Below are 115,343 nucleotides of genomic sequence, written 5' to 3'. Positions count from 1 at the left end.
CTCGGCGACGTTTCGCAGCGCACTGTACCCAAAATGACGCTCATCGCGGAACCGCGAAACGGCGGCGCAATATCGAGCCGGACGTTTATTCCGCACCGCTGCCACGCCTCGATTGGCGTGCTCGGTGCGGTCAGCGTCGCCAGCGCCTGCCTGATCCCCGGTTCAGTGACCGAAGGTTTGGCGCATACGCCCTCCGGCGCTGTTCATGGCGCGGCATCGCTTATCAGCGTGGAACACCCGACCGGCGAATTCAGCGTTGAATTGAAACTCGACATGGAGAAATCGGGCGCGGAGCGGCTTGCGGGGTGCGGGCTGCTGCGGACAGCACGGTTGATTTTTGAAGGCGTGGTGATGGTATCGGGGGAGATATGGGAGGGGGAATGAACCGGAAAGACTTCAGTTTCTCACTTGCAGTGAGGGGCTCACGTCTGACCGGGAAAGTTTCGGTTTTTTACTTGCAGTTAGGCGCTCAAATCTGACCGAGACAATTTCGGTTTTTCATGTGCGGTGATCACTCAGCGGCTCGCGCCGAAACCGACCAAAGAGGGCCAGACGGCCCCTCTTTGGAATCTCCACGTCTTTTTTACTGCGCGCTGCCGCTCGCTGTCTATGTTTCAGCAACGCCGGTGAGTGCCGCAAACGCCGCCGCTACGCGGTTCTCTCGCTTCGGGTTCGGACCAGCTCGAAAAAACACTCTCGCCGTTTCTCACCACTCACTCAACGCCGTTTTGAAAGCGGCCAGTGGCTTTCTAATTCACAACCTCACTACTTCTAATCTGAAAAATGCAGTGTGATTTTTCTTTTTAGAAAGCCACTGGCCGCTATCAGAAACCTTGCCGAGCGAGAGTTTCGAGACCAATGGCTCGAAACCGAGTAAGGGAACCGCGCAGCGGCAAGATTTCGCGGCAATAGCCGCTGTGCCTGAAAAATAGTCAGCGAGCGGCAGCGCGCAGTTAAAAAGCGCGGGTGTCCAGAGGGCGCGCGCGTTAACGCGCCCTTTGGGCCAGTTTGGGCGGCGAGCCCAAGGTCTTGATTTTGTAGTTAAACCAACGCCCCCGCCCGCCCGGCTCCCACCCGATGACATCTCACACTGATCCCCTCACTTCCCCCACGCAGATCCTGCGGTAATTGGCATCCGTCCCCCGCCAGCGGGCATCGCTCGCGAAAATAACACCCCATCGGCAGGTTCCGGTTACTCGGCAGTTCGCCTTTTTTATCGACGACGCCGTCATCTAACAGCCGCCCCGCGCGGGGCACGGAATCAAGCAGTAAACGGGTGTACGGATGCTGCGGTTCTGTCAGCACGTTTTCCGCAGCACCCAGTTCGACGATCTGCCCGAGGTACATCACCGCCACGCGGTCACTCATGTGGCGCACGACGGAAACGTTATGGGAAATCAGCACGAACGTCAGGTTGCGCTGGCGTTGCAGTTCCACCAGAAGATTGAGGATCTGCGCCTGTACGGAAATATCCAGCGCCGAGGTGGGTTCGTCGAGCACGATGATGTCCGGCTCTGATGACAACGCACGGGCGATGGAAATACGCTGGCGCTGACCGCCGGAAAATTCATGCGGTAAACGGTCGAGATATTCTTTGCGAATGCCGACCTGCTCAGCCAGCGTGGCCGCGAGTTCGCGACGTTCACGACTGCTGTTGTGTTTCTGCACAAACACCGGCTCGGTGATAATTCGCCAGACTGGCAGACGCGGATCCAACGACGATTGCGGATCCTGAAATACCATTTGCATACCGGAACCAAACCACGAATTGTCATGGCGCGCGCGGTGAATTTCTCCGCTGCTCGGCTTTTGCAGCCCCATCAGCAACTGGGCCAGCGTGCTTTTTCCACAACCGGACTCGCCGACAATCCCCAGCGTTTCGCCGCGAATAATATTCAGATCCAGCCCGTTGAGCGCATGGACGTAACCGGTCGGTTTGCCGCGCCAGTTAAAGCTGGCGGGGAAACGCACACGGACATCCTGTAATTCGACTAACGCTTCAGCAATCATCAGGAAAGCTCCTCAGTGCGTTGGATGGCGATCTGCGGGTGCCAGCAGGCAACGGACTGACGTGGAAATTGCGGTAACGGCGCGAGCCGTGGCGTTTGGGTGCAGCGATCATCGGCGTGATTACAGCGCCCCCGAAATGCACAGCCCTGCGGCAGTTTCGAGAGATTCGGCACAGTGCCCGGAATGGCTTTGAGCAGGCTGCGCGGTTCACCATTTTCCGGCGCCGCCTGCAACAGGCCGATGGAATACGGGTGCGACGGCGCGTCGATCACATCCGTCGTGCTGCCGCTTTCAATCACATGCCCCGCGTACATCACGTAAACGCGGTCACAAAGTTGTGAAACGACGGCCATATCGTGGGTGATAAATAATACCGCGGTACCGCTGGCGCGGGCTTTACGCTGCAACAGACGCAAAACCTGACGCTGTACGGTGACATCCAGCGCGGTGGTCGGTTCGTCAGCGATAATCAGTTCGGGTTCGCAGGAAAATGCCATCGCAATCAGCACGCGCTGGCGCATACCGCCGGAAAGCTCGAACGGATAACGCGACATCACCTGCTCCGCGTCGGCAATCTGCATATCGTCCAGCAGGCCGGTGGCTTTTTTCCAGGCCTGCGCTTTGCTGATTTTCTGATGCAGGCGGATCACCTCACACATCTGACGCCCGATTTTGCGCGTCGGGTTCAGCGCGTTCATCGGCTCCTGAAAAATCATCGCCACCCGCGCACCGCGCAAAGTGCGCATCTGTTTTTCGCTGGCGTGAACCACATCGGTGCCGAGCATACGTAATTCACCGCCCGTCACGGTAAAACCATCAGGCGGCAAAAGGCGCATCGCCATCATTGCCGTAACCGATTTGCCGGAACCGGATTCGCCCACCACGCCAACGATTTCTCCGGCACTGACCGACAGCGATACCTGATTCAGCGCTTTCACTTCGCCGCCGTAAACCGGGAAAACCAGTTGCAGATTGTCGATTTCCAGAACCGGCGCGTTGCTTTGTTCAGTCATCTCAGCGCCCCCTACTTTTCGGATCGAGCAGGTCACGCAGACCGTCGCCGAACAGGTTAAAACCGGTGGCGGTGATCATGATCGCCACACCAGGAAACGCGGAATACCACCACTGGTCGAGAATGTAATTGCGGCCATTGGACACCATCGCGCCCCATTCGGCGGTCGGTTGCTGTGCGCCGAGGCCAATAAATCCTAAGGTTGCGGCCATCAGAATCGAGGTGCCGATATCGAGCGAGGCCTGCACCACCAGCGGCGGCATCACGTTACGTAATACGTGCCAGGTAATGAGATGCCAGCGCGACGCGCCAAACGTGCGCGTGGCCTGCATGTAGGCCTGATGACGCAGCATCAGCGTCTGGCCGCGCGCCAGCCGGACGTAAAACGGAATGCGCACCACGGCAATCGCCAGCATCGCGTTAAACAAACTCGGCCCGAGCGCCGCCGCCAGCGCCATCGTCAACACTAAAGACGGCACCGACAGCATGATGTCCATGCAGCGCATAATCAGCGCGTCCACCACGCCGCCGACCACGCCGGAAAAACAACCGAGCAATGAGCCAAGGGTGCCCGCAATAATCACCACCGCCAGCCCGGCCGCCACAGATTGCTGGCTGCCGATCAGCACGCGGCTGAAGAGGTCACGCCCGACTTCATCGGTGCCAAACCAGTGCGCGGCAGACGGGGCCTGTAAACGATCGGTCAGGCTGATGGCGTTAGGATCGTGCGGCACCAGCCACGGCGAAAAAATCATGATAAACAGGACGATGAGCATGATCGCCATCCCGAGCATCGTCAGCGGGCTGCGGCTCAGCAGATGAAAAGTCCGCCGCCAGGTGGCGAAGCGCGGTTTGACGTCCGGCGGCACAATCCCGGCACGGTGATTAGTCACGTCAGGTTCAATTACAGACATTCGCTCACCCCTCCCGGCCAATGCGCGGGTCAATCCACACATACAGCAAATCCACACACAAATTGACGATGACGTAAGCAAACGACACCACCACCGCAAACCCCATCACCGCCGGGAAATCCAGCGCCTGAATCGAATTCACCACGTAAGCGCCCATACCCGGCCAGGCGAAAACCGTTTCGGTCAGCACCGCGCCGTAAAGCAAATCGCCCATCGCCAGCCCGAGCACCGTCACGGACGGGATCAGCGCATTCGGCAGCGCGTGGCTTAAAATCACCCGCCAGCGCGATAAACCGTTGGCGCGCGCGGTGCGGATGTAATCTTCGCTCAGCTGTTCGAGCATCGCAGAACGGATTTGCCGCGCCACAACCCCCATGTGGACAAACGCCAGCGTCAGCGCAGGCATCGCCAGATGCTGGAGGCTGTTCCAGAATGTGTCTCCGTTGCCGGTCAGCAGTGAGTCGAGCACATAAAAGCCGGTGATATTGGCCGGCGGATCCAGCCAGTCGTCCAGCCGCCCGCCGCCTGGCAGCAGGTTCAGATGGCCGTAAAACAGAATTATCACGCCCAGCCCCAGCCAGAATGCCGGGGTGGAAATCCCCAGAACCGACAATAAACGCACCAGATGATCAGGGAATTTGTTGCGGTATACCGCCGACAACACGCCCAGCGGAATACCCAATACAATCGCCAGAAACAGTGCAGTAAAAGCCAGCTCTAAGGTCGCCGGGAAGAAGGCTTTGAGATCGTCGAGAACCGGCCTGCCCGTGCGGATCGACGTGCCTAAATCGCCGTGCAACAGGTCGTTCACGTAACGGAAAAACTGCACATACAAAGGCTGATTCAGCCCGAGCTGCTCGCGGATATGTTCGACCATTTCGTTGCTTGCGCGGTCACCCGCCAGCAGACGCGCCGGGTCACCGGGGATCATGTGCGAGATGATAAACGTGATAACGCAAACGCCCGCCATCACCAGTATCAAACCCCAACATCGCTGACGGATCAGAGTCCAGAAAGTCATATTTCCCCTTAAAACCCTTCATATTTCGCGCTGCTGATGCGTTGGCTGCGCTCACTCACCCCGGTCACATAGTTCACTATGCTCCCGGGGATTCCTTCACTTGCCGCCTTTCCGCAACCCGAACTATTTTGGGTTTAAAGCGGAAATCCTGCGGATAATCACTGTTTACTCATTTGCCCAACATTAAAGACCTGCTCAAGCATCGGGTTGAAAACAAAACCTTTGACGTCTTTGTTCATCGCGACCTGATAGTTTTTCTGGAACAGGTAAACGTAAGCCGCTTCGTCGATGACGATTTTCTGCGCCTGCTGGTAGTCATCCGTCCGCTGTTTCTGATCCGTCACGGACACCGCTTTTTTCAGCAACGCATCAACATCAGGATTGGAATAGAACGAACGGTTGCCCGGCAGCCCTTTTTTGTCGGACTCGAACCAGTAGTTCATGAACATGTACGGGTCGGCAAAATCCGGGCTCCAGTTACCGATCGAAATGTCATAATCACCCTGCCCGATACGGTCGCGCATGGTGGCGTTCGCCAGTTTTTCCAGCTTCACGCTGATCCCGGCCTGACCGAGGCTGGCCTGAACGGCAAGCGCGATGGATTCCCAGTTCGGGTCGTTATCGGAATACAGGAAATCCAGTGTCTGCGGCTTGTCTTTCACTTTTTCGAGATCGGCTTTCGCCTGCGTCAGATCCAGCGTGTATTGTTTGGCCGTCGGGTCAAAACCCCACATGCCATCCGGGATCGGCCCGCGCATTTGTTTGGCATTACCGCCGAGAATGCCCTTCACCATGCCCTGATAATCCACCGCAGACGAAATCGCACGCCGCAAATCCACCTGATTCAGCGGCGCTTTGGCGTTATTGAGATACAGATACGTCACGCGCAGCGACGGGAATTCTTCAACGGCAACTTTGTCCTCTTTTTTCAGCGCGGCCAGCTGGTCCATCGGCAGGGAATCGGCAATGTCCAGATCGCCGCGTGACAGTTGCAGACGGCGGGTGGCGCTCTCGCCAATAATCTTGACCGTTACGCGTTTAAAGGCCGGTTTCGCACCGCTATAATGCGGGTTCGGCACCAGCACCAGTTGCTGACCTTTCTGCCAGCGATCGAGTTTGTACGGGCCGGAACCGGCGGTATGACCGGCCAGCCAGGCTTTACCTTCATCCGCCGGATTGGCTTTGGCAATCGCCGGATTCACAATCCCTGCGCCATCATTAGCCAGCGTGTAGAGGAACGGCGCAAACGGCGTTTTCAGCGTGAACGTGACGGTCAGCGGATCAACCACCGTCACCACCATGTCTTTAGGAAACGCTTCTGACGGCCCCTGAGCAATTTTCATCAGGCGTTCAAACGACCATTTCACCGCATCGGCATTGACGTCGGTGCCGTCGTCAAATTTCGCGCCCGGCTTGAGCTTGAACGTCCAGACGAGTTGATCCGGCGACGCCGTCCAGCTGGCCGCTAAGTCGCCTTCCACCTGCGTGGAGCCTTTACCGTTTTCGGTTTTATACTGCACCAGGCGCTGATACGCCGGGTAGGTCACCGTCCAGTCGTTGTTGTCGATTGTCACCGCCGGATCCAGCGTTTGCGGGTCGGCGGCTTTGCCGATCACCAGCATGTCCTTCGGAACGGCGGCCTGCGCGGCAAAACTTAACCCTGACAGGGCGAGAAAAATGGCACCGGCGATCCGTGTTTGAGTGGTTTTACGGAACGTGCTGATTGCTGTGTTGCTCATCGGAGAACTCCTGGCTTTATGAAAAGTGATAAGAGACTTGCAATGATTACGCGGCGTTAACCGGCGGATAGCAGCCGAACCGCTCTTCCAACAACGGATACGTTTTGGCATCCGGTAATTCAAAGTGCCACCACTCGCTGGTGATGCCTTTAAAGCCGCCCGCCGCCATCACGGCGTTGAGCAGTAAACGGTTTCGCTGAATCTCCGGCGGTAAATCCGGATAAAACGGGTGCGAGACCCCGGTCATTTCGTCAAAGCCCGTTCCCATATCCAGCACGTTGCCCTGTGCATCAAGTAACGTCAGATCAACCGCCACACCCCGGCTGTGGTGCGAGCCGAGTTTGATATCCACGACATAATCAGGATTCGGAAACGCTGCCCATAAACAGGCCTGGGCCGCCTGCGGCCGGTAAGCGTCATAAATTTTCAGCCGGAATCCCGCCAGCTTCGCGACCGCATTGCAGCGCGCCAGCGCCGCGGCCGCGTCGGGGTGCAACAGGCAGCGCGATTCGCGGTAAATCGGCTGACCGGTCAGGTTATCGGCGGTGGCATATTTCAGGTCGATCACGGCGTCTGGCACGCTTTGCGCCAGGTCGGTCAGTGCAACATCGGGTGTTTTTGTATTCATCAATAAACTCTGCCGGCTGGTTTTAGAAAATTACGATTCAAATTGTCCGAGTTGTTTCTGCAAAATCCGGTTATTCGCCAGACGCTGTTCCACATCGTTCCCGCGCAGTTCCAGCACCGAGGAACACAGCAGGTTGAACAGGCAACTCAGCGGTGCCATGGAATCCCAGAACTGGCCGGTATCCGTTTTCACCTGCAATAAATCGACCGGATAATCGCGCGCCCACGGACAGTAAATGTCGGTGATCAGCGCCACGTTCAGCCCGCGCTCGCAGGCCGCTTCACAATAGGTTTGCGCCATCTTTGAATACGCGCGGGTGTCGGTGACCACCAGATAAGGCTGCGCAAATTCCGAATTAAGCGATTCCACGTAGGTACCGGAAAGCCCGTCGGCGAAATACACTTTGGGACGCAGATATTCGAGATAGCTCGCAAAATTATTGGCGATACCGCGCACCGACTGGATGCCGAGAATAAATACCGCGTCAGCTTCGGCCAGACGACGGCTGACCTGCGCAAAACTGTCGCTTTGCGCCAGCTGATAAACGTGATTAATGGCTTCGAGTTCCAGCGTCAGCGATTGCTCTAACTTTTCCTGCTGCGGCTGTTTGCTGCGTTCGCGGTAGGCGCCCAGACGATCGGTCACCACCCACGGCTGATACGCGGTTCCGCTTTGCTGGCGCAGCGTTTGTTTGAAATCATCCAGGTTGCGATAACCCAGACTGCGCAGATAACGCCCGACCGAAATGCCGCTGGTCGCGGCGCTGCGCGCAATGCTGTCGGCGGTTTCGAACGGAATTTGCGCCAGATTGGCCAGCAGATAACCGGCAATGCGCTTCCCCGTCGGCGTTTGTGCGGAGAACGACGCTTCGATTTGTTCAATCACATCCTGCGCAGGCTGCATCGGTTAACTCCTTGTTGCTTTATTGTCAAAAAACTAGCTGTTGTTAGTAAAATAACAATGCACGGGATGTGCCAATTCTCACAAATGTGTGAAATTTGTGCAGCAGATCGGGGTTTGTGATGATTTAGCGAGCAGAGACTGGCAAGGAGCGTGCTTTACAATATGTAAAAGCGCTTTGCCCGATAACCACTGCACAACAATCAGGCAACTTATGGTTGCTTTTAGTGCAGGCAGGATACGGCAACATAAGAAAAGAAGTAAAAACGGGCGGGAATTTAATCACTTTGCCTTAACAGTCAACACGTTGGATATTAAGAAAGCAGTCAGACAAGTTTTTGCGTTAACCCTTTGACATGCCCACGGGCAGTCGCTATTATTCGCCCCGTTCACACGATTCCTCTGTAGTTCAGTCGGTAGAACGGCGGACTGTTAATCCGTATGTCACTGGTTCGAGTCCAGTCAGAGGAGCCAAATTCTTGTTTTCATCCATCTTCACGAATCTTTATACGATTTAGATTCAATAAGTTAGTGTGAAAAGTCTTCCCGATGCATTTTTAGTTTCCCCTCCGCATCGGGAGAATTTGGTGGTCAGATTTGGGGTCATGTTGGTTCGATGACGGAGTGACCCCCAAATGTCTCTTAACGACTCAAAAATCCGCAACTTAAAACCATCCGTAAAACCCTTCAAAGTCTCCGACTCGCACGGTCTATACCTTTTGGTCAATCCAGGCGGTTCACGTCTCTGGTATCTCAAATATCGTATCGATAGAAAAGAATCCCGCCTCGGTTTAGGGGCCTATCCCGATGTTTCTCTAGCTTATGCCCGACAACAGCGTGACGGTATCCGCAAGCTGCTGGCGCAGAATATCAATCCAGCACAACTGCGCTCTGCTGAAAGAACCACTTCTACACCAGAAAAAACCTTCAAACATGTGGCACTGGAGTGGCATAACAGCAACCGGACATGGTCAGAGAACCACGCAACCCGTCTGCTTGCCAGCATGAACAACCATATCTTCCCGATAATTGGACACCTGCCGGTCACAGAACTGAAAACCCGCCATTTCATCGACCTGCTGAAAGGGATTGAGAAAAAAGGTCTGCTGGAAGTCGCAGCACGTACCAGGCAGCATATGTGCAACATCATGCGTCATGCCGTACATCAGGAGTTGATAGAGCACAATCCGGCAGCAAATCTGGACGGTATCATCGCCCCTCCCATTAAACGCCACTACCCTGCCCTTCCGCTGGAGCGACTGCCGGAATTGTTGATTCGCATTGAGGACTACCAGCAAGGACGAGAGTTAACCCGCCTGGCTGTATTACTCACCCTGCACCTTTTCATCCGTTCCAGCGAACTGCGTTTCGCCCGTTGGTCTGAGATCGATTTCAAAAATAGAATCTGGACCATTCCTGCCACTCGCGAGTCCATCCCCGGTGTCCGCTACTCTGGGCGTGGTGCAAAAATGCGTACTCCACATATCGTTCCACTCTCCTGTCAGTCCATCGCTATTCTGAAACAGATACGGGAAATATCCGGTCATCAGGTGCTGGTATTCCCTGGCGATCACAATCCGTATAAACCGATGTGTGAAAACACGGTCAACAAGGCGCTACGCCTGATGGGCTATGACACAAAAGATGAAATCTGTGGCCACGGCTTTCGGGCAATGGCCTGTAGTGCCCTGATGGAGTCTGGCTTATGGGCACAAGATGCGGTTGAACGGCAGATGAGTCACCAGGAACGAAATAGCGTTCGAGCGGCTTACATCCATAAAGCAGAATATCTCGATGCCCGTAAAGCGATGATGCAATGGTGGTCGGATTATCTAGATATGTGCCTGAAAGAGTATGTGCCACCTTACCTCTTGTCCATAAAGGCCCTTGAGGCTTGAAAGACAAAGATAAACGGGGCAGGTAAACTGGACGGAGAGTAAATAAACAGAGCTCTACTAAAGGGTAATGCCAGTCAGTTAAGCAACTGACTGGCTTTTTTCCTGTGCTTTTGGATACTTCCGGGGTCTTTCCTTCACCACTCTCGGAAAGGCCCTTTCTCTTCTTATCGGCAGCTTCACCATCTGCGCCATACTCTCCAGATTACGCAACAGTTCGGGGATCCGGCCCGGAGATGCGCCCTGAAGCGTCATTAACATCCTCATCACCAGACTGCACGAGTCTGAGAAGCTTAGCTGATTCGGCCAGTAACCCTTTAGGGTTTTAGACATCTTAATCATCTGATAACGAACAAGATTATAGGCTAGTAATACCCCCCATAACTCCTGCTCGACAAGTTCTGGTTTTTTACTTCTCAGCGTTAACCGACTCAGTAACATCGTCTGCTTAATTTCACGATAACCCAGTTCGATTTCCCAACGGTGGCCGTAGAGATCGGCCATTTCCCCCCCGGGTACCGCATGGCATCTGTCATTGAGGTCAGCAGATGGCAGACTTTGCCTTTACGGGTAAACGTCAGAAGGCGAGCCGTCATTTCCTCCCCCAGATCAGGCCACTTTTTCCGGGCCTGAGGACTGGTTTTCATCCTTATCAGATGATCGCCTTTACCGAGTTTTCGCACCTCTTCGTACTGCGCTCCTTTTTTCAACGGGATCATCCAGTGACGGCTCTCTCCCGCCTGATGCCAGGCATTCAGCAGCCCCAGAGAATAATAACCTTTATCGAGTAAAGTCAGTGTGTTATCGCCTGTTTGTTCTATCAGTTTTTCTGCCAGCGTATATTCGCTTTCTTTCATCGTACCGAAGGCGGCAGCCGTAAGCAGGTGGCTGGTCAGTTCCATCTGGCAGACCATTTTCACCTGCGGATAAAGCCCCGGTTGCCCGGCATAGGTCTGTCGCGGGAAAGCCACATCATTTTCTGGTGTATCCTGGGTTCGCCAGACGACACCGTCCACCGCCAGTAATGTCAGACCACACCAGTGTGGATGGGTGACGGAGTTGTGCCACACCTGTGCCGTTTGGGTAAACACGCGGCGAACGGCATCACTTCCCAGGCGCTGGCGGGCCTGGATAACGGCGCTTGGGGCAACGAAGGGCCGGTTGCCGGGGAGCATAATATCCAGACGGTTCACGATTTGGTGGAGGGGTTCTTCGCGTTCGAGCGCCATGCCAATGATGCACCAGACCATCATTTCCAACGGGAGACGGCGTTTACGCAGCGTGACGGAACCTGACTCGGCCAGACAGCGGGAGACAAGGTCGGGATCCAGAACATCACCGAGAGAAGTCAGAGGGTTACGGGTAGAGTCGTAGCAGGAAACGAGCTCAAGAGCCTGAGCAATGCGCATAAAAAAAATCCAGAAACGAAGAACGTTTCTGGATTTTTACACAGCCACTGGATCGTTCAACTGATCCTTAACTGATCGGCATTACTCTACTAAAGGGCCCTGTTTCTGCCCGGCAGACGTGTCATTATATGTCATCATGGCAAGTTCTCCTCTCATTGACACGTTGCACGACCTGCTGTTCAATGTTGCAACGCGATAATGAATTGATGGCCTTCGGTATATATGAAAGAAAGAACCCCGGCTCCTGCTCCAAACGTTTCACAGTCTGGCATTCTGCGCACTGAGCGCACTGGGGCTTGCGCGTCAGGACGGCAAAGTTTCCAATGCTTACAGTGAAACCCTTTTCATGGTTCGCTGGCTTTTCACCGCACATAAACAGAAACGTTTCCCCAAAAGCATAGCGGCTGCCATCACCCTGATGCTGGAGCGGGGGCACCTTTACGGCGTTGAGCGAACCTGCGCCATCATATTGAAACTCTGTGGCATAGGGATAGTTGTTCCACTACTGGTGGCTTGGACCTGTTGCGGCTAACATAAACTATCCAGGCAATGAAAAATCTGGTGTGGGGAAACTACACAGTCATGAGGAAGAATGGGCCCGGAAAGATAATGTCGGTATTACAGCCAACGGTTTCATTATGGCAAAATGCGCTTTACACGAGTCTTTTGATAGCTATGGACGCATTATTAAATCACTAGAAATCCGGGTCATAAGAAAGACAAGTATTTTTGAGCGAAAACTTACTGAGCATAAACTCTCTATTAAGGAAGTTGCGAAATGCGAAAATTTGACGTTAATGAAAATTTATTCACATCAGGAAAGAAGTTGTTAACAATGTCACTTCCTCATTTAAAAGCAGCTACCCGAATTAACAGTGTCTAAGTTAATAAAATCTGATTACAACCTTCCGTTTAATTTTTCTATCAACATGGTTCGTGTATTAAAAATAATGACACAGACAGATATAGCGTTTCATGAGAAATTACTGACAGGGGATCCTCGATTTAAATATTTTATATTTGACAGAGTCGAATTAATTTAATATAAATAAAAAACCTAGTTTTCACTAGGCTTTCAAAGTACTTTTTATAAAATTAACGAAAAGCCTCAGGAAACTCTTTCTTATAAAACGGTTCAGTTTTTTCTCCTTCAATCTTCTGAGCAAGCAATCCTCTAATTTTTGGTACGTAATTTAATAAGCATGATGCAAGTATAATTGAAAGTCCAAACAGGGCTATTGTTGCATCTAAACCGAGCCATGAGATTAGTACGCCGGTAAGGGAGGACCCAATTGGGATGCTGATTTGCGCGATAAACAAAACAAAGGTTTCAATGCGCGAGCGAAAGTTATCCGGGATAGCTGTTGCCCTCGAAGATGTCACAATTGCGTTGAATAAGGCAACGCTTACTCCAGCAATAAATACCAAGACAAACATCTCAATATAATACGGATTCATAGCGAATAAAACAAAACTTGCACCTAAGGTAAGCACACTGATGAAGCAAAGTTTGAAGTGGCTTTCTTCCCGCACTTGATAAAAAGTAATAATAAAACTCCCAAGCACAACTCCAATACCAAAAAGCGCTAAAATAATCCCCAACTCGGTCGAATTGAAATGATACTCTCCAACCACGAGTAGCGGAAGTGCAATACTCAAGAAAGGGGTGATAAATAAATTAAGCAACATCATGAAAAGCGCAATATAATACTCAGTTGAAATTTTTCTGACAGCATTAAAGCCAGCTTTAGTATTATCATACCATGTGGAAAGCGAGAATGTGACAGATTCATTTTTTTGTCGATCAATCGGCAATAGTTTGTATAGAATTAAAGCAAGTAGTGATAATATCACGAACATTATTGTCATGAAATGATAGCCGATTGCCGCTAATAGTACTCCACCCAAGCCTGGACCGATAAAAGTAGTGAATGATAAAACTAAACCACGAATTTTGAATGCTTTTGCCAACAACCCATTATTTGTTACCAACAAGGCGGAAAAACTAATAGAGGATGCGGTGAACACCATAGCCCCTGCCGACAGCAGAATTGCACTAATGATAATATTTAAGCTTGAGATGTGGTTTGCAGTGAAAGCTATATTGATAATTGCTAAAAAAGTAATCACTCCCCCACTAGAGAAACTTTGAACTTCGACATAACATCAGCTATGGCGCCAACAAAAGGCAAAGATAATGTATAAAACCACCAATAGATACCAACTACTAAGGAAACAAACAATGCGCCGTGCTGTAAAGAAAACCATGTCAACATAAAAAACGCTCCCCTATTGGAAGTCATTAACAAAAAAGTGATATATTGAAATGTTTTAAAATTTTTTGTCATTTTTTTCATATTGACTCCTGAATTATATTCATTTATTTTCTTTATCTTGGCTATGATACTATACGCTATTAAAATGAGCAGGGGGTGTTTACGAGAAAATACCCCCCTAATATCAGCACCTTTTCAACACCTGCGGGGTTTATACTATCACCTAGGGAAGCCCTATTCGATGTCGAAGTCAAAATCTCTGACAAAACTATGTATATCATTTTTAATTTTGACTTTGTCCTTACCTCCAAAAATAAAGAAACATGTATAATCAGTTCTCACATTTGATTTTGTACTATCACCAACTTTTTTACGGGGAAAAATATTTACCAATGTATTATATTCCCTCAAGGATTCCAATGTCGGTAAGGAATTCAACACTCCGTTTTTTTGTGGAATAATGTTTACAATACTGAAATGCTGGTCAGGGTTCAACTCTCTAATAAATTTATCATTATCGTTCAATACACCGTCAAACCAAGCTTCATAGAGAGTTTTTCCGTAGACAAATTTCGCCATATAATTGAAATATGAACCTCCTGGCCTCGTTGCTATTTCTGATAATATAATGGCACCCTCTTCATTAATGAAAAATTCCAAATGACAGATGCAATCATTAATATCGAAACCCTGGACAATCTTGCGATAGAATGCGTCGATCTTAGTGTATAGTTCATGATTTTCGTTGAGATTTAAATGTTCAGCGCTATCGTATTTTACCTTTTCATTTGTTACGTACATTCTTGGCATATTGTATTCAGAGATTGAAAGTAGTTTTATATCTGTTTTCTTTATAAAGCAATCAGCACAAAACTCACGACCCGATATGAATTTTTCCAACATAATTCCGTTAGATATTAAATGTACATCTTTGTTCTTTTTAAAAGAGGATATATACTCAGTCAACTCTGTTTCAGTGTTGATAATTTCGGTATTAAACGATCCAAAACCACAGGCAGGTTTTGCCACCATCGGATAATTAAATTTTTTGCCTTCGATGTCGTTGGAGATTAAATGAAACTCCGCACAAGGCAGCATCAAATCTTCAAACATCTTTTTCATAAGACGCTTATCCCGGGTTATGTTGATAGTATTAAAACTTAATCCTTTGGAGCCCAAACGCTCGGTTAAGAATCCCGCACCATATTGACTCAACTCACCAATAGAGATCACCCTTTCAATCTGAACACCCATAATTGCCAACATGTTCGCTACGCTGGTTAATGATTCAATGCTGTCCACTGAAGATACGATAAATTTATTTTTCATTCCCCCGCTCAAAGCATGGGAAGGATGTATATTATCTACATCAGACTCGTCTATAACAGCAATATACTCTTTACCTAGCACGTCTAGTACATTATAGGTTTCAAACCAATACTTGCAAACTAGTAACATATATACTCCTGGATATGGTACTTCATCGATAATGACTAAGATAGTTAATTTTCACTGACGGATACATGCATTTACTCGGCACACAACAGTCACGATTCCTAGACATGGGAAAATTTTTTTATATTGAATTTTTGATAGCACTCACTCGGCATATCCAATGATTGGAATAACTCATTTAACAGTGAGTTATCATCCCTATTTTTTACTATAATATCACGTTTATGAATAAGTAGCCTTTGTGGTATACCCATGTAATCTGAAAACCTTTCTTTCTCTATGAGTGGTATTTTGTTACGATCATCTATCAATATTCGATCTTGGGGGATTTGTAAGTACTCCAAAAATTCGATGCAGGTGGGTAAATCTTCATCATGCTGAGGGATGATAGTAATATCAAATGGCCTTATTATCTTGGGTAATCTAAAACCTTTACTGTCACGGCTGGAATCGAGAATAATGAAAAACAACCGTTGCAGTCCAAGTCCGTACGTTACAAATTGGGCATTCATATTTCGATTAGTATGATTACAATAACGAGCAACTACTTTCTTTTCCTGCCCATATTCATATGTCATCGCCAGACTCATAGCCGGGGTATTATTAAATGTTTCTTCACCTTCAGGATGTAAGTAAAAATACTCCCTGAATTTAATTTTTGGATTATAACTGCACGACAAAGGAATTAAGAATATTTTAGCGAGGTGCAACGTGTACTGATGAAAAAGCTCAATTGCAGACTCATTTTTGGAACTACACTCATTAAGACTTGCGCCAGCTAGCATTCTGAACTCCCTGGATTTAAGGATCCCTTGCACCTGACTGAGTTGCCGGTAAAACTTAGCGGAGAACATCATTTTTATCGGTAGCTGCCTGTAGCTTTTTAGCCCTTCCTTAAGGAAGTTTAACAACAAAGGCTCTGGCGTTGATAATAAGTGATAACGATCCATTTTCCCTTTAAGAAATACAAACTGATCGAGAAAGCCTTCATGAAAAATTTCCCCCAAGGACAAAAAATCGGTCGGTACCACTTGAGTCATATCGATATGGTTAAAATCGAAGTTTTCGGCCTCTTTGATGCAGAGATGCTCGATCGCAGTAAGAAGTTTATTACCAATAGGCAAAAAAAGGGGAATACCTTTTTCAACCATTTGATAGAATGGACCGCTATTCAATAAAGATATTGTTGAATGCTGCTGTAGCAATTTTGGCAGCCGGTATTTTTCAAGAAACAATTGCTTAGATAGTCTCAATTAAACCTCCGCTGTTATTGATTTTTTAATGACACATGCCTCTTATTGATAATTAGTGCCAACCTACCCAACTTGCTAAAACTTAATCTATAGATTAGGAAAAAAACATGACAACATTGAAGAGCTAACCATCATCTGCGGCTAGCTCTCAACGCGTTAGTCTGTAACAATATTGGCAAGTTTATTAGGGATAATAATAGTGCGCTTGACCGTTTTACCGTCAATATATTTTTTCACTTCCTTTAAATTAAAGATACTATCCTTGATGAGCCCCTCAGGCGCATTTAGGTCAACGTGATGTTGTGCACGCAACTTGCCATTGACCTGCACAGCAATGATGACAGTATCGGGGACCGTTGCCAAGCGATCAACCTTCGGCCATGCCTCTGTAATTAACGCGCGTTCATGCCCCAACACTTGCCACAAAACGTGCGTGACATGGGGGACGATAGGAGAAAGCATAATGACGACGTGCTCCAATACTTCTTGCGCAATCCCCCTATCAGACTCACTATCAACTTGGAACTTACCAAAGGTATTTATCAGTTCCATAACAGAGGCAATTGCAGTATTGAAACTTAATTTGTGCTCCATTACATCGGAAACTTTGCTCAAAGTCTCATGCAACTTACGTCGAAGTTCCTTTTGTTTTGCACTTACTATACCGCCACTATGTGCTTTTGATATTCCCCAATTTTCAACATGAATGTGAATCGTATTCCATAGCTTTTTAATAAAGCGATGGGCTCCTTCAACACCAGAATCTGACCACTCTAATTGCTGTTCTGGTGGGGCACTAAACATCATGAATAGTCGAAGTGTATCGGCACCATAGTTATCGATATAGTCTTGAGGGTTTACCACATTTCCCTTTGACTTTGACATTTTAGCACCGTCTTTAAGCACCATGCCTTGTGTGAAGAGCCGAGTGAAAGGTTCATCTGATGTTAACAACCCCTCATCGCGGATCACCTTGTGAATAAATCGAGCATATAATAGATGTAAAATCGCATGCTCTATCCCACCGATATATAGATCGACCGGAGCCCAATAGTTAGCCCTATCGTCTAACATACTTTTCGTTTGATCTGCACAGGCAAACCGAGCCGAATACCAAGATGACTCAACAAAAGTGTCGAAGGTATCAGTTTCCCTTACTGCGGCACCGCCACAACAGGGGCACGTAACATGATAAAACTCAGGAATATTTTTTAGTACATTAGATTTATCAGTGAACTCAAATTGTTCTGGGAGCACAACTGGAAGATCTTTTTCTGGTACAGGTACAGTACCACAATCATCACAGTAGATAATTGGGATTGGCGCTCCCCAGTAGCGCTGTCGGGATATGCCCCAGTCTCTTAAACGGTAGTTTGTTTCTTCCACACCTGCTTTTAACGCTTGAAGCTTTTGAATTATTTTCTGAATCGCATCATCGCTCTCAAGTCCATTGAACTCACCTGAATTAACCAATGTACCTTTACCGGTGAACAAGTTGGTATTACTAATATCACTATCTGGAATTACAACCGGCTTAATATCCAAGTTAAACCTTCGGGCGAATTCGCTATCGCGCTCATCGTGTGAAGGAACGCCCATTATAGCGCCAGCACCGTAAGTAGATAAGATGTAATTAGCTATCCATATCGGCACTTCTTCCCCATTTAACGGATTAATCGCCGTCAGACCGGTATTGATACCATTTTTCTCAAGCGTCGCGAGATCAGATTCTGCTGTAGACATCTGCATACACTTATCTATAAAGAGTTTTATCTCTTCCTCAGAAGTGGACAACTCTCGTGAAAGCGGGTGATCAGGTGCAAGTCCGATAAAGGTACAACCGAAGATGGTATCTGGGCGCGATGTAAAAACTTCTACCGTATGCTGAAGTTGCTTAACTTTAAAACAAATTCTTGCGCCTTTAGATTTGCCAATCCAATTCCTCTGCATTGTCTTAACCTGAAGAGGCCACTCATCTAGATAATCCAACCCCGTAAGCAACTCATCCGCATAATCAGTAATTTTTAAAAACCATTGTGAGATCTCTTTTTTCTCAATTAATGCATCAGAACGCCAGCCTCTTCCATTGACCACTTGTTCATTGGCAAGCACCGTTTGATCCACGGGATCCCAGTTCACAACTGATTTTTTCTTATATGCTAAACCTTTTGCATGTAATTTTAGAAACAACCATTGCTCCCACTTATAATATTCAGGCGAGCAGGTGGCGATTTCTCGTGACCAGTCGTACCCATAGCCCATTTGCTTTAATTGCTTACGCATATTATTGATATTTTGGTAAGTCCAAACTGCGGGATGCGTGTTATTTTTTATCGCCGCATTTTCGGCCGGTAGTCCAAATGCGTCCCATCCCATAGGTTGAAAGACATTTTTCCCGCACATTTTTTTATAGCGAATAATAGCATCACCAATAGAGTAATTTCTAACATGCCCCATATGTATATTACCACTTGGGTACGGAAACATACATAAAGAATAAAATTTTTCATTAGGGGAATTCTCATTGGCAAGAAATGTTTTTTCTAAAGTCCAATATGATTGAGCCTCTTTCTCCACCAATTTTGCATCGTAAGATCTAATATTTTTTATAGTCATAAAACGCCCATCCAATATATTTAATTGATAATTGAAATATTATTTTTCTCGTTCACACGCGACAAACTCAATCTTATATCCGTCGGGATCAAGCACAAAAGCGATAATCGTCGAACCATGCTGTTTTGGCCCAGGTGGGCGAACAACTTGACCGCCACTTGCCGCAACTCGCTCACAAAAACTATAAACATCGCCGGTATAGATAGCAATGTGGCCAAACCCATTCCCGAGATCGTAGCTATTTGTCTCCCAGTTATGAGTCAATTCGATCAGAGCGCCATCATATTCTCCGCCATAGCCGACAAAGGCAATAGTGAACTTACCATCTGGGAAATCTTTGCGTGCTAGCAAATCCATATTTAAGACTTTTGTGTAAAATTGAATGGACTTATCCAAGTTACCAACTCTGATCATGGTATGTGCAATTCGCATATATTTTCCTTAGAAGGGGGCTAAACAGATAAAGCTGGGTCAGAAATGCCTGTCGGCTCCTCCTCAAGTTCCCAAGTAACGCCGAACTTATCGGTAAAGTAAAAAAAACTTATTGAACTTGATATCACTGATGCCCTAATTTTCATTGCTATGTCTGATTCGAGTTCATGGCTAGCGAAAGTAAAATCTTCAGGATTCACCTTATCCAGTCGGCAAGGCTTATAATCAGGGTTCGGGCTGATCAGCGAAATGCCGGGGATTGATTTTATTTTCTCGTATGCATCCATAATGTTTTTGATTCGCAGTGCGATATGTCTCGGTCCCCCAAAATCATTAGGAGTGAATTTTTTCACTTGGTTTTCTGACACAGGTTTTATATAACTTATCAACTCGATATATATATGTGTGTTAGGTATTTTTAGGAAGTTTATACTTACTACTACATCTTCAGGATGGTCCAAAAAACCCGCACTTTTAGCAAAACCTATATTCCTAAAATTTGCAAAAGATTGCACTAACTCAAAACCAAAAATAGTGCGATAAAATTGTGTTGCATCCTCAACATCATTAACGACGATATTGATATGTCCGAACTCAGTAATCTCTATCATGTGCGCACCCTCACGTCTTTAGAGAATTCGATCAAATTTTTCATCAACCAAATAAGCTTTTCCATAACCTCGTTTGAAAAGAACCCAGGTTTCCAGGTCAAGTCAGCCAGCGAGTCACTAATCACAAAGACTGAGGCAATACTAACCTTATGGAAATCGGCTACTGCGAACAAGGCCGAAGTCTCCATCTCCACACACAACACACCTTCCTGCTGAAGACTTTTCACTTTCTGCTCCGTTTCGCGGTATGGTGCATCAGTCGTCCAGGTTCTACCTTCTCTCATCAAAGGAATCAGTTTGCCCAACCAACGGCGGATGTCGCTATGCCAGACGGTGTCCGGGTAGGATATTAGCCCCTCTTCAAGATAGTGTTTTGATGTCCCCTCATCCCTAATCGCACTGTCACAAAGGACGACATCGGCAATTGATAACTTACGACTCAACGCACCAGCCGTACCGAGCACAATGAAATTTTTAACTCCAAAGGCGATCAGTTCTTCAAGATTGATAACTGCCACAGGAGCACCAATCCCCCGACAGTAGTAAATGCCTAAGTCACTGTCGTCTGCCATCAGATAAAGTTCGCCGGCGTCAAATCCTTCGACTTTGGATAGAGCGTAAATTTCTTTACACTGATTCATTAAACTTTCAAGAAACACCACGATTATGGTGTTAGGCGCGCGGTCAAATTTCAGATACCCACTTTCACGCAGGTAGGAGATGAATTTTTTTGGATCGACAATCGGATTATCGTTCATAACGCCTCGTATTAATATGCCTTGTGCCTGGGTGGAATAGACATATATATATCATTCTTATGACTGCTTAATTTCATATGGATTAACCCACCTACTGGAACAGTCAATATAGGGTCAGTATGTGATGATGAAAAATTAATCATCGTCGGCAAAATTCTTGGTACGAATTCTACTATAATGTTAGCTAAAAAATTTTCGTTAAAATTTTCATATGAGCAGGTGGTAAAGTTTCCGACTATAAGTCCAGATATTTTCTCAAACACACCGCATGATTTAAGGTGAGAAAACCACATTCTGAATTTGTTCGGTTCGGTGTCAAAACTGGATTCGATAAGCAAAATTTTATGATTGAAATCTGGGCAGTATTTTGTTCCTATAAGATTTAGAAAAGATTCAATATTGCCACCAATTAGCACCCCTATTGCTTCTCCGTTATTAATTGATTTCCACTTCGGATGGGATTGCCATGCCCTTGGGCCGTATCCATCTTTTAAAAACCATAAATCGCTGGCGGTCCTTACTGGCTGTATCAGCAACAATTCCTTATCATTGAGTGTTAGCGCATGGGTAAATCCATCTGCCGTCTCAAAAGCGAGTCCCGGGTCGCAAAAAGAGCCAAACCCTGGACCGTGAAAAGCCACACCACCGGTAGTAGCATAATAGGCATTAAGTAAAACCGTCATGTCACTGTATCCAATAAAACGTTGATTATTTTTGTACATCTGGGGGAAATTTATATAATCAACTAAATCGTTGCAGTTATACCCACCAAAGACAGCCATGATAATATCTGTGGACTCATCAGCTATAGCTCGGTTGATACTTGATGCTCGCTGAGCTATAGACCCGGCAATATTATTGATATCAAGAAAACACTCTTCGAGGATGGTTACCTTATGTCCAAGATTTGAAAGATTTACAACACCAATATTAATTATCTTTTCATCTAGATGGTGCATAGTATTTGCAGGCGCAACCACGGTTATATTAGACATTAATCACCTACAGATTTTATAATTAATTAGTCACCCGAGTTTCACGGGCAACCAAAGGGTTGGTAGTCATTTATTCCAAGACTAAGGCGCGGGCTGTGAATAACTCAGGCTCTGTTGGCGAAGACACTTTTCTCAGCAGCATCAAAGAGAATCCCATATGGGACAGGTTAGTTCTGAACAAATGCATGAAGTAGCTGTATCGGCTGTAAAGTGCGGAGCGGACTTCAAATTCAAGTGACTCCAAATGCGGCTGTTTAAAAATAATATCGACATATTCTTTGACACCATTATCAGAAATATTATCGAATGCATAATCTTCGCAAGAAACGAGTTCGTAGCCTGGCAGATTAAAGAAATCGACCCAGTCTTTCTTATATAATGGGCTAATGTTGACATCAATAGCATCTGAAACTTCGCTAACCAATTTCTCGCTCGGCTTATTAATATAATACATGGGTATCGCTGCAATTAAGCCATTATCTTTCAGTACACGATCATACTCCTTAATGGCCTTAATTTTGTCATCAAAATAAGATGTTACATTACCACAGAAAACCATATCAAATGTTTTGTTTTCAAACTTTGTATCCGTAGCATCCCTATTTTCAAATGAAATAAGATGGGCCACGTTTTCTTTTTCCGCTCGTTCTCTTGCTACTGATAAATTATTATCATCTATATCAATCGCTGTAATATTACATGCAGTTAATTTCGCTAACTCAATAGCCGTGACACCAGTTGCGGTGCCAACTTCTAACACATCTTTTTTGCTATTTAAAAAAGCATTGTGTGCAATTTTTCTAATACTTGTCATCCCACCAGGCGGCCTATTGGTTTCTTTAACAATACCGATCATGGGGAAATATTTAATCGTTTGGATAGTATCGATATTTAACGTTTTCATTTATCACCTTTTTAAATAACTTTATAAAAAACATCATCTAAAACAACCGAATATATATATATATTCACAATTATCTCATGGTAGAATATTTTCCCCATGCACGCGCGGCAACAACTGACAGTCACGAATATCATCATGATTTATCAGCCACAAAACAAATCTTTCGACACCCATCCCAAACCCTGATGTCCGCAGCGGCATTAATTGGCGCATGCGGATATACCACTCATACTCTTCGCGTCCAACATTTCTAACATTCAAATTCTCAATAACATCTTCAGAATAAGTGTTTCTTTCACCAGCACCTAAGGTCTCACCAATGCCCATCAACAGGTCAGCGGTCAGTGAGTAACCATTTTCATTTGCATCAGCTTGATAGAAAGGGACTGACAAGCTAGGGAAGTAAGTGAGCCATACTGGGCCTCTGAAAAGCTCAATCAGTCGCTTCTCGCCATCGTTGGTAATTTTCTTAAAACCAGAATCATGCGTATTTATATAACGCGGATCATTTTCCAACAGATTCACCGCCTCCTTGAATTTAACCTGCGGAATGTTGCTTTTGTAAGAAGACAGTTTTTCCAGATGCGAGAAATCATTGATGAACAGTGATAGCAGATTTTTTTCGTTATCTAAAAAATAATCGCATAAAAAAGTAACATATGAACCGGCGAGTTCAATCACATCATCAAGGCCACCAATGATTTCACTTTCTGCGTGATAAAATTGATTTAAATGCCGCTTGTCTTGTTCTTCCCCTCTAAATGTTGGCATGAGATAATAAACACCTTTGTCATTCAATCTAAGCGCATATTCAAGCAAAAATTGCATCGAGTCAGCCAAATATGTATCGACCCCGCCTAAATTAATTTTTACAGGCATTGAATCAGAACCCAGACCCATAGGACTAGATATAGACCCCGTCGTTACTGGTAGTAATACTGGCGAAACTCCCTTAGAGTTAAAAAAAACGCTCGTTTGCGACGATATGATGGAATGTATTTTCGTAATCGCCTTATACCAAGGATCGAACATTGCACTTTCGAAGTGAGTTGTATGGTTTTTCCAACTCTGTTTTGTTCTAATAGTGTTCGCAGATAATTTAGCTATAGAAACATTATTATGAGGAACCAATGCTGTTGTATTGTCACTATTCATAACTTTCCTTATATAAACATATGCAACATATAACATTCGAGTAAAATTGTGACATTTTACCCAGGATGCACTACTCTTTTCACTGAGTTGTGCATGATCAATCAGCAATAGTAAAAATGACTTCTAATCAGCGCTATCGAGTTTTGATACAGTCGTCGAATCTAAATTCCGTTATAGATAATTGCACCAAAAATTAATTTTTTAATTCTTATCAATTAACACATTCATAATTATAACTTTCTTACAAGCACGCCTTATCGAATCCAATCAAAGGAACTCTCAAGAAATGACATTTTTAAGCTAATTAATATCTACTGAATTAGCTTTCGCAATTCGCACTAATATTGCCACCGCATATCGCTGCAACTATATTTATGTTTCGTTATATGACTAGGGTTAATACAAGTATCGATTTTTTCGTCACAAATAATTCATGCTCACGTAATACGAATAATATTTAGCAAAAACATTAGTGATACGCAAGCACAATTTTCATAAAAATATTTTACATTTAAATAATTCATCATAGTTTAGTGAATAAAATGGAAGCATATCTAAAAAAAACAAACCAACAGCTTGAAATATCAAAATTATATTTTTTCTTTTTGGGATCCATAACGTTCGGTTATTATTTTTTTTGAAAGAGAATTCTTTCATCAATCTTAAAGGATAAAGTATCAAATGAAATAATACATTAGCGTGAGTAACTTATGCACCCTGAAAGTTATTCATTTTAAACATGCCCCATTTTCAAGTTGACTGTATCTGACCACAAAACCCAATGATAATTCGCAAGCATCGAGTGTTAAACTTTATTAAGGTTTATGTAAATATTTACGTCCACATTTAACACTGATCCACTCAGTGTTGTGGTTATCTACGCTTCGTTACTAAGCTTTGAGAATGTAAAATGAGTTTAATGAATTTTCTTCTTTTTAGACTGGCCCCCTGAATTTCCAGACACTTTACCCCTCTTAAAATAGAGGTAGGCTTAGAACTATGTTTAAGACTAGTCGCGAAAATAAGATGGTCGAAGTGTTAACCGGGGCAGCGCAGGCGCCGTACCCCACAAGAAAAAATAGCCATTGTGCAACAAAGCATGGAGCCGGGAATGACCCTCTCCTATGTCGGCCGTTTGCACAGCGTCAATGCCAATCAGGTATTCAAGCGGCGTAAGCAGTACCAGGAAGGCAGCCTCACGGCGATAACCGCCGGTGAGGAAGTCGTCCCCACTTCCGAGCTGACCGCCGCAATGAAACAGATCCACGAACTTCAACGCCTGCTGGGGAAGAAGACGATGGAAAATGAAATCCTGAAAGAAGCCGTGGAGTATGGTCGGGCAAAAAAATGGATAGCGCATGCGCCCTTATTGCCCGGGGACGGCGACTGACAGCGGTGAGTCGGTCACTTGGTGTGTTGCATGCGCAGCTATTCGTTCGTGTTCGTCGTCGGCCAGACTGGCAGGATGGGCGTAAACAATGTTTATCTGACGACAGGGAAGTACTATTGCGTATCCAGCGCGACATTGCCGAGGTACCCACCTACGATTATCGTCGTGTCTGGGCGCTACAGCGGCGTGAGTCTGAGTCCGAAGGATTAACGCCGGTTAACGCCGGTTAACGCGAAAAAGTCTATCGGGTCATGCGTGCTAACAGGTTGTTACTGTGCAGGAAACCCGCACATCCGGTGAACAAACGCGTTCATAAAGGCAAAGTCGCGGTACAAGAAAGCAACAGTAGGTGATGTTCGGACGGCTTCGAGTTCCGTTGTGATAACGCTGAGAAACTGCGGATCACGTTCGCGATGGACTGCTGTGACCGTGAAGCGCTGGACTGAGCTGCCAGCACCGGCGGTTATGATAGTGATACGGTTTAGGACGTGACGCTGCGGTCAGTGGAGAAGCGCTTCGGGAGTCATCTGCCCACCAGACCGATAGAGTGGCTGATGGATAACGGCTCAGCGTATCGCGCCCATTACACCCGCACGTTAGCCCGGGAGATAGGGCTTGAGCCGCGGACAACGGCGGTGAGAAGCCCGCAGAGCAACGGAATAGCAGAGAGCTTGGTCAAGACAATAAAGCGGGACTATATCGGTTGGATGCCAAAATCGAATAGCCAGGCAGCGGTACAAAACCTGGCGAAGGCGTTCGAACATTACAATGAAAATCATCCGCACAGTGCGTAGGGATACCGTTCACCTCGGGAATATTAACGTCGTCGGGTATCACAAACCTAAGTGGGAAAAAGCGACTGGATATATGGGGTCAAATCCACTTTTATAACCATCATCCACTCTAAAGACAAACCTAATGAAGTGCTTAGATAATCTACAAGGGGCTGATTTGTAATGGCAGATGGAATTGAGAGGTGGAATTGATGTAAGTGCTGAAGATGCGCAGCATTAAAATTGCCACGCATTAATTATAAAATGAGTCTAACTGCCCCCCAGTTAGACTTTGAACCGCCATTGTGTATATTTAATTAAGATATTTATATAAATGAATATAAACACAACTATAAATCTTTCATTTTTTACATACTACTTTGGCGAATCTTGTCTGCCAACATAGACAGGTGATTATCATCAGCGCGAGTAGCGTCGTGAGATGAGAGATACCCCTCATAGTTTTCAAAAAACTTTTCCGATGTTGATTCAATCGGTTTCCAAGCGGCCAACGAAGCTGTGCCATGCATGGGGATCAACTTCGAATGAACATGATCGACTCCAAAACCCTCAAATACCATGCCACATCGCCCAACGTCATCAAATGCACGATCGAGGACTTTCGCCACTTGCTTGGTAGCCAATACCAACTTACTGAGCACATCATCGGGTAGAGCAAAAGCATAACTGGGATAGTGTGCCTTAGGTATAACTACGCTGAAACCGTCGGTATTAGGGTAGATTGAAAGGAATGCCATATGTTCTTGGTCTTCCCAAATTTTATGGCACGGAATTTTTCCAACAACCATATCACAAAAGATACAGCTCATATTTTCTCCATTGTAAAACGATTAATAACATGCTTATCGCAATATATGTTAGTACCCTATCGCGGCGTGCGTATTCTGTCGAAGATGAACGGTCGTTCCGGAGGGAACGTGAACGCGTTATTTCCTAACGCACCCTAACATCTATTTATTACCTCCACTGTTCATTTTGTGTCAACCTGTGCCAGCCTTTTTCTCATTGACTCACCTTTCATCTCCAGCCGGTGCGAGTTATGCATCAGTCGATCAAGGATCGCGTCGGCCAGGGTGTTATCTCCAAAGCAGCTGTACCACTCATCCGTTGGCAACTGACTTATCATGACCGTAGCGCTCTTCCCGTACCTGTAAGCAGATCGTTACGCTGCGCTGGCAGTAACGGCTCAAGGCCCCAGTCATCCAGGATAAGCAGCTGCGTTTTTGACAGCTGACCAAGCTGTTTCCGGTAACTGCCGTCTGCCCGGCTGTGTGTCAGTTCAACCAGTAAGCGGCTCAGTCGCCAGTACTGTACGCTGGAACCCTGCTGGCAGGCGTTATTGCCCAGAGCACAGCCCACATAGGTTTTACCGCAGCCACAGGGTCCGGTTATCGCCGCGAATGTTTGGGTGAACTCATTCAGATCGACGAATCACACCACTACTGGTTTGAAGGCCGTGCCCCGAAGTGCTGCCTGCTGGTTTAGATTGATTACGCCACTGGTCGCCTTATGCATCTGCGATTTTTCAGAGCGAACCAACTTTCAACTATATGCTGGCCAGGCGCAAATACGTGAATAAGCACGGTAAGCCGGTAGCGTTTTACAGCGACAAGCATCCGGTGTTTAGAGTTAGCCAGGCAGAGACGCGCCGCACCTACATGACCCAGTTCGAACATGCGCTTCATAATCTCAATATTGAGCTGATATGTGACAACAGCAGCTAGGCTAACCGAAGCTCACGTTTTCAGCTAAACACCAGTAACCTGAAGAATATCTTTTCAAATTTGCACCAACACCAGAGCACCACTCTGGTGTTGGTTGAGCTTTTTAATCCGTGCGGCCCGCAGGAATTAAAAAGTGATGTGAGGCGAGTAAATTCATTTTCGCAGAAATTGCTAATTGGCGTCGCCGAACCTACCGGCGAGCGTTCACCCCCAGGTGAACCGAGCTGGCCGGGGGGAGCCGAATAAATTTCGCCGCCCCAGCGAGCGAAAAGCTGTCGCCCACGACAGCGCTTTATTTGGGGGGCATCGCCCCGCACACCGTCGCGGCTAAGTCTCCGGCCAAAAGCCGGTAGCGTGGCGCGACCACCCTCTTTAAAGGTCAGCTTCCCTTTTATTCACGCTGAGAGGAACGAGCAAAGGGAATAAAAAGGCGAAAGCGACCGTCTTAAAGGGGGTGGTCGCGCGTAGCGGGCGACGGTGTGCCGCCTTTGACCCTGGGGTTTTGGCGCGGCGTCCAGCCGCGACATTACCCCCATGCGACATATCATAAGGGCGTCCAGCCCGCTTGAACTGGCGCACGCCGTTTGGTGCAGGGGAGCATGCTTTCCTGCACATGGCCGCAACGCGGCCACCTTCTTTACCCCTGACGTTCGCCCCGCCTTTTCGCCCGACACCGTGGGGCGAACAGATGGGGCGATGTCATGGGGCGAACTGCTGACGAAGGAGGCATCGTGATTTTGAATAAGCTGGCCGTTTCATTGTCGCCGATAGTGAATGGCGCGCTGAGCTTCATTGCTTTTATGCAACAGCATCAGCTGATGCTGGCGCTGTTGTCGGGGCTGACGATGCCGTTTTTCGCGTCGATGAAAAGCGATGAACGGCAAAAAGCCCCGTTGTGGCAAAAGCTGATTTTTGCTTTCTCCATGCTGTGTTTTCTTTCGGGTACGATGGCCCCGGTTGTTATCTGGATTTTCCAGTGGCTTTATAAAGGCCGTGTAGTCGCCAGCATTCCCGTTCTGGCATGGCCGGTGCTGATTGCCTTTACCGTAACGGGTTTTATTTTGCATATTCTGCTGCGCAGGGTATTAACACCTGAGTTAGACAAAATAAAGAAACGCCTCGTCAGAAAGACAACGCTTGAACGGGAATTACGCACCGATGTGCGCACGGTGAAATCACTGCTGCCGGAAACCCTGCATTATGACCCGCTGGATTATATCGACCTGAACAAAGGGTTATTTATCGGCATGGACCGAGATATTCAGCCGATGTATTTGCCGTTAAAGGACTGGCAAAAACAACACGCGGATATTATCGGCACCACCGGCGCCGGTAAGGGCGTTGCCACCGGCATATTACTTTATCAAAGTATCCTGGCCGGTGAAGGCGTATTTGTTATGGACCCAAAGGATGATGAATGGGCCCCCACCTTTACCGCAAAGCCTGCGAGGATGCAGGCAAACCTTTTGCCCTGATTGACCTGCGAAAACCCCAGTACCAGTTAAACCTGATTGAAGAGATCACCGCCGATGAACTGGAAGAGCTTTTCGTTGCCGGGTTCAGCCTGGCAGAGAAAGGTCAGGAATCTGACTTTTATCGCATTGATGACCGGAAAGCGGCCCGGATAGCCGCGCAGTTTGTCACCCGTAATACTGCTTCAACCATTCGGGATGTTTATAACGGCGACTACGTTCAGGGTATTGCAGATAAGATAAAAGCCTTCTTCGGGAAAATTGAAGAGCTGGCCTTACTCAATGCCATCAATGCCCCCACCGGATTTTCGCTTAATAAAATATTTGAGGAAGGCGGGTGCTGTTATGTGATTGGCTCAATGCGCAACAGCAAAATCATTACCGCTCAGCGCATGCTGCTGGTTCGCCTGTACCAGCTGGCAGAAAGGCGCGAGCGAGTGAAAGACGTGCCCCGCCCCATTGCTATTTATCTTTCGGAACTGAAATACCATTTATCCAGGCCCGCGCTGGAAGGCTTAGGCGCGGCGCGGGATAAAGGTGTGCATATTATTATGGACCATCAGTCGATTGCCGATTTAAAAGACTGCCCGGCAGATTTGAAAGGTGACGCCGTTGTCGGCGCGGTCGTTGAGAACGCCAAATTCAAACTGGTATATCGTGTCATGGATCCGGACACCGCTGAATGGGTGGCAAGGATGTCCGGCACTATATTAGTCGATGATGAGGTCCGCAAAGCAAAAACCGATGCCGTGCTGACAGAGACCATCGACAGTGAACGCACCATCAGGCAGGCCGAGCGTTTCTTTACCGACAGTAATATGATCCTGAACCTCCCCGATTTTGTCAGCTTCATTTTTACGACAAAAGCACTCCCTGCTGCTTCTCTGATTTCACCCATCAGGGTGAAAAAACGAGAACTGGAGATCAGCGCAGTATCGCCCGCGATTGCCGCCACCGCCGCAACGGTAAACATCACCCTGGATTTTAACGAGGAGGAAACCTCTCCCCGACCGGCATCAACGCCGGATATCACCACAACGCGGCCCGAACTTTTTTTGATACGGACGAAAAAGACACAACAACACCGATTGCCGATAAAGAGGATAACCCGTCATTGCTGGATTTTTAAAGGGTGGAATCATGCTTATCACCGCATACCGCGAACGCCAGACGCGACATCGCGAAAAAATACAAAAACTGCTCAATTTTCTGAAGGAAGAAACGTACAGTGACTTTAAAACACTGATGCTGCTGTTCGGCTTCAGGGATCATAAATCGCTGTATTCCCTGCTTTCAAAAGTCGAGGGAATGGGCTTAATACAAAAGCATGTCCTGGTATCGCGCACGATAAAAATTTCATTGTGGGGCATAACCAGTGACGGACTGGCCGTTGTATTAACACCCGACGATGTACTTTTCCCGGCGCGGTTTGAGCCGTCAAAAATTACCGGCTGGACGCTGGAGCACCACCTTGATAATCAGACCGCCCGTATCATCCTTGAGCAAAAAGGCGCATCCGGATGGATAAACGGCGATCGCACGACCTTCCTCAGCCGTTACCAGGTCAGTCACCGCCCGGACGGGCTGATCACACTCCCCTGCGGCACGGTGATCGCCATTGAGACCGAACGCCGCCTTAAAACCAAAGCCCGTTATCAGTCGATCATCGCCAGTCATTTGCTTGCCCGAACCCGTAAAGACTGGATTTACGTTTTTTATATCGTGCCGGACCCGCAGAAAAAGCGCGGTCTTGAACGGCTGTTTGACAGCATCCGGCACGTCATCGTTAACCATCAACACATCCTGCGTATTCTGGCGAAGATGAACGGTCGTTCCGGCTGAACGTGAATGCGTTATTTCCTAACGCGCCCTAACTTCTTTTTATTACACCGACCGTTCACTTTTAGTCAACCTGTGCCAGTCGTTTTCTCATCGATTCACCTTTCATTTCCAGACGGTGCGAGTTATGCATCAGACGATCAAGGATCGCGTCCGCCAATGTGTTATCTCCAACGCAACCGTACCACTCATCCGTTGGCAGCTGGCTTATCATGACCGTGGCGTTCTTACCGTACCTGTCGTCCATCAGTTCCAGCAGATCGTTACGTTGCGCTGGTAGTAACGGTTCGAGACCCCAGTCATCCAGGATAAGCAACTGCGTTTTGGACAGTTGAGCAAGTTGTTTCCGGTAACTGCCGTCTGCCCGGCTGTGGGTCAGTTCAACCAGCAACCGGCTCAGTCGCCAGTACTGTACGCTGTAACCCTGCTGGCAGGCGTTGTTGCCCAGCGCACAGCCTACATAGGTTTTACCGCAGCCGCAGGGACCCGTTATCAGCAGGTTCTGCCCCCTGACCACCCACTCGTTCTGGCTTAACTGAGCGATCCGCGAACGCTCCAGGTTTCTCACCGGCTGATAGTCGATGTCGTGAACCGAGGCTTCAAGCCTCAGCCGGGCCTTTTGCAACAGGCGTTTCTGTTTGCGCTGATCCCTTTCCAGAGATTCACGCGTCACCAGCAACGCCAGCCTTTCCCTGAAGGAGAGCTCTTCGTAAGTGCCGGGTTGTTCCATCTGTGAGGACAGCGCGGCTGCCATTCCCATCAGTTTCATTTCAGTCAGCTGTTTCATCAGCGTATGTGGCATTATCGAGTTCCCTGTTTCAGTGGAAGTGGCGTGAGCCACGGATGTTTTCATGTTCCTGAGGAAGTTCCTGAGACGGATGCAGATCGCCGTCCGCCGGAACAAGGTCGCGATTATTTTTCAGTATCGATTTTATCTGCTTCAGTCGGGTTAGCCCCTCAGCATTAGCCAGCCGGCAGCTGTTGTTGACGCGCTCAGAAGGATACTCGCGCGTCAGGCTCAGTAACCCCAGACACAGGCGGTAGGCCTGCTCCGAATGCGCTTTTTCCACCAGACGCTCACTGACCCACTTGAGCGTGTCGGAGCCCACGCCTGCCGCCCAGTTTTTCAACCGCTCTGGCGTCCACTGCTGATGGTGGCGATGACGCTCCGGCATATGCTCTGCTGCGGTGCTGTTACCGGGATGAAGACGCCGCGGGTGACTGGTGATCATCAGGCCCTCAGCCCAGACCTCCAGCAGGTTGTCGAAGGCATGAAGTTCCACCGTTTTGCCGACGTACTGATGCGGCACAGAGTAATGGTGCTGTTCATATTCAACGTGATAATCGATATTCACTTTCGCTTTTTTGATGTGCCGGTAGCGCCACGGCTGTACCGGTAACGGCCTGAGCGCAGGTTTGTCCAGCCTGTCGAAGGCTTCCCGGCGGTTGCCGGGCAGTTTTTTAAAGGGGCGTTCGTTGAGATCCGTAACCAGCGTACGGATACAGTGGTTCAGTTCTGCCAGCGAGAAGAAGACCTGATGCCGCAGTCGGGCCAGGATCCAGCGCTCAACGATCTGAACGCCAACTTCCACCTTCGGCTTGTCTCTGGGTTTTCGGGGGCGGGCCGGTATTACCGCGACCTGATAGTGCTCCGCCAGTTGCTGGTAGGACGGATTCAGTTCGGGATCGTAGCGACAGGCTTTATTAACCCCGCTTTTGAGGTTATCAGGGACCAGGATTTCGGGAACGCCGCCGAAGAACTCCAGCATCCTGACGTGGCTGAGAAGCCAGTCCGGTAGCGACTGTGTATACGTGGCCTCCGCGAAGGTATAGTTTGATGCCCCCAACACCGCCACAAAGATCTGAGCCTGCCGGCACTCACCGGTTTCGGGTGAGATAACCGCCACCGTGGGCCCACAGTAGTCGATAAAGCATTTTTCACCAGCGAGATGCTGTTGGCGCATGGAGCGCTTCTGTGACTGGGACCAGGTCTGGTAGCGGCAGCAGAACTGTGAGTAGCTGTACGCCCGGATCGGCATCCGCTGACAATACTCTTCCCACAGAAGGTGGCGGGTGACGCCTTTCTTACGCAACTCCATATGGATTTTAGCCCAGTCAGGATCTTCCAGCGCACCGGGACGACTGTCAGAGTCCGGATACAGCATGCTGGCAAGCCTGGGCTCTGACATCCCCTCTGGTAACGGCCAGGAGATCCCGGAGGCCTCAAGGCGTTTGAGCATTTTCTGGATGGCACCTGTGCTGACATCGGCGCACTGGCTTATCTGACGGAATGACAGGCCGACCTCAAAACGCAGCCTTAAAATTTCATGGATTTTACGCATTGCGATTCTCTTGTTTGGCATATATCACCCCTGTAATGAAAGGGATAGATATAGCAGCAAAAATCAATGCGTTAAGAATGATTCTGGAAACGTGAACAGCAATTCCGGTCAGGTGAACACCGATTCTGGCAAAATGAACAGTGATTCTGGCCATGGTGCAAAATCGTGGTATTTTCCGTCGGAATACGCGTTCACGCGAAACCAGAAAGTGCGTTCACGTTCTGCCAGAATGAGTGTTCACGATAGGCCAGAATATGCACATCCCGCTGGAAACCCGCCACCGGAATGTCTTTCGCATCTACACGGTCGACGAGCTGCAACGGCTCGATTTAGACCACGGCATATAGTTCTTCTATATCACTTACAGTCCCAACCCACGCAGCAGCGAAACGAGCTGAAATAATGCTCGTCTAAATACTCACCCAACATCAGAACAGACAGGACACCAGAATGAACAGAGAGACTGACCAACTTTCGGACGTACTGACTGAAATGAGCGCAAAAGCGCTGGTGACATGGATGACGCATTCTGCATTGCAGGACATACCACGCGAAGCATTACTGGTTCGCGGCAGCGATTTTGTGTACGCCCTACAGGCAAACTTTGTGCTGCTACGTGATGTGTTGTCAGAAACGCTGGAAGATATTGAGCAGCATAACCATGACCTCGAAGAAAGACTTAATAATCTGGAAAAGCGGCTGCTTGCGCTTCAGGTAGTTGCTGGTAACCGAGAATAACTGCCCATTCCCCCTGTCCGTGTGACTTACTTTATTCCACTGTAGAGACATGACTGTTCGGTGCTCGCCTGGCTGCGCTCCGCCTCACTCATGTCTCTACAGCGTTACTGGTTAAGCCTATCCCAGCACTCAAAGCCGCATTTTTTTGCGGCCACTTCCTGCTCAGATTTTATCAATTAAATAACGATGCGCTTTCGATGCCGCGCTGGCGGCCTTGAAAATATAGCGTTTGTCGTTCTTCAGTGCTTTCAGCCAGGAAGCGATATAGCTTTCATGCTGAACCTCCCCGACAATCCCCAGGTCCGCCATCAGGAATGCGCTTCCCAGTTCGGCGATCAACTCCTCAAACGCATAATTCTCACTGCCAAACGTTCCTTTCATTTCACGGTTCAGCCGGCTTTTTGCCCCGCTCCAGTGAACCAGCTCATGCAGTCCGGTGGCATAGAAATTGGCCGCATCGGTAAAAAGACAACGTTCAGGTAAACGGATTTCGTCGGTTGATGGTGCAAAAAAGGCATTCTGTCCCTTCTCAATGATGGTTGCACCACTGTTACGGAAAAGCGCTTCCCCACGTGGTAACGGCTCAAAGGTCTCTGCCGGGCAAGCTGCTTTGTCACTCAGAGGCAAACCGTCAATTTGCTCAACATTAAACACGGTAAAAGTTTTCAGCATCGGGATATAGTCAGTTTCCCCGTCGTCATTTTCCTTCTCCAGCGTGGTATAGAAAATGGCGGTAGTGCCGTATTCTCCCTTACGTACCTGCCCGCCCTCCGCTTTTGCCTGTTTGTAGGTCATCCAGCGCGAATCACTGAATCCCTGTTTTGAGGCACTACACCATAGCAACATGATATTCATTCCACTGTAAGCAGCACCAGTCGCGTAGTTTGAAGGTAATCCTGACATGCCCGGTACGCGCTGCCACGGGCAGGACCAGGGCTTAACGCCTGTTTCAAGGGCAGAAATGATGCTGTCAGTGATGGTCTGATAAATATTGGTTTTGGAAAATTTCGTTTTTGAAGAGCCTGACTGCTCCAGCGGGGATACGCTGGTCGCCGTTGCGGTGTTAGGAGCGCTAGTCTGGGGATGCTGGGAAATAGTCATGGTTTTTCTCCGTCAGTGGTGTGATTTTCGTCTTCGTATCGCCTGACGGTTCGCTTTCCCGACATCGTTCCGGCACGCAAGGGCGCAGAATGCGTGCCATTTACCCTTGCGGGACGGGTTGTGTTGGGAAACGATTAACCGGAAGCTGATATGGGAACGGAAATCACGCGGGAGATAAAATCTGACCGGCATAACCAGGCGAAGCGCCCCTTGGTTCGAGGCGGTGAAATGGGTTTGGGGTTTGGGGTTTGGGGTTTGGGGTTTGGGGTTTGGGGTTTGGGGTTTGGGGTTTGGGGTTTGGGGTTTGGGGTTTGGGGTACAGCTAGCAACATAACCAAGGTCATTAAATTATGACTATTTTTAAATCTTGTGTATAAAATACAATCAAAAAAGATGGACGATACTGAGGGACTCATGCGTATTCAGCAGGTTCAAATCAAGAATTTTCGCCTTTTAGCAGATGTAGAGCTAATGCTGGAAGAACAGACAACTGTTATCGTTGGACGAAATAATAGTGGGAAAACATCTCTGTCGGAGATAATCCGCAGGTTTTTGGCTGATGGGAGCACAACCTTTCAACTCGAAGACTTTTCAAGTGCCTGTTATGACTGCTTCTGTGAGGCGCTGCATGCACTGAACCAAGGGGCTGAAGAAAATATTATTCGTGAGCTTATCCCCGCCATTGAGCTTCGATTGAAATTCCAGTATGACCCTGCTCAACCTCAGTTAGGTCCCTTGAGTCCTTTCGTGATTGATTTGGATCCCGGATGCACTGAGGCACTAACTGTAATTCGTTATGAGTTGAAACATGGTCAACTTGCACAGTTTCTAGAAAATCAGCCTAACCAGCCGCTAACCTATGAGACCCGTATATTATTCCTTCGTACACTACGGGAACGAATACCCAATAATTTCAGCACAAAAATATGGGCCGAAGACCCAAACGATCCAGATAATCGCCGTGAGTTGCAACCCAGTGCATTACGAGGCTTAGTCAAAACCGGATTTATCAACGCTCAACGAGGACTTGATGATGTAACATCTCGAGAGTCCGACGTGTTGGCAAAAACTGTAGAAGGACTTTTCGCAACAGCCTCTTCTGCATCAGCTGATACAGCAGATCAGCAAATTGCCGAGGCTTTGAAAGGCGCAGTTCAAGACATTCAAGCTCAGATTGATACGAACTTTGGTGGTCAGCTCAAAAGCTTGATCCCTGCGCTAAAAACATTTGGATACCCCGGTCTGGGAGGGCAAGAGCTACATACAGAAACCCTGCTGGATGTTGGAAAATTACTTTCTAACTTTACCAAAGTTCGTTACGCGGGTTATGGCGGCGTAGCATTACCTGAATCATATAACGGCTTAGGTGCGCGAAATCTGATATTTATCCTTTTGCAATTAGCAGGCTTTTATAAGGCATTTCGTGCAGAAGCCAAAGAGCCAGGCGTGCACTTGATCTTCATTGAGGAACCCGAAGCGCATCTGCATCCCCAAATGCAGGAAGTTTTTATTCGTCAGCTAGCTAAAATAGCACAGCAGTTGGTTGATGGCACTGAGGATAAGAAGCCCTGGCCTGTTCAATTCGTCGTTTCTACTCACTCATCGCATATTGCCAATGCAGCCGGCTTCGAGAATATTCGCTACTTTCTCGGGGCTCCTGTTACAGGTGCACAAGAAGGTATACGTGAAACCAAAATAAAAGATCTGCGCAAAGGGCTGAAGCACATTTCACCCGAAGATAAGAAGTTCCTTCATCAATACATGACGTTGACACGTAGTGACTTGTTTTTCGCAGATAAAGCAGTTCTCGTCGAAGGACTGAGCGAGCGTTTGCTGCTTCCAGTCATCATTGCAAAATTAGAAGCCGATGAACCGGAATGTCCTAAGTTGTCCAGCCAATATGCCACCGTGCTGGAAATAGGAGGTGCTTATGCACACCTGTTCTTCGACTTATTGCAGTTCCTCGAACTTCGCAGCTTAATCATCACAGATCTAGATGCCGTCGAGAAACCTGGAGGAAAAGCTTGCGCAGTACACCTCGGAATATCTTCCAGTAACGCCTGTTTGAAGGCATGGTTCTCCGAGGACGCTTCTTTCACTTTAGCTGGACTACTTGCCAAGAAAGACTCGGACAAAGTACTCAAAGGAAATCGTATTGCTTATCAATGTGTAGAGAAAGAAGATGGTCCCTGCGGACGGACATTTGAAGATGCATTCATTCTTGCCAATCCAAATTTGTTTGGCTTGACCAAAGAGGATTCCCAGGAGCTAGAAATCGAAGCCCGTTGCAAGGCGGATGAGTGGAAAAAGTCTGAATTCGCATTGAAGTATGCAATTATTGAAACGGAATGGGTGGCACCGAAATACATTATCGACGGCGTTCGCTGGCTGGCTCGTGAGAAAGTGGCAGTACCAGATCCAGAATTGGCATTGGCTGTAAAAACGATAGCCGACGCTTTGAATGGAGGTGAAGCTCATGTCTGAGACCCATTCACCTGCCGAGGTTGCAAGCCAGCGTGCTCTTGAGGCCATGTACACCTGTCTTGCTGAGGGACAAAGCTTTCGTTTAGAAGCCGGTGCTGGTGCTGGCAAAACATATTCGCTGATAAAAGCACTCAAGTTCCTGATTGAAAATAATAAATCAAATTTTTTGAAACATAGCCAGCAAATTGCATGTATCACCTTTACAAACGTTGCAAAGGACGAAATTGCAACGCGTACAGATCGGAGTCCGTTAGTTTTCTGCGAAACCAATCACGCATTCTGTTGGTCGCTCATCTGTGGCTACCAGAAGTCGCTCCGAACACTGATCGAAACGCTGCCAGTTTGGAAAGAAAAGATTAAGGAGGCTGGAGGAACTATAGGTAATCGTGTTATCGAATACAGCCTCGGACATCGGTCTATACGCGATCATAGCGTCTCCATTCACCATGACGACGTACTGCCTCTAACAATATCACTCATGACCCATGAAAAGTTTCGTCGCATGATCGCGGATAGATTTCCGATCATTTTGGTTGATGAATACCAGGACACGAACTACGAGTGGGTTGAAGCGCTCAAGGAACATTTCCTAGGACAACCAAGTGCACCTTTGTTTGGCTTCTTCGGGATCATTGGCAGAAAATTTATGGTGGAGGATGTGGGAAACTAGAACATCCAAGCGTGATAGAGATCGGCAAAGAAGCTAACTTCCGGTCTGTTAAAAAAATAGTTGATGCACTCAATCGCATGAGGCCAGAGCTAAAGCAATTCGTTCAAGATCCTGAGTCTAAAGGTGAAATATGCGTTTTTCATACGAATAATTGGCAAAGCGTACGTCAAAAAGGACCTCACTGGGGAGGCGATCTACCTTTGACTGATGGACATGCCACTCTGGTACGTGTTGAGACCGCACTAGAACTTGATGGATGGGACTTATCACCCAGTCACACGAAGATCCTCATGTTGACGCACAAACTTTTGGCTAACCAACAAGGCTATTCTAATTTGGCGGCAGCTTTTCGATACAACGAATCATTCACAAAGAAGGAGCAAGAACACATTGCTTTCTTTATTGATAAATTGGAACCAGCCTGTGATGCTTTCTCTACTCGTAAGTATGGAATGATGTTTGAATCCTTGGGAGGTACTACACCTCACTTGCGGAGTCATTCTGACAAAGCCAGTTGGCACGATGCAATGTCACAGTTGCTTGCTATCCAGAGTACAGGAAGTGTTGGTGAGGTGATCGATCACTTACATAAAGTGCGAAAACCAAGACTTCCTGATATCATCGAAAAGAGCGAACGAGAGCTCCGTGAGTTCAACGAGGCAGCTGGAGTTGAGTTGCCACGGAGGCTGGAAGAATTAAAAAAATTCCGAAATATTGCATATTCTGAAGTGAAGGCGCTTCGCAATTATCTTGTAGGTTACTCGCCTTTTGAAACGCAACATGGCGTCAAAGGCGCTGAATTTGAGAATGTTTTGATCGTAGTTGGACGTGGCTGGAATCAGTATAACTTCGGTGAAATGCTGGAACTTGCCAGCGCTAAAGTAGTTCCCCCTGCAAAAGAAGAAGCATTTGAACGTAACCGCAATTTGTTCTATGTCGCCTGCTCAAGACCGCAAAAGAGGCTTTCCATCTTGTTCACACAGTTCTTGTCACCAGAAGCACTTAATACTCTTGAAAATTGGTTCGGAATCGATGCGATCAAACCAGCACCATAGTAGTTCTGACAGGAATAATCTATCTTGAACTTGAAGTAATTTCATTTATCAGTAGTGATTTATTAAATATCAAAATAATAAAATTTTTATTAAACTGTGAAAAAGTCATCCGGATTATTTTTATTAGTATAAAACCTTAAAAAGGACGCTAACATTGGGGAAAAATATCGTTATTTGTTGTGATGGCACCGGTAATGAAGTGAATGCAGAACTGTCAAATGTTCTTAAACTTTATCGTGTTATGAGTATAAATAATGCTCAAGTTGTTTACTACAACCCAGGCATTGGAACAATTGGGTTACATAATTCCTGGCAGCGATTCAGACAGAAAGTTCGTGGTTTGTTTGAGTTAGCCACAGGTTTTGGCCTGGATAATGACATTCTTAATGCTTATCGTTATCTTTGCGAGAACCATATTAAAGGGGATAAAATATGGCTATTTGGTTTTAGCAGAGGAGCTTATACAGTGCGTGTTCTGGCGGCATTTGTGAATATAATAGGGCTTCTTAGCAAGGACCAGTTAAATCTTGCTGAATATGCCTTAGCTGCATATAAACGGGCAAGCTCATATGTCGTTACAGAAGCACAATATGCTGAAAATTCAAGTGAACCAAAACAATCTTCCTCTGCATTGGCTGATGCTTGGCATCTGGCCCGCGTCACTAGAACCCGTAAAGTCCAGATCGAATTCATTGGAGTCTGGGATACAGTATCCTCTGTATTTGCACCTAAAAAATACGGCTTAATTCCTAGTATTGAGAGCCTACTTTACACCCAGAAAAATCCTATAGTTAAGTGTTTTCGCCAAGCGATCGCTATTGATGAACGTCGCAGGATGTTCCGTTTACATCATTGGAATGATCCACAACCCTTTAGAGAGAAATCTTTTAATAGTGAGAGTGACGTAGCACAGAATATCAAACAAGTCTGGTTTGCTGGTGTACATGCAGATATTGGAGGAGGATATCCAGAAGCAGAAAGTGGCCTGTCAAAATTTCCTCTCGCCTGGATGATACAAGAAGCGCGTGATTGCGGCTTACTTGTGCATCAAGCAAATATAAATCGACTTGTATTTGGTAAGCCCCGGAAAGGTAGTAAATACTTCTATGTCGAGCCTAATGCAACCGCAAAAATGCATGATTCATTAACTTCATTCTGGAAACCATTGGAATGGATACCTAAGAAACTGACAGCGAAGGAGTGGGAAAATCGCAGGTCATGGTTAGGATTTTATTTACCTAGAGGTGAGCCTCGATTAATTCCTGAGGGTGCCTTGATACATAGTTCAGTTCGCTTACGAATGGGACAGTCTGGCTACAAACCTATTAATCTCCCCCTGAAGTATGAGTATATTGATGATTAACTCCTATTATTAATTTTGGAACAGTCAGCAAAAAACAGGGTTTAGACTTACTATATTGCCCTCTCAGGACGAGTATAACTACGCGCTCTTATACTGGACTCCTGTAAAGTTATTATTAAATAAATACATTGTATATAGTATCGAATTTTATATTTCAGTTGACATTTAAAAATCCTGACTTATACCCGAAATTTTCATCAGAGCCTGTATTGTTCTGAGGTGAGCATACCACCTCTGTTAAGCTGACCAAATTCAATATTCTGCTTTAGTCTTTACTCAGTATCTAGGTATTGACATAGGATTACAAAAAATTAATTAGATTATAAGCACAGGGACATCACCTTATTAAACCTTCACTATAACATTCATTTTTGTAGGCCCATGCCTTTATCCCATCTTGGCATAATGAAGTTCCAACTATAATAAAAATTGGAGACCTTATAACCTCCTTATTCATAAAATAGAAGCGCTCGATACTAATTTTATCTTGATGTGACAGCACAGGGATTTCTTGAGGGTGAGTATGCCAATAACCTGCAAAAACCAAACCATTTTTCCTCGCTAGATTCTGCTCTAATTCACATCTATCAGAGTTTAACTCAACCCAATGTTTTGAGGATTTATCAGATGGATGCGGTAACGTTGCGGAAGATAGCCATAATCCGTTGTTGAATGAAATATCTATAAATAGCTGCCCTCCACATTCATTTTTATTATTGTATTGCCTATGCGCATTAAACACATCGTAAGCGTTTTTACTGACATGTAATTCGAAATCATACTCATTCCAATACCAGCTCCATGCAAGCATGGGGATATTATTTGTCACACCATTCATTTCTAATCACCATGCTTTCAATGTTTTCATCTATCTCAGGACCTATATACTGACCGCCAGCCATAGTAACTTTTCTGCTATCGGTCACAAAGGAGTTCCATGCATTACAACCCAAACCTTCATTTTTATCCAAAACGGCTATCACGGATTTTGATACCATGGCTGCAATCTGTTGAATGCTCAATGAACTTCCTGGAATGAAACCTACACCACAAGCAGGTAATTTGTGATATCCATTATTCTCCCAGTGAGTAAATTTCCTTCTGAAATTTCCGCTTCGATCAAATAGATGTCTCGCATCGGCAGTTTTCGTTTTACCACTACATAAAACATGGCCAACGAAAGCGAAGGGTTCAACCCAAGCTTGCACAAACGCTATATCTTTAATCTTTGATTTCATTTCCCAAATGAAATATTCAGTTGACCAGTCAGCAGAAGTTGAAACAATACAATCATATGAATTAATATTGATGTCTTTATAAAAAAGTGCTTGATAAAAAGTTTGAGGAATTGCTGTTATCAGAGCAGTTGGTATGCAAGACTTAAGATATTTTTTAAGTGCTATAGATTTATTTTCCCCTAAGTCGTCAATTGTTAATATATGTCTACCTAAATTTGAATCATCTAATGAATCAGGGTCAACAATTGTTAAATCCTTTATGCCTGAGTGTATTAGTTGTGATGCAACATGGCTTCCAAGTGAACCTGCACCTATCAGGAGAACTTTGTTTTTAGTATTGTCTTCAACTTTAAGATCTTTGGAACGTGAAAAAATAACTTCATTATCAAGAATAAACGCATGAGTTATTAGTAACTTATCCCTTACACCAATAAGGTTTACCCGAGGGTTTTTTTTCGCTTTTCTCAATCCAAAGTTAAATGTCTGATTATCTCTAACCCCTTTCCTTTTAATTAATAGTGAAATTATACTAACAGGATCTGAATTAAAAACTTCAAGTATCACCCACCTTAATGGATAATTAGAATCATTTTCCAACCAATCTTTAAGAGCTTTAATATCGTTACCATCAGCATGACTTGAGAGCCAATCAACTAAACCAAAGGCAGTTGGTAACTTTACATTTGGTGTAGATGTAAGTTTCAAATAAAAAGCCCCCTTACCAGCATCAATTTTCTTTTTGGATGGAGAAACCTGCCATTGATAATGTTCTAAAACTTTTTTTTCATTGTCTGAAATCCAAATTTCTTCCCTACCTAATGTACCAATCTTAGATAAAGTATATAATGGCGCTGAGATTTTAGGCTTATTAAGCAGTATTAACTTTTGCTGGCTTAATGCAGTTTGCATAGCCCAATAGCTAATTACTTCACTATCAAACTCATTTTTAATTTGACTGAAGTTTTTACTTTCGCACACTAGTGAGATGAGTTTACCCAGTCTATAGAATGTGTTATCTATAACCTCAATAGGATCACCATATACAGCCTTATCTCCGCCTCCAAATAAACAAACGAAATCATCTAAGATATGAGGCCATTCTAACCATGGACTTGGTATGATTGATAATGCTAATGCTACACTGGGGAAGTTTTCACTGAAACCTATTTGCAACTTCCTTTTTATACCTAAATAATCAACTGGTAGGCTTAACTCAAATCGCATTACTTCCTTATTATTTATTGTATTAACTTCAATTAGATAGCAATCACTAAATATTTCATTAAGCCTTTCTACACCTGCCTGAATGGCAGGTGTAATATTATTAGTCTTATCCAAGGCGTTCTACCGTCCCTGCATTAGCTTGACCAGACCCTGATAACATACCGAAAGCACTCAGTACCGTTTTATTCAATGTTTCGCCAGTCCTCCTCCCCGGTAGTGTCCAAGACCTGCCAAATTCTTTTGATATCTCATTTACCATAGATTGTGGAACACCAAATTTATCACTAACTTCCTGTTCAAATCTATGCTGAGTTCCCCAATCGCTCAAACCCAGTGCTATATCAGTTATTGCATCAGCATGCCATTCATAAAAAGCCGACCTATACATATCACCCTCACCATTATTTCTATTCCATTTTTCAGCAAAGTTTTCACCTTTATCACATGGATTTAATACTTGGTGCTCATCATTGGCATAATTAACATATTGAGTCATATCCGATACTATTGAGAACATCACATCGATCGGTCTCATTGGTTTGGAAGTAGATCGTAACGCAATATTATAATAAGCTTGGGTTGCTAGTGTTGTAATAACCGCAGAAATTGGCCTATAAAGCTCAGATGAAGAGCGAATAGCCCAGCGATCACGATGTCTTTTCAATAGTTTAATCGTTGCGCCAAGAGGGTGAGAATCTGAATATTCTTGATATTGCGGAATAGGGTCCATTGTGGATTTAGCAAATTCTTCATTGCTAGCAATACTATCCATAGTCCTTATTGATTCAGAGATCATTACAATTTTTTCAGTGCTAACACTCTCAAGCCATTTGGAATAAGAACGCGGCGAACTTGCTTTCCAACCATCTTGCCTATCTGGAACAAGTAGTTTCCCATATCCGTCATCTTCATTATTGCCATAGGCTTTAATCGCAGGTGTTATATCGATATGGAAACCGGGGTTTTCATCAGAATAAACGATACGGATACCTCGTCTCAGTTGCTCTGGATCAGCCTTAACAGTTGATTCGGCTTTAAATAAAGCCTCAATTGCAAGCAACACATCCTCCGAGCTTGTGTTCGAGGCATTAGGTAATAATATGATGGCATCTGCATCTATAGTTGCCATATCACCCTTTGCTTCAGGGGCAGGTTTAACAGTAGTCTTAAGCCCAATTGATCCTTGGATAAATATATGAGCACCGGACAAACAAAACTCTTGTGCTTTATCTAAAACTTTTTGTAATTGGGAGTATCGACTTTCAATTAAATCATATTGTGATTGACTTAAAGATATTTTTTTAGAAGCTTCGAGAAGCATCTGCTCCCAACTATATACTTGTGAAGAATCTTGTGCTGTAAATTCTAATACTTGAGAGCTCATATTAATCTCCTAATGAAAAATGATATTATTTTTTTGAAATCATACTAAATATTTCTGATTGATATATTGCATCCTGAAGAGCATCATGGGTTTTCATATTTTTGGTTTTGAGTTTAACATCTATTCTACTAGATTTTGTTTCATGCCAAAGTGTTCTGAACCTTCCCATGTAATATGACTTAATATCTAAAGCTGTAAAACCAAATGGGTTTCTACCAATGTATTTTATGAATGCATAATTAATAAATGACCAATCAAAAGCAGCATTAAACCCAACGAAAACTAAGTTTTTTTGTTTGAACTCATTTCTTTCAAGCCAATTACTGAAGAGCTCCATTGCGAGAATTATATTACTCCCATTTTCATTCAAATAGTCAATATTTAACCCAGTTACGGCAAGAGCCTCATCCTCAACCAAGCCACCCTGTGGTTTAACTAAACAACTGAAATTATCTTCAGGTTTCCCGACTACACAGGCACCGATACTAATGAGATCATATACTCCAGGGATGGGCCCAGTAGTCTCGATATCAACAGATATATATATTTCTGGCGAAGGTATCAACATCATGGACTCATTTTATATAATTGAGAACAACTAATTAAGAAAAATAACAAAACAACAAAAAAAGTCAATTAATCAATCGGTCACCCACTCAATAATCATCCCTAACATGTTGTTTTTAATGTTTTTAAATGCCATATCAGCTTTTTTGAATAAATCGAACTTTTTCTCAATGGCAGAAGCAGATCACGCATCATCCTCTAAACACCGGCAATCCTGTGGTATGCAGAAGTTCAGAATCACAATCTGAAGCACTTACAACAAGACCCTTACCAGCCGTGGTTCTGCCAAGTTTTGTCTGGACGATGAAGCTATTCAGGCATGGTATGAGTCAGCAATGCCTTCTTCATGGGGAAAACCCCAGCGCTATTCTGACCTAACCGCCACAACTGTCTTACTTAGTGATTAAACGCGTATTCCGGCAGAATCTACGAGCTGTCCAAGGTTTCAATGATTCCATTGATGGATGTTCCACTACTGAATCCAGATTACAGTAGTGATAGTTAGTACGCAATGTCAGATAACGCCAGTTTTCAAACGCCCATTCGAGGTAAATTCGCCCATCTGGTTATTGATTCAACAGGGCTGAAAGTCTTTGATGAAGATTAGTGGAAAATCAAAAAACACGGGAAAGAACGCCATAACATATGACGAAAGCTGCATCTTGGTGTGGATACAAAAACGCATGAAGTTATGTCGCTTAACAATGTGACGGACTCAAAAGCCTCCCCGACGCTCATATGGCATACCCACCGTAAGCTCAGCTGCAGCTGATGGCGCTTACGATACGCAGTTATGTCACAATTAACTGCGGCGTAAGAGCATCAGGACACTGATACCACCGCCCAGCGGCGGGTACAATATAAGACCGCATCCTGCTGTTGCGAATCAGCGTTTGAGCGGGAGCTATACGCGGTGGTAATAGAAAACTGAGTACTCCCTTCGTTCGACAGCCAAAACGGGGAAGTACAGAGTGAAGCCGTTGTTCGGTGGTTCATTGGCGCTGCGTGACTTCGTTGACAAGTTGCACAGGCCTGGACATGGTCCATGGGTTGAATAAAATTACGAAGGCAGATATGCCGGAAAGCGCGAGTATTTCCTGATAGCAATAACCTGTTACTGAGATGCTTATCCAAAATCTGATTTACTCAACAAAGCCTAGCAAAACATGAAATTGTTGAGATTCTTTAAGGTATTACATGATATTTTACTATATTGATAGTAATTTAGAAGTGTGCCAAAAGTAAAGTGCATTGATTTTAGTCAAGTCAAACTTTCTCGGGAGTCTCAAAATGAATAAAAATGAGTTGCTTAATCAGACTAACTACCCTCCTCTTGAAGATGAATCATCAATTACAGATTTCTCGTCGTTTATAGAAACTGAAATAAAATGGGATTGTGTGGATGTAATGAGTGATGAAGGATGTTCAAATATTATTATTACTTTAAGTGACAAGGAAGTTGTAAAATCTTGCTTTAGATTAAATCTACCACCTGCCGAATTTATAGAAGTTATAAGAAAATTTGCTTACGACAAAAAATTAACACTTTCATATCTTCAAGGTAATAGTTTATTATCTAAAGATCTCCTAACTCTCGAATCTATACATGCTATATACCTGCGTACTAGAGGGCAGTCATCTGAAGTAAATTTCATAGAGTTAAAAGAGTTCCTTGTAGCGGCAGAAAAAGGGAGTCGGGAAAAAGGTAGAGGAAAAGATTTCACAGTTGAAACTAGACGAGCTGTGAATATGGCTAGTCATAGCCGCTGCATGTTTATTGGATGTGGCGAGCATTTGAATATCGATGAGTTGACAGGACAGGAAGGAAATTACTCTTACCTAGCTCATAATGTTGCTTCTTCTGAGAATGGTGAACGTGGCATTCCTGTTTTATCAAACTTGCTTTCAAATGAACCGAGCAATATACTTTTGTTGTGTGATAAACACCACCGATTAATAGATCGTGTTGCTACCTGTGATTACACTGCCGAAATATTATCGAATATGAGAAGTAGGTTTATTAGCGATGCTGATGAACTTCTTAACGGCCTTAAGTATCAACCAATACCGGTTTACTCGATTTTATGGCCCATAAACACGAATGTTGCATCGCCACCGAACAAAAAAGAAATTTCAGCATGCCTCTCTACACTTAATCTGAAAATGAGTGGTGTAGTCAATAGCATTTACGATAGTAATGATTCTACTCGGGAAGCCCCAGAATCTCATAAATATATTATGCCCCTTAGCATAAAAATGGCTGCAGATAAAATCATTCAGCAGACAAGAGATTCTGGACACCGAGCAGCATTGTTTGCTTTTGGTCCAACACCTGCATTAGTCGCACTGGGAGCATTTCTTGGAAACAAAAGTCAATATACTCCTATGCTGAGATACCGAGACGGTGCCTGCTGGAAGTGGCCTTCTGCCACTGCATCTGGAGTATTTTATAATAGAGAAGGATTTGAAACGCTGGAAATAAATGAAGAGGTTATAATATGTATAGCTTTTACTGCATTTCCTGATGCTATGCTGATGACAGCAAAAAGTTTGAGCGAAAAGCTTGGTGCAAAAATAATTACGTATAAACCAAAAAATGATTCATTCGATAACGGTGCAATACCACACCCTACTGATGGTGTACTTTTCTCTTCAAAGCTTAATTACGACTTCCATACTTTAAAATCAAAATTCGGTGTAAAAAAAATGCATATTTTAATTTGTGCATCTAATGCTGCATCTGTATTTATAGGTCAAGCATTCGATTTGCACCACCCAGAAATGATAGTTTACGATTTTAAAGACGGGAGTATGCACCCAATCTTATCATTGATAAATGACTCATCTCGCACGACTATAAATTACCACTAAAAATTAAGCAAATGCCCTTATTAAAGGTATTTATTATAAAGTTAATTATTTGCGTAATTTCGTTTTTCTGTTCTTTTTGGCGGTTATGAGGAGCTGATTTTAAGGTTTATGTACCCTATCACTATTGTGGTCATTCTGGTGGTTTTGACAGCATAGTGATTCAGGTTTAACTTACGTATTATCCAGTTAATGGCAAAGGCGATCCCAGTCTGGAACCAAATTTAAGGAGACCGCTCAGGAAAACCTGAGCGGTTATTTTTTTGTACTTATTACAACAAGGACTGATAGTTTGTTTATACGAATTTGTTAAAGGCATATGGTATAAAACTGTTTGCGGATCGAATGGTTATTGTGAAACAGATAAACAAAATATCGTGCTGCATCCCTATTCAGGCTGAGCCAGACTATTATCGCGTTAGTGCTCCGCCATAGCCGCTTTAAACCCGATCACCCAAGCTGTTGCCATTGCCGAATAGGGTTGATCCACTGAGGTCATCTGCTTCAACTCTTCCCCGGTCCACTTCATTAGCAATTCCAGCTTGCGATTAATGCTCACCTTAATCTCATCAGATATCGGCGTAGCCTCAATCTCCTCGACAAGTTCACCGAGAGAAATCAGCATTTCACCTAAAAACACCAGCCGACGCAGATAGCGCGTCCGCTCCTGCACGAGACCTAGTCGGTTAAGACCGTAGATATGAATTGAGGTGACTCCGCGCTCGCTTGGCCCTTCGCCAATCGGGATCGCCAGACTCACCGGCGGGTTGCCAATGCTGACAAACTGTATATGCTCGTCGGGATTGTCATAGTAAGGGTTGAGCAGCAGTGGCGACTCGGCCACATAGTTTTTATCTTCCGGCATAAGCCTCTGCCCACCGCGCGCGACAGGAAAGCTGTCCTGCTTACCTGACGAATTACGTGATTGCGTCTGGCGAGCCAGCAGTACACTAAGTTCGGTTGCCCCATCAACCAGCCGCTGTTTGCGCTTGCGGTTACAGTCAATGCAACTTGGCAGGAGATTATCCCAGTCCATCGCCAGCCACCAGTAACCCGGATGTGCTGCGTCCTCGCTAACAGCGCCTTTGGGGCGATAATGTTCTATGTCCACCGGTGCGGAGGCCGAGAAGAAGCTCTCACAATAGGCGCATTTATAATGAAACAGCGCGTTAAGCCGCCATTTCACCTCATCGGCTTTATATGCGACAAAATCGTAACTCTCTTTTTTCTCCCGCTCTACGGCATAATGTGCCCTGGAGCGTTCCAGTTCTGTTGTCCCATCTCTTTTCTTCGCATTCAGAGCTGAGGGGGGTAACGTCTGCTCCTGTGTGCGGATGACCTTTCTCATTGCAGTACCTGCTTCAGAATATCAACAATTTTATCCTTTGTGCTTTCCCGCAATGCCGCACGTAAGTTCGGCGTTTCCCGATGCCGTTCCTGCAAATAATTCGCGACAGCTTCCTGCACCAGACGATGCGCTTCCGACGTCCCGACGGGCATTGCTGAGGCGATATCTTTCTCGAACGAGTCAAGGACTCGCTTTTCCACGTCATTTAATGGGATCGCTTGCTGCTTCTTTGCCAGCAGATCAGCCACGTGGGCCATCTGCTGGTTTATTTTCGGCTCAACAGTGGAATAGAGCTGGAAGAAGTCGGCAGTCAGAAGCTGATCTACGCGCAGGGTATCGATACTCGGCAAAGCGGTCAATATCTGAACTACAATGGGTAATTCATCGCGCCATACCAAATTCTCATTCACCGTTTTTTGCAGTACGACCACTTCGCCATCGCACATCCCCCGCAGGCAAAGCGGATCGTGAGTAGTGACAATAAAGGTCATATTAGGCAGCGCCCGACGCAATCCCTTCATTATCTGCATTTTCCAGCGGGGATGAAGGTGCGCTTCAACCTCGTCAATCAACACCACGCCCAGAGCGCTATCTAGCGTCTCAAAGTTAGGATTAAATTGCGGATTCATCAGCCCTGCCATGATGTCGCATACCATCGCAAGCACGGAACGAAATCCCGATGAGACAATGTTAAGCGGAGTGCGAATACGAACAGACTCACCGTTTTGTTGAAGCATCGGCGTGACGATATAGCACACCCCCAGCGCTTCATCACGCTCAACAACGTCAAACTCCTCTTCTATCGCTAGTACATCACGTAACGCCCGGATCACCATATTGAAGTGATATTTTTCAAGTCCCAACAGCCAAGCCTGTGGGTTGCCGAGCAGGTTGCCCTCAAAAAGATTTCGCACTGGGTGATCAGCGACATACCGGTGCTGCTTATGCTGGTAATGACGAAAGGCACCATACGCGAAGACCGGCCCAACATTAAAGTCTTGTTCCCGATTGATCCGATAACCTCCCTTTTTGAACGTCATTTTGAGCTGTTGCTGTCCTGAGCTGAGAATATTGACATAGGCGGTATCAGAGCCGTGCCCCGGTTCCCCCCCATGAACTGCGGATCCAGCACATAGCTACGCCAGTTAAGTGTGAGTTTTTTTCTTGCTGCCTCGGTGGTCAACGCCAGTGCAATACCCTCAAGGATTGAACTCTTTCCGGTGGCATTTTCTCCAAGGATAAGCACCGCTGGTGCTATCGGTGAACCATCATCATCTACTGTCGCAGAGGTGATCTTCAGCTCTATCTTTTGCAGCGATTTGAAATTTTTAAAATCAACCCCGCTTATTCGGGCTGGTTTTGCGCCAGTAACCTCTTCGTCGCTGAATTCGCCGTTTAGAAGCGGTTCTTCACGCTGGTTCTCCCTTATTGCGTCAGTAAACCATTCCAGCCCGCGTGGCTCTTTAAGCAACGGTAAAAACAGGCGGTTAATCCTTGCCGGAGAGAGATTTGGTTTTGGCCCTTTGTACGTGCCGATTTTTTCCGCCAGACGCCGTAATAGCAGATACCAGCTCCCCCCAAATTCAAGTTCTGAAAAACAGAACAGCGTTTTGAGTTCGCCGGAGGAAGAGTGCTTAATGGCACTGGTAAAACCTTCAAGGTACTGACTAAAACGAATCGACCGCTGTGTGACCAGTTCATTGCGATTAAGGCCAAAGGTATTGATGGTTTCATTTCCCGCTTCAGATCGCGCGACAAATCGACCTTCAACTTCCACCGAAAAATGGGTGTAAAAGTTCTGAAGTTTGCATGGATCTAACAACAGAGCTCTCTCTTTAGGTGGCCACTCTGGCCACAGTCCTGTACCGCTTTCTAGATACTGCATATACATCTGTTGCGTGGGGATAGGCGCTCGGGCCCCTTTCACCGGAAAATAGTTACGGCTACGCACGTTACACTCTTCACAGGCTAGGTAGAAGTTCTGCCAAGCATTTGCCAGCCAGGCATAGTAAATATGGCTATCCGCCAGCCCGTAATGTGGCTCTGCACCGTTCACGGGGCGAAAATAATTTATGTTCAGTGCTAACGTTTGCGATTCGCAAAACGCACAGCGGCCACGAAAAAGCGAGTGAAGCGCGGGCAGTACGCGGGAATAGCTATCAGACTGAATACTGCTTTGCGGGACGCGGGTTTGCGCACGCTTACTGGGATCCAGTTGCAAAAACTGCACCATCCGCTCCCCGTTGCTAAAAAGCTTATTATCCCGTAATTCCTCCGGCGGCGGAACACGCCGTCTGTCAATGTACTGCATCGGTACTCTCCTCAAGTTGCGGATCTGAGCCAGCGTCATCGGTTAACTGTTAAGAATCCTTTAGGTTTACGGGCAGCACATTCAAGAGCCCAGTGAGCAACTGCTCGAATGCAAAACCATGTCGCCGCTTTGCGGTCGCGTCAGAATCAAGCGGCAGTCTTGTCAGCTCTTCGTATTCTCATTTGATTTGATCGGGACTGTTCATTAACACCGTCATTTTCGTAAGAAGGTGTATGCAAATTCTCCTAACCTGGAATTTCCTGTTAGCCGGGTTAGAAGGTGTTCATATTTTTCTGTCAACCAGCCACACCTCACGGAAAAGCGCGTATTCCACAACTTTTACGCCCTTTTAGATGCATTCTTTGCATACCAAAAGCGAGGGGAATCACCACTCCGCTTCAAGACTACATACCGCTCGCGAATTCCAGATAAGCCGCTTGATTTGTATTTAGAGAAATCGAGCGTGAAGATGAGGCTTCGTTTTCAGGATTTGAGTACTTCGTCGAGTCAGCCACGCTCTGCCCACAGGATAGTGCCCTCATCCTGATGTCTACCCCTACGAGCATCTGGATCTGATTGCCACTCACCCCGAACGTCGCTTTTCAATGCGAGTCTATTTGTGCGGTCATATTACTGCCGCTCACCATTGTCGGGGGCAGTCCAAGCAACTTGTTTATAGCCAGTCTACGCAAAATCTGAAACTGCTCAACTGGTTAGTTAGGGGCGAATTTTACGCACGAGCGCGGTTTTCAGTTCTGTTTTTGGCAGTCTCTCTTTGACCAAAAACCTTTTCACACAACCTATGCACAGAACAGGCCTCCAGGTATTTGCTCGGGTACAATTCCGAGATGGAGACAGAAAAAACACTACTATCGTAGATATAACCATGATTACCATTACCAAATGAACGTAGACCGCTCAAATCGATTTATGTAACCAGTAACTATTGGTGGTCATTCTGGGGGTCTTGACAGAAAGGGAATTCAAGTTTAGCTTGCTTATTAGCCAGTTACTGGCAAAGGCGATCCCAGTCAGAGGAGCCAAATTAGAAACGCCCGCTTAAGGAAACTTAAGCGGGCGTTTTGCTTTTCGGCATCTTGGAAAATCTCTCTATGATTTAGATTGAGTCATTTTAGTTTGAAACTGAAGTATCCCAAATGTCTGCTAACGATTCAAAAACTCTCCGCCTTAACTTTTAAGTAATTATTACTCATATTCAATATTTCTATAAATCATGTCTAAAGAATAAATCAGTTATATTTACCTTATTGAAAATACTTTCCCAAATTAATAACCTTAGCTAAAGAAATATAATTTTAAAAATATTCAATTTTAATCACTAATGAAGCATCTATTTTTCCGGTATCAAGCGTAGAATCAGAAGATTTTTTTTCCAGAATAGCCTGGAAAGGATAGCTAAATGCGGTATCCCCCTCTCTCATTGAATCTGCAGACATACTCTGTTTTTTGTTTAGATCAATAACTGTACCTTCGCTGTTAAGAATGGCGATATCGACGCCACTCGCGCATTCTTCACAGGTATTATTATCAATTTTCCCTGTAGCGTTCATTGTGGAAGAGGAAAAGGTCAGCTTTACAGAGTTAATGAAGGTATTCATATCCGAAGAATTTTCACATTGAGTAAAGAGCAAATTGAAGCTCTTTCTAGCCAGCTCAGTTGTCGTCGCAGAATCAATATTGACATCACCAAAATCAACAGCTTTTACATAGGTTTGCATCACGCAACCTGAGACCGTGAAGCTTATTGGAGCAGAAATTTTTGCCGTGCCCCAATGACCATAATTGGTACTTGAACTCACATTTAAATTCACATCCATATTTTTAATAGTCACATTGTAGACACCATAATGGTCAAAAGGCTTACTTGTTCTGACCACGCGGCCGACTAAATATCCTGCTTCGCTGACCGTTGAACCCCCTTTACCCGTATTTATAATAAAGATATCTTGCCAACCACCGCAGCTAATACTTACCCCTCTGTAATCGTACCAGATTACCCCTATACCGTTTGTGCCAAGAGAGCATACATAGTCAGAACCTAAACGTTCAACTTGCGATCCATTCGGTAACAGCTGAAAATGGAATTCAGAGTTATCCCAGGAGCAGTTTACTGTCATCGGGTCAACAGTCAAAGTTGCTAAAGTTTCTCCATCAGTAGCTTCGTTAGGGTTTGTATTATTACTTACTAATGAGAATGGAACATCATAATACCCGCCATTTTGGGGAGTGTTTGCTGAACATGGCATGCCTGCTTCTGCTGCATAACAGGGAATAAAATGTAACACAGAAATAATACTGATGATGATATATAAGAAAGATTTAAACATAATAATTACTCATAACTAATAACGAACGTGGCTATTGAGGAAAAGTCACCTAAACCGATACCGTCATTGGCAATAGCTGCAGAACTTGCTTTCACATAAGTGTAAAAAAGCAGATTCGTTGTTCCATCTTGTAAGTTCATAGTGGGCGAAGTTGTATTAATAGGCAAAAGGACACCATCTGAAGTATCAATTCCTATAGCAATCCCTTTCGCACTGCCCGTGACAGCCAGATAGTCTGACTGTTCACTGTCTGCCGTTCCTGAAAACGTGACTTTTGCGTATTTTATGGATGTAATATCACAACCTGATAACTGAATAATCAACGGTTGTTTCGGTGAAACCCCATTGGCAATAAGGTATTTATTAATAATGCTCCCAAAATCAATTGTTTGTTCTGCGCTTGCAGAACTCAGTGTGCAAGCACCATGAGACAAACTACCGGTAAAATTTGCCGTAAAACTTGATGCACAGGCGAATGAATTAAAGAAGACCAGTAAAACCATAGAAAAAAATTTTATCTTCATTTCCGGCACTCATATTATTGGATTATTTAAAATCATTATTTAATAGTAATACATCCTAAAATCTATCGTCGCTTGAAAAGGTGCGAAGGTAACCTTTTCCGCTGTGCGTTCAAAGGCAACACTGTATTTCAATATATTTTGACCCGAGTTTAAAAAATGTGGGGCGCTAAATTTCCCTAAAGGAATTGCATGCAGATTTTCATCAAAGATGCGTAATCCTAAACCGCGCACACCTTTTAACTCTACCAGATCGGGATTTACGTCGCTTCTTTTCGATACAAATTCCATATAGAGCAGAGGCTGATCACTTGACCACGAAACAGCACCACTGCGCAGATTTTGAAGACGTGATTGAGACACAATGCAATGATGGAGTTTAAAAATTAAGTCTATCTTTTTCCCCTGATCCCCGGGCTTAATAAATTGAGAGTTATTCAAATTCCCCAATTCAATCTCCTGAAAATTGGAGGTCATATCCATCGCGCATGGAGCTTCTGTCATTATGCCTGAAATGTTTAATTCGCCATGCATGCCTTCAACATTCCAGTTGTCACTGTTCTCTGCCCATGAAAAAGGGCTGAGGAATAAATTTACAGCTAAACATATACCCGCCTGAATCGCGAAAAACTTTGTCTTCATAATAACGCTATTCAACTTTATCTGCGGTTACTTTGCATTCACTGCCATTACAGGAAAAGTATAATGTTGGACGACCACCGTAATCATTCACATAGGTAAGCATAGGACTACTACCCAGTTTATTTGACCCGAGGTCCATACTGCTTTTCGGCGCAACCATTATTGGTTTAAAGGAACTGTTTGCGATTGTACTACCGTTAGCACGAGCATTAATAATTGTGATGTAATAAGATGTTGGGTTGTTAATTTTAAAACTGTCCCCTTGTTTAGTCAGCGTTAATTCTTTTTGCCAGGTTGCAGAACTACTTTCCTGCTTAGGGATAATTCCTACAGGTCGATAAAATAGTTTCACGCGAGTTTGTAAAGCAAGCTGTAATACGTTGGATTTATCACTGCGCGGAGGGATTTCACGCAGATTGAAATAAAACAGCGACTCACGATCCTGCGGTAAGGTATTTATTCCTGCCAGCGTCTGGATTTTCACCTGACTTTTGGCGCCGGGTTCCATGCGTTGTACAGGAGGAAGAATCGTTAGCGGGGAATTGATTTTATTACCCTTTTCATCTTCAATCCATGCTTGTGCCAGGTACGGCAGTTGCTGGTTTTGGTTACTAATATTAATACTCAGTGCTTTCTGATCGCCATTAAAAATAATGCGGGTGCGATCCATTGAAATGGCAGCTTCACACTGAGAAGAGACAGCGACACCGGCTAACAAAAAGAGACTTATTACACATTGCTTGTTCATAAAACACCTAAATATTTTAGCGCCCCAGGCGCTAAATTAACGATAAAAAGAGTCATTAATTTACCGAGTTAACACAAGGCAACAGCAGATTAGCAGGTGAGCCATCGCTATTTTCTGTCTTAATAACTTTCGGTAGTTGTATTTCACACTGCTGTTTTCCATCCCAGGCGACATTCATTTTCTCGCCGGAATTCATACCCGTGAGATAAACCATTCCATTGTCATTCACTATTCCCGTCTCATGGTGGTCAACATTGAAAACCGTTGCGCCAAACGGGGGAACTGATCCATCTTTCAGGCGAATGATAGCCATCATTTTTTCGCCCGCAATCACATCAAATTTACGATAGCCGATGGCTCCTTCAGTCAGCGTTGCCTGAGTCACAGATTTAACCGCCTCAACGTTATCAGCCAACTGAGTTACATTGATATTCGCATTGGTGCGATAGTAGCTGTTAATGCCAGAAAGAACCGCCTTGCCAAAATAGTTCGAATGCGTCATTCCACTTCCACCTTGTACCGGTATTCCGGCTACGCCATTGGTATCCACCATCAGGCGCGTTTCACCAGGTGAACCAATATTATGTAATGCCGCGCCCTCTGGCGTCGCTGTCATACCACCGGTAACAGAAAGCCCACCCGAACTATAATCACCTTCAGAGTAAGCTGCTGTTGCAGTCATTTTTGCAATGTCACCATTGTGCGTATAATAGCCATTGAACGAGGTGTTATTTTGAGATCCCAACCCCGCTGATACGCTATAGTTATTATTAGCATCGACCATTTTGTTGTAACTCATGCTCTGAGTTCCTGAGTCTCCACCATATTGTCCGCTGTAGCTCAATGAGGCATTTCCGCCTAAAGGGACTGCAATGCTAATATACGCAGTGTCATCGGTAACGCCCTGGTATTTTGAACGATAGAGTGACAGATTAACGCTAATATCGGTAATTTTACCGAGGTCAAAACTCTTCGATAATGAAATATTAAAGCAATCGTCCGCAGGATTGTCCCAATATGTCTGGTGACTGTAGTTGGCATACAGACTTAGTCCGCTGTCTTTAAACTGCTTATTAAAGGTTATGGTATACATCTCTTTATCGCTTTCACTTTGGTTATCGCCATAGCGTGCGTCCAGATAATTATCCATACTCATAAATTCTTTTTCTGAGAAGCGATAACCTGCGAAGGTAATTTGGCTATCATAATCATCAAATCGTTTGGAATAGCTTATGCGGTAAGAATTACCGGTGTGAGTTCCATCCTCCAACTGCGCGTTTGAACGCGTAATGTCGAAAGAAATTGCACCCAGCGCCAGTAAATCACGACCAATGCCCACTGAAGATTCGTTATAACCTTCCGAACCCAGCAAGCCGCCGTATAAGGACCAACCGTTGTTTATGCCCCATGAAAATTCGCCAGTACCAAATACAGGCCCCTCTGAATGGTGCTCAGAGTCATCCGGCTTGCCCGCTGCGGCTTTGAAGCGAACCGAGCCCGGGCGCGGCAAATACGGAATATTTGCAGTATCAACCTGAAATGTTGAAACAGAACCATCTTGTTCACTGATGGTCACTTCCAGCTTGCCTGATACGGCATCATTCAAGTCCTGAATACGAAACGGGCCAGCTGCAACCTGTGTTTCATACAACACCCGTCCCTGCTGCTTCACCGTCACTTTAGCGTTAGTTTTTGCCACGCCGGTAATTTCCGGCGCATAACCACGCAGATTTGGCGGCAGCATATTGTCATCAGATTTTACGCTTACCCCTGCAAAGCGGAAGTTATCGAACATATCGGAAGCGAGGTAATCTTCGCCCATCGTCAGCTTTGCATTCCACGCTTTCAGCGCACGATAAGCATAAAAGCGACTCCAGTCCCAGGAATTGCTTTGTGCGCTATCGTCCGATGCAGAATTTTTTTGTGCTTGCCAGTCCGCGCGCATACGCCACGCACCAATGTTCAACCCGGTCGTTCCGTTGCCGCTGATATCGGTTGTTGCTTCATTGTTTTGCGGGCGATTACGCTGAGCGTTCAAATTATAATCGAATAGTACACCGGACAGGCCGTTATCCCAAAGGGAGGGGGGATCCCAGTTTTCTGCAGTATATTCCAGGTAAGCTTGCGGTATATTTAAATACAGTGCATTAGTCCCGATATCTGCTTTTACCTGCATACCTTCCAGAGAAGTAATATCCAGACACTGGCCGTTATTCCACCACTTAAGGCTACTTTCATACTGTTGCTTAAGCCCTAATAACTTTACCTGCTCGGGAGATAAACAGACCATGCTACCTTTAGGGTCATCTTGCGGTGCCATAAAGATCAGTGGCTGATCCATTAAAGTCTGTTTGTTAATATGAATATCCATTTGATATTTCCCAGGCATCACGAAACCCTCGCGTGAAAACTGGGAAATATCAATGTTCTTTTGATCTTTAACATCCAGCACATCTGTATTGAATTCGACAACATCAGCGCTAAAGGCAGGGATACTATGCAGTACCAGCGCCGTCATGATTGCCAGCAGCGATAAAGGATACTGTCCGATTGATGTTCTTTTCACTGTGGTTTTGTTAGTCATCAAAAATAATCCAGTTTATATCTTATTACTGAATGATAGTTCCCTGCTTGTAATGGATTTTTATCCTTTTCAAGGCGTAAGTGATAATTAATTCCAGAACCATCCACTTCCGTTGCGCCTATTGTTATTGCGTGACCCGGCAATATCGATTTTCCATAATTATCTCGAATGGAAACACCAAACCCCGTCGCCCCACCATCAATGCCAAACAAATCATCATCGAAAATGTCACCTTCAAAAGTAACTCTTAAATAATTCCAGTTTGTTTGTGTACTATTTGTTGTTAACGAACAATTAATAAAATTGATAGTGAATATTGTCTCTGCACCGTGTCCAAACTGTTCAATCTCTGCGGCTGTTACCACGCCCAGGCTGAGTGTTTGATCACGACTGTTGAAATCTATTGCGCAGGCGGAATTTATTATTGAGCCCTGTAATGTTGCACGCCCATGCATTGAACCCTGATTTGTATTGAAATCAGAATTAACAGAAGCATTAGAAAATAAAGACCAGAATAATATAAATAAAAACAAAGGTCCGCTGTAATACATCAAGTTGGCCTTTACACGGAATTGTTCTGTGTTATCCGGTGATATGATTAGAAATACACATCACCGGATGTGGACTTAGTTGTAGCTAAGGGTAAAGTTTGCAACGCTTGAGAATGAACCAGGGACAATAGTTGCGGAAGCGCCGTCACCTTGCAGGAAGGCTGAGAAATCCAGCTCATTACTGCCGGCTACGATAGGACGTGCCTTGGTTTTCTCACCCAAAATGATCGGGCTGCCGGAACCATCGATCAGTGCAATACTCGCACCACTCGCAGAACCTGTAATACCCAACAAATCCTTATTACCGGTGCTTGGTGAACCACTGAAGATTACATCAACGTCCTTCAGAGTGGTTGTGTCACACTGGGTCAGCAAAATTTTAAAAAGAGCCGGGTCAGATCTGCCGCTATCTTTTAACACTACGTTTGATACTTCACCCAATGGGATGGTCTGATCGACCGATTCGGGGGCGATTGAACAAGGTGCGTCAGTAATAGAGCCCGTAAAGTGAATCGTACCGTGTCCCTGATCTGTTGCTGCCTGAGCACCGGAAACCATAACCATACCAAGGCCGAGAGCTACTGCGATTTTTGAGAATTTCATCAAAGTTTTCCTTACACATAAATTTTCTATATTTAAGATTAAATAAGAAAAACACATAATCTTAAATTGGCTTACGACTTAATCGTGGGCTTATATTATATGTTGCTCCAACAGCTGCAATCTCAGGACGTGAATGATATTGGATTGAAAGTCCAATACTGTACCCGAAATCCAATAACCACATTTTTTCTCTATTGCATATAATAAGAACCCCCACTTATATTTAAATTAATGTAGGGGTTTACTTTGAACTTCCGTGGGTTTTTGTGCTTAGAATAATTCATTAGAATGCGCTATAGTTCATTAGACTTACCGTGACTCTGATGAGGATATTATGGACAACGCATTTAGTGACCTGCTGGATGTGGAAAAACACTATTTTTCTGCGCTAGAAAAAGTTTTCTCAGCAACCGAAGGCGAAAGCGAAAAGCGCATTTGTAAACGAAACGAGCTATTTCTCGACCTGACACGAGATGATAAGTGCATTTGGCTGGTGAAATCAGGTTTGGTAGGTTTTTATCGTAAAAGCGACCGTCTACTTATCCACGAAACCCAGGCACCAGTAATTCTGGGGCTTGTACAGTCGTTCTATAGTGCCGACGTAATTGTCCTCGCACACACTGAAATAATTTTGCACGTCCTCCCGCGAGAAACCGCACTTAAAATTATTGAAACAGAAGGGTTGTGGCGCGAGGTAGCGCTTATTTTAGGTCGCATACTTAAATCCTATGTAAACCGCGATCTGAACATGGTCGCACAGGATGCTTATCATATTGTTAAGCATCATTTGAGGCTGCTGATGGCAATGTCCGTCGAGGAACGCTACGCCATTACGGCGACAAAATTTATTACCAGCCGGACGAAGCTTTCGCGTAGCCGGGTTATGGATATTCTCAGGCAGCTTAACGCAGGCAATTACATAACGATAAAGAGTGGGATCCTCGTGGCATTAAATACCTTACCGGATAAATTTTAACCCCTTTTCCCGCCTCTTACCTAGATCAGTCCTTCTGCAAGCTCGTGCTTAACGGTATGAGCCATTTTTTGAATTATGCTCTCACCCCGATTGTAAGTGGCAGCCATTGCATATCCCCTTCGCCACCGGATAATTATCTGCGCATCCGCATTCCCTGAGTCAAATCCCCCTTTCGTACCCGCTGATTTTGCAAAAGCGTTTTAACCAGGCGGTTGTCGCTGTAGTCTCAACAGCGGCTGAAATTTGGCTGTGTACAACGTAATAACTTTTTGCCTAATTTTAATAACAAAAAATTTAGAATTTTAAGGAACGGTCAGAACAACTATGGACTCCACGCTCATTACTCCCCGCCCCGATAAGGAGATACCTTCACTACACCGCGCACGCCGGGCTGCCTGGGGCAGTTTCGCCGGAGCGGTGGTCGACTGGTTCGATTTTTTACTCTACGGCATCACCGCAGCGCTGGTGTTTAACAGCGAATTCTTTCCGCAAGTCGACCCGGCGACGGGCACCCTTGCCGCTTTTGCGACCTTTGGCGTTGGCTTTTTATTTCGCCCGCTCGGCGGCATTGTTTTCGGTCATTTCGGTGACCGTTTAGGCCGCAAACGGATGCTGATGATGACCGTCTGGATCATGGGCATCGCCACCGCGTGTATCGGCATTCTTCCGTCGTATTCTGCGATTGGCTGGTGGGCACCTGCTTTGCTGGTGACTTTACGTGCCATTCAGGGGTTTGCCGTGGGTGGCGAATGGGGCGGTGCGGCGCTGCTGGCCGTTGAAAGTGCGCCCTCCGGCAAAAAAGCTTTTTACAGCAGCGGGATCCAGATGGGATATGGCGTTGGTCTGCTGCTGTCGACCGGGCTGGTGTCGCTGATCAGCAGCCTGACCACCAACGAACAGTTCCTGAGCTGGGGCTGGCGTTTGCCTTTTCTGTTCAGCATTGTGCTGGTGCTCGGCGCGCTTTGGGTGCGAAACGGTATGGAAGAATCCGTCGAGTTTGAACGTGCTCAGGTGGCGCAGCCCAAACAGACCAAAAAACGTCTGCCCGTGTTTGAAGCTCTGGCACGCCATCCTGGCGCATTTTTGAAAATCATCCTCCTGCGCCTGTGCGAGCTGCTGACGATGTACATCGTCACCGCGTTTGCGCTTAACTACTCGACGCATAATCTGGGGATGTCACGCGAACTGTTTCTGAATATCGGGCTGCTGATCGGCGGCGTGAGTTGCCTGACCATTCCGATGTTCGCCTGGATGGCCGATCGTTTCGGGCGTCGGCGTATCTACATTACCGGCGCATTCGTCGGCGCGCTGAGCGCTGTCCCGTTCTTTATTGCGCTGGATGCCCGCTCCATTGTGGGCGTGGTGATCTTCTCGCTGCTGCTGGCGAATATCGCCCACGACATGGTGGTCTGCGTGCAACAGCCGATGTTTACGGAAATGTTTGGAGCCGGTTATCGCTACAGTGGCGCGGGTGTAGGTTATCAGGTTGCCAGCGTGGTGGGCGGCGGTTTTACGCCGTTTATTGCAGCCGCGTTGCTGACGTTCTCCGGCGGCGAATGGCATTACGTGGCGCTTTACCTGATGGCTGGCTGCCTGCTTTCCGCACTGACGGCGATATTTATGAAGACGCCGCAGCAGAAGTAAATTGTAGTTTTGCTGCTAAACATGCCCGCTTAACTGTCTTTAAGCGGGCATTTTGCTTTCGGGAATGTATCAGCCTGCATCAGTTGGAATGGCTGCGTTTAAACTGACTGGCATCAATTTCGTATTGTTTCATTTTGCGCCACAACGTGGTTCGCCCGATGTTTAGCAGTTGAGACATTTCCCTCACCCGCCCACGGGTGACGCGCGCGGCGTGGATAATGGCCTCTTTCTCGATGGAAGAAAACGTCAGGCTGGCAGGCATCAGCGTTGACGGGTTATCGCCCGCCGGACGTTCAGAAAATAAGTATTCCGGCAAATGGCTCAGGCGGATACGGCCATTTTCACTGCTGATGGCAATGTTTTCGATGACGCTGTTCAGCTCAAAATCATTGCCCGGCCAGGAATAGGCCACCAGTTGCGCCAGCGCGTCGTCGTCGAGTTTCAGTTTTGACGTGAAGCGTTTTTCCAGACCGTGCAGCCGGTTATGCACCAGCGACGGAATGCTGCTGCGCCGCGCCCGCAGCGGCGGGATGACAATTTCGAACGAATGCAGCGCGTAATAAAGCTGACGGCTGAAGCGGTTCTGTTCAACCAGCGCGGAAAGATCGACCGTGGTGGTGGCAATCACTTTGACGTTCACCGGGATCAGCCGCCGCGCATCCAGCCGCGTAAGGACGCCCTGCTTGATCACCTGCAACAACCCCGACTGCAACTCAGGTGCCAGATATTCTATTTTTTCCAAAAATAACGTGCCGCCGTGGGCCAGTTCCAGACGGCTGAGTCGCCCTTTGGCATCATCGGTGGGCGCGTTGCCCATGAAATCCTGCCCCAGCGCGCTGTCGGCATAAAGCTGACAGTTCACCGCAATATAGGGGCCGTCAGCGCATTCGCTTTCATTGTGAATGGCCTGGCTGAGCAACTCTTTGCCCACGCCCTCTTCACCGCATAGCAGCACCGGAAAACTGCCCCGCGCCGCCTGTCGGCCGAAATGAATTAACCGGCGCGATTCCTGATCCTCGGCGGTCATCTGTTCGAACGTGTGGCTGACCTTGCCGAGCTGGCTGGTCATGAGTTGCCGCATCTGTTCTACCGGATGCAGCAGCATAATAAAGCTGATGCCCTGTTCTTCGACGATCGGCTTGAGGGTAATCACGGCGTCGATAAACTGATGCTGGCTCTCAAACGTCACTTCGGTGTGGTTCAGCCCGCGCGCATGTTTGAGGGCGCGGCGCAACAGCGCGGGCAGCGTTACCAGTTCGCTGAGATTTTTCCCCTGACTGACCTGCGCATCCAGATGCAAAAGCGTCGCAGCCTTCACATTCAGAAACTGCAAAACGCCCTGCTCGTTCCACGCCATCACGCCGTCGTCCATGCTTTCCAGCAAGCCGTACATCTGATTGAGATGCCGGTTGGATTCCGCCAGCAGGCTGTCGGTGATGAGCGAATTGCCCACCTCGCGCGCGACCGCCAGCGTCAGGGACAAATCCGACGTCGCCTGCTGCTCATTCAGGCAGCAAAGGGAAATCGAACCCGACAGCCGTCCGTGATTATCAAACACCGGCGTTGAGCTGAATGACCACGGATGCAGCGCCTGTTTAAAATGCTGCGCGCCGCTGGTTTTGACCGGCTGCCCGAGCAGCGACGCCAGCGATAACGCGCAGCTTCCGATAATACTTTCGGCGCAATAACTGCCCGCCACAAAACCTAAATCTGCCAGCTGCGCCAGCGTGTACGGGTCGCCGCAGCAGCAAAGGATACAGGCCGATTCATCCAGAATCAGCAACGCGCAGGGCCGGTTTTCCATGTATTCCCACGTATCTTCCAGTGCCGCCTGCCCGATGGTCAGCAGCGTGGTTTTGCGGCGGCAAATCGATTCAAACGTCAGCCCCTGCGCCTGATGCGGCGGCTGCCAGGTTTCGCGCTGCATAAAACGGTCACAGCGCTGCCATGACCGCGCGATAAGCGAAGACACCTCTTCTTTTCCCACATCCTGTTCCCGGCTTGTCATAACCTTTTCCGTTTATGTGTCATAAAAAACCCCTCTGTTCTGCATTTGTCACAGAGTCAGAGGGGAAACGTTATGCCGCAGATGAACGGTCAGATCAGTTTTGCGCGGCGATTCAGCGCGCCAGCCACTGCTGCCCCAATTTATCTGCGGTCACGATGGCGGCGTAAACGCTGTCTGGCGAAACCGGGAAAGGCATGTTGTGAATGGTTTCCCCTTCCGCACAGGTCGCCTGCGCCACCGCCATAATCTTCGCTTCAATCCCCTCTTTGACGCCCATTTCGCCCAGCGTCACCGGCAGCCCGACCTTGTGGCAAAAACCGAGCACGGTTTCGATTTCTTCCATCGGGCTGTTTTGCAGCACCAGTTGTGACAGCGTGCCAAACGCCACTTTTTCGCCGTGATACAAATGATGGCACTCTTCCAGAATCGTGAATCCGTTATGGATCGCATGTGCGGCGGCCAGCCCGCTGCTTTCAAAACCAATCCCGCTGAGATAGGTATTGGCCTCGACGATGCGTTCGAGCGCGTCGGTAACCACATTGGCCTCACAGGCCAGACGCGCTTTTTCACCTTCCGCCAGCAGCGTATCGAAACACAAACGCGCCAGGCTGAGCGCCGCTACGGTAGATTGCCCGCCCGCCATACTGGTGGCGCGGGAGTCATAACAGGCTTTGGCTTCAAACCAGGTTGAGAGCGCATCGCCCATTCCGGCGACCAGCAAACGCACCGGCGCTTTCGCGATAATCGTGGTATCCATCACCACCATGTCCGGGTTTTTCGGGTAAACCAGATACTCTTCAAACTCGCCCGCTTCGGTATAAATCACGGACAACGCGCTGGTCGGCGCATCCGTTGAGGCAATCGTCGGCACCACAATCACCGGTAATTTCTGGTAGTAGCCGATGGCTTTTGCCGTATCCAGCGTTTTGCCGCCGCCGATACCAACCACGCCCTGACATCCTTTTTGTTTCAGGATGGCAATCAGACGGTTAATTTCGGCATGGCTGCATTCGCCCTTAAAGCGCTCCGCATGGCAGCTGACGCCGAAATCGTGCAGGCCATTAATCACTTTGTCCCCGGCGAGCTTCATCACGAAGTCGTCGGCAATCACGAAATAGCTCTCCGCCAGATTTTTAGCGTATTGCCCGAATGACGCAGACGCGTCAGCACCCTGAAGATATTTGGCCGGAGATTGAATGACTTTCAGCATTGTTTTCGCCCTCAGATAGTCCATGTTTGCAGAATGTCGCCGGGTCACGTTCTGCTCTGCTTGCAATAGCCTGCGGAGCGAAATGTTGTCCCAACGTGATGCAACCACTGTAAGGCGCGCGAGGCATAAAAAAATCTTTCGCGTTTTTGTTCTTATTTGAAACCTTCTGAAAAACAATACGTTTCATAATGAAACGCAAAACCACAAAAAAACTGTGGATTGCGATCGCTGTCCGTCGTTTTCGTCAAAATCATTCACCACGGCGGATGAACGAAACAGCCTGACATGCTGAAAATCGCAGGGCAGACGCAAAAAACTTTTTGTCGCGGTTCTATCATTGCCGCTAAAGCCCGCGGGAAAATAGCGCTGCGTCCCAGTTTTGGTTTTTCCCTTTCCAAAACGTTCCGTTTAGAAACAAAAATGCCTGATTCATGTTCCGTATTGGAACTTTTTTTCAGAAATTCTTTTTGCCGCTAACTCATCCAGAATCACTCTATCGGCCAGATGACAATGGCCGGTAACCCTACGCACGATGACTGCCACCACCCATAAGGGGCAGCATCAGATAACCTCCGACGGAGTACGCATAATGAAAAAGCTCATTAACCGTGTAGAAGATGTGCTGAGTGAACAATTGAGCGGGCTGGCAAAGGCTCACCCGGAACTGACGCTTCACCAGGATCCTGTTTATGTCACCCGCGCCGATGCGCCCGTGGCCGGAAAAGTGGCGCTGCTTTCCGGTGGCGGCAGCGGGCATGAGCCTATGCACTGCGGATTTATAGGTCAGGGGATGTTGTCCGGCGCGTGTCCGGGGGAAATCTTCACCTCGCCAACGCCGGATAAAATGTTCGAATGCGCGATGCATATCGACGGCGGCGAAGGCGTTCTGCTGATCATCAAAAACTACACCGGCGACATCCTTAATTTCGAAACCGCCGCAGAACTGCTGCACGAAAGTGGCGTAAAAGTGTCGACCATCGTGGTGGACGATGACGTGGCGGTAAAAGACAGCCTGTATACCGCCGGACGCCGTGGCGTAGCCAATACTGTGCTTATCGAAAAACTGGTGGGTGCCGCCGCTGAGCGCGGGGATTCGCTGGACGCCTGCGCCGGACTGGGTCGAAAACTCAATAACCTGGGTCATTCCATCGGCATCGCCCTCGCCGCATGTACCGTGCCTGCCGCCGGACAACCCTCTTTCACGCTCAAAGATGACGAAATGGAATTCGGCGTCGGCATTCACGGCGAGCCGGGTATTGATCGCCGCCGCTTCAGCTCGCTTGATCAGACCGTCGATGAAATGTTCGATACGCTGCTGGAAAACGGCACGTACAGCCGTACGCTGCGCCAGTGGGATACCGCGCAGGGCAACTGGCAGGATGTCCAGCAAGGTAAACAGGCGCTGGGCAACGGCGACCGCGTGATTGCGCTGGTCAATAATCTGGGTGCCACCCCGCTTTCTGAACTTTATGGCGTTTATCACCGCCTGGAACAACGCTGCCAGCAGACCGGTATCAGCATCGAACGCAACCTGGTTGGCACGTACTGCACCTCTCTGGATATGTCAGGGTTTTCCATCACGCTGCTGAAAGTCGATAACGACACGCTGGCGCTCTGGGATGCGCCGGTCCATACCCCCGGCCTGAACTGGGGAAAATAAGGAGCAACACATGTCACTAAACAGAAATCAAATCGTCAATTGGCTCTATCGCTGCGGCGATATTTTCACGAAGGAAAGTGATTTTCTGACCGGGCTGGATAAAGAAATCGGCGACGCCGATCACGGCATGAATATGCACCGGGGTTTCAGCAAAGTGGTGGAAAAACTGCCGTCTATTGCGGATAAAGACATTGGTTTTATCCTCAAAAACACCGGTATGACGCTGCTTTCCAACGTCGGCGGTGCCAGCGGCCCGCTGCTCGGTACGTTCTTTATCCGCGCCGCAACGGTCACTCAGGCGCATCAGAGCCTGACGCTGGAAGAGCTCGGCGAAATGATCCGCGAAGGTGCAGAAGGCGTGATCAGCCGGGGCAAAGCCGAGCCCGGCGATAAAACCATGTGCGACGTCTGGCTGCCGGTCGTCGATTCATTGCGCCAGTCGGGCGAACAGCATTTGTCCGTCACCGCCGCGCTGGATGCGGCCAGTGAACGGGCCGAAGCCGCCGCCCACGCCACCATCACCATGCAGGCGCGTAAAGGCCGCGCCAGCTATCTCGGTGAGCGCAGCATCGGCCATCAGGATCCGGGCGCAACCTCGGTAATGTTCATGATTCAGATGCTGGCAGCCGCAGCCAAAGAGTAAGGATAACGCGATGGTAAACCTGGTGATCGTTTCTCATAGTGCCCAGTTGGGCAACGGCGTCGCAGAACTGGCCCGCCAGATGTTATCAGGCGATAGCTGCAAGCTGGCCATCGCTGCGGGGATTGACGATGTGGATAATCCGATTGGCACTGACCCGATTAAAGTGATGGAAGCCATAGAGTCCGTTGCCGATACCGATCATGTGCTGGTAATGATGGATATTGGCAGTGCGCTGCTCAGTGCCGAAACCGCGCTGGATTTGCTGGATCCGGCGATTGCCGCCAAAGTCAGGTTATGCGCAGCTCCGCTGGTTGAAGGCACGCTGGCGGCCACGGTCAGCGCGGCTGCCGGTGCCGGTATCGAAAAAGTGATTAACGATGCGATGAATGCCCTTGAGGCAAAACGCGTACAGCTGGGTTTACCGCCGCAGACCGCGCCATCGCCGGTGGTGGCGGCTTTTGCCGATGATCGCGACGCACTGTCTGTGTCAGTGATTATCCGAAATCCAAACGGTTTACATGTGCGCCCTGCTTCGCGTCTGGTTTCTGCGCTTTCCGGTTTTGATGCCGAACTGGTTTTGGAGAAAGACGGAAAACGCGCGACGCCGGACAACATCAACCAGATTGCGCTGTTGCAGGTGCGTTGCAATGACACACTGAAATTGCTGGCACGTGGCCCGCAGGCAGACGCCGCGCTGGCAGCGTTTACAGCGCTGGCGGCTCAAGATTTTGGCGAAAGCGCGGAGATCGCGAAAGCAGAAAACCCTGCGCCCGCACCTCTTATTGCCCGCGTGGAAGGCAGCGCCGTGCTGTGGGATTTACCGCATCAGCTTCCCGGTCTGCAACCCTGCGCGGACGTATTGCAGGAACAGCGCAATTTAATGCGCGCCATCGAACTGACGCTCGACGATCTGAACGTGCTCACCGTGATGGCCGAAGAGAAATATTCCGCCGATATTGCCGCCATTTTTTCAGGCCATCATATGTTGCTTGATGATGCAGATTTGTATGAGGAGGCCTGCCGGATCATCAGCGAGAAATATTGCAGCGCCTCATGGGCGTGGGATTTCGTTATGACAGATCTCAGCAAACAATATCGTCAGCTCAACGATAACTATCTGCAGGCGCGTTATATCGATATTGACGATCTGCGAAACCGCACGCTGGCGCATCTGGCGGGTAAATCCGTCGAGCAACCGGCTGTCGGCTGGCCTGCCATTATTATCGCCGACGACATCTTTCCCTCAACGGTCTTGCAGCTCGATGTACAGCAGATCAAAGGCATTTGTCTGCGGGCGGGAAGTGACGTTTCTCACAGCGCGATTATTGCCCGCGAGGCCGGCATTGCGTTTCTGTGCCGGCAATATGACGCGCTAAAAAACATTGTTCCCGGCGACGGACTGACGCTCGATATGACGCAAAAACGCGTTTACCGCCCGCAGGCGGTGTAAACTCACCTTAGAAAAACGTCGCATAATACCCGCCGGAAAATTGGCGGGCTTCTTCCGTTCAGATTCTGCCGTTTCCTTTCCTGCTCTCTTCATGTGCTCATAAAACCATCATCCGGCGATTGCGCACCAATAAAACATTGGCGGCTCCGGCCAGACAAGCCATATTTAAAAAGAATGATGATGAACGAAGCACAAAGGAAAAGCGTATGGATAACAAATCCCTCACCTCCGCACAGGCAATTGATAAGCTTGAAGAGATGTACAACAACTCCGTCGCCGCCCTGCGGGATGCGATAAAAGATTTCATCGTTCAGGGTAAGCTACCCGATGTGGCGGCCAGAGCGGCCGGGCTGTTTGTTTACCCGGAATTGCGCGTCAGCTGGGACGGCGTAACGCCTGCGAAAAACCCGACCCGCGCCTATGGTCGTTTCTCACATCCGGGCCGCTATGCCAATACCATCACCCATCCCGAACTGTTCCGCGATTACCTGCTGGAACAGCTTTCCCTGCTCGAAGAAGAATATGACGCGCTGATTGAAGTCGTGCCGTCACAGCAGGAAATTCCGTATTCCTACGTGATCGACGGTTCAGATCTGATGCTGGATCGCTCGATGAGCGCCGGGCTGGCGAAACATTTTCCGACCACCGAGCTTTCACAGATTGGCGATGAAACTGCGGACGGCCTGCAATATCCGGGCGATACCTTCCCGCTTTCCCATTTCAATGCGTTGCGTGCCGACTTCTCACTGGCCCGCCTGCGCCATTACACCGGCACGTTGATCGAACATTTCCAGCCTTACGTGTTGTTCACTAACTACACCCGTTATGTCGATGAGTTCGTCAGTTGGGCGTGTGCGCAAATCGCCGATCCTGACAGCCCGTATGAAGCGCTGGCCTGCGCGGGCAGCGTATTTATTACCGCTGAGACGCAAAACCCGGAACAGGCCGTTTCGGATCTGGCGTGGAAAAAACACCAGATGCCCGCCTATCACCTGATTGCCCGCAACAGCGCAGGGATTACGCTGGTTAATATTGGCGTCGGCCCGGCTAATGCAAAAACCATCTGTGATCATCTGGCCGTTTTGCGCCCGCACGTCTGGCTGATGATTGGGCACTGCGGCGGATTACGCGAAACGCAGTCGATTGGCGATTACGTGCTGGCACACGCGTATCTGCGTGACGACCATGTTCTCGACGCCGTATTACCGCCGGACATCCCGATCCCAAGCATCGCCGAAGTGCAGCGCGCGCTGTATGACGCCACAAAAATGATGAGCGGAATGCCGGGCGAGGAAGTCAAACAGCGTCTGCGCACCGGCACTGTCGTGACGACCGATGACCGGAACTGGGAGTTGCGTTATGCGGCGTCGGCCCTGCGGTTTAATCTCAGCCGCGCCGTGGCCGTGGATATGGAAAGTGCCACGATAGCCGCGCAGGGCTATCGCTTCCGGGTGCCTTACGGCACGTTGTTGTGCGTTTCAGACAAACCGCTGCACGGGGAAATCAAACTGCCGGGGCAGGCCAATAAATTCTATGAAGGCGCGATTTCGGAGCACCTGCAAATCGGCATCTGCGCCATCGATCTGTTGCGCGCCGAGGGCGATCATCTGCATTCACGCAAATTACGTACCTTTAATGAGCCGCCTTTCCGTTAATTCTTTTCTAACAATTTTCTTAGGGCTTTGGATGAAAAAGACTTTGCATAATGCGAAGTCTTTTACCATCATAAATTAAAACGCTGTTCTACTTTCTGCCACCCTGGAATTCTCTTGCAAAACGTCATCGTCTCTTTGCGCAAAGCCATCGAGCGCACGCCCTGGTATCCGAAACGGCGTTCATATCGCACGTTGTTCTGGCGTGAAATCACGCCCCTCGCTGTGCCCATCTTCTTTGAGAATGCCTGCGTCCTGTTAATGGGCGTGTTAAGTACTTTCCTGGTCAGTTGGCTGGGCAAGGAAGCGATGGCAGGGGTCGGGCTGGCCGACAGTTTTAACATGGTGATCATCTCTTTCTTCGCCGCCGTCGATCTCGGGACCACCGTTGTCGTCGCGTTCAGCCTCGGCAAACTCGACCACGAACGCGCCCGCGCGGCCGCCCGCCAGTCGCTGGCGATCATGACCGTTTTTGCCGTTCTGCTCGCTGTACTTATCCAGTTTTCCGGGCATGTCATTATCGACATGATTGCCGGGAATGCCGAACCCGAAGTCAAAGAAATGGCGCTTTCTTATCTGCAAATGAGCAGCTGGAGTTATCCGGCCGCCGCCATTGCGCTGATCGGCTCCGGTGCCCTGCGCGGTGCCGGGAATACGAAGATCCCGATGTTGCTTAACGGTGGGATGAATATCCTGAACCTGATCATCAGCAGCGTGCTCATTTACGGCTGTTTTGGCTGGCAGGGTTTTGGGTTTATCGGTGCCGGATTGGGGCTGACCATTGCCCGTTATATCGGCGCCGTGGCGGTGATTTTTGTCCTGGTGATCGGCTTTAATCCGTCGCTGAAAATCTCCCTGAAAAGCTATTTCCTGCCCCTCAACACTAACATTTTGCGCGAAGTGCTGGGCATCGGTATTCCCGCCAGCATTGAATCCGTGCTGTTCAACGGCGGCAAATTACTGACTCAGGTGTTTGTGGCAGGCATGGGCACCAACGTGATTGCCGGTAACTTTATCGCCTTCTCGATTGCTGCCCTGATTAACCTGCCGGGGAACGCACTGGGGTCGGCCTCGACGATTATTGTCGGCACCCGTCTGGGCAAAGGGCAAATCGCCCAGTCCGAACGCCAGCTGCGACACATCTTCTGGTTATCCACCTTCGGGCTCTGCGTGCTGGCGTTCCTGTCTGTGCCGTTCGCCGGGCTTCTGGCGCGGTTTTACACCAATGAACAGGACGTTATCGACGTCGTAAAAATCCTGATCTGGCTGAACGCCGCCTTTATGCCGTTCTGGGCCGCCTCATGGGTGCTGCCTGCCGGGCTGAAAGGCGCGCGCGACGCCCGGTTCACCATGTATGTTTCCATGGTCGGCATGTGGGGCTGCCGCATCGTCGTGGGTTATTTCCTCGGCATTGTGCTTAATTTCGGCGTCGTCGGTATCTGGCTGGGGATGTTCCTCGACTGGATCGTTCGCGGCATTTTCTTCTACTGGCGCATGGCGAGCGGCCGCTGGTTGTGGAAATACCCTAAAGAGAAAAAAACGCAATAACGCCTGCGTTACGCCCGCCGGTACATCCGGCGGGGATGCCCGATTTTTCCGTACAGCATTTCCACCCGCAAATCCCCTTTCTGAACACAATGTTCGAGATATCTGCGTGTTGTTGTTTTACTTAACCCCGTCTGAGTGACCACTTCATCGACCGAATAACAGCGCCCGGCATCCTGCATAAAAATCGCTTCCACCAGATTCAGCGTATTCTCTTCGATGCCTTTGTTTCCGGCCTTTGACGTGAAATCTTTGGCCTGTAACTGGTAGAGGGTGTCGACGTTTTGCTGATCCACCACTTTCCACGCCCGCTGTGTCTGGCTGAACTGGATAAAACGCTCCAGCGACTGTTGCAGACGGTTCCAGGACACCGGTTTGAGAATGTAATCAAACGCGCCAGAGCGGATCGCCTGACTACAGGTGTTCATGTCGCTGGCCGCCGTGATAAAAATCACCGAGCAATTCGTTTTCTTCAGCACATCGTTTTCAAGCAGGGAAATCCCCTGTCCGTCCGGCAAATAGTTATCCAGCAACAACAACTGCGGCCGCTTTTACTCTATCAGCGTCTTCGCTTCCCGCAGCGTGGAGGCCATTCCCACCAGCCGCAGCCAGCGGTGATTATCGATAAGCTCGGCATAAAGCTGTGCCAGCTGGTTCTCATCTTCCACAATCATTACGTCAATCATTTCAGCTTGAATCATTTATGCTTTTCCCGTTGTTCCGGTTGAATGGACACCGGCACACAGTCCGGAATGGCTACCGGCAGCCCGTTGGGTATGAAGACAGAGAAAACAGAACCTGTCGGGGAATTATCTGAAACTTCAATGGTGCCGCCCGCGTGGCTGACATAGCTGGCAACCAGATGCAGCCCCAGCCCGTGATCGCCTTCCTGCTTGGAGGTCACGCCGAGTGAGAAAATCTGCTCACGCCGCTCCGGCGCAATCCCGACGCCCTGATCGGCCACTTCGATCACCAGTTCTCTGTCGGCGGAAACGATATACACCTCAACCGGCCCGGCGTTTTCGCCGCGCAACAAGGTGGCTTCGATGGCGTTATCAAGAAGATTGCCGACAACTGACATCAGCTCGGTTTCGCTCAGCGTCAGCGGCAGATGTGTTAAACCGCAGGCCGGGTCGAATGCCAGCTCAACGCCCTTTTCACGCGCACGGGCATATTTTCCCAGCAGCAACCCGCATACTCTTGGCGAACAAAACCGTGCAGAGACGAAATCCAGCAACTCCTGCGCACTCTCAGATTGCGCTTCGATGTAGCGGATCGCCTCATCGTAACGGCCCATGTGCAGCAGCCCGGCCAGCGTTGCCGTCCAGTTCAGTTGCTCATGGCGCATCACCCGCAGGTTATCGGCATAGCGCTGCACCTGACTGAGCTGAATACTCAGGCGGTCGATGTCGCTGCAATCGCGGAAGGTAATCACCCAGCCCTGAAGCTGGTCTTCCAGCATGATCCGCACGCGGCTGGCGACGACCGTCAGGTTATTGAACAGGCAGATTTCATCGTGAATATCTTTCTCCAGCATCACCTGACGGTCAAAAAAACTGACCGGCGCAATCACCTGCTCAAGCGGTTTTCCGCGCAGTTCCCGCGAGGGCGCATCCAGATTCAGCAGTTTTTTTGCGGCCTGATTAATCACTGCAATCCGGGACTCCCCGTCGATGGCAATCACACCTTCATAAATGGACTCCATCAGTGCTTTTTGCTGGCGGACCAGCAGGCCGATTTCACGCGGTTCCAGTGAAAACATCTGCTTTTTTATCGAGCGCGAGAAAAACCACGAAAAAGTAAACAGCGCCAGCAACAGCGTGGCGGCGGCCACCAGGATACGAATGGCTTTCTCGATGGTCAGCGTATTAATGTGGCTGGTGAGATACCCCACGGAAACGATGCCGATAACTTTGCCCTGCACGTTTAAAATCGGCGCTTTGCTGCGCAGTGACAACCCGATGCCACCCAGCCGGACTGTGGTGCTGCTTTTACCCGCCAGTACGTCCACATTGTCGTCGCCGACCAACGCTTTGCCCACGCGATCGGCGTATATGGAATGGAAAAGATGTATCGCTTTTCCGTCACCAATCACCATATAACTCGCGTCACTGCGTGCGGATATATTCATCATCAGTCTGTTAATTGCAGAAACGTCATTACTTTCCACTGCCGAAATTAATGACGGAATAAGTGCAATTTCTTCTGCCTGCACTTTTGCCCGCAACCCCATATCCTCATATAACTGACGTTCAATATCGCGATAGTAATAAACCCCCACTATCGAAAACAGCGTGACGAATAAAACAACAAGATAAATAAACAGCTTTATCTGGAAAGAGGGTCGAAACCGCATCGTGACATCCGTTATAAAGAGCGCTGAGATAATTATTAACCGTGACGATACTTTATCATTGAGAGGTATTTCTGTCAGACGGGAAAATCAAAGTTGCGAGGCACGCCGCAGAACAACCGCAGGCGCAGCAGGCCTCCCGCGACTGATAGCAAAGTTCTCAACAGTTATTTCACCATAAATTAACAGTAATATTGTAATTACAAATAACACCATAAAAACCACGAGGTAATATATTAACGAAACACCTAAATATTAATTAAAACCATAAAAACCTTTCACTCCTTTAAAATACCGTTTCTACTTTGCGGTACTTCACATAATACGGGTTATTATCTCTCTTACACTCCCTGCACAAATTGACACAGGGGATTCATCATGAGTACAACCGACGACACTTATTCTATTCCCGCGGGTTCGGTGCCTGCAAAACAGCTCTCATTAAAAGAAAAATGGTGGCACATTCTCGACACCTGGAAAATTGGCATTATTCCTTTGCCACTCTTTGTGATGGCTGGTGTGCTGATTGCCATCGACTGTCTCGACGGCAAACTGCCGAGCGATATCGTGGTGATGGTCGCAACATTAGCGTTTTTCGGGTTTGCCTGCGGCGAATTCGGCAAACGTCTGCCGTTCATCGGCAAAATGGGCGCAGCGGCGATTTGCGCGACGTTCATTCCTTCCGCACTGGTGTATTACGGCCTGCTGCCGGATGTGGTGGTCGAATCCACCACGAAATTCTACAAAAGCACCAACATCCTTTATCTCTACATCTGCTGCATCATTGTCGGCAGCATCATGAGCATGGACAGGAAGGTGCTCATTCAGGGCTTCATGCGTATTTTCTTCCCGATGCTGTGCGGGGAAGTGGTCGGGATGCTGGTCGGGATGGGCGTTGGTCTGGCACTGGGCATGGAACCTTTCCAGATCTTCTTCTTCCTGATTCTGCCGATTATGGCCGGGGGTGTGGGTGAAGGCGCGATTCCGCTGTCTATCGGCTACGCCACGTTACTGCACATGGATCAGGGTGTGGCGCTGGGCCGTATTCTGCCTATCGTGATGCTCGGTGGCCTGACGGCAATTGTTATCTCCGGTTCACTCAATCAGCTCGGTAAACGTTACCCGCACCTGACCGGTGAAGGCCAACTGATGCCTTCCGTCAAAAATGCCACGGCAGATAAAAACGCGCTGTCGGTGACCGGCGGTAAAACCGATGTCACGACCATTGCCGCAGGTGCCCTGCTGGCGGTTCTGCTGTACATGGTGGGGATGCTGTTACACAAACTGATTGGCCTGCCTGCACCGGTCGGCATGCTGTTTGCGGCTGTTGCACTGAAGCTGGCACACGGCGTATCACCTCGTCTGCTCGAAGGGTCGCAGGTGGTCTACAAATTCTTCCAGACCTCCGTGACTTACCCGATCCTGTTTGCCGTGGGCGTGGCCATCACGCCGTGGAACGAACTGGTTGCCGCGTTCACTATTTCCAATCTGCTGGTCATCGTCAGCACCGTCGCCGCACTGGTTGCCACTGGCTTCTTCGTGGGCAAGAAAATCGGTATGCACCCGATTGATGTCGCCATCGTGTCCTGCTGCCAGAGCGGCCAGGGCGGTACCGGTGACGTGGCCATTCTGACGGCGGGCAACCGTATGCAACTGATGCCTTTCGCACAAATCGCGACCCGCATCGGCGGCGCGATCAACGTTTCGGTTGCCCTGTTGGTGCTGGGGAATTTCCTGGTCTGACAGCGTTATCCGGCAAGCACGATTGTGATTTTTGATTGATTCAATTCAGGACATATTTATGAAACTGGCAAGTTATCTCTATCAGGGGCGCAAGTCCTACGGCATCGCAACGCAGAGCGGCATGATCGACCTCGGTCGCCTTCTCGGCCAGCGTTATCCCGACCTCAAGGCATTACTGGCGGGCGATGCGCTGTCACAGGCGCAGGAACTGGCCAACAGACCAGCGGATATGAGCTTTGACGACCTGACGTTTTTGCCGGTCATTCAGAATCCGGAAAAAATTCTCTGCGTCGGCATGAATTACGCTGAAAAACGCAAAGAGTTCGATCAGCACAATCCGGCGCCGACGCTCTTTGTGCGCTTTGCTGACTCACAAACCGGCCACGCTTCTCCGATCATCAAACCGAGCCGTTCCGTTGAGTTTGATTACGAAGGTGAGCTGGCCGTCATCATCGGGTCAGCGGGCGAGAATATTTCCCGCGAAGATGCCCTTTCTCACGTGGCCGGATACAGCTGCTACATGGACGGTTCTGCCCGTGACTGGCAGCACACCTGGTTTACCGCCGGTAAAAACTGGCGTCAGACCGGTGCGTTTGGCCCGTGGATGGCCACGGCGGATGAGATCCCTGATCCGCATGCGCTGTCGATCCGCACCTGGCTGAACGGCAACATGGTTCAGGACGACAACACCCGCAGCATGATCCACACAGTCGCCGAGCTGATTGAGTACATCAGCACCTTTACCTCGCTGAGCGCGGGCGACGTCATTATTACCGGTTCTCCGGGCGGCGTGGGCAAGAAACGTGTGCCGCCGCTGTTTATGAAACCCGGCGACCGCATTGAAGTGGAGATCGAAAAAATTGGTCATCTCAGCAATATGATTGTTGCGGCGGAACGTCAGGTGAGCCATGCACCGGCCGCCCATTAACCTGTTAAACGCCGGGCACAACGCCCGGCAAGTACAGCATTGTTTTGAACAATACCCGATATCAGGAATGCATTATGTTCAGCCGTGACGAACCCGACTTTCACGTCATCACCACAAGCCAGGCCCCTCAGGGCATGCTGGCAGATATCCGTGCCCTGCTGCACCAAAGCCAGCTGGGCATGGACGATGATATTGAGTATTTCGTGGTGGCCCTTTCTGGCAAGCGGCTGATCGGATGTGCGGGTCTGGTCAGTCATACCATCAAGTGCGTGGCCGTCGCGGAGGACTGGCGCGGCGAAAACCTCAGTGCCAGATTGCTCAGTGAAGTCGAAAACTTTGCAGTTCTGCGCGGCAAATTCCATCTGTTTCTCTACACCCGCCCCGGCAATCTGGAACGCTTTCGCGGTTGCGGGTTTTATCCGCTGGTGCAGTGGGACAATGTGGCCGTGCTGATGGAAAACACGCCGGTCGGCATCAGCCATTACTGTCGTTCACTGCAGCATCATTATCACGCCGGAAAGCGCATCGGTGCGGTGGTAATGAATGCCAATCCGTTCACACTCGGCCACCGGTATCTGGCGGAGCAGGCAGCGGCGACGTGCGACTGGCTGCACGTATTTGTGGTCAGCGAGGACGTGTCGTATTTCCCGTTTCAGGAACGGCTGGAAATGGTGCGTCAGGGCGTGGCTGATTTTCCGAATGTCACAGTTCACGCTGGTTCGGAATACATGATTTCGCGCGCCACATTCCCCGGTTATTTCCTCAAAGAAGCCGGGCTGGTGAACCAGACCTGGAGCGTGATGGATCTGCTGATTTTCCGCCAGTACATCGCCCCGGCGCTGGGCATCACACATCGTTTTGTCGGCAGCGAACCCTTCTGCCCGGTCACGCATCAGTACAACTGCGACATGCTCGACTGGCTGGAAACGCCCTCCCGTTCGGCCTCCAAACCGCTGACCGTCATTGAACTGCCGCGTAAACGTCATGCCGGGGGCATCGCGATTTCAGCCTCCGAAGTCCGTGCGTTGCTGAAAACCCATCAGTTGCTGCGTATCCGCGACATTGTTCCGCCGAGCACGTATGCGCACCTTGAACATCATTATTCCGCTGAGGCGCCCCCCGAAACGGCGCGCAGCAATGAACTTATTATTTCTACCACTCTTTGTTAAAGCAGGAAAAAGCGAATGAAAATTGTGAAGGAGGCGCTGGCAGGCACGGTTGAATCCAGCGATTTGCTGGTAAAAATCGCCCCGGCCAGCGAGCTGAGCGTGGTGATCAACAGCGAAGTGATCAAACAGTTTGGCGATCAGATCCGCCGCGTGGTGAACGAAACGCTAGAAGCCCTCGGCGTAAGAGCAGGCTTACTGATTATTGAGGATAAAGGCGCGCTCGATTGCGTTATCCGCGCCCGCGTGCAAAGTGCGGTACTGCGTGCAGCACAGGAAGAAAATATTCACTGGGAGACGTTACGATGAAAAAACTCCGACGCAGCATGCTGTTCCTGCCGGGGGCCAGTGCTGCCATGTTATCCACGGCATTTATCTATCGTCCTGATTCGATCATGTTTGATCTGGAAGACGCCGTTTCCCTGCGCGAAAAAGACACTGCCCGCATTCTGGTGTTCCACGCCCTGCAACACCCGATGTACAAGGATATCGAAACCGTCGTGCGCATTAATCAGCTCAGCACGCCGTTTGGTTTGAAGGATCTGGAAGCCGTGGTGCGCGCCGGTGTGGACGTGGTTCGTCTGCCGAAAACCGATACGCCGGAAGATATTTTCGAACTGGAAGCGCACATCGAACGCATCGAAAAAGACTGCGGGCGAGAAGTCGGTTCCACCAAAGTGATGGCCGCCATCGAATCGGCCATTGGCGTCATCAACGCCGTCGCCATTGCCCGCTGCTCACCGCGTCTGATTGGTATTGCGCTGGCGGCTTTCGACTATGTGATGGATATGCAGACCGAGCGTGGGGATGGCACAGAGCTGTTCTACGCCCGCTGCGCCGTGCTGCATGCCGCGCGCGCCGCCGGTATCGATGCCTTTGACGTGGTGTATTCCGATATCAACGATGAAGCCGGTTTTCTGCGTGAAGTTGAACTCATCCGCAAAATGGGTTTCAACGGCAAATCCCTGATTAACCCGCGCCAGATTGAGTTGCTGCACAACGCCTATGCGCCGACGCAGGAAGACGTGGATTACGCGCGTCGCGTTATCGCCGCCGCAGAAGAAGGCGAGCGCAAAGGCCTCGGCGTGATTTCGCTCAACGGCAAGATGATCGATGGCCCGATCATCAACCATGCACAGGTGGTGCTTGAACGCGCCAGCGCTTCCGGCGTGCGTCGCTAGCCCTCAATTATGCACAGGAATATGAAGAGAATGAGCCATCTAACAGAAATGTTGCACAGCCAATATCCGGAAATGAAGCATCTGGTTGCTTTCGACGGTGCGCATCGCACCACGCCGTATCTTTCTGATCCCGATGCCCGTTTGCATCGTAAATTATGTGATTCGCTGGAACAGGCGATTGCCCGCAGCGGCCTGAAAGACGGCATGACAATCTCCTTCCATCACGCTTTCCGTGAAGGCGATCAGGTCATTAATCACGTTGTCGCCACGCTGGCCAGTCTGGGTTTCAAAAATCTGACGCTGGCATCCAGCTCGCTGATGAGCTGTAACGACGCGCTGATCGAACACATCCGCAACGGCGTCATTACCCGTATTTATACCTCGGGGATGCGCGGCAAACTGGCCGACGCTATCTCTCACGGCCTGATGCAGGAACCGGTGCAGATTCACTCTCACGGTGGTCGGGTCAAGCTTTTGCAGGACGGCGAACTGAACATTGACGTCGCGTTTCTGGGCGTGCCTTGCAGTGATGAATTCGGCAATGCCAACGGCACGCACGGCAAATCCTGCTGCGGCTCGCTGGGCTACGCGATGGTGGATGCGCAGTTCGCCAAAACCGTCGTGCTGCTGACCGAAGAACTGGTGCCCTTCCCTAACATGCCCGCTAGCCTGGTGCAGGATCAGGTGGACTACATCGTGAAAGTCGATCAGGTCGGCGACCCGGCGAAAATCAGCGTTGGCGCAGCCCGCGTCACCAGCAATCCGCGCGAACTGATGATTGCCCGCACGGCGGCTGAAGTGATTGAACATTCCGGCTATTTCAAGCCCGGTTTTTCGATGCAAACCGGTTCCGGCGCGGCAGCCACCGCCTGCACCCGCTTCATGGAAGAAAAGATGGAACGCAACCAGATCACGGCCCGTTTTGCCCTCGGCGGCATCACCGGCAGTCTGGTGGATTTTCATGAAAAAGGATTAATCGAAACGCTGCTGGATACGCAATGTTTCGACGGTCAGGCCGCGTCATCGCTGGGCCGCAACCCGCAGCACATTGAAATTTCCACCAATGTTTACGCCAATCCGGGTGCCAAGGCCGCAAGCTGCGATCAGCTGGATATCGTCATTTTGAGCGCACTGGAAATCGACATCGATTTCAATGTGAACGTCATCACCGGTTCCGACGGCGTGGTGCGTGGTGCGTCGGGCGGTCACTGCGATGTTGCCAGCGCGGCGAACCTGACGATTGTGGTCGCGCCACTTCTGCGCAGCCGCATTCCGACCGTCGTGCGCCGCGTAACGACCCGCGTCACACCGGGCGAAAGCATCGATGTGCTGGTGACTGATCACGGGATTGCCGTGAATCCGGCGCGCCCTGAAATCCGTCAGCGGCTGGAAGAAGCCGGAATGAAAATCATGGATATCGGGACGTTGTATCAGCGTGCCATTTCCCTGACCGGCGAACCGAAACCGATTGAGTTTACGTCGCGCGTTGTGGGCGTGATCCGTTACCGCGACGGCAGCGTGATTGACGTCGTTCATCAGGTCAAAGAGGACGCATAATGACGATTCCGACGCCTGAGAATGCAGGCGTCAGTCTGGAGGATTTGCTGGCAGCAAAGGAACAGCGTGCGCAGCGGCAAACCGACTGGCTGACACAATTCCCACACACCCTGATTTCCCTGACGCTGGTCACGCCCGGCGCGGTCAAAGATAGCGTGAGTTACCGCCAGGTGATGCGGGAAGCGCTGAGCACGGCGGAAATCATGCTATTGCAATGTGGCTGGGCGGTGCTGAAACACGAGGTGTTTTGGTTGCCGACCGGGGCGGAGGCGTTCTGGAGTATTGAGCACCCTGCGCCGGAAGTGAAAGCCGCCACCGTGGCGCTTGAGCAGTCACATGCACTGGGGCGGTTATGGGATTTCGATGTGATCTGCCCGCAGGCTGGCGTTGTGGGCCGCCGGTCGCTGGATAATGCCAGCCGCCGCTGTCTTATCTGCGATGGCCCGGCCCACGCCTGCGCGCGTTCCCGTCAGCATCCGCTGCCAGAAGTGATGGCAAAAGTGGAGGCGCTGATTGATGGCTGGCATCGCACTCACTGAGCCGCTGGTTTACACCCACATCGCCGGACTGGCTGCCGAAGCGCTCAGTCAGGAAGTCTGGCTGACGCCCAAACCCGGCCTGGTGGACAGCATCAATAACGGTTCGCACAGTGACATGGATTTGCCGATGTTTTTGCGCAGCATCGATGCGATCACGCCGTGGTTGCATCAGTTTTATCAGCTCGGCCAGCAGGACGCGGCACAACCGGCAACGGCCATGCTGATGCGGATCCGTCCTGCCGGTCTGGCCTGCGAACAGGCGATGTTTGGCGCAACAAACGGCATTAACACGCACAAAGGCGGTATTTTCTCGCTGGGGATTTTGTGTACAGCGGCAGGCAGGCTCAGTACCCGCCGGCAACCGCTCACCCGCACAAGTTTATGCGCCGAAGTGGCCGCCATCACGCACGGGCTGGTGGAGCGGGAATTACAACATTGCCGCCAGCCAGTGACCGCCGGTGAACGGTTGTTTCAGGCGTACGGCATGACCGGCGCACGCGGCGAAGTACAGAGCGGATTCGTGACATTACGCCGCCATGTTTTACCTTACTGGTGGACAGAAACCCAGCCTGAACGCCGCAACCTGAATGCCCTGCTGCGCCTGATGGCGTTTAATCCGGATACCAATCTGGTGTCACGCGGCGGGCTGAGCGGCCTGCATTTTGTCCAGGATTATGCCCGCCGGTTGCTGAAAAATGGCTGGCAAAAAGAGGATTTGCAGGAGATGGATCAGGCACTGATTTCCCGACATCTCAGCCCCGGCGGCAGTGCCGATTTGCTGGCAATCGCGACCGTGCTGATGGCCTTCCCGCAATGAGCCAGAATCCGAACATCACGCGGATGCTGGTTCCCGGTTTGCGCGACAGCGAAGCCGGACACTGGCAAAGCCGCTGGCATGAACAGAATCCGCAGTGGTTGCGCATTAAACAGCGTAACTGGGCGCAGGTCGATCTCGAAGGCTGGATCACCGCTATTGACCGCGAGCAGACGCGGGCAAAAAGCCCGTTGCTGCTGATCGGTCACAGCTTTGGCGCGCTCGCCAGTCTGGTGTGGGCGAACCGCAACCCGCCGCTTTGCGCAGACGTGATGCTGGTTGCACCCGCTGAACCGATGCGTTTTGGTCTGGATGATGACATTTTACCTGAACCGCTGGCGGTGCCCGGCCTGCTGGTCGCCAGCCATACGGATCCGTTATTGCCATTTACCCGTGCACAATTTTGGGCACAGGCGTGGGGCTGCGAGCTGGTGGATATCGGCGAAGCCGGGCATATTAATGTGGAATCGGGTTTTGGAGAGTGGCCGTGGGGGCTGACGAGGCTGGAAGAGTTTGCCGCGCGGCTGGCAGCAAACTCGCTTTAAAAATGCGCTTAGCGGACGATGCGGTTATCTGCTTCCGGTGCCGGTTTGGATTTCATGCAGCACAGGTAAATCATCACCAGCAAAGGGATCCAGCCGAGCACGATACCCAGCGTAATTTTCATCCAGACATAGGTTTCCGGTGACGCGTACTCCATCAGGATCATATTCAGCAAACGCGACACAATGCCTGCCAGATAAACACCGCCAAACCACCAGCCGGAGCGGTTGATGTCGTGCATACGGCGGATACCGACCGCCAGAATCGGTAATGCCAGCGCCAGCGCATAAACGGTGTAGGCCATGCCCGCATAGAATACGCCGTAAGGGTTTCCCGCCAGCGTCATCAGGGAAGCCACTGTCCCTGTCAGCAGGATCATCAGCAAGATATTGACTAAGGTGAACACCCAGAATTCTTTGCGGGTCGCACGCCCTTCAAATTTCACATACCCTTTCCAGCCCTGTACAAAACACTGCCATACGGTCATTCCGTCATATCCTTTTGTTTATCTTTTGAAATCTTTCATATCTTAAACGTTATCAAAAGCATTCTGAAATCTTTATTTACAACTGCCGGACGTCACTGCCCGCGCAGCTGTCTGGCGAGTTTATCGAGCTGATCGGCGATCTGGTTGAGGTCTTTATCCGGCTGCCCCGGCGCACGCGTGGAATTTCGCACGACCAGTTGCGCAGGCAAAATTCGCGACGGCGTGTCCGGTTCCGTTGCCAGTAAAAGCGCCACAGCTTCTTTGCTTTGCAAATCGAGATCCAGAGAAACGGTGGTCAGCGCCGGATGGAAAAATGCGCTGTCGTAGGTGTCATCGTAGCCGATGATGGAGACCTGCTGCGGAATGGCCACATTATGCTGATGGAGTGCGCTTATCACGCCGAGCGCCATCTGGTCATTCCCCACCAGCATGGCCGTAAACTGCGGCGTCTCACGCAACATCTGCAATGCGCCGTAGTAACCGCTTTTGGCGCTCCAGTCGCCGTGGACAACCGTCACCGGCTGTAATCCTTTTTCGGTCAGCGTTTTCTGCCAGCTTTCCAGGCGCAGGCGCGAAGACACCGACACTTCCGGCCCGGCCAGCAACGCAAATTGGCGATGCCCTAAGTCATGCAGATATTCCACGCTGGCGCGCGAACCGTCAGCCGGATTAAAGCAGACGTTGAACACCGGGCTGGTCGGATCCACATCGAGAAACAGGCAAAGGATGTCGCGGTTGTTCTCGTAAATACGTTCAGCTTCGGCGCTTTCGAGCGGGATGTTGATGATCACACGCTCCACCCGCTGGGATTTCAGCTCGTTGATTGATTCCTGAATACTCTGATTCACGTCTTCGTCAATCATCGAAATCAGCACCTGATACCCGGCCTGATGGGCATATTTCTTCACTGAGGCGGCAATTTGCGACGGTGCGTGCAGCGCCAGCGAGGTCGTCACCAGCCCGATCGTGAAACTCTGTTTCCCCACTAACTGCTGCGCCAGCCGGTTTGGCACATAGCGCAGAATTTCTATCGCCTGCTCAACTTTCTGACGCGTGACGTCGGACACGTTGGCCGACTTGTTTAAAACACGCGAAACCGTCTGATAGGAAACACCGGCATAGCGGGCAACGTCTTCTAATGTCGAACTTTTCGATTTCATGCTTTTCCCGTCCTGCACCCGTGATTTTACGCAATCTCATGATAATCGAGCCAAAGTACGGGATCTCATTTAAAAGTTCAATCTGAGAACCGTTTGACCTAAAAGTTATACGTTAACATTCTTAAAATTTGTGATTTAAATCACCAAGCGTTTATTTTAAACACACAACTTATGGATCTAACTCACAATTCAGAATGTGTAAAATTGATCATTATTGTTTCTGGGTATCTTATAGATTCCGTAAATGTGAACGTCATACATCAATAAGGAAAAATAATGAAACACAACTTACGCACTCTGGCTGTGGCGGTCTCTCTTGGTCTGGTGGCAGGCCCGGCAGTGGCAAACGACATTGATTTTCATGGATATCTGCGCTCCGGGCTGGGCGTTTCCGGCAGCGGCAGTCTGGAGCAGTTTCAGAAAAACAAAGTCGGACGTCTGGGCAACGAAAACGACACCTACGGCGAAGTCGAACTGGGCAGTGAAGTTTACAAAAAGGACGATGTCAGTTTCTACGTTGATTCCATGGTCAGCATGGTGTCAGACGGTTCCAATGACGACGAAAGCACCCTCAACGATGATGCGCAATTCGGCCTGCGTCAGCTGAATCTGCAAATCAAAGGGCTGGTACCGTGGGATAAAGATGCGGTGATCTGGGGCGGTAAACGCTATTACCAGCGTCATGATTTACACATCATCGATACCAAATACTGGAACATTTCCGGTGCCGGTGCCGGGGTGGAAAATCTGAAAATGGGTGAAGGCGCGCTGTCTGTGGCGTGGATCCGTGGCGATGCCAATGATGTCGATTACCGCGTCAATGCCGATAACGACGTCAACATCAACTACATTGACGTGCGCTATGCCGGTATCAAACCGTGGAGCGGCGCGTGGATGGAAGTCGGTGCCGACTACGCCATGCCAAACCTGACGCACGACCAGAAAGACTACGGCGGCCTGTATGACGCGGAAAATGGTGTAATGCTGACCGGCGAAATCAGTCAGGATATGTGGGGCGGCTACAATAAGCTGGTTTTACAATACGCCAACAAAGGTCTGGCGCAGAACATGATTTCCCAGGGCGGCGGCTGGTATGACATGTGGAACTACACCAACGACGCCAGCGGTTATCGCGGCATCATCACCGGCCTGATTCCGATCACCAGTAAATTCAGCCTCAACCACGTGCTGACTTACGGCCACGCGGAAAATATCACGGATTACACGGATACCACCGAGCTGGTTTCTCTCGTAGGCCGTGCGCAATATCAATGGACGGATTACGTGCGCTCCATCGGTGAAGTCGGTACGTTCTACCAGAAAGACGATTACAAGAACGGCACCAACTATAAGCAAGGCGGGCAGAAATATACGCTGGCAATGGGTCTGGCGGCCGGTCCTGAGTTTATGTCACGTCCTGAACTGCGCGTATTCGCCTCTTACCTGAATGATTCAGAGCACGGCAATACGTTTGAAGATCATACCAAATCCGATACGTGGAACTTTGGTGTGCAGGTAGAAGCCTGGTGGTAAATTTCCTTCGTTCTTGAAGCTGCACTAACTTAAGGGAAAAGAAGTAAGACGTTTTATTTAATAAAGAAATAACCTCATTGTAATAAACGCTCAGGGTTTAACGCATTTTCTCTTGTAGGGGATCGTGACGTTTTTCTACCCGCACAGCAGCATCATTATTATTTAGCAAGAAACAATAAAGGCAGCCTGGTGTCGGGCTGCCTTTATTTTATTTCGATTATCTGCATTAAATAAAAAACATCACATTAAAACAGAAATAGCTTTACTGACTTTTTAAGCCAAATTTCTCGGTCATTAACTTTTTCAGGCTGTCGGACTGTTTGCCGAATATCGCATGGACTTCCTGCCCGATGATCACCACGCCAATCGCGCCGGCCTGCTGGATGACACCGGAGTTCACGCGCCTGAGTTCTTTCACCGTGACGCGCAAACGCGTGATGCAGGCATCGACGTTAATAATATTTTCGCGTCCGCCCAGCGCATCAATTAATAATTCCACGTCGGTGGATGGCGGAACGTCATCTTTAGGGCTTTTATTCTTTGCAGAAAAGACGTGCATGAAATCTTTAATATTCACCATAATGATTACCCTCTTTCAGAAATGAAAAAACGTGCAGAGGGGAATAATCCCCGCTGCACGTTCGTGATAAAAACTTATCGGGACAATTTACGCGTCAGGATCTGGCAACCGAATGCCGGTAACGTTAATTTATGCGGCAATATTCCGCCGTGCACCATATCCTGATAATCACCCGGTAAACTGACGGTCTGGCTGTCGTTGCAGTAGTTTTGCAGGAAGATGAACTCGCTCTCGCCGTCGGTACGGCGCGCGGCGCTGACGCCTTCCGGCAGTGTCGTGCTGATGGCGCGCGGCAGGTTTATCTCTTTCGCCAGCGCGGTAAAGAAATCCGCCTGAAACTGTTGATCATTGCGCGACGCCACATAATATGCCTGCCCTTTGCCGAACAGATTCACCGTCACCGCAGGCGTTCCGGCGTAAAAATCATCGCCGTAGGTTGCCAGCGCCGCTGCGCCTTCGAGGTGGATCACTTCACACAGTTCTGCGGCCTGATACGGCCCGTTCAGCCCCAGCGCGTTGCCTTCAATGCCGCAGACGCTGTTGTGCTGTTCGTCAGTCAGGCTGTCGATTTCCTCTGCCCAGATGCCCAGCACCGGGCGCAATGGCCCAGGGAATCCGTTGAGGAAACACAAATCCGTTGCGTTAACGATACCGCTCCAGTAAGTGGCGACGAAGCGCCCGCCCGCCTGTACAAAGGCGCTGATCCGTTCGCCAACGCCTTCACGCACCATGTACAACATCGGGGCGATGACTAAGTCGTAACCGTCCAGTTCGCAATCGGCGTTGATCACGTCCACAGCAATGCCCTGCGCCCACAGGGCCTGATAATGCGCGGCCACGGTGTTTTCGTAATGCAATCCGGCGTTGCGCGGTCCCATCGCATCGTCCATCGCCCAGCGGCTTTCCCAGTCGAAGATAATCGCGACTTTGGCTTCCACGCGGCTACCCGCCACCGGCGCTAATGCCGAGAGGATTGTGCCGAGTTCTGCCACTTCGCGGCCCACGCGGGTATTAATGTGTCCGACGTGATCGACCACTGCACCGTGGAATTTCTCGGATGAACCGCGGCTTTTGCGCCACTGGAAGTACTGCACAGCATCCGCGCCGTGCGCAACCGCCTGTAAGGAAGACAGAATGTGCATCCCCGGCTTTTTCAGTTTGCTGGTCGGCTGCCAGTTGGTGAAGCTCGGCGTCGATTCCATCAGCACAAACGGCTGGCCATTTTTGAGCGTGCGCATCAGGTCGTGATACATCGCGGTGTACGCCGCCAGCCCGATATCATCTTTGCGCGTATGCCACATCGGGTAGCTGTCCCACGAGATGAAATCCAGCACGCTGGCGAGTTTCCAGTAATCGTAGTCGTAAAAATATTCCATGAAATTGGTGGTCGCCGGTAACGCCGGGTTTTCGGCTTTCAGCGGCCGGACTTCTTCGCTGTAAAAACGCGTGACCTGATCGGTATTAAACCGACGCCAGTCGAGATTCAGACCGTGTACGCCGCTTTCGCCCTGCGGCGACGGCGATTCGATCTGCGACCAGTCGGTATACGTGTGGCTCCAGAAGGTGCTCCACCAGGCGTTATTCAGCGCATCGAGGGTTTCATAACGGGCTTTCACCCAGCCTCTGAACTGCTCCTGACACAAGTCGCAATGGCATTCGCCGCCGTATTCGTTGGAGATATGCCAGCCGATAATAGCCGGATGATGTGCATAGCGTTTTGCCAGCGCCGTGTTGATTTGCTGCACTTTGTCGCGGTACACCGGCGAGGTCATGCAGTGGTTGTGACGGCCGCCGTGCAGCGCTTTCACCCGGTCGCGCCCGACGCGTAATACTTCCGGGTATTTTTGTGACATCCACGCCGGACGCGCACCGCTTGGCGTGGCGAGAAACACCGAAATACCGTTTTCATGCAAACGGTCGAGCACCTGATCCATCCAGTCAAAGGTATAGCGTCCTTCTTCGGGTTCCAGCGCAGACCAGCTGAAAATCCCGACAGACATGACATTACAGCGCGCCTCTTTCATCATTTCGACATCGCGAATCAGTACATCGGGGCTTTCCAGCCACTGCTCCGGGTTGTAATCCGCGCCGTGGAGCAGGCCGGAAATCTTACTGCTCAGAAGAGGAAATTTCGTCATGTTGTATCCTTACGAACTTTAAGAAATAAACTCCCCGGCCAAATTGACCGGGGAAAAGGGAATCAGTTGAAAACTTTAATGGAAGGAAGAACCTGACCGTCGCAGCCAAACAGCGCCTGATTTTCGCGGGCATTGCCCTCTTTCCAGTGGTCGTTGATGTAGGTCATGCCCGCCGGTGTTGCCCAGCCTGCGCCGTTAACGGCGATCCACGTCGGTTCCCAGTAGAACAGGCCTTTGCCGCGATGGTCCGGCACAGCCACCAGGCTTTTGATCATGTCGCTGAGGAAATCGGCCTGCCCCTGTACGGTGCCCGGATACCCGCCGTCTTTGGCTTCTTTGGCGGTGAAGCTGTTTTCAGCGGCATCACAGTTTTCAAGGGTATAGCCGTAAGCCACTTCGACGACGATCACGTCTTTGTTATAGCGTTTGCTGATGTCGTCCATGTTGGCCTGCAACGCGGAAATCGGGCCATTCCAGTAGGTATAAAACGACAGGCCGATAACGTCGTAAGGCACTTTGCGTTTATTGATTTCATCGAACCACCAGCGGAAGGTGTCGTTCTTGGTGCCTTCGGCCAGATGCAGCATGATTTTGATGTCTGACGGGTTTTTCTCATCGGCTCTGACGCCGGAAATCGCCGCGTTCAGCAGCCCGGCCAGACGGTCAAATTCGCCGCCGCCCGCGCCCCAGCTTTTGCCTTCCGGCCACAAAATGCCGCTGTTCATTTCATTGCCCACCTGCACCATATCCGGCAGAACGCCCTGCTGGCGGAACTGCGCAATCACGTCGCGGCTGTAATCATGGATGGCCGTTTTCAGCTGCGGATAGTCCATTTTTTCCCAGGCTTTCGGCTTGAACTGTTTGCCGGGATCTGTCCAGAAATCGCTGTAATGGAAATCGAGCAGGATTTTGAAACCCTGTGCTTTGGCGCGTTTCGCCAGTTCCAGCGTGGTCGCCAGGTCGTTATTGCCGCCGCCGTACGGATGCCCCTGCGCATCTTTCGGATCCACCCATAAACGCAGACGCACGTAGTTAAAACCGTTCTGTTTGAGGATCACCATCGCATCGGTCTGCTTGTGATTCTGGTCGTAGAACTTGCCGCCGTGTTTTTCCACATCAATCAGCGTGGAGATATCCGCGCCCTTGATAAAGTCCGCCGGCACATTGGCGACTTTTTTGAGGATGACGTCCTGCGCCACGCAGGAAAAGGACATCGCCAGCAGCACGCAGGCCACGGCGCTTTTTGTGAAAATCTTCTGAGTAAAGAGAGTCATGTGATTATCCTTTGGTGCTGCCAGCCGTCAGGCCGGAGACGAAGTATTTTTGTAAGGCGAGATAGAAAATCGCCACCGGTACGGCAATCAGCACCGCACCCGCCGCGTAGGTGGTGTAGCTCGCGCCCATTTTTTGGGCGACCAGGTTGTAGAGGCCGATCGGCAGCGTGTATTTATCCGGCGTACGCAAAATGGTGCTGGAAAGAATGAAATCCCCCAGCGGCCCGGTGAAGGAAAACAGCGCAATCACCGCCAGAATCGGCTTCGATAACGGCATGATGATTTCGATGAATATGCGGAAATTCCCCGCACCGTCCATGCGTGCCGATTCATCCAGATCTTTCGGAATGGCGTCCAGATACCCTTTCATCAGGTAGGTATTCATCGGGATCATGCCGCCGACGTAAATCAGCACCAGCGCCAGATGGCTGTTGATCAGGCCGAGCAGTTGCGCCAGCACAAAGATGGCGATCAGCGCCGAAAACTGCGGGATCATCTGCAATAACAGAAACAGCATCAGCCCGTCTTTGCGCCCTTTGAAACGAAAACGTGAGAAGGAATAGGCGGTGAAGCTGACGCAAATCAGCGTCAGGATCATGGTGAGGAAACTGATTTTCATCGAGTTCCAGTACCACGCCATGTAATTCACCTGGCCGTTGAACAGGTCTTTGTAATGCTGGAAAGAGAGGTTCTCCGGGATAATCGACGTGCTGAGCAGGCTGTTGCCCGCATTCAGCGACGCGCCGACGGTCCAGATCAGCGGATAAATAATAATGACCGCCACAATCAGCAACAGGAAATAACTCAGCGACAGGCGGATAAACCGGTTTCTTTTAATACTGCTGTTCTTATTCATCAGTTTGCTCCCGCCTACGCCATATCATCTTGTTTAAATGAATTGGTTGAACGGAATTGCCACAGTGCAATACCGACAACAAATATCGACAGCAAAATCGTAATGGTCGCGGCAATCGCATATTGCGAGGAAGACATGGTGAGTTTATAAATCCACGACACCAGAATATCCGTTCCGCCAGCATTCGATCCCGCCACGGCCGGGCCGCCGTTATTAAACAAATAGATAATATTGAAGTTATTAAAGTTAAAGGTGTATTGCGTGATAATAATCGGCGCAATGGAATACAACACCAGCGGCAGCGTAATGGTTTTTAATTTCTTCCAGGTGCTGGCACCGTCCATAGTTGCGGCTTCGTACAGGTCATTGGGGATCGCCTGTAATACGCCGGTGGTCATGGCAAAGACAAACGGGAAGCCGAGCCAGGTCTGCATCATGATCAGGGCGGTTTTGGTCCAGAACGGATCCGTCATCCACGCTTTCGGCTCAATGCCTAACGCCGCCAGTATTCCGTTGTTGATCACCCCAAAGGAGTCGTTGAACATCCCGGCGAACACCAGAATGGTGACGAAGCCCGGCACCGCCCACGGCAGAATCAGCACGGTGCGGATGAGCGCCTTGAAGCGCAGATCTTTCTGGTTCACCAGAATCGCCAGCATCACGCCAACGGTGCATTGCAGCGTGGTCGCCAGCACGGTCCAGACAACGGTCCACTGTAAAACGTCGAGCAACGTTGAACGCCAGATATTGAGCGTGAAGATATTAATGAAGTTTTTGAATCCCACCCAGTCCACTAATTTAGCCGGCGGTGTGTGATATAAATTGTAATTGGTAAAGGCAATGGAGAATCCGAAAATAATCGGGAACACCACCACGAAGACCAGCAGAATAAAACCGGGCGTAATCATTAAATACGGGAAACCTTCGCGCAGCAGCAAATGATATTGCTTTCTGACGCTGGGTAATTCCATGCCCGCATCGCGGCGCTTTCCGTTACTACAGGCATCCCGCAGGCTCCAGTAATAAAAGCCTGCACCGAACGCGCCGATTAATACGCTGATAATCCCTTTTGCCAGCAGGAAAATCGAGTTATCGCGCGGAACTTCTTCCCCGAGCGTATAAAGCCCCCACATGCCCTGTTGCAGGAAATCATAAAAAACGCCAACGAAACAAAACAGAATGATAAAAAACAGAATTCCCTTGGCCCATTGCCGGTTATAAAACTGACCGAAACCGGGAATGATTGCCAAAGCCAGTGCCACCGGCGCGTGATGGCGGGCAGACAGTGGCTCCTGGTTTTCCTCATGAAGACGCATAGACACAAAGATGTTCCTTTCACTGTGAGGGAGTGAAATCACTCCCTCTTTTCAGATGTACAGCCGTTTCAGAAGCGGTTGCCGTTACATGCGGATCATTCGTTGCTGGCTTTCGCCGCGTCGATCTGCATCTGGATATTTTTCACTGCATCATTGAGCGCCGCGTCTACCGGCTGTTTACCTGTCACGCCAAGCTGGATCCCGTTGTTCGCCGGGCCCCAGACTTCCTGCATTTCAGGCACACCCGGCATCGCCGTGGCGCGGGTTGACTGCTCGGCTACCGCATTGGCTTTCTCGTCATTTTTGATCATCGGGTCATTCACCAGCGCCGTCAGGGCCGGAATTTCCTTGGTCACTTCGTAGCGCACCTTGGCGTATTTCGCCTGGTTGATGAAGGTGATGAATTTCTCCGCCAGCGGTTTTTGTTTGCTGTAGGTCGAAACCGCATACCCTTTAACGCCCAGGAATGAGCTCATCGGTTTGCCGTTCGGCAACAGCGGCAGCGCTTTCACGCCGTAGTGGATGCCGGCGGCTTCGTACGGCTGGAACGCCCACGGGCCGGTGATCACAGCGGCGGCTTTCTTCTCGGTAAACAGAGAGTCGATGGCGTTCAGGCCGTTGTCGCCGGTGATCCCCGCCGGGAATAAACCGTCGGCATAGAATTTCTTCAGGTACGTCACGGCTTCAATGCTGCCCGGTTTGTTCAGGCCGATATCCCCGACGTTGATTTCTCCTTTCGCATCTTTGCCGAAGATGTATCCACCCATCGAGGCCATCGCGCCGTAGGCGTAATACACTTCGTCAAATTTGGCGAGCAGGCCGTATTTGCCTTTCGCCCTTTCTGCTTTCGAGAAGGCGTAATACTCGTCGAGGGTCGCCGGGGCTTTTGGCAGCAAATCTTTGTTGTAAATCAGCACCAGCGTTTCCACCGCTTTCGGCACGCCATAGGTGTGGCCTTTGAGCTGGAACGCGTGGATGGCCGACGGCGTAAAGCTGTCGGTGAAGGCTTTGTCGAGCGTCAGCGGTGCCAGTAAACCCTGTACCACGGCGGTGCCAAGCTGGTCGTTCGGGATGACCACCACGTCCGGGCCGATACCTGCCGGGCCGTCGAGACGCAGTTTTTCGGTCTGCTGTGCATAAGGTGTTTCCTGCACCACGACTTTGACGTTGTTCTCTTTTTCAAAGTCTTTTACAGCGTCGGAAATACCCGAAGATTTCTTAATATCTTCCCAGACAAGTAACTGTCCTTCGGCTGCCCGCACGGCCTGGCTGCTCAGACTTAATGACATCAGTACCAAGGCAGTAAGGTGTGTAATTTTCATTGTTGCTCCTGGATGTGAAGGTATAACATTTTTGTGTGTACAACAACGACAACCAATCAACACCCAGCAATACAAACCCTTTAAAAGCTGAATATAAAGTGATTAATGTCGCCATAAATATCGTGTTATACGTTAGACTTATAACCCATAAATCACTACCAAAAGATGTGTATTGTGTGATCACATCTGCAAAATTCGAACCCGCCTGTGCAAACGTTTACACAAGGTGGTTATAGTCCGAAATATCAGCGGTATGAATTTATTACGAGGTCAAACATGTCCAGCATCAGGCTTAAAAATGTGGTGAAGCGTTTCGATAAAACGGTGACGTTGCATGGCATCAATATTGATATAGAAGACGGCGAATTCACGGTGTTCGTCGGGCCTTCCGGCTGCGGTAAATCCACATTGCTGCGCATGATTGCCGGGCTGGAAGATATAACGGAAGGAGATGTGTATATCGGTGAGCAGCGGGTGAATGACGTCGACCCGTCGCGCCGTGGCGTGGCGATGGTGTTTCAGTCCTATGCGCTGTACCCGCACATGACCATTGCCGAGAACATGGGTTATGGCCTGAAAGTGAACGGCGTGCCGAAAGAAGAGATCCGCCATCAGGTGGAGATGGTCGCCAAAACCTTGCAGCTTTCCCATCTGCTGGACAGAAAACCGAAGCAACTTTCCGGCGGCCAGCGCCAGCGCACCGCCATTGGCCGCGCGATTGTGCGTAATCCGCAGGTCTTTATGTTCGATGAACCGCTTTCCAACCTGGATGCCGAGCTGCGCGTCGATATGCGTCTGCACATTTCCAAGCTGCATCAGGAACTGAAAACCACCATGGTTTACGTGACGCACGATCAGACCGAAGCCATGACGCTGGCCGATAAAATCGTGGTGATGAATTACGGCAAAATCGAGCAAACAGGCGCGCCGATGGATTTGTATTACAACCCGGTCAATCAGTTTGTGGCCGGTTTTATTGGTTCGCCGAAAATGAATTTCCTGCCTGCCGAGGTACTGAACTGGCAGCCGGACCGCCTTGAGGTGCGCCTGACGCCGGAAAAAACCTTAACGCTGGCGCTGAACACAACCGAACTGGCGGCGGGCGACAAAGTGACGCTGGGCATTCGCCCGGAGCATCTGCTCTCCCATGAAACCGAAAATCAGCTGGAATTTAACTGCGAGGTGGTTGAGCGTCTGGGTAACAGCACGTATCTGTTCGGCCAGTGTTACGGCACAGACGGTTTTAAAATGCTGCTGCCGGGCGATATGGCCTTTAATCCGTATCAGAGCCTGACAACCTGGTTTGACGCCCAGCGCTGCATGGTGTTCAGCGATGCCGGTTTGCGCATCAGCGCCGCCAGCCTTTCGCATCTGCATTAAGCCGTTATCAATAACCGCCCCTCAAAGGGCGGATATTCCTGCCCTGCTTCACCTCCCTGCAAATTCAGTGCTATACCTCTTTATCTGTTTTTTCTGATTGATAAGGAACATTCATGCCACTGCAATGCCGGATCCTTGATGATTACCAGAACGTCGCGCTGTCTCTGGCTGACTGGCAGACGCTCGCGCCACAGGTGGAATGCCGCGCGCTGACGGAGCATATCGGTGATGAAGATACGCTGGTCGCGCAATTACAGGATGCCGACATCGTGGTGATCATGCGCGAACGCACGCCGTTCGGTGCCGCGCTGTTTGCCCGTCTGCCTAAACTCAAACTGCTGATCACCTCGGGAATGCGCAATGCGTCGGTCGATCTGGCCGCCGCCCGCCAGCACGGCGTGACGGTTTGCGGCACCGGCAGCGGTTCAACGGCGCCGGTCGAGCTGACCTGGGCGTTAATCCTCGGGCTGGCACGGCATCTGGTCGCCGAAAACAACGCGCTGCGCCAGAACGGGCCGTGGCAAAGTACGGTCGGCACCGGGCTGAGCGGAAAACGTCTCGGCCTGCTGGGCTTGGGTAAAATCGGGCAGAAAGTGGGGCTGATTGCGCAGGCATTCGGGATGGATGTCAGTGCCTGGAGCCAGAACCTGACCGCAGAACGCGCTGCTGAACACGGTGTACAGCTGGCGGCATCGAAAGAAGAATTGCTGAAAACCAGCGATGTGGTGTCAGTACATCTGGTACTGAGCGAGCGCACGCGCGGGCTGCTCGGCGCGGCGGAACTGACGCTGATGAAACCCGACGCACTGCTGATTAATACCTCGCGCGCCGCAATTGTCGATCAACCCGCTTTGCTGCATGCGCTGCAAACCGGGCGGATTGCCGGTGCCGGGCTGGACGTTTTCGAAACAGAACCGCTGCCACCCGCCGATCCGTTCAGAACGTTGCCCAACGTGCTGGCGACGCCGCATCTGGGCTACGTTTCCGACGGCAACTATCAGGCGTATTTCCGCGAAGCCGTCGAGGACATTCAGGCGTTTCTCGCGGGAAAACCGGTGCGGATGCTGAGTTAACCCAGATTACAGACGTAAAAAAACCGGGCATAAACCCGGTTTCTTATTTAACGCCGCAACGAAATTATTTGGCTTCGTTGGCTTTAATTTCGCCCATGGCTTTCAGCTTTTTGGACAATTCACGACGTTCTTTCGACAGGTCAGCGTTACGGATGATGTAGTCATCAACGCGATCTTCATAGTCGCCGCGCATGTTAGCAATGATCGCCTGAATTTCCTCAATGCTCATGCCAGGTTTGATGTATTCACCCAGGTTGTCGAGCAGCAGAACACGTTTCTGGTTGTCACGGATTTTCTTTTCGTTATCAGCGATTTCGCGTTGTAATTTGTTTTTACGACGGAAAACACGCACAAACTCCAGAACGTCCTGGAAACTCGGCTTATTGATATTGTCCATTTTAACACCTTCGATTAAGTTACACAGATTCAGTGACTGATTTGCCGCAACCCGACTTGACGCAACCGCTAGCGTAGCAAAAATCGGGCAGTACGCTCAGATAATCGTCCAATGGCCCTATCTTACCCGTTTTAGGCCACAGACAAAAATCCCTTCATGCTTTCGTCGTTTTACCGCTGATATTTTGAGCTTCTTCTTTTTGCATCACCATTGTGATCAGGTCGCCCATTGACCGCAGTTGTTCCGCCACCTGCGTGCTCAGCCAGACGTAGCCGTAGACCTGCGCTTCCAGATGATTGGCGGCGTTCATCTCGACCAGCAGAGCTTTCAGCTCTTCAGCAGATTCATTCAGTTCATGGTTGATGGCCAGTTCATCGCCCCGCGTGCCGTTGAGCAACATCAGGCTGAGTTTTTCCAGCGTACTGAGCATCAGCAACTGCGCGCTGCGCAATGTGCGTGCGTTGAGCATCAGATAATGGCTTTCGCGCGAACTCCAGTACGCATCGGCCAGCAATTCCAGCGTACACAACAGGTTGCGGCTGAGCGTCTGGATGGCATCAAACGCCTCGCGCGGGACATGCGATTCCTTGCTGGCCGGTGCAAACAGCGAACGCATTTTCACCATCTGACCCATGGTACTTTTCATCTTGCCGTGCAGATGCGGACGCTCCAGCATGTTGGGCGACAGCCACGCGCTGTAGAGCTTGTTCAGCGACATCAGGTAATCGGCCATCTGCATACGCCAGTGAATAAAGGCACGTTGCGGATAAATACTGGCAAAAAGCAGCGCCAGCAGGGATCCGAAAATCACGTCCCCGGAACGCCACAGCGCCATCTTCATATCCCCCGGCCCTGCGCCGCACACCACCGCCAGCGTGATGCCGATCAAAAGCGCCATGTACGGGCGTTTGCCAAGCGTCAGATACCCGCTGACAAACATCACGATGCCGCACCAGACCAGCATCACCGGGAACGAATAAAGCTCCAGCCACAGCGCAATCAGGCCGGAAACCGACCCGAGCACCGTGCCGGTAATGCGCTCCAGCACCCGCTGAACCACATTTCCCCAGAACGAAATCGGCCCCATCACCACCACCAGTGTAATCAGCGGCCAGGTGCCTTCGGGAATTTCAGTCAGACGGACAATCAGGAATGTCAGAATAAACGCCAGCGCGATGCGCAGCGCATGAGTGATGCGGTAGTTACGGTAAATGACGTTATCCAGCGGAGAAATTTTCTTGTCGAGACGCACGTGTAGCCTGCCGTAAGGCGAAAATTCAAAGAAGGCAGTAAGTTTAGCCGAGTTACCGGAGGTGATCACCCCGCTTTAGTCAGGGTTTTGGCGGATTGATGCTGATTTTTGCGACGTTTTGGACGTTATCCCGCAGCACCACGGATTTTGTCATGACTTCACTGCACCGGGTGGTATCCTAGTCACCGTTTCACCCCTATTTCCGCACTGATAAGGTTATCTTCGTCATGTCAGACAAGCCGCAAAAAACTTTCTACTTTCACGATTACGAGACATTCGGTAAAAATCCGGCGCTGGACCGTCCGGCGCAGTTTGCCGGAGTGAGAACTGACGAAGATTTCAATATCATCGAAGAACCGTTAGTGATTTATTGCCGCCCTTCTGATGATTACCTGCCGGAACCGGAAGCGGTGATGATCACCGGAATTACCCCGCAGATTGCGCTGGAACGTGGCGTGATCGAAGCCGAGTTCACCGCGCAAATCCATAAAGCGTTTAGCGTGCCGGGCACCTGCATTGTGGGCTACAACAACATCCGTTTCGACGACGAAGTCAGCCGCAATATTCTTTATCGAAACTTTTACGACCCGTACGCTTACAGCTGGCAGAACGGCAATTCCCGCTGGGATTTGCTGGATGTGATGCGCGCCTGCTACGCGCTGCGCCCGGAAGGCATTAACTGGCCGGAAAACGACGACGGTTTCCCGAGTTTCCGCCTCGAACACCTGACCAAAGCCAACGGCATCGAACATGAAAATGCCCACGACGCGATGGCCGACGTTTACGCCACGATTGCGATGGCAAAATTGGTGAAGCAGGCGCAACCGCGTCTGTTCAGTTTCCTGCTCGAACACCGCAGCAAGCACAAACTGAATACACTGATTGATATTCCGGCGATGGCACCGCTGGTGCATGTCTCCGGCATGTTCGGCGCGGCGCGCGGCAATACCGCGTGGGTCGCGCCGCTGGCCTGGCATCCTGAAAACAAAAACGCCGTGATCATGTGCGATCTGGCGGGCGATATGTCCACGCTGCTCGATCTCGACCCGGATCAGATGCGCGAGCGTTTGTATTCCCGCCGCGACAGTTTGCAGGCCGGGCAGTCGCCGCTGCCGATCAAGCTGGTTCACGTCAATAAATGTCCGGTGCTGGCACCGGCAAAAACGTTGTTACCGGAAAACGCCGAGCGTCTGGGCATTGACCGCCAGCGCTGTCTGGAGAATCTCCAGTTATTGCGGCAAAACCCGCTGGTGCGTGAAAAAGTGGTGACGATGTACGCCGAAGCCGAGCCGTTTACCGCGTCCGAGGATGTCGATGCTCGCCTGTACGACGGTTTCTTCAGCGACGCCGATCGCGCTGCAATGCGGATTATCCTGGAGACACGTCCGGAGAATCTTCCGGCGCTGGATCTGACGTTTAATGATTCACGCATCGAAGCGTTGTTGTTCCGGTTCAGAGCCCGGAATTACCCCGCAACGCTGACTGACGCCGAGCAAAAGCGCTGGATCCAGCACAGGCAAGCGAAGCTCACAGACGAACGCATTCAGGCGTACATTTTAGAGCTTGAATCGCTCTATAACTTGTACGAGGGTGATTCTGAGAAGATAGCGCTTCTCGGGGCGCTGTTTGAATACGGGAAGAAATTGGTTTCCTGATTGCAGGAGGCCGCTGCAATTTGGCGGCGTTTCAACACTGACCGAGAAAGTTTCGGTTTCTCAATGGCAGTGATCACTTAACGCGCTGCGCCGAAACCGCCAAAGAGGGAGGAAAGCGCCTCCCTCTTTGATCTCCCACGCTTTTTAACTCCGCGCTGTCGCTCGCTGGCAATGTTTCAGCAACTCCGGCTATTGCCGCGAAATCTTGCCGCTGCGCGGTTCCCTCACTTGGTTTCGAGCCTTTGGTCTCGAAACACTTCACTCGGCAAGCTTTCTGAAAGCGGCCACTGGCTTAACTAAATTCAACGGCATTCTGTTTTCTTATTTAACTTTTGGTTGAAACGGTTACTCATTTATTAAATAACAATCATCGGTGAGGTTGCGAACTAGAAAGTTATTGGCCGCTTTCAAAACGACGTTGAGAGAGTGGTGAGAAACGGCGAGAGTTTTTTCCGAGCAGGTTCGAACCCGAAGCGAAAGGACCGCGCAGCGGCGGCGTTTGCGGCACTAGCCAGAGTTGCTGAAACAGTGCCCGCGAGCGATAGCGCGCAGTTAAAAAAACGCAGGATTCCAAAGGGTTTCGTTTAAAACCCTTTGGGCCAGTTTGGGCGGCTAGCCCAAGGTTTTGCGGTGTGGGCCGACGCCCACGACTTTGAATTTTGTTTTTAAAGCCGCCAATTTGCAGCGGCCTCCTGCAATCAAGCTTCCGGCGCTATTTCCCCGCTCATCTGCGGTGGCTGCTTACGAAACGCATTGGTAATAAACGCCAGATACGCCAGACCCATCGCGGCCCACACCAGGCCGAGTGTCATCGAACTGGCTTCGAGGTTCAGCCACAACGCACCGACGGTCAGCGCGCCGATCACCGGCAGGACCAGGTAGTTGATGTGGTCTTTCAGTGTACGGTTACGCTTCTCACGGATGTAGAACTGGGAAATCACCGACAGGTTCACGAAGGTGAAGGCCACCAGCGCACCGAAGTTAATCAGCGCCGTAGCAGTCACCAGATCAAAGGTCACGGCAGACATCGCCACAACACCGACCAGCACCACGTTGAACGTCGGGGTACGCCATTTAGGATGCACATAACCGAACACTTTCTCCGGGAATACGCCGTCGCGGCCCATCACATACAGCAGACGGGAAACGCCCGCGTGTGCCGCCATGCCGGATGCCAGAACGGTGACGCAGCTAAAGCACAGAATGACGGACTGGAAGAATTTACCGGCCACGTACAACATGATTTCAGGCTGTGAAGCGTCCGGATCTTTGAAGCGCGAGATGTCCGGGAAGTAAAGTTGCAGGAAGTACGACACCACCACGAAGATCACGCCGCCAATCAGCGCGGTCAGGAAAATCGCTTTCGGGATGACTTTGCCCGCGTTTGGCGTTTCTTCAGACAGCGAGCTGATGCCGTCGAAGCCGAGGAACGAGAAGCACAGGATGGTCGCGCCGGTAATCATCGGCACCACATGCGCATTTTCACTGAAGAACGGTTTTGTCGTCGCCAGCGTACCCATGCCCTCGCCCATGTAAACGCCACGGACCAGCAGACCAAGGAAGACCACCATGATCGCGACCTGAACCACAACGATGATGCTGTTGAGGTTAGCCACCACTTTGATGCCACGCAGGTTGAACGCGGTCATCAGGGCCACCAGCGCCGTCACGAAGATCCACGACGGCACACCGGGGAAGATGGCTTCCAGGTAAATTTTTGCCAGCAGGATGTTGATCATCGGCATGAACAGGTAGTCCAGCAGTGATGACCAGCCGACCATAAAGCCAACGTGCGGGCTGATGGCTTTTTGTGCGTAAGTATAAGCAGAACCGGCAGACGGGAAACGCTGCACCAGTTTGCCGTAGCTGACGGCGGTAAACAGTACGGCGATCAGCGCAAAGATGTACGCGGTCGCGACGTGACCATCGGTCAGGCCGGAAACAATGCCGAACGTATCGAAGATGGTCATCGGTTGGAGATAGGCCAGACCCATCATCACAACCTGAACCAGCGTCAGGGTTTTACGCAGTTGTACGCGCTGAGTCGCCGGAGCGGCAGAAATATTAGCAGACATGGCTCAGTCCTCCCTGAATTGCAGACACCGGGCGTTTAAACGCCTCTGAAAGCAACGACCAGGGAAAACTTCGTGAGTTATTACCAGTAAACGGGGGGTGATCTTCACATCGCTGATAACAGAGGTGAAGGCTGTGCGAATTTGGCCGCAGCTGAAAGAAGCACCGGCGGGCACCGGTACAGGTTTGAAGTATTGCCCCATTTTACATTTCCTCATAGTGGCGACCGTTGTTAATTTGGGGTCGCACACGAACCGTGTTATCTATCCGGATCTGAGTCCGGCCTCTGTTGAATTAGTTTGGGTACTGCATATACAAAAAAAATAACCGGCGCCTTTAAGCGTCGGTTATCTGCAGTGCGGCGTATTTTGCACAAATCACGCATGAATAACAACATTCAGTGGCGGTGAGTTACAAATTCTTTTCCGTTTTTAAACATTCTGCTCATGCCCGCCCCAAAATATTGGGTGTTAAAACGCCAAAGATTAAGGGGATCAGGCATTTTTGAGCATCCAGTCGATCTCGATTTCCGTGACGCGTCGTTCCAACTGCAACAGCTCGTCGGATTTACAGGCGTGATAGACCTGCGAGAAACGTTCGCCGAGGATTTTTTTCAGCGCCGGTTGCTCGTCAAAATCATACAACGCATCACTCTGGCGGATCGGCAGCGGGATCCCTTCCTGCTCCAGACCGTTCCCGGTGACCGGTTCGGGCAGCGGCAAATCGTTGTCCAGCCCGTAAAGCATCCCGGCCAGCACGGTGGCGACCACTAAATACGGGTTGGCATCAGCACCGGCCACGCGGTATTCCACACGGTGGTCGGCGGTTCCGCCACACGGTACGCGCAGTGCGACGGTGCGGTTATTGTGCCCCCACGACGCCTGCGTCGGGACATACATACCCGGCTGGAAGCGGCGGAAAGCATTCACGTTTGGCGCTAAAACGGCCATCGATGCAGGCATCAGCGCAATCATTCCGGCGAGCGAGCGTTTCATCAGCGCGGAATCTTTACCGTTCGCATCGGCAAACAGATTTTTGCCATTATCATCGAGTACGCTGAGATGAATGTGCATCCCGCTGCCCGCGTATTCGTCATACGGTTTCGCCATAAAGGTGGCGTCCATTTCATGATTTTCCGCCACCAGCCGCACCAGACGTTTGAGCATCAGGGCATGGTCACAGGCGCGCAGGATATTTTCGCTGTGGTGCAAATTGATTTCGAATTGTCCCGGAGAGGACTCCGCCACCGCGCCATCCGCCGGTAAACCCTGGATGTGGGCCAGACGGTCAATGTCACTGAGCACATCGGCAAAGTGATCAAGATTATCGACGGAATAAACCTGCGTATGCAGGCTGCGCTCCTGCGTTCCGGGCGTACACGGCGGCTGAATGTAGCCTTCCGCGTCACGCTGCCTGTCGAGCAGATAGAACTCCAGCTCTACCGCTACCACCGGGAATAAACCCCGCTGGCGCAATGTTTGCCAGATATGGTTCAGCACATTGCGTGGTTCAACGTTAAAGGGAGTGCCATCTTCGTCAAGCATGGTGAGAAGTAGCTGGGCGATGCGTTCGGGGTCGGAAGCCGAAGGCGTTAAGGTGCCGGGAACGGGAATACAGGTGCGGTCAGGTTCGCCCAGCTCCTGGCCTAGGCCAGCTTCTTCCACCACATTACCGAGAATATCCATGGCGAAGACCGATGCCGGGAAATAACAGCCTTTTTCAAGTTTGCGCAGGGCGGAGAGAGGAATGCGTTTGCCACGGAAGGAACCATTGAGATCGGTGAGCAGGACGTCGACGTGCAGGGTAAGCGGGTGACGCTCCAGGTATTGAGACACTTCATCCTGGAACGCGCTACTTCGCTCTTCAACCGGCTTAGCAAGAGGTTCATTCCCGCTAATCTCTTTCTTAATGTCGTTTATCAGTTCTGTCGTTTGCATAGGTTTTCCGCCATTTGCTGGTTTCCGGCGTCAACGGCACCACCATGATGCCTGCCGGTTATGCCTTACCGCTTCATTGGTCTGTTCAACGCAGTCTTCTCATTAGTCCTGATCCTCGCGGGCGTGCTCAAAATATAGGCCATATGATTAACCCTAGCCTTAACATTAATTATTTGCAACACCTACAATCACGCAACATATCAGTTTGAAAAGCCAGCGCACCGCTGCTAAATTGTTCAATGGGAGTTCATTATTATTGACATGCAATGACCCTTTGCGTGCGGGGAGACACGCGCTGGTGACACATTCATCCACTCAAAGAGGCGGTATTATGGGCAATATATTTTCCACGGCATCCGCAGGAAAACAGACAAGCTACAGACCGGTCATTGGGGTAGTGATGTGCGAAAACACGGTAGATGAAAACCCGGCGCTCACGGTGCACGAGAAGTATCTGGACGCCATTTTTAACGCCGACGCCCTGCCCGTCTGCCTGCCACACGAACTGGCCGCACGCGAAGGAGCGATAGACCAGATCCTGCGCGGTCTGGACGGCATTTTCCTCACCGGCAGCCCGAGCAATATTGAGCCCCATCGTTACGGTCAAGAAGGCGTCGAGGCGCTGGCCGATCCCGGCCGTGACAGTCTGAGTTTGCAGCTTATCCGCGCCACGCTGGATAAAAAAATCCCGCTGTTTGCCGCGTGCCGCGGTTTGCAGGAACTGGTGGTGGCCACCGGCGGCAGTTTGTACCGCAAGGTGCACGAAGAACCCGGTTTTATGGATCACCGCGAAGACACGTCGTTGCCACATGACGCGCAGTACGATCTGGCGCATGTGGTCTTTATCGAACCGGGCGGCTTACTTTCAGAATTATTACCGGATTATCAGCAGTTTCAGGTGAATTCCCTGCATGGTCAGGGAGCCAAACGTCTGGGCGCAGAACTGGCTGTCGAAGCCCGTGCGCCAGACAATCTGGCGGAAGCCGTGAGTGTCCGCGGTCACCCGTTTGCGTTGGGTGTGCAGTGGCATCCGGAATGGCACAGCCTGACGGATCCCGTTTCCCGTCAGCTGTTTAACGCTTTTATCGCGGCGTGTCGCAAAGGCCATCAGGCCCGGAGCGCACAAGAGGAATAAACGGATGAGCGAAGTCAGTCTGGCACCGGGTCGCCGGCTTTCTGAAATTCGTCAGCAACTGGGCATGTCACAACGTAAAGCCGCCGAGTTGTCTGGCCTGACGCACAGCGCCATCAGTACCATCGAACAGGATAAAGTCAGCCCCGCCGTCAGTACGTTGCAGAAGTTATTGCGGGTGTACGGGCTGTCACTATCGGAGTTTTTCGCCGAAGAACGCAAAAGTGACGAGCCGAGAATCGTCATGAATGCGGCAGATTTGATTGAGATTGGCAGCCGGGGGGTTTCCATGCGAATGGTGCATAACGGCACGCCAAACCACGCGGTCGCCATGCTGCTGGAAACCTATCAACCGGGCAGCACAACGGGCGACAAAATTAAGCATCAGGGAGAGGAAGTCGGCACCCTGCTCGAAGGAGAAATCATCTTAACTATTAACGGTCAGAGTTACCCGCTGCGTGCGGGGCAAAGTTATGCCATTAACACCGCGAACCCTCACAGTTTCAGTAATATTTCGACGCGGATTTGCAGGATAGTCAGCGCACATACCCCTAATACCTTCTAGTTGTCAGCCTTCCGGGTCTGACGACGGGAACCCAAAGAAGGATGTCATCATGAGTGCTCAAACAGGAAGTCCCCGCGCTGCCGGTGTACCTCACACCGACAGCTATTACGCCAGTTCCGTCAACGCTCACGCCCCGTGGCCGGAGCTGAATGAGAATATTGAATGCGACGTTTGTATTGTCGGTGCCGGTTATACCGGCATCTCTTCGGCGTTATACCTGTGCGAAGCGGGTTACGACGTGGTGGTGCTGGAAGCCGCGCGCGTCGGCTGGGGCGCCAGCGGGCGCAACGGCGGCCAGGTGGTCAACTCTTACAGCCGCGATATCGATGTGATTGAAGACCGCTATGGCCGTCAGACCGCCGATATGCTCGGCAGCATGATGTTCGAAGGCGCAAACATTATCCGCCAGCGCATTGATCAGTACGCCATTGACTGCGATTACCGGCCCGGCTGCATTTTTGCAGCGCTGAGCACAAGACAGCTCAATAAATTGCGTGATCAGCAAAAACTCTGGAACCGCTATGGCCATACCGAACTGACGCTGCTCGATGAAAGCGCCGTTCGCCGCGAAATCGCCACCGACCGTTATGTCGGCGGCCTGCTGGATAAAAATGGCGGGCATCTCCATCCGCTCAATCTGGTGCTGGGCGAGGCCGAAGCAATACGCCGTCACGGCGGGCGAATTTTCGAAGGCTCTGCGGTAACGCGCATCGAACACGGCGAACCGGCCATCGCGCATACGGCGAAAGGCACGGTCAAAGCGAAATATGTGATTCTGGCGGGCAACGCGTATCTGAGCCAGCAACTCGCCCCACGCCTGACGCGTCTGAGCATGCCGTGCGGCTCACAGATTGTTGCCACCGAGCCGTTGTCCGACGACATGGCACTTTCCCTGCTGCCGAATAATTATTGTGTGGAAGACTGCAATTACCTGCTCGACTATTTCCGTCTTACTGCCGATAACCGCATGTTGTACGGCGGCGGCGTAACCTACGGCGGAAAGAATCCGCCGAACATTGATTCGGTGATCCTGCCAAAACTCAACCGCACGTTTCCGCAGCTCAAAGGCGTGAAGATTGATTACCGCTGGGGCGGCAATTTCCTGCTGACGCTGTCGCGCCTGCCGCAGTTCGGGCGGCTGGAAAAGAATATCTACTATATGCAGGGCGACAGCGGCCACGGCGTGACGCTGACGCATCTGGCCGGAAAGCTGATTACCGAAGTGCTGCGCGGCGATGCGGAACGTTTTGACGCGTTTGCCCGCCTGCCGCACATGCCGTTCTTCGGTGGCCGCAACTTCCAGGTGCCGTTTACTATGCTCGGGGCTGCCTATTATTCGCTGCGTGACCGGTTAGGGGTTTAACGGCTTTTCATGCGTTTTCCGCCGCCAGACCTTCCAGCGCGGTGGAAATGCCTATTATGGTAATAAAAATCCTAAATCACCCCAGCAACGCCCTCATTTTCCTGATAAATTAAGGAGCGCCTTTCTGATGGCGCCCTCGCCTCATATTTTGCCTCAAAAGGAGAACGCTCTTGGACGCCAGCACGATTAATACCCTTTTCTTTATTGGCGCCCTGTTAGTCGCAGCGAGCATTTTGCTCAGTTCGTTCTCTTCGAAGCTCGGTATCCCTATTTTAGTCATTTTCCTGGCGATTGGCATGCTGGCGGGCGTCGACGGCATTGGCGGTATTGCCTTTGATAATTATCCGGCGGCGTATCTGGTCAGTAACCTGGCGCTGGCGGTAATTTTGCTCGATGGCGGGATGCGCACCCGCGCCTCTTCTTTCCGCGTCGCCCTTTGGCCTGCGCTTTCACTGGCGACGGTCGGCGTGCTGATTACCGCCGGGCTGACCGGTCTGGCGGCCGCCTGGCTGTTCAATATCAATCTGATGCAGGGCTTACTGATTGGCGCAATTATCGGCTCCACCGATGCGGCGGCGGTATTTTCGCTGATCGGCGGAAAAGGCCTGAACGAACGCGTCAGTGCCACATTAGAAATTGAATCCGGCAGCAATGACCCGATGGCAGTCTTCCTGACCATTACGTTGATCGACATGATTTCCAAAGGCGAACACGGGCTGAACCTGATGTTTGTCGTGGACGTCGTGCGCCAGTTTGGCCTCGGCATTGTATTTGGCGTCGGTGGCGGCTGGCTGCTGCATAAACTCATCAACAAAATCACGCTGGCGGCCGGACTGTATCCGCTGCTGGCGTTCAGCGGTGGCCTGCTGGTTTACGCGGCCACCATGTCACTGGAAGGCAGCGGCATTCTGGCGGTTTACCTGTGTGGCCTGATGCTCGGTAATATGCCGATCCGCAACCGTCACGGCATTTTACAGACGTTCGACGGGCTGGCGTGGCTGAGCCAGATCGGGATGTTCCTGGTGCTCGGCCTGTTGCTGACGCCGAGTGATTTGCTGCCCATCGCCCTTGCGGCGCTGGCGCTTTCCCTGTGGATGATCCTGCTGGCGCGCCCGCTGTCGGTGTTTGTCAGCCTGATCCCGTTCAAAAACTTCACCCTGCGCGAGCGTTTCTTTATCTCCTGGGTGGGCCTGCGCGGCGCGGTGCCGATCATTCTGGCGGTTTTCCCGATGATGGCCGGTCTGCCGAACGCCACGCTGTACTTTAATGTCGCGTTCTTCATCGTGCTGGTGTCGCTGTTGCTTCAGGGGACATCTCTGGGCTTCGCGGCAAAAAAAGCCAAAGTGCTGGTGCCGCCGCAACCGACACCAATTTCCCGCGTCGGGCTGGACATCGACGTTTACAACGACTGGGAACAGTTTGTGTATCAGCTCGGTTCTGACAAATGGTGCGTCGGTGCGGCACTGCGAGACCTGCAAATGCCGCAGGCGACGCGTATTGCGGCGCTGTTTCGCGGCAAAGAAATGCTGCATCCGACCGGCAGTACACGGCTGAAAGAAGGCGATATTCTGTGTGTGATCGGGCGGGAAAAGGATTTGCCGGAGCTGGGTAAACTGTTCAGCGACAGCAATAAAGTCGTGCTCGACGACCGGTTCTTTGGTGATTTCATTTTGCAGGCCGATGCGCCGCTGGATGCGATTTCACAACTGTACGGCCTGAATCTGGAAGAGTCCGTTGACCAGTCGCAAACGCTGGGACATTTCGTTATCCGCCTGCTGGGTGGCGAACCGGTGATCGGTGACCATATCGAATGGGACGGGCTGACGTGGACGATTGCAGAGATGGAAGGCAATCAGGTGAGTAAAGTCGGCGTGAGGATTGTGACGGAGAAAGCCTGAGGTTCTGCTCCTTCCCCTTTCACAAGGGGAAGGAGCAGGCTGTATTACTGAGCTGCCTGCGGATCTTTGTCGTAGTCTGAACAAGACTGGTAGCCTTTATTCATGACATGACCGGTGTCGTTAAAGCTGACGAAGTAAGTCTGCGCTTTACCGTCACGTGGGGCGACCGCGTAAGTCTGACACGTCCCTTTCGCATGTATCAGCGTCGCTTCCGTTGACGGTGGCCCTGCAATTGCACGAACCTGAGATTTGGTCATGCCGACTTTAACGTCGCTGACCACAGGCTCTTTCACATAACTCGCTGCACGATCGTAAGTCTGACACCCTGCCAGTACAGAAACGGCTGTAGCAACCATAATCAACATTTTCTTATTCATAACATCTCCTCCTGAGGTCTTTTTTGTATTGTTAAGACTAGAAGAAATGGCCGATATAGCCAGCCAATATGACTTATATTTGTTGATTGCTACAGTTTTTAAGTTTTTTCTGATAACCGTTGTTGCAAATTTAACCGGTTTCCGGCGGGCAAAAAAATGCCGGGTAAAAAGAGGTCAGCGCGCCATTTATGATCTATACATGAATGATGTAAGCCTTTGATTGCGCGACAAGGAGTTATCCCTGATGCAGTTGGATCGACGCCGGTTTGTGACTTTATTGGGGGTGATGGCGCTGTTGCCGATCCCCCGTTTGAGCTTTGCGGACACCAGAGAGGCCGCGATGGAGACGTTGCTGATTGATAAACCCGATGGGGGCGTGCCCAATAACACATTGCCGGTGCTGATTTATCACCGCGTGATCCCGCCGGAAACCATCGATAACGCCAGTTACCTCGAACACCTTTTCCACTCGAATGGCTGGCCGCCGCAGTGGCGTTATCCGGTCTACACCTTCACACATTTTCATTCCAACACGCACGAAGCACTGGGCGTTTTTTCCGGCACGGCCAGGCTGCAACTCGGTGGTGAACACGGCAAGATGATTGATGTGAAAGTGGGTGATGTCCTGTTACTGCCTGCCGGTATCGGCCATAAACAGATTTCCGCCGACGAGGATTTCATGCTGGTCGGCGCATACCCACCGGACATCAAAGCCGATTTGTGCCATGACGAACTGCCGCTGCTGGCCGCACGTACCAAAGCGGTCAAAGCCGTACCGCTGCCGGCGACCGATCCGGTCACCGGACACAGCGAAGGCAGCCTGCTGGTCTGGCATAAAAGCTGATCGTTACTCACGCCGCCGCCAGCCCGAAACGCGCCACCGCCCTTTCCAGCCGCTGCGACTGATTGAGCAATTGCTGGGATGACGCCGCTGCGTGATCGGCCAGTTTGCCGTTTTGCAGCGTCACATGGTTGAGCGCCAAGATCCGTTCGGACACCTCATGAACACTTTGCCCCTGATACAACGTCGCTTCTGAAATCTCATTCACCACCGCGCTCAGGCCGTTAAAGATGCTGATGATTTCTTCAAGGCTCTGGCTCAGTACGCTGACAGACGCCGACCCGCGCCCGATCTGCTGCACGGAATCGTCAATCAGCTGATGTATTCCCCGCGTGGAATGGCTGCTTTTTTGCGCCAGCAGGCCGATTTCTTTCGCCACCACCGCAAAACCGCGCCCGTGCTGTCCGGCATGGGCTGCTTCAATGGCCGCATTCAGCGCCAGAATGTTAGTCTGGAACGCCACGCTGTCGATCATCGACACGATGCTGCTCATTTCCGTCGACTGGCTGACAATCTCTTTCATCGCCGTGTCCACCTGGCCCATCACTTCGCCGCCACGCGTCGCCACGCCTTTCGCCTGTTCGGCGCGTTTACTGGCCTGTTGTGCATGAACGGCGTTTTCTTTGACCCGCGCGTTGAGATGGGTGATGTGTTCCGTGGCCGCTTTGAGTTCTTCACCTTGAATAGCGGCCTGCGCGGAAAGCTCTTCGTTGCCTTTCGCCATCTGGTTGATATTGACCATGATGTGTGCGGACGCATCGCGTACTTCACTGACCAGCTTTTGCAGGCCGCGCTGCATGTTGCGCAGGCTCACGCCCAGTTCGCGCACTTCAATCACACGGGCGTGATCATCTTCCACGTCGCGGGATAAATCCCCGGCGGCCAGCACGCTGATATGCCCGATCATCCGTTGTAACGGACGAATGATCCAGGCCGTGACGCCACGCCAGACCAGTACGGCGATCACCGCCAGAATAGCCAGCGCGCCCATAAATAACGTTTTCGCCTGTGTCAGCGAATGGAGCAAACGGTCGCTGAGAGATATTGCCGTGTGTTCGTTGACATCCAGATAGGCGTAATACTTCTGGCTGAAATCATCCTGAAATGCCTGAATTGGCACTTCAAAGAAGGAATCAATGGTGTTGTTTTTTTGCAGGCCGTCCGACTGTTCGCGCAGCCCGTCGAAGAACATCTGGTAGCTGGCTTTAAGCTCGGCGGTGGCCTTACCGGCGTTCTTCGTGATTGCGTCGAAACGGGCAAACGCTTTCTGCGAAGCGGTAAGAGAATCGAGCGATTCCTGCATGAGGCTGTGCCAGCTGCCGTCGGAACCGGTTTCTTTGTCCTGCATATAATAAATGCCCGCGCGGTTGAGTTTGTCGCTGGCCATCAGCAGTTCCATGCGGGCTTTATCCATCACCGCCTGTTGCTGACGCAGGTTCTCCGTTGCAATGACGTTATTGCGTGCGTCCTGAAGGATGTTGGTGAGCACAACGGTGGAGAAAATCTGCAAAGCAGAAAACAGGGCGATAACGCAAATTACCCCGAAAAGAATTCCCCGTGGACGTTTTGTGAAAACAGATCGAAACAATCTGTGGAAAGGTATTTTACCAACACGTAAATGAGAAGTTAAAATCATGATTATTCTGCATTATTTGGATAAGTAGCAGAATTTTACGCGCACGAAATGACAGAAATATTTCAGGAAACCACAGGACGCGGTTCCCCTGAGCGGTAAAGCACTAAAGGCTTCAGTTGAGCGGACGCTGCATGACAGTAACCTGTTCGTTATCGACTTCTCGGTTTTCCACTTCCTGCCAGCCAAGACGTCCGTACAGCCCCTGTTGGTCCGGCGTATAAAGCCAGAGTGTCTCCAGACCGGCATCCCGTGCACGGCTGATACACGCTTTCACCAGTGCCGTGCCAATCCCTTTTCCGCGCAAATGGCGTGGCGTAAACACTTCGCCCAGCCAGTATTTGCGTTCAGCGACATCGCTGAGTTCGTAACGCATCACGCCCGCCGTGCCCACAACCTGCTCATTTTCATCCAGCGCAATCAGCACACACTGGCGTCCACGGCTGCTGATCCGCTGTATAAGCCGCTGGCGGATATACTCTTTCTGTGCCCAGTGTGGAAAGTCAGACCATTCGCCATGAAGATATTCGGTCACCACGTCCAGATACTGAGGAACGTCGGCCAGGCTGACAATTTTTAAAGTGCTGTTAGCGGAGGAAGATGAAATCTGAGTCATGGAAAAACCGTTTTAAACAAACAAGGGGAACCAATCTGTCGATTCCCCTTGTTTGTGTCAAGCGCCCTGAGTGCTTCCCTATTGTTTAGGGAAGATCCACACATGTTGTTCCGGCAAAGCCAGATGACAATGCTGCGGATCGCGCACATCAGAGCCATAAGCGCGGATCACAAAATCATCGCCCGTAGTGCGGAACAGATACTCCCAGCGGTCGCCGAGGTACATGCTGGTCAGCAGCGGTAATTCCAGCTGATTATCGCCCGGCCCGTCGGCCAGCACCACGCGCTCGACGCGGATCACTGCCGTGCCTTCCTGCCCGGTTTGTACGCCGTCACCCGCCTGCCCCCACAGCACCCAGCCACTGCCTTCAATCCGCGCTTTACCGTCGCGGACTTCGGTGATTTTCCCGTGCAGCCGGTTGTTGCTGCCCATAAATTCTGCGGTAAATAAGGTCTTCGGCGAACCGTACATTTCCTGCGGCGTGCCCTGTTGCTCAATTTTGCCGTTATTGAGCAGCAGAATGCGGTCGGAAATCGCCATCGCTTCGTTCTGATCGTGCGTGACCATCAGCGCCGACAAACCCAGCTTGATGATCAGCTCGCGCAGGAACACGCGGGCTTCTTCACGCAGTTTGGCATCCAGGTTTGAGAGCGGCTCATCGAGCAAAATCACCGGCGGGTTGTAGACCAGCGCCCGGCCAATCGCTACGCGTTGCTGCTGTCCGCCGGAAAGCTGATGCGGATGGCGCTTGCCGAGATGCCCCAGCCCGAGCTGATTCAGCACATCCTGCACGCGTTGAGTCATTTCACCCGCCGCGATCTTGCGCAGTTTCAGCGGATACGCCACGTTCTCGAACACGGTTTTGTGCGGCCACAGCGCATAAGACTGGAACACCAGCCCGAGGTTGCGCTCTTCTGCCGGAATTTCGCTGCGCGGCGTGCCGTCGTAGACTTTGTTTTTGCCGATGATAATGGTGCCCTGCGTCGGTTTTTCCAGCCCGGCAACGGCGCGCAATAATGTCGTTTTGCCACTGCCGGATGGCCCGAGCAACGACACCACTTCCCCGCGTTTGAGATCCATCGACACGCCTTTGAGCACCGGGTTGTCGCCGTAGGTTAAGTGCAGATTCTCGACCGATAATTCAATCATGTAATTTGACTCCAAAACGAAGGGCAATACCCAGACCTAACACCACCAGCAGGATGTTAATAAAGGAGAGCGCGGCAACGATGTCGATCGCACCCGCCGCCCACAGGGAAACCAGCATCGAGCCGATGGTTTCCGTCCCCGGCGATAACAGGTACACACCGGTGGAATATTCGCGCTCGAAAATCAGGAACATCAGCAACCACGAACCAATCAGGCCGTAGCGCGACAACGGGATCGTGACGTGACGGGTAATCTGCCCGCGCGTTGCGCCGGTGCTGCGCGCCGCTTCTTCCAGCTCAGGGCCGACCTGCAACAGCGTGGAGGAAATCAGCCGCAGACCGTACGCCATCCACACCACCGTGTACGCCAGCCAGACGCTGAAAATGGTACTGCGCAGAGATCGCAGCCAGACCACCAGGTTGTCGCGCAGCCATTGCGACCACGGCATCCCGGAAAGCCAGCCGGATTTGAGCGCGTTATCCAGCCACATCGGCAGGAACAGGAATACCCACAAAAACGCCAGCCCGGCCAGCAGCCCCGGCACCGCACGCGGCACCAGCACGCTGTAATCGAGAAAACGTGTAACGCCATCCGGTTTGCGGTGCATCGCAATACCGATAAACAGGTAACACGCCACCGCCAGCGCGCCGCCGATCACACCGATTGCCATCGAGTTGACAATCGCGCGCAGCAGGTTCGGTTGTTCCCAGATGGTGCGGAAGGTATTGAACGACAGCTCATCCCACAGGGAAACGCCGACGCCCCAGTTAGAAATAAACGCGCGCAACATCACCCCGAGCAGCGGCACGCCAATCGTCACGGTCAGCCAGAACGCCACCACCGCACCGGCCACCCAGCGCCATTTCCCGAGCGGCAACGCCCGCGCCTGCGACGCTTTGCCTTTCACGGTAACGAAGCGGTTCGCCGTGCGCATCAGGCGGCGCTGCAACATCACCAGCGGAATGGTGATACAAATCAGCACCACCGCGACGGCAGCCATCAGATGATAAGACGGCGTCCCGAGTTTGTTGGTCAGTTGATACAGATAAGTCGCCAGCACCATGTTGCCTTCCGGATCGCCGAGCACCAGCATCAGTCCGAACACTTCCAGCCCGAGGAAGAACAGCAACACCGTGGCGTATAAAATGGAAGGCCGCACCATCGGCAGACTGACGGCGGTCATCACCTGAAGCGGCGAGGCACCGGCGGTTCGCGCGGCTTCTTCCACATCCGAGCCGACGCTGCGCAGCGCCGAAGAGATGTACAGATAAGCGTGCGGAACGTGCGTCAGCCCGGCAATCACCACGATGCTCGACATGTCGTAGATGTTCCACGGCACGAAACCGATGATGGACTGCGCCCACAGCGAGAAGAATCCGACCGGCCCGGCGGCCACGACGTAACCGAACCCTAATACCATCGGCGAGACGAAAATCGGCACCAGGATCAGCGGTTCAATCACGCGGCGGCCCGGCAAATCGGTACGCACCATCAGGAACGCCAGAATACCGCCCAGCGGAATGGCAATCACCACCAGCCCGAAGGCCAGAATAAAGCCGCTTTTCAGCGCCTTATAAAAATCCGGATCGGTGAAAATGAATCCGAAAGACTCGAGGCTCCACGCTTTTGACGGTGAAAAGAACGGCGCGGAGAGAAAACTTTGTATCACGATGAACGACAACGGAATGTAGATAACCAGCGCGGTTATCAGCACCACAATGCCACGCGGCAAGCTTTGCCACTTTCTGCGCAGTGCATTCATGTTACTTACCTTCGGTTAGGAACCCTGAACAGCGAAATCAGGCAAAAGAACAGGAGGCGCGGACGCCTCC

The 115,343-nt window shown here is 49.9% G+C and carries 92 protein-coding genes, 1 tRNA gene and 8 pseudogenes (1 of these 101 cut by a window edge); 42 read left to right on the top strand and 59 right to left on the bottom strand.

What is annotated here, in order from left to right; genetic code table 11:
* On the top strand, nucleotides 1–384 hold the 3' portion of the coding sequence (locus ACM5QY_RS13305) for a 4-oxalomesaconate tautomerase (RefSeq protein ID WP_416121199.1). It extends 723 nt beyond the left edge of the window; 384 of the gene's 1,107 nt are visible here — the last part of the coding sequence; its start codon lies beyond the left edge, outside the window; the stop codon is at nucleotides 382–384.
* A gap of 657 nt (nucleotides 385–1,041) precedes the next feature.
* Here the strand turns inward: ACM5QY_RS13305 and ACM5QY_RS13300 are convergent.
* The 7 genes from ACM5QY_RS13300 to ACM5QY_RS13270 form a co-directional block, all read right to left on the bottom strand.
* Nucleotides 1,042–2,010 (bottom strand): oligopeptide/dipeptide ABC transporter ATP-binding protein, encoded by a 969-nt coding sequence (locus ACM5QY_RS13300; RefSeq protein ID WP_416121197.1) that lies wholly within the window; start codon nucleotides 2,008–2,010, stop codon nucleotides 1,042–1,044.
* Nucleotides 2,010–3,023: an ABC transporter ATP-binding protein gene (locus tag ACM5QY_RS13295; RefSeq protein WP_416121195.1), complete on the bottom strand. Its 1,014-nt coding sequence runs from the start codon at nucleotides 3,021–3,023 to the stop codon at nucleotides 2,010–2,012. Before ACM5QY_RS13295 ends, ACM5QY_RS13300 begins: the two co-directional genes overlap by 1 nt.
* A gap of 1 nt (nucleotide 3,024) precedes the next feature.
* Nucleotides 3,025–3,936: a D,D-dipeptide ABC transporter permease gene (gene ddpC, locus ACM5QY_RS13290; protein WP_416121193.1), complete on the bottom strand. Its 912-nt coding sequence runs from the start codon at nucleotides 3,934–3,936 to the stop codon at nucleotides 3,025–3,027.
* 4 nt (nucleotides 3,937–3,940) lie between these two features.
* Nucleotides 3,941–4,957, bottom strand: a complete 1,017-nt coding sequence (locus ACM5QY_RS13285) for an ABC transporter permease (RefSeq protein WP_416121191.1) — start codon at nucleotides 4,955–4,957, stop codon at nucleotides 3,941–3,943.
* Between the two features lie 158 nt (nucleotides 4,958–5,115).
* Entirely contained in the window at nucleotides 5,116–6,696 is a 1,581-nt protein-coding gene (locus ACM5QY_RS13280; RefSeq protein ID WP_416121189.1) for an ABC transporter substrate-binding protein, read from the bottom strand.
* 46 nt (nucleotides 6,697–6,742) lie between these two features.
* Nucleotides 6,743–7,324, bottom strand: coding sequence for a D-alanyl-D-alanine dipeptidase (ddpX, locus tag ACM5QY_RS13275; protein ID WP_416121187.1), 582 nt, complete (start codon nucleotides 7,322–7,324; stop codon nucleotides 6,743–6,745).
* Between the two features lie 30 nt (nucleotides 7,325–7,354).
* On the bottom strand, nucleotides 7,355–8,227 hold the full coding sequence (locus ACM5QY_RS13270; RefSeq protein WP_416121185.1) for a MurR/RpiR family transcriptional regulator: 873 nt from the start codon (nucleotides 8,225–8,227) through the stop codon (nucleotides 7,355–7,357).
* A gap of 395 nt (nucleotides 8,228–8,622) precedes the next feature.
* Between ACM5QY_RS13270 and ACM5QY_RS13265 the strand changes: the two genes are divergently transcribed.
* Together ACM5QY_RS13265 and ACM5QY_RS13260 are read left to right on the top strand one after the other, a co-directional pair.
* Nucleotides 8,623–8,698: transfer RNA gene (locus ACM5QY_RS13265), tRNA-Asn, on the top strand.
* Between the two features lie 161 nt (nucleotides 8,699–8,859).
* Nucleotides 8,860–10,122, top strand: a complete 1,263-nt coding sequence (locus ACM5QY_RS13260; RefSeq protein WP_416121183.1) for a tyrosine-type recombinase/integrase — start codon at nucleotides 8,860–8,862, stop codon at nucleotides 10,120–10,122.
* Between the two features lie 78 nt (nucleotides 10,123–10,200).
* On the opposite strand, the pseudogene ACM5QY_RS13255 reads toward ACM5QY_RS13260, so the two are convergent.
* Nucleotides 10,201–11,528 (bottom strand): annotated as a pseudogene (locus ACM5QY_RS13255) (IS4 family transposase).
* A 244-nt stretch (nucleotides 11,529–11,772) separates the two neighbouring features.
* Between ACM5QY_RS13255 and ACM5QY_RS13250 the strand changes: the two are divergent.
* Nucleotides 11,773–12,060 (top strand): DUF2913 family protein, encoded by a 288-nt coding sequence (locus ACM5QY_RS13250; RefSeq protein WP_416122881.1) that lies wholly within the window; start codon nucleotides 11,773–11,775, stop codon nucleotides 12,058–12,060.
* 563 nt (nucleotides 12,061–12,623) lie between these two features.
* Here ACM5QY_RS13250 and ACM5QY_RS13245 read toward each other — a convergent pair.
* The 11 genes from ACM5QY_RS13245 to ACM5QY_RS13195 all read right to left on the bottom strand — a co-directional run bounded on the left by ACM5QY_RS13245 (nucleotide 12,624) and on the right by ACM5QY_RS13195 (nucleotide 23,983).
* Complete coding sequence (locus ACM5QY_RS13245) at nucleotides 12,624–13,658, bottom strand: MFS transporter (RefSeq protein WP_416121181.1); 1,035 nt, start codon at nucleotides 13,656–13,658, stop codon at nucleotides 12,624–12,626.
* The gene (locus ACM5QY_RS13240; protein ID WP_416121179.1) at nucleotides 13,655–13,885 is read right to left on the bottom strand and encodes a hypothetical protein; all 231 of its coding nucleotides are present in this window, start codon (nucleotides 13,883–13,885) and stop codon (nucleotides 13,655–13,657) included. The genes ACM5QY_RS13245 and ACM5QY_RS13240 overlap by 4 nt, the downstream gene beginning before the upstream one ends.
* 153 nt (nucleotides 13,886–14,038) lie before the next feature.
* Nucleotides 14,039–15,262 (bottom strand): ATP-grasp domain-containing protein, encoded by a 1,224-nt coding sequence (locus ACM5QY_RS13235; RefSeq protein ID WP_416121177.1) that lies wholly within the window; start codon nucleotides 15,260–15,262, stop codon nucleotides 14,039–14,041.
* A gap of 98 nt (nucleotides 15,263–15,360) precedes the next feature.
* Complete coding sequence (locus tag ACM5QY_RS13230; protein WP_416121175.1) at nucleotides 15,361–16,512, bottom strand: proline--tRNA ligase; 1,152 nt, start codon at nucleotides 16,510–16,512, stop codon at nucleotides 15,361–15,363.
* Between the two features lie 156 nt (nucleotides 16,513–16,668).
* Nucleotides 16,669–19,128, bottom strand: a complete 2,460-nt coding sequence (leuS, locus tag ACM5QY_RS13225; protein WP_416121173.1) for a leucine--tRNA ligase — start codon at nucleotides 19,126–19,128, stop codon at nucleotides 16,669–16,671.
* Between the two features lie 39 nt (nucleotides 19,129–19,167).
* A complete protein-coding gene (gene gloA / locus ACM5QY_RS13220) occupies nucleotides 19,168–19,560 on the bottom strand; it encodes a lactoylglutathione lyase (protein ID WP_416121171.1) in 393 nt (130 codons plus the stop codon).
* A gap of 20 nt (nucleotides 19,561–19,580) precedes the next feature.
* Nucleotides 19,581–20,171 carry a VOC family protein gene (locus ACM5QY_RS13215; protein ID WP_416121169.1) on the bottom strand — a complete coding sequence of 197 codons (591 nt, stop codon included), beginning with the start codon at nucleotides 20,169–20,171 and terminating at the stop codon, nucleotides 19,581–19,583.
* Entirely contained in the window at nucleotides 20,168–20,929 is a 762-nt protein-coding gene (locus tag ACM5QY_RS13210; protein ID WP_416121167.1) for a nucleoside phosphorylase, read from the bottom strand. The genes ACM5QY_RS13215 and ACM5QY_RS13210 overlap by 4 nt, the downstream gene beginning before the upstream one ends.
* An 11-nt stretch (nucleotides 20,930–20,940) precedes the next feature.
* Nucleotides 20,941–21,924, bottom strand: a complete 984-nt coding sequence (locus ACM5QY_RS13205; RefSeq protein WP_416121165.1) for an LD-carboxypeptidase — start codon at nucleotides 21,922–21,924, stop codon at nucleotides 20,941–20,943.
* A gap of 70 nt (nucleotides 21,925–21,994) precedes the next feature.
* Nucleotides 21,995–22,828 carry a class I SAM-dependent methyltransferase gene (locus tag ACM5QY_RS13200; protein WP_416121163.1) on the bottom strand — a complete coding sequence of 278 codons (834 nt, stop codon included), beginning with the start codon at nucleotides 22,826–22,828 and terminating at the stop codon, nucleotides 21,995–21,997.
* 75 nt (nucleotides 22,829–22,903) lie between these two features.
* Nucleotides 22,904–23,983 (bottom strand): asparagine synthetase A, encoded by a 1,080-nt coding sequence (locus ACM5QY_RS13195; protein ID WP_416121161.1) that lies wholly within the window; start codon nucleotides 23,981–23,983, stop codon nucleotides 22,904–22,906.
* Nucleotides 23,984–25,061: 1,078 nt separating this feature from the next.
* Here ACM5QY_RS13195 and ACM5QY_RS13190 point away from each other — a divergent pair.
* Nucleotides 25,062–26,167 (top strand): annotated as a pseudogene (locus ACM5QY_RS13190) (IS3 family transposase).
* 347 nt (nucleotides 26,168–26,514) lie between these two features.
* Here the strand turns inward: ACM5QY_RS13190 and ACM5QY_RS13185 are convergent.
* Both ACM5QY_RS13185 and ACM5QY_RS13180 read right to left on the bottom strand, forming a co-directional pair.
* The gene (locus ACM5QY_RS13185) at nucleotides 26,515–26,976 is read right to left on the bottom strand and encodes an HIT family protein (protein WP_416121159.1); all 462 of its coding nucleotides are present in this window, start codon (nucleotides 26,974–26,976) and stop codon (nucleotides 26,515–26,517) included.
* A 161-nt stretch (nucleotides 26,977–27,137) separates the two neighbouring features.
* Nucleotides 27,138–27,526, bottom strand: a pseudogene (locus tag ACM5QY_RS13180) (ATP-binding protein).
* A 30-nt stretch (nucleotides 27,527–27,556) separates the two neighbouring features.
* Here ACM5QY_RS13180 and ACM5QY_RS13175 point away from each other — a divergent pair.
* From ACM5QY_RS13175 to mobC, 3 genes and pseudogenes are all read left to right on the top strand, one after another.
* A pseudogene (locus ACM5QY_RS13175) lies at nucleotides 27,557–27,885 on the top strand (ISNCY family transposase); the annotation flags it as partial.
* Between the two features lie 737 nt (nucleotides 27,886–28,622).
* Nucleotides 28,623–30,492: pseudogene (locus ACM5QY_RS13170) on the top strand (type IV secretory system conjugative DNA transfer family protein).
* An 11-nt stretch (nucleotides 30,493–30,503) separates the two neighbouring features.
* Nucleotides 30,504–31,205: a MobC family replication-relaxation protein gene (mobC, locus tag ACM5QY_RS13165; protein ID WP_416121157.1), complete on the top strand. Its 702-nt coding sequence runs from the start codon at nucleotides 30,504–30,506 to the stop codon at nucleotides 31,203–31,205.
* Between the two features lie 61 nt (nucleotides 31,206–31,266).
* Here the strand turns inward: mobC and istB are convergent, their stop codons facing one another.
* Together istB and istA are read right to left on the bottom strand one after the other, a co-directional pair.
* Nucleotides 31,267–32,007: an IS21-like element helper ATPase IstB gene (gene istB / locus ACM5QY_RS13160; protein WP_416122809.1), complete on the bottom strand. Its 741-nt coding sequence runs from the start codon at nucleotides 32,005–32,007 to the stop codon at nucleotides 31,267–31,269.
* Nucleotides 32,008–32,020: 13 nt separating this feature from the next.
* A complete protein-coding gene (gene istA, locus ACM5QY_RS13155) occupies nucleotides 32,021–33,565 on the bottom strand; it encodes an IS21 family transposase (RefSeq protein WP_416121155.1) in 1,545 nt (514 codons plus the stop codon).
* A gap of 221 nt (nucleotides 33,566–33,786) precedes the next feature.
* Here istA and ACM5QY_RS13150 point away from each other — a divergent pair.
* Both ACM5QY_RS13150 and ACM5QY_RS13145 read left to right on the top strand, forming a co-directional pair.
* Nucleotides 33,787–33,891: pseudogene (locus ACM5QY_RS13150) on the top strand (MobC family replication-relaxation protein); the annotation flags it as partial.
* A gap of 103 nt (nucleotides 33,892–33,994) precedes the next feature.
* Nucleotides 33,995–34,282, top strand: coding sequence for a hypothetical protein (locus ACM5QY_RS13145; protein ID WP_416121153.1), 288 nt, complete (start codon nucleotides 33,995–33,997; stop codon nucleotides 34,280–34,282).
* Between the two features lie 162 nt (nucleotides 34,283–34,444).
* Here the strand turns inward: ACM5QY_RS13145 and ACM5QY_RS13140 are convergent, their stop codons facing one another.
* Nucleotides 34,445–35,383 carry an ArdC family protein gene (locus ACM5QY_RS13140; RefSeq protein WP_416121151.1) on the bottom strand — a complete coding sequence of 313 codons (939 nt, stop codon included), beginning with the start codon at nucleotides 35,381–35,383 and terminating at the stop codon, nucleotides 34,445–34,447.
* A 414-nt stretch (nucleotides 35,384–35,797) separates the two neighbouring features.
* Here ACM5QY_RS13140 and ACM5QY_RS13135 point away from each other — a divergent pair, with 414 nt between their 5' ends.
* The 4 genes from ACM5QY_RS13135 (at nucleotide 35,798) to ACM5QY_RS13120 (ending at nucleotide 40,955) form a co-directional block, all read left to right on the top strand.
* Complete coding sequence (locus tag ACM5QY_RS13135; protein WP_416121149.1) at nucleotides 35,798–37,867, top strand: ATP-dependent nuclease; 2,070 nt, start codon at nucleotides 35,798–35,800, stop codon at nucleotides 37,865–37,867.
* Entirely contained in the window at nucleotides 37,860–38,537 is a 678-nt protein-coding gene (locus ACM5QY_RS13130) for a UvrD-helicase domain-containing protein (protein ID WP_416121147.1), read from the top strand. Before ACM5QY_RS13135 ends, ACM5QY_RS13130 begins: the two co-directional genes overlap by 8 nt.
* Nucleotides 38,538–38,548: 11 nt before the next feature.
* Nucleotides 38,549–39,592 carry a 3'-5' exonuclease gene (locus ACM5QY_RS13125; protein WP_416121145.1) on the top strand — a complete coding sequence of 348 codons (1,044 nt, stop codon included), beginning with the start codon at nucleotides 38,549–38,551 and terminating at the stop codon, nucleotides 39,590–39,592.
* 154 nt (nucleotides 39,593–39,746) lie between these two features.
* Nucleotides 39,747–40,955: a DUF2235 domain-containing protein gene (locus ACM5QY_RS13120; protein WP_416121142.1), complete on the top strand. Its 1,209-nt coding sequence runs from the start codon at nucleotides 39,747–39,749 to the stop codon at nucleotides 40,953–40,955.
* 337 nt (nucleotides 40,956–41,292) lie between these two features.
* Here the strand turns inward: ACM5QY_RS13120 and ACM5QY_RS13115 are convergent, their stop codons facing one another.
* Genes ACM5QY_RS13115 through ACM5QY_RS13100 form a run of 4 tightly spaced genes read right to left on the bottom strand, consistent with a single transcriptional unit; the run spans nucleotide 41,293 to nucleotide 45,372 of the window.
* The gene (locus ACM5QY_RS13115) at nucleotides 41,293–41,793 is read right to left on the bottom strand and encodes a Mov34/MPN/PAD-1 family protein (RefSeq protein WP_416121140.1); all 501 of its coding nucleotides are present in this window, start codon (nucleotides 41,791–41,793) and stop codon (nucleotides 41,293–41,295) included.
* The gene (locus ACM5QY_RS13110; RefSeq protein WP_416121138.1) at nucleotides 41,774–43,531 is read right to left on the bottom strand and encodes a HesA/MoeB/ThiF family protein; all 1,758 of its coding nucleotides are present in this window, start codon (nucleotides 43,529–43,531) and stop codon (nucleotides 41,774–41,776) included. The genes ACM5QY_RS13115 and ACM5QY_RS13110 overlap by 20 nt, the downstream gene beginning before the upstream one ends.
* On the bottom strand, nucleotides 43,524–44,801 hold the full coding sequence (locus ACM5QY_RS13105; RefSeq protein WP_416121136.1) for a nucleotidyltransferase domain-containing protein: 1,278 nt from the start codon (nucleotides 44,799–44,801) through the stop codon (nucleotides 43,524–43,526). Before ACM5QY_RS13105 ends, ACM5QY_RS13110 begins: the two co-directional genes overlap by 8 nt.
* 25 nt (nucleotides 44,802–44,826) lie before the next feature.
* Nucleotides 44,827–45,372, bottom strand: a complete 546-nt coding sequence (locus ACM5QY_RS13100; protein WP_416121134.1) for a 3'-5' exonuclease — start codon at nucleotides 45,370–45,372, stop codon at nucleotides 44,827–44,829.
* A gap of 212 nt (nucleotides 45,373–45,584) precedes the next feature.
* Here ACM5QY_RS13100 and ACM5QY_RS13095 point away from each other — a divergent pair.
* A pseudogene (locus tag ACM5QY_RS13095) lies at nucleotides 45,585–46,469 on the top strand (IS5 family transposase); the annotation flags it as partial.
* A gap of 189 nt (nucleotides 46,470–46,658) precedes the next feature.
* Complete coding sequence (locus tag ACM5QY_RS13090; RefSeq protein WP_416121132.1) at nucleotides 46,659–48,239, top strand: SAVED domain-containing protein; 1,581 nt, start codon at nucleotides 46,659–46,661, stop codon at nucleotides 48,237–48,239.
* Nucleotides 48,240–48,654: 415 nt separating this feature from the next.
* Here ACM5QY_RS13090 and ACM5QY_RS13085 read toward each other — a convergent pair whose 3' ends face one another.
* The 10 genes from ACM5QY_RS13085 to ACM5QY_RS13040 form a co-directional block, all read right to left on the bottom strand.
* On the bottom strand, nucleotides 48,655–49,584 hold the full coding sequence (locus ACM5QY_RS13085; protein ID WP_271311551.1) for an HNH endonuclease: 930 nt from the start codon (nucleotides 49,582–49,584) through the stop codon (nucleotides 48,655–48,657).
* A complete protein-coding gene (locus ACM5QY_RS13080) occupies nucleotides 49,581–50,624 on the bottom strand; it encodes an AAA family ATPase (protein ID WP_416121129.1) in 1,044 nt (347 codons plus the stop codon). Before ACM5QY_RS13080 ends, ACM5QY_RS13085 begins: the two co-directional genes overlap by 4 nt.
* The gene (locus ACM5QY_RS13075) at nucleotides 50,621–51,895 is read right to left on the bottom strand and encodes an AAA family ATPase (RefSeq protein WP_416121127.1); all 1,275 of its coding nucleotides are present in this window, start codon (nucleotides 51,893–51,895) and stop codon (nucleotides 50,621–50,623) included. Before ACM5QY_RS13075 ends, ACM5QY_RS13080 begins: the two co-directional genes overlap by 4 nt.
* Before the next feature lie 1,316 nt (nucleotides 51,896–53,211).
* On the bottom strand, nucleotides 53,212–54,243 hold the full coding sequence (locus ACM5QY_RS13070) for a fimbrial protein (RefSeq protein ID WP_416121125.1): 1,032 nt from the start codon (nucleotides 54,241–54,243) through the stop codon (nucleotides 53,212–53,214).
* A gap of 5 nt (nucleotides 54,244–54,248) precedes the next feature.
* Nucleotides 54,249–54,767, bottom strand: a complete 519-nt coding sequence (locus ACM5QY_RS13065) for a fimbrial protein (RefSeq protein ID WP_416121123.1) — start codon at nucleotides 54,765–54,767, stop codon at nucleotides 54,249–54,251.
* Nucleotides 54,768–54,806: 39 nt separating this feature from the next.
* Entirely contained in the window at nucleotides 54,807–55,406 is a 600-nt protein-coding gene (locus tag ACM5QY_RS13060) for a fimbrial protein (RefSeq protein WP_416121121.1), read from the bottom strand.
* A gap of 7 nt (nucleotides 55,407–55,413) precedes the next feature.
* Complete coding sequence (locus ACM5QY_RS13055) at nucleotides 55,414–56,154, bottom strand: fimbria/pilus periplasmic chaperone (RefSeq protein WP_416121119.1); 741 nt, start codon at nucleotides 56,152–56,154, stop codon at nucleotides 55,414–55,416.
* A gap of 55 nt (nucleotides 56,155–56,209) precedes the next feature.
* Complete coding sequence (locus tag ACM5QY_RS13050; protein WP_416121117.1) at nucleotides 56,210–58,738, bottom strand: outer membrane usher protein; 2,529 nt, start codon at nucleotides 58,736–58,738, stop codon at nucleotides 56,210–56,212.
* Nucleotides 58,738–59,289: a fimbrial protein gene (locus tag ACM5QY_RS13045; protein WP_416121115.1), complete on the bottom strand. Its 552-nt coding sequence runs from the start codon at nucleotides 59,287–59,289 to the stop codon at nucleotides 58,738–58,740. The genes ACM5QY_RS13050 and ACM5QY_RS13045 overlap by 1 nt, the downstream gene beginning before the upstream one ends.
* A 75-nt stretch (nucleotides 59,290–59,364) precedes the next feature.
* Nucleotides 59,365–59,892 (bottom strand): fimbrial protein, encoded by a 528-nt coding sequence (locus tag ACM5QY_RS13040; RefSeq protein ID WP_416121113.1) that lies wholly within the window; start codon nucleotides 59,890–59,892, stop codon nucleotides 59,365–59,367.
* Between the two features lie 334 nt (nucleotides 59,893–60,226).
* Between ACM5QY_RS13040 and ACM5QY_RS13035 the strand changes: the two genes are divergently transcribed.
* A complete protein-coding gene (locus tag ACM5QY_RS13035; protein ID WP_416121111.1) occupies nucleotides 60,227–60,868 on the top strand; it encodes a helix-turn-helix domain-containing protein in 642 nt (213 codons plus the stop codon).
* 324 nt (nucleotides 60,869–61,192) lie between these two features.
* The gene (gene shiA, locus ACM5QY_RS13030) at nucleotides 61,193–62,512 is read left to right on the top strand and encodes a shikimate transporter (RefSeq protein WP_416121109.1); all 1,320 of its coding nucleotides are present in this window, start codon (nucleotides 61,193–61,195) and stop codon (nucleotides 62,510–62,512) included.
* Nucleotides 62,513–62,591: 79 nt separating this feature from the next.
* Here the strand turns inward: shiA and dhaR are convergent, their stop codons facing one another.
* Both dhaR and ACM5QY_RS13020 read right to left on the bottom strand, forming a co-directional pair.
* Nucleotides 62,592–64,520, bottom strand: a complete 1,929-nt coding sequence (gene dhaR, locus ACM5QY_RS13025; protein ID WP_416121107.1) for a dihydroxyacetone kinase operon transcriptional regulator DhaR — start codon at nucleotides 64,518–64,520, stop codon at nucleotides 62,592–62,594.
* A 112-nt stretch (nucleotides 64,521–64,632) separates the two neighbouring features.
* Nucleotides 64,633–65,730: a glycerol dehydrogenase gene (locus ACM5QY_RS13020; protein WP_416121105.1), complete on the bottom strand. Its 1,098-nt coding sequence runs from the start codon at nucleotides 65,728–65,730 to the stop codon at nucleotides 64,633–64,635.
* A gap of 285 nt (nucleotides 65,731–66,015) precedes the next feature.
* Between ACM5QY_RS13020 and ACM5QY_RS13015 the strand changes: the two genes are divergently transcribed.
* The 6 genes from ACM5QY_RS13015 to ACM5QY_RS12990 all read left to right on the top strand — a co-directional run bounded on the left by ACM5QY_RS13015 (nucleotide 66,016) and on the right by ACM5QY_RS12990 (nucleotide 72,683).
* The gene (locus ACM5QY_RS13015; protein ID WP_416121103.1) at nucleotides 66,016–66,207 is read left to right on the top strand and encodes a hypothetical protein; all 192 of its coding nucleotides are present in this window, start codon (nucleotides 66,016–66,018) and stop codon (nucleotides 66,205–66,207) included.
* Between the two features lie 112 nt (nucleotides 66,208–66,319).
* Complete coding sequence (gene dhaK / locus ACM5QY_RS13010) at nucleotides 66,320–67,390, top strand: dihydroxyacetone kinase subunit DhaK (protein WP_416121101.1); 1,071 nt, start codon at nucleotides 66,320–66,322, stop codon at nucleotides 67,388–67,390.
* 10 nt (nucleotides 67,391–67,400) lie between these two features.
* Nucleotides 67,401–68,033 carry a dihydroxyacetone kinase subunit DhaL gene (gene dhaL, locus ACM5QY_RS13005; protein ID WP_416121099.1) on the top strand — a complete coding sequence of 211 codons (633 nt, stop codon included), beginning with the start codon at nucleotides 67,401–67,403 and terminating at the stop codon, nucleotides 68,031–68,033.
* 10 nt (nucleotides 68,034–68,043) lie between these two features.
* Nucleotides 68,044–69,483, top strand: a complete 1,440-nt coding sequence (gene dhaM / locus ACM5QY_RS13000) for a dihydroxyacetone kinase phosphoryl donor subunit DhaM (RefSeq protein ID WP_416121097.1) — start codon at nucleotides 68,044–68,046, stop codon at nucleotides 69,481–69,483.
* 161 nt (nucleotides 69,484–69,644) lie between these two features.
* Nucleotides 69,645–71,138, top strand: coding sequence for an AMP nucleosidase (locus tag ACM5QY_RS12995; RefSeq protein WP_416122880.1), 1,494 nt, complete (start codon nucleotides 69,645–69,647; stop codon nucleotides 71,136–71,138).
* A 114-nt stretch (nucleotides 71,139–71,252) separates the two neighbouring features.
* Complete coding sequence (locus tag ACM5QY_RS12990) at nucleotides 71,253–72,683, top strand: EmmdR/YeeO family multidrug/toxin efflux MATE transporter (protein WP_416121095.1); 1,431 nt, start codon at nucleotides 71,253–71,255, stop codon at nucleotides 72,681–72,683.
* Nucleotides 72,684–72,691: 8 nt separating this feature from the next.
* Here ACM5QY_RS12990 and ACM5QY_RS12985 read toward each other — a convergent pair.
* Nucleotides 72,692–73,378: pseudogene (locus tag ACM5QY_RS12985) on the bottom strand (response regulator).
* Nucleotides 73,378–75,036, bottom strand: a complete 1,659-nt coding sequence (locus tag ACM5QY_RS12980; protein WP_416121093.1) for an ATP-binding protein — start codon at nucleotides 75,034–75,036, stop codon at nucleotides 73,378–73,380. The pseudogene ACM5QY_RS12985 and the gene ACM5QY_RS12980 overlap by 1 nt, the downstream one beginning before the upstream one ends.
* A 375-nt stretch (nucleotides 75,037–75,411) precedes the next feature.
* Between ACM5QY_RS12980 and ACM5QY_RS12975 the strand changes: the two genes are divergently transcribed.
* The 9 genes from ACM5QY_RS12975 (at nucleotide 75,412) to ACM5QY_RS12935 (ending at nucleotide 83,506) form a co-directional block, all read left to right on the top strand.
* Nucleotides 75,412–76,776, top strand: coding sequence for a 2-hydroxycarboxylate transporter family protein (locus ACM5QY_RS12975; protein WP_416121091.1), 1,365 nt, complete (start codon nucleotides 75,412–75,414; stop codon nucleotides 76,774–76,776).
* A 58-nt stretch (nucleotides 76,777–76,834) separates the two neighbouring features.
* A complete protein-coding gene (locus ACM5QY_RS12970) occupies nucleotides 76,835–77,704 on the top strand; it encodes a fumarylacetoacetate hydrolase family protein (RefSeq protein ID WP_416121089.1) in 870 nt (289 codons plus the stop codon).
* Nucleotides 77,705–77,778: 74 nt separating this feature from the next.
* Nucleotides 77,779–78,873, top strand: coding sequence for a [citrate (pro-3S)-lyase] ligase (citC, locus tag ACM5QY_RS12965; RefSeq protein WP_416121087.1), 1,095 nt, complete (start codon nucleotides 77,779–77,781; stop codon nucleotides 78,871–78,873).
* A gap of 15 nt (nucleotides 78,874–78,888) precedes the next feature.
* Nucleotides 78,889–79,179, top strand: coding sequence for a citrate lyase acyl carrier protein (citD, locus tag ACM5QY_RS12960; protein WP_416121085.1), 291 nt, complete (start codon nucleotides 78,889–78,891; stop codon nucleotides 79,177–79,179).
* The gene (citE, locus tag ACM5QY_RS12955) at nucleotides 79,176–80,051 is read left to right on the top strand and encodes a citrate (pro-3S)-lyase subunit beta (RefSeq protein WP_101075837.1); all 876 of its coding nucleotides are present in this window, start codon (nucleotides 79,176–79,178) and stop codon (nucleotides 80,049–80,051) included. The genes citD and citE overlap by 4 nt, the downstream gene beginning before the upstream one ends.
* A 30-nt stretch (nucleotides 80,052–80,081) precedes the next feature.
* Nucleotides 80,082–81,608, top strand: coding sequence for a citrate lyase subunit alpha (gene citF / locus ACM5QY_RS12950; protein ID WP_416121083.1), 1,527 nt, complete (start codon nucleotides 80,082–80,084; stop codon nucleotides 81,606–81,608).
* Nucleotides 81,608–82,147, top strand: coding sequence for a citrate lyase holo-[acyl-carrier protein] synthase (gene citX, locus ACM5QY_RS12945; RefSeq protein ID WP_416121081.1), 540 nt, complete (start codon nucleotides 81,608–81,610; stop codon nucleotides 82,145–82,147). Before citF ends, citX begins: the two co-directional genes overlap by 1 nt.
* Entirely contained in the window at nucleotides 82,125–82,964 is an 840-nt protein-coding gene (gene citG / locus ACM5QY_RS12940) for a triphosphoribosyl-dephospho-CoA synthase CitG (protein ID WP_416121079.1), read from the top strand. Before citX ends, citG begins: the two co-directional genes overlap by 23 nt.
* Nucleotides 82,961–83,506, top strand: coding sequence for an RBBP9/YdeN family alpha/beta hydrolase (locus tag ACM5QY_RS12935; RefSeq protein ID WP_416121077.1), 546 nt, complete (start codon nucleotides 82,961–82,963; stop codon nucleotides 83,504–83,506). Before citG ends, ACM5QY_RS12935 begins: the two co-directional genes overlap by 4 nt.
* Nucleotides 83,507–83,514: 8 nt before the next feature.
* On the opposite strand, the gene ACM5QY_RS12930 is transcribed toward ACM5QY_RS12935, so the two are convergent.
* Both ACM5QY_RS12930 and ACM5QY_RS12925 read right to left on the bottom strand, forming a co-directional pair.
* On the bottom strand, nucleotides 83,515–83,991 hold the full coding sequence (locus tag ACM5QY_RS12930) for a DUF805 domain-containing protein (RefSeq protein ID WP_416121075.1): 477 nt from the start codon (nucleotides 83,989–83,991) through the stop codon (nucleotides 83,515–83,517).
* A gap of 92 nt (nucleotides 83,992–84,083) precedes the next feature.
* On the bottom strand, nucleotides 84,084–85,151 hold the full coding sequence (locus ACM5QY_RS12925) for a LacI family DNA-binding transcriptional regulator (protein ID WP_416121073.1): 1,068 nt from the start codon (nucleotides 85,149–85,151) through the stop codon (nucleotides 84,084–84,086).
* A gap of 276 nt (nucleotides 85,152–85,427) precedes the next feature.
* Between ACM5QY_RS12925 and ACM5QY_RS12920 the strand changes: the two genes are divergently transcribed.
* Nucleotides 85,428–86,684 carry a maltoporin gene (locus ACM5QY_RS12920; protein ID WP_416121071.1) on the top strand — a complete coding sequence of 419 codons (1,257 nt, stop codon included), beginning with the start codon at nucleotides 85,428–85,430 and terminating at the stop codon, nucleotides 86,682–86,684.
* A 262-nt stretch (nucleotides 86,685–86,946) separates the two neighbouring features.
* Here ACM5QY_RS12920 and ACM5QY_RS12915 read toward each other — a convergent pair whose 3' ends face one another.
* The 6 genes from ACM5QY_RS12915 to ACM5QY_RS12890 form a co-directional block, all read right to left on the bottom strand.
* Nucleotides 86,947–87,264: a glucose PTS transporter subunit EIIB gene (locus ACM5QY_RS12915; protein ID WP_416121069.1), complete on the bottom strand. Its 318-nt coding sequence runs from the start codon at nucleotides 87,262–87,264 to the stop codon at nucleotides 86,947–86,949.
* Between the two features lie 74 nt (nucleotides 87,265–87,338).
* On the bottom strand, nucleotides 87,339–89,402 hold the full coding sequence (locus ACM5QY_RS12910) for a beta-galactosidase (RefSeq protein ID WP_416121067.1): 2,064 nt from the start codon (nucleotides 89,400–89,402) through the stop codon (nucleotides 87,339–87,341).
* A 62-nt stretch (nucleotides 89,403–89,464) separates the two neighbouring features.
* Nucleotides 89,465–90,616 (bottom strand): glycoside hydrolase family 53 protein, encoded by a 1,152-nt coding sequence (locus ACM5QY_RS12905; protein ID WP_416122879.1) that lies wholly within the window; start codon nucleotides 90,614–90,616, stop codon nucleotides 89,465–89,467.
* A gap of 64 nt (nucleotides 90,617–90,680) precedes the next feature.
* Entirely contained in the window at nucleotides 90,681–91,532 is an 852-nt protein-coding gene (locus ACM5QY_RS12900) for a sugar ABC transporter permease (protein WP_104921527.1), read from the bottom strand.
* 14 nt (nucleotides 91,533–91,546) lie between these two features.
* On the bottom strand, nucleotides 91,547–92,848 hold the full coding sequence (locus tag ACM5QY_RS12895) for a carbohydrate ABC transporter permease (protein WP_416122878.1): 1,302 nt from the start codon (nucleotides 92,846–92,848) through the stop codon (nucleotides 91,547–91,549).
* Nucleotides 92,849–92,943: 95 nt separating this feature from the next.
* Nucleotides 92,944–94,170 (bottom strand): extracellular solute-binding protein, encoded by a 1,227-nt coding sequence (locus tag ACM5QY_RS12890; protein WP_416121064.1) that lies wholly within the window; start codon nucleotides 94,168–94,170, stop codon nucleotides 92,944–92,946.
* Between the two features lie 276 nt (nucleotides 94,171–94,446).
* Here ACM5QY_RS12890 and ACM5QY_RS12885 point away from each other — a divergent pair, with 276 nt between their 5' ends.
* Both ACM5QY_RS12885 and ACM5QY_RS12880 read left to right on the top strand, forming a co-directional pair.
* On the top strand, nucleotides 94,447–95,550 hold the full coding sequence (locus ACM5QY_RS12885) for an ABC transporter ATP-binding protein (RefSeq protein WP_416121062.1): 1,104 nt from the start codon (nucleotides 94,447–94,449) through the stop codon (nucleotides 95,548–95,550).
* A gap of 113 nt (nucleotides 95,551–95,663) precedes the next feature.
* Complete coding sequence (locus tag ACM5QY_RS12880; RefSeq protein ID WP_416121060.1) at nucleotides 95,664–96,623, top strand: D-2-hydroxyacid dehydrogenase family protein; 960 nt, start codon at nucleotides 95,664–95,666, stop codon at nucleotides 96,621–96,623.
* 64 nt (nucleotides 96,624–96,687) lie between these two features.
* Here ACM5QY_RS12880 and tmaR read toward each other — a convergent pair whose 3' ends face one another.
* The gene (tmaR, locus tag ACM5QY_RS12875) at nucleotides 96,688–97,020 is read right to left on the bottom strand and encodes a PTS system regulator TmaR (protein WP_416121058.1); all 333 of its coding nucleotides are present in this window, start codon (nucleotides 97,018–97,020) and stop codon (nucleotides 96,688–96,690) included.
* Between the two features lie 154 nt (nucleotides 97,021–97,174).
* Nucleotides 97,175–98,272 (bottom strand): FUSC family protein, encoded by a 1,098-nt coding sequence (locus ACM5QY_RS12870; protein WP_416121056.1) that lies wholly within the window; start codon nucleotides 98,270–98,272, stop codon nucleotides 97,175–97,177.
* 227 nt (nucleotides 98,273–98,499) lie between these two features.
* Between ACM5QY_RS12870 and sbcB the strand changes: the two genes are divergently transcribed.
* The gene (sbcB, locus tag ACM5QY_RS12865) at nucleotides 98,500–99,927 is read left to right on the top strand and encodes an exodeoxyribonuclease I (protein WP_416121054.1); all 1,428 of its coding nucleotides are present in this window, start codon (nucleotides 98,500–98,502) and stop codon (nucleotides 99,925–99,927) included.
* Nucleotides 99,928–100,625: 698 nt separating this feature from the next.
* Here sbcB and ACM5QY_RS12860 read toward each other — a convergent pair.
* Complete coding sequence (locus ACM5QY_RS12860) at nucleotides 100,626–102,002, bottom strand: APC family permease (RefSeq protein ID WP_416121053.1); 1,377 nt, start codon at nucleotides 102,000–102,002, stop codon at nucleotides 100,626–100,628.
* A 492-nt stretch (nucleotides 102,003–102,494) separates the two neighbouring features.
* The gene (locus tag ACM5QY_RS12855) at nucleotides 102,495–103,937 is read right to left on the bottom strand and encodes a glutamine synthetase family protein (protein WP_416121051.1); all 1,443 of its coding nucleotides are present in this window, start codon (nucleotides 103,935–103,937) and stop codon (nucleotides 102,495–102,497) included.
* Nucleotides 103,938–104,268: 331 nt separating this feature from the next.
* Here ACM5QY_RS12855 and puuD point away from each other — a divergent pair, with 331 nt between their 5' ends.
* From puuD to ACM5QY_RS12835, 4 genes are all read left to right on the top strand, one after another.
* Nucleotides 104,269–105,072, top strand: a complete 804-nt coding sequence (gene puuD / locus ACM5QY_RS12850) for a gamma-glutamyl-gamma-aminobutyrate hydrolase (RefSeq protein WP_416121049.1) — start codon at nucleotides 104,269–104,271, stop codon at nucleotides 105,070–105,072.
* Between the two features lie 4 nt (nucleotides 105,073–105,076).
* Nucleotides 105,077–105,634, top strand: coding sequence for an HTH-type transcriptional regulator PuuR (gene puuR, locus ACM5QY_RS12845; protein ID WP_416121047.1), 558 nt, complete (start codon nucleotides 105,077–105,079; stop codon nucleotides 105,632–105,634).
* A gap of 49 nt (nucleotides 105,635–105,683) precedes the next feature.
* Complete coding sequence (locus ACM5QY_RS12840) at nucleotides 105,684–106,997, top strand: NAD(P)/FAD-dependent oxidoreductase (RefSeq protein ID WP_416121045.1); 1,314 nt, start codon at nucleotides 105,684–105,686, stop codon at nucleotides 106,995–106,997.
* A 170-nt stretch (nucleotides 106,998–107,167) separates the two neighbouring features.
* Nucleotides 107,168–108,895, top strand: coding sequence for a potassium/proton antiporter (locus ACM5QY_RS12835; RefSeq protein ID WP_416121043.1), 1,728 nt, complete (start codon nucleotides 107,168–107,170; stop codon nucleotides 108,893–108,895).
* 44 nt (nucleotides 108,896–108,939) lie between these two features.
* Here ACM5QY_RS12835 and osmE read toward each other — a convergent pair whose 3' ends face one another.
* Nucleotides 108,940–109,272 carry an osmotically-inducible lipoprotein OsmE gene (osmE, locus tag ACM5QY_RS12830; RefSeq protein ID WP_101075868.1) on the bottom strand — a complete coding sequence of 111 codons (333 nt, stop codon included), beginning with the start codon at nucleotides 109,270–109,272 and terminating at the stop codon, nucleotides 108,940–108,942.
* A 244-nt stretch (nucleotides 109,273–109,516) separates the two neighbouring features.
* Here osmE and ACM5QY_RS12825 point away from each other — a divergent pair, with 244 nt between their 5' ends.
* Nucleotides 109,517–110,116 carry a cupin gene (locus ACM5QY_RS12825; protein WP_416121041.1) on the top strand — a complete coding sequence of 200 codons (600 nt, stop codon included), beginning with the start codon at nucleotides 109,517–109,519 and terminating at the stop codon, nucleotides 110,114–110,116.
* Between the two features lie 7 nt (nucleotides 110,117–110,123).
* Here ACM5QY_RS12825 and ACM5QY_RS12820 read toward each other — a convergent pair whose 3' ends face one another.
* From ACM5QY_RS12820 to ACM5QY_RS12805, 4 genes are all read right to left on the bottom strand, one after another.
* A complete protein-coding gene (locus tag ACM5QY_RS12820; RefSeq protein ID WP_416121039.1) occupies nucleotides 110,124–111,749 on the bottom strand; it encodes a methyl-accepting chemotaxis protein in 1,626 nt (541 codons plus the stop codon).
* A gap of 112 nt (nucleotides 111,750–111,861) precedes the next feature.
* Complete coding sequence (locus ACM5QY_RS12815) at nucleotides 111,862–112,362, bottom strand: GNAT family N-acetyltransferase (protein ID WP_416121037.1); 501 nt, start codon at nucleotides 112,360–112,362, stop codon at nucleotides 111,862–111,864.
* Between the two features lie 78 nt (nucleotides 112,363–112,440).
* A complete protein-coding gene (locus tag ACM5QY_RS12810) occupies nucleotides 112,441–113,511 on the bottom strand; it encodes an ABC transporter ATP-binding protein (RefSeq protein ID WP_416121035.1) in 1,071 nt (356 codons plus the stop codon).
* Nucleotides 113,504–115,273 (bottom strand): ABC transporter permease, encoded by a 1,770-nt coding sequence (locus ACM5QY_RS12805; RefSeq protein WP_416121033.1) that lies wholly within the window; start codon nucleotides 115,271–115,273, stop codon nucleotides 113,504–113,506. The genes ACM5QY_RS12810 and ACM5QY_RS12805 overlap by 8 nt, the downstream gene beginning before the upstream one ends.
* Nucleotides 115,274–115,343: the final 70 nt, after the last annotated feature.

Source organism: Rahnella sp. PCH160 (genome assembly GCF_047784855.1).
Lineage (GTDB): Bacteria > Pseudomonadota > Gammaproteobacteria > Enterobacterales > Enterobacteriaceae > Rahnella.
This window is presented reverse-complemented; position numbering and strand designations above follow the sequence as displayed.

Bases quoted from the DNA above. Each gene is read 5' to 3' on its own strand.
- ACM5QY_RS13080 (WP_416121129.1), bottom strand. From the start codon at position 50,624: ATGACGTTCAAAAAGGGAGGTTATCGGATCAATCGGGAACAAGACTTT.
- citE (WP_101075837.1), top strand. From the start codon at position 79,176: ATGAAAAAACTCCGACGCAGCATGCTGTTCCTGCCGGGGGCCAGTGCT.
- leuS (WP_416121173.1), bottom strand. From the start codon at position 19,128: ATGACTATAAAAAATATTAGATCTTACGATGCAAAATTGGTGGAGAAA.
- ACM5QY_RS13285 (WP_416121191.1), bottom strand. From the start codon at position 4,957: ATGACTTTCTGGACTCTGATCCGTCAGCGATGTTGGGGTTTGATACTG.
- ACM5QY_RS13050 (WP_416121117.1), bottom strand. From the start codon at position 58,738: ATGACTAACAAAACCACAGTGAAAAGAACATCAATCGGACAGTATCCT.
- ACM5QY_RS13215 (WP_416121169.1), bottom strand. From the start codon at position 20,171: ATGATAGAGATTACTGAGTTCGGACATATCAATATCGTCGTTAATGAT.
- ACM5QY_RS12820 (WP_416121039.1), bottom strand. From the start codon at position 111,749: ATGATTTTAACTTCTCATTTACGTGTTGGTAAAATACCTTTCCACAGA.
- puuD (WP_416121049.1), top strand. From the start codon at position 104,269: ATGGGCAATATATTTTCCACGGCATCCGCAGGAAAACAGACAAGCTAC.
- dhaK (WP_416121101.1), top strand. From the start codon at position 66,320: ATGAAAAAGCTCATTAACCGTGTAGAAGATGTGCTGAGTGAACAATTG.
- citF (WP_416121083.1), top strand. From the start codon at position 80,082: ATGAGCCATCTAACAGAAATGTTGCACAGCCAATATCCGGAAATGAAG.
- citG (WP_416121079.1), top strand. From the start codon at position 82,125: ATGGCTGGCATCGCACTCACTGAGCCGCTGGTTTACACCCACATCGCC.
- tmaR (WP_416121058.1), bottom strand. From the start codon at position 97,020: ATGGACAATATCAATAAGCCGAGTTTCCAGGACGTTCTGGAGTTTGTG.
- ACM5QY_RS12855 (WP_416121051.1), bottom strand. From the start codon at position 103,937: ATGCAAACGACAGAACTGATAAACGACATTAAGAAAGAGATTAGCGGG.
- ACM5QY_RS13260 (WP_416121183.1), top strand. From the start codon at position 8,860: ATGTCTCTTAACGACTCAAAAATCCGCAACTTAAAACCATCCGTAAAA.
- mobC (WP_416121157.1), top strand. From the start codon at position 30,504: ATGCTTATCACCGCATACCGCGAACGCCAGACGCGACATCGCGAAAAA.
- ACM5QY_RS12900 (WP_104921527.1), bottom strand. From the start codon at position 91,532: ATGAATAAGAACAGCAGTATTAAAAGAAACCGGTTTATCCGCCTGTCG.
- citC (WP_416121087.1), top strand. From the start codon at position 77,779: ATGTTCAGCCGTGACGAACCCGACTTTCACGTCATCACCACAAGCCAG.
- dhaM (WP_416121097.1), top strand. From the start codon at position 68,044: ATGGTAAACCTGGTGATCGTTTCTCATAGTGCCCAGTTGGGCAACGGC.
- ACM5QY_RS12815 (WP_416121037.1), bottom strand. From the start codon at position 112,362: ATGACTCAGATTTCATCTTCCTCCGCTAACAGCACTTTAAAAATTGTC.
- ACM5QY_RS13045 (WP_416121115.1), bottom strand. From the start codon at position 59,289: ATGTATTACAGCGGACCTTTGTTTTTATTTATATTATTCTGGTCTTTA.
- dhaR (WP_416121107.1), bottom strand. From the start codon at position 64,520: ATGACAAGCCGGGAACAGGATGTGGGAAAAGAAGAGGTGTCTTCGCTT.
- istA (WP_416121155.1), bottom strand. From the start codon at position 33,565: ATGCCAAACAAGAGAATCGCAATGCGTAAAATCCATGAAATTTTAAGG.
- ACM5QY_RS13195 (WP_416121161.1), bottom strand. From the start codon at position 23,983: ATGAATAGTGACAATACAACAGCATTGGTTCCTCATAATAATGTTTCT.
- ACM5QY_RS13090 (WP_416121132.1), top strand. From the start codon at position 46,659: ATGAATAAAAATGAGTTGCTTAATCAGACTAACTACCCTCCTCTTGAA.
- dhaL (WP_416121099.1), top strand. From the start codon at position 67,401: ATGTCACTAAACAGAAATCAAATCGTCAATTGGCTCTATCGCTGCGGC.
- ACM5QY_RS13055 (WP_416121119.1), bottom strand. From the start codon at position 56,154: ATGAACAAGCAATGTGTAATAAGTCTCTTTTTGTTAGCCGGTGTCGCT.
- ACM5QY_RS12825 (WP_416121041.1), top strand. From the start codon at position 109,517: ATGCAGTTGGATCGACGCCGGTTTGTGACTTTATTGGGGGTGATGGCG.
- ACM5QY_RS13020 (WP_416121105.1), bottom strand. From the start codon at position 65,730: ATGCTGAAAGTCATTCAATCTCCGGCCAAATATCTTCAGGGTGCTGAC.
- ACM5QY_RS13040 (WP_416121113.1), bottom strand. From the start codon at position 59,892: ATGAAATTCTCAAAAATCGCAGTAGCTCTCGGCCTTGGTATGGTTATG.
- ACM5QY_RS12805 (WP_416121033.1), bottom strand. From the start codon at position 115,273: ATGAATGCACTGCGCAGAAAGTGGCAAAGCTTGCCGCGTGGCATTGTG.
- ACM5QY_RS12860 (WP_416121053.1), bottom strand. From the start codon at position 102,002: ATGTCTGCTAATATTTCTGCCGCTCCGGCGACTCAGCGCGTACAACTG.
- ACM5QY_RS13015 (WP_416121103.1), top strand. From the start codon at position 66,016: ATGCTGAAAATCGCAGGGCAGACGCAAAAAACTTTTTGTCGCGGTTCT.
- ACM5QY_RS13140 (WP_416121151.1), bottom strand. From the start codon at position 35,383: ATGACTATTTCCCAGCATCCCCAGACTAGCGCTCCTAACACCGCAACG.
- ACM5QY_RS13185 (WP_416121159.1), bottom strand. From the start codon at position 26,976: ATGAGCTGTATCTTTTGTGATATGGTTGTTGGAAAAATTCCGTGCCAT.
- ACM5QY_RS13100 (WP_416121134.1), bottom strand. From the start codon at position 45,372: ATGATGTTGATACCTTCGCCAGAAATATATATATCTGTTGATATCGAG.
- ACM5QY_RS13060 (WP_416121121.1), bottom strand. From the start codon at position 55,406: ATGAAGACAAAGTTTTTCGCGATTCAGGCGGGTATATGTTTAGCTGTA.
- ACM5QY_RS12910 (WP_416121067.1), bottom strand. From the start codon at position 89,402: ATGACGAAATTTCCTCTTCTGAGCAGTAAGATTTCCGGCCTGCTCCAC.
- ACM5QY_RS13280 (WP_416121189.1), bottom strand. From the start codon at position 6,696: ATGAGCAACACAGCAATCAGCACGTTCCGTAAAACCACTCAAACACGG.
- ACM5QY_RS13075 (WP_416121127.1), bottom strand. From the start codon at position 51,895: ATGCAGTACATTGACAGACGGCGTGTTCCGCCGCCGGAGGAATTACGG.
- ACM5QY_RS13145 (WP_416121153.1), top strand. From the start codon at position 33,995: ATGAACAGAGAGACTGACCAACTTTCGGACGTACTGACTGAAATGAGC.
- ACM5QY_RS12915 (WP_416121069.1), bottom strand. From the start codon at position 87,264: ATGGTGAATATTAAAGATTTCATGCACGTCTTTTCTGCAAAGAATAAA.
- ACM5QY_RS13210 (WP_416121167.1), bottom strand. From the start codon at position 20,929: ATGAACGATAATCCGATTGTCGATCCAAAAAAATTCATCTCCTACCTG.
- citD (WP_416121085.1), top strand. From the start codon at position 78,889: ATGAAAATTGTGAAGGAGGCGCTGGCAGGCACGGTTGAATCCAGCGAT.
- ddpX (WP_416121187.1), bottom strand. From the start codon at position 7,324: ATGAATACAAAAACACCCGATGTTGCACTGACCGACCTGGCGCAAAGC.
- ACM5QY_RS12905 (WP_416122879.1), bottom strand. From the start codon at position 90,616: ATGTCCTTTTCCTGCGTGGCGCAGGACGTCATCCTCAAAAAAGTCGCC.
- ACM5QY_RS12885 (WP_416121062.1), top strand. From the start codon at position 94,447: ATGTCCAGCATCAGGCTTAAAAATGTGGTGAAGCGTTTCGATAAAACG.
- ACM5QY_RS12930 (WP_416121075.1), bottom strand. From the start codon at position 83,991: ATGACCGTATGGCAGTGTTTTGTACAGGGCTGGAAAGGGTATGTGAAA.
- ACM5QY_RS13270 (WP_416121185.1), bottom strand. From the start codon at position 8,227: ATGCAGCCTGCGCAGGATGTGATTGAACAAATCGAAGCGTCGTTCTCC.
- gloA (WP_416121171.1), bottom strand. From the start codon at position 19,560: ATGCGAATTGCACATACCATGATCAGAGTTGGTAACTTGGATAAGTCC.
- sbcB (WP_416121054.1), top strand. From the start codon at position 98,500: ATGTCAGACAAGCCGCAAAAAACTTTCTACTTTCACGATTACGAGACA.
- ACM5QY_RS13135 (WP_416121149.1), top strand. From the start codon at position 35,798: ATGCGTATTCAGCAGGTTCAAATCAAGAATTTTCGCCTTTTAGCAGAT.
- ACM5QY_RS13115 (WP_416121140.1), bottom strand. From the start codon at position 41,793: ATGAATGGTGTGACAAATAATATCCCCATGCTTGCATGGAGCTGGTAT.
- ACM5QY_RS13085 (WP_271311551.1), bottom strand. From the start codon at position 49,584: ATGAGAAAGGTCATCCGCACACAGGAGCAGACGTTACCCCCCTCAGCT.
- citX (WP_416121081.1), top strand. From the start codon at position 81,608: ATGACGATTCCGACGCCTGAGAATGCAGGCGTCAGTCTGGAGGATTTG.
- ACM5QY_RS13130 (WP_416121147.1), top strand. From the start codon at position 37,860: ATGTCTGAGACCCATTCACCTGCCGAGGTTGCAAGCCAGCGTGCTCTT.
- ACM5QY_RS13300 (WP_416121197.1), bottom strand. From the start codon at position 2,010: ATGATTGCTGAAGCGTTAGTCGAATTACAGGATGTCCGTGTGCGTTTC.
- ACM5QY_RS13205 (WP_416121165.1), bottom strand. From the start codon at position 21,924: ATGTCTAATATAACCGTGGTTGCGCCTGCAAATACTATGCACCATCTA.
- ACM5QY_RS12920 (WP_416121071.1), top strand. From the start codon at position 85,428: ATGAAACACAACTTACGCACTCTGGCTGTGGCGGTCTCTCTTGGTCTG.
- puuR (WP_416121047.1), top strand. From the start codon at position 105,077: ATGAGCGAAGTCAGTCTGGCACCGGGTCGCCGGCTTTCTGAAATTCGT.
- ACM5QY_RS12880 (WP_416121060.1), top strand. From the start codon at position 95,664: ATGCCACTGCAATGCCGGATCCTTGATGATTACCAGAACGTCGCGCTG.
- ACM5QY_RS12810 (WP_416121035.1), bottom strand. From the start codon at position 113,511: ATGATTGAATTATCGGTCGAGAATCTGCACTTAACCTACGGCGACAAC.
- osmE (WP_101075868.1), bottom strand. From the start codon at position 109,272: ATGAATAAGAAAATGTTGATTATGGTTGCTACAGCCGTTTCTGTACTG.
- ddpC (WP_416121193.1), bottom strand. From the start codon at position 3,936: ATGTCTGTAATTGAACCTGACGTGACTAATCACCGTGCCGGGATTGTG.
- ACM5QY_RS12935 (WP_416121077.1), top strand. From the start codon at position 82,961: ATGAGCCAGAATCCGAACATCACGCGGATGCTGGTTCCCGGTTTGCGC.
- ACM5QY_RS12895 (WP_416122878.1), bottom strand. From the start codon at position 92,848: ATGCGTCTTCATGAGGAAAACCAGGAGCCACTGTCTGCCCGCCATCAC.
- ACM5QY_RS12840 (WP_416121045.1), top strand. From the start codon at position 105,684: ATGAGTGCTCAAACAGGAAGTCCCCGCGCTGCCGGTGTACCTCACACC.
- ACM5QY_RS12980 (WP_416121093.1), bottom strand. From the start codon at position 75,036: ATGCGGTTTCGACCCTCTTTCCAGATAAAGCTGTTTATTTATCTTGTT.
- ACM5QY_RS13065 (WP_416121123.1), bottom strand. From the start codon at position 54,767: ATGAAGATAAAATTTTTTTCTATGGTTTTACTGGTCTTCTTTAATTCA.
- ACM5QY_RS13105 (WP_416121136.1), bottom strand. From the start codon at position 44,801: ATGAGCTCTCAAGTATTAGAATTTACAGCACAAGATTCTTCACAAGTA.
- ACM5QY_RS12970 (WP_416121089.1), top strand. From the start codon at position 76,835: ATGAAACTGGCAAGTTATCTCTATCAGGGGCGCAAGTCCTACGGCATC.
- shiA (WP_416121109.1), top strand. From the start codon at position 61,193: ATGGACTCCACGCTCATTACTCCCCGCCCCGATAAGGAGATACCTTCA.
- ACM5QY_RS13240 (WP_416121179.1), bottom strand. From the start codon at position 13,885: ATGAAAAAAATGACAAAAAATTTTAAAACATTTCAATATATCACTTTT.
- ACM5QY_RS13295 (WP_416121195.1), bottom strand. From the start codon at position 3,023: ATGACTGAACAAAGCAACGCGCCGGTTCTGGAAATCGACAATCTGCAA.
- ACM5QY_RS13035 (WP_416121111.1), top strand. From the start codon at position 60,227: ATGGACAACGCATTTAGTGACCTGCTGGATGTGGAAAAACACTATTTT.
- ACM5QY_RS12975 (WP_416121091.1), top strand. From the start codon at position 75,412: ATGAGTACAACCGACGACACTTATTCTATTCCCGCGGGTTCGGTGCCT.
- ACM5QY_RS12925 (WP_416121073.1), bottom strand. From the start codon at position 85,151: ATGAAATCGAAAAGTTCGACATTAGAAGACGTTGCCCGCTATGCCGGT.
- ACM5QY_RS13235 (WP_416121177.1), bottom strand. From the start codon at position 15,262: ATGTTACTAGTTTGCAAGTATTGGTTTGAAACCTATAATGTACTAGAC.
- ACM5QY_RS13200 (WP_416121163.1), bottom strand. From the start codon at position 22,828: ATGAAAACGTTAAATATCGATACTATCCAAACGATTAAATATTTCCCC.
- ACM5QY_RS12890 (WP_416121064.1), bottom strand. From the start codon at position 94,170: ATGAAAATTACACACCTTACTGCCTTGGTACTGATGTCATTAAGTCTG.
- ACM5QY_RS13070 (WP_416121125.1), bottom strand. From the start codon at position 54,243: ATGTTTAAATCTTTCTTATATATCATCATCAGTATTATTTCTGTGTTA.